At 37.6% G+C, this 115343-nt stretch carries 104 protein-coding genes and 1 tRNA gene (2 of these 105 running past the window's edge); 60 read left to right on the top strand and 45 right to left on the bottom strand.

Translation table 11 applies throughout. The features are described from left to right. Both PWU04_RS06015 and PWU04_RS06010 read right to left on the bottom strand, forming a co-directional pair. Positions 1-412 carry the 5' portion of a head GIN domain-containing protein gene (locus PWU04_RS06015; protein ID WP_274474978.1) on the bottom strand. Its footprint begins 266 nt before the window's first position, so the window shows 412 of its 678 coding nt (coding positions 1-412); its start codon is at positions 410-412; the stop codon falls past the left edge of the window. Between the two features lie 104 nt (positions 413-516). Further along, positions 517-2760: a ribonuclease R family protein gene (locus tag PWU04_RS06010; protein WP_274474977.1), complete on the bottom strand. Its 2244-nt coding sequence runs from the start codon at positions 2758-2760 to the stop codon at positions 517-519. A 574-nt stretch (positions 2761-3334) separates the two neighbouring features. Between PWU04_RS06010 and rpiB the strand changes: the two genes are divergently transcribed. From rpiB to PWU04_RS05995, 3 genes are read left to right on the top strand one after another with little or no spacing between them, the layout of a single operon-like run. Then, positions 3335-3769 carry a ribose 5-phosphate isomerase B gene (rpiB, locus tag PWU04_RS06005; RefSeq protein WP_274474975.1) on the top strand — a complete coding sequence of 145 codons (435 nt, stop codon included), beginning with the start codon at positions 3335-3337 and terminating at the stop codon, positions 3767-3769. A 5-nt stretch (positions 3770-3774) separates the two neighbouring features. Continuing rightward, positions 3775-4692: a cation diffusion facilitator family transporter gene (locus PWU04_RS06000; RefSeq protein WP_274474974.1), complete on the top strand. Its 918-nt coding sequence runs from the start codon at positions 3775-3777 to the stop codon at positions 4690-4692. 7 nt (positions 4693-4699) lie between these two features. Continuing rightward, entirely contained in the window at positions 4700-5146 is a 447-nt protein-coding gene (locus tag PWU04_RS05995; protein WP_274474973.1) for a GNAT family N-acetyltransferase, read from the top strand. Here the strand turns inward: PWU04_RS05995 and PWU04_RS05990 are convergent. From PWU04_RS05990 to PWU04_RS05960, 7 genes are all read right to left on the bottom strand, one after another. Beyond that, positions 5143-5982, bottom strand: a complete 840-nt coding sequence (locus tag PWU04_RS05990; RefSeq protein WP_274474972.1) for an OmpA family protein — start codon at positions 5980-5982, stop codon at positions 5143-5145. The genes PWU04_RS05995 and PWU04_RS05990 overlap by 4 nt on opposite strands. A 119-nt stretch (positions 5983-6101) precedes the next feature. Beyond that, positions 6102-7739, bottom strand: a complete 1638-nt coding sequence (locus tag PWU04_RS05985; protein ID WP_274474971.1) for a S41 family peptidase — start codon at positions 7737-7739, stop codon at positions 6102-6104. Positions 7740-7751: 12 nt separating this feature from the next. After that, positions 7752-8132, bottom strand: coding sequence for a ribonuclease P protein component (gene rnpA, locus PWU04_RS05980; RefSeq protein WP_274474970.1), 381 nt, complete (start codon positions 8130-8132; stop codon positions 7752-7754). Between the two features lie 51 nt (positions 8133-8183). Next, positions 8184-9611 carry a nicotinate phosphoribosyltransferase gene (locus tag PWU04_RS05975; protein WP_274474969.1) on the bottom strand — a complete coding sequence of 476 codons (1428 nt, stop codon included), beginning with the start codon at positions 9609-9611 and terminating at the stop codon, positions 8184-8186. Between the two features lie 54 nt (positions 9612-9665). Further along, positions 9666-11555, bottom strand: a complete 1890-nt coding sequence (locus PWU04_RS05970) for a M1 family metallopeptidase (RefSeq protein WP_274474968.1) — start codon at positions 11553-11555, stop codon at positions 9666-9668. A gap of 128 nt (positions 11556-11683) precedes the next feature. Continuing rightward, positions 11684-13294, bottom strand: coding sequence for a S8 family peptidase (locus PWU04_RS05965; RefSeq protein WP_274474967.1), 1611 nt, complete (start codon positions 13292-13294; stop codon positions 11684-11686). A 30-nt stretch (positions 13295-13324) separates the two neighbouring features. Continuing rightward, a complete protein-coding gene (locus PWU04_RS05960; protein WP_274474966.1) occupies positions 13325-14185 on the bottom strand; it encodes an MBL fold metallo-hydrolase in 861 nt (286 codons plus the stop codon). Between the two features lie 128 nt (positions 14186-14313). Between PWU04_RS05960 and PWU04_RS05955 the strand changes: the two genes are divergently transcribed. Further along, a complete protein-coding gene (locus PWU04_RS05955; RefSeq protein WP_274474965.1) occupies positions 14314-16146 on the top strand; it encodes a cation:proton antiporter in 1833 nt (610 codons plus the stop codon). 60 nt (positions 16147-16206) lie between these two features. Here PWU04_RS05955 and PWU04_RS05950 read toward each other — a convergent pair whose 3' ends face one another. Then, positions 16207-16848: a 2OG-Fe(II) oxygenase gene (locus PWU04_RS05950; protein ID WP_274474964.1), complete on the bottom strand. Its 642-nt coding sequence runs from the start codon at positions 16846-16848 to the stop codon at positions 16207-16209. Between the two features lie 155 nt (positions 16849-17003). On the opposite strand from PWU04_RS05950, the gene PWU04_RS05945 reads away from it, so the two are divergent. After that, the gene (locus PWU04_RS05945) at positions 17004-17456 is read left to right on the top strand and encodes a 6-pyruvoyl trahydropterin synthase family protein (protein WP_274475028.1); all 453 of its coding nucleotides are present in this window, start codon (positions 17004-17006) and stop codon (positions 17454-17456) included. 41 nt (positions 17457-17497) lie between these two features. Beyond that, entirely contained in the window at positions 17498-18253 is a 756-nt protein-coding gene (locus PWU04_RS05940; protein WP_274474963.1) for a UDP-2,3-diacylglucosamine diphosphatase, read from the top strand. A gap of 240 nt (positions 18254-18493) precedes the next feature. Here PWU04_RS05940 and PWU04_RS05935 read toward each other — a convergent pair whose 3' ends face one another. The 4 genes from PWU04_RS05935 to PWU04_RS05920 form a co-directional block, all read right to left on the bottom strand. Next, on the bottom strand, positions 18494-19765 hold the full coding sequence (locus PWU04_RS05935) for an MFS transporter (protein ID WP_274474961.1): 1272 nt from the start codon (positions 19763-19765) through the stop codon (positions 18494-18496). A 504-nt stretch (positions 19766-20269) separates the two neighbouring features. Then, a complete protein-coding gene (locus PWU04_RS05930) occupies positions 20270-21373 on the bottom strand; it encodes an OmpA family protein (protein ID WP_274474960.1) in 1104 nt (367 codons plus the stop codon). A gap of 29 nt (positions 21374-21402) precedes the next feature. Next, positions 21403-23097: a single-stranded-DNA-specific exonuclease RecJ gene (gene recJ / locus PWU04_RS05925; protein WP_274474957.1), complete on the bottom strand. Its 1695-nt coding sequence runs from the start codon at positions 23095-23097 to the stop codon at positions 21403-21405. Positions 23098-23190: 93 nt separating this feature from the next. Beyond that, on the bottom strand, positions 23191-23613 hold the full coding sequence (locus tag PWU04_RS05920) for an OsmC family protein (RefSeq protein WP_274474955.1): 423 nt from the start codon (positions 23611-23613) through the stop codon (positions 23191-23193). 67 nt (positions 23614-23680) lie between these two features. On the opposite strand from PWU04_RS05920, the gene PWU04_RS05915 reads away from it, so the two are divergent. Beyond that, a complete protein-coding gene (locus tag PWU04_RS05915) occupies positions 23681-24271 on the top strand; it encodes a carboxymuconolactone decarboxylase family protein (RefSeq protein ID WP_274474954.1) in 591 nt (196 codons plus the stop codon). Positions 24272-24364: 93 nt separating this feature from the next. Continuing rightward, entirely contained in the window at positions 24365-25309 is a 945-nt protein-coding gene (locus PWU04_RS05910) for a carboxypeptidase-like regulatory domain-containing protein (protein WP_274474953.1), read from the top strand. Positions 25310-25376: 67 nt separating this feature from the next. Here the strand turns inward: PWU04_RS05910 and PWU04_RS05905 are convergent, their stop codons facing one another. From PWU04_RS05905 to rsmI, 3 genes are all read right to left on the bottom strand, one after another. After that, a complete protein-coding gene (locus PWU04_RS05905) occupies positions 25377-25841 on the bottom strand; it encodes a protein-disulfide reductase DsbD domain-containing protein (protein ID WP_274474952.1) in 465 nt (154 codons plus the stop codon). After that, positions 25819-26370, bottom strand: a complete 552-nt coding sequence (locus tag PWU04_RS05900; RefSeq protein WP_274474951.1) for a peroxiredoxin family protein — start codon at positions 26368-26370, stop codon at positions 25819-25821. The genes PWU04_RS05905 and PWU04_RS05900 overlap by 23 nt, the downstream gene beginning before the upstream one ends. Before the next feature lie 107 nt (positions 26371-26477). After that, entirely contained in the window at positions 26478-27146 is a 669-nt protein-coding gene (rsmI, locus tag PWU04_RS05895; RefSeq protein ID WP_274474950.1) for a 16S rRNA (cytidine(1402)-2'-O)-methyltransferase, read from the bottom strand. Positions 27147-27222: 76 nt separating this feature from the next. On the opposite strand from rsmI, the gene PWU04_RS05890 reads away from it, so the two are divergent. Continuing rightward, positions 27223-30630, top strand: coding sequence for a DUF7933 domain-containing protein (locus PWU04_RS05890; protein ID WP_274474949.1), 3408 nt, complete (start codon positions 27223-27225; stop codon positions 30628-30630). Between the two features lie 2 nt (positions 30631-30632). Here the strand turns inward: PWU04_RS05890 and PWU04_RS05885 are convergent, their stop codons facing one another. Then, entirely contained in the window at positions 30633-31370 is a 738-nt protein-coding gene (locus PWU04_RS05885; protein WP_274474947.1) for a hypothetical protein, read from the bottom strand. Between the two features lie 102 nt (positions 31371-31472). On the opposite strand from PWU04_RS05885, the gene PWU04_RS05880 reads away from it, so the two are divergent. The 9 genes from PWU04_RS05880 (at position 31473) to PWU04_RS05840 (ending at position 41943) form a co-directional block, all read left to right on the top strand. Then, a complete protein-coding gene (locus tag PWU04_RS05880) occupies positions 31473-32111 on the top strand; it encodes a thymidine kinase (RefSeq protein WP_274474945.1) in 639 nt (212 codons plus the stop codon). Between the two features lies 1 nt (position 32112). Next, positions 32113-33219 (top strand): alanine racemase, encoded by a 1107-nt coding sequence (gene alr, locus PWU04_RS05875; RefSeq protein WP_274475027.1) that lies wholly within the window; start codon positions 32113-32115, stop codon positions 33217-33219. A 75-nt stretch (positions 33220-33294) separates the two neighbouring features. Next, a complete protein-coding gene (gene mscL / locus PWU04_RS05870; protein WP_274474944.1) occupies positions 33295-33705 on the top strand; it encodes a large-conductance mechanosensitive channel protein MscL in 411 nt (136 codons plus the stop codon). A gap of 114 nt (positions 33706-33819) precedes the next feature. Beyond that, positions 33820-34809 (top strand): aspartate-semialdehyde dehydrogenase, encoded by a 990-nt coding sequence (locus PWU04_RS05865; protein WP_274474943.1) that lies wholly within the window; start codon positions 33820-33822, stop codon positions 34807-34809. 101 nt (positions 34810-34910) lie between these two features. Next, the gene (locus tag PWU04_RS05860) at positions 34911-36275 is read left to right on the top strand and encodes an Ig-like domain-containing protein (RefSeq protein WP_274474942.1); all 1365 of its coding nucleotides are present in this window, start codon (positions 34911-34913) and stop codon (positions 36273-36275) included. 22 nt (positions 36276-36297) lie between these two features. Beyond that, positions 36298-38313, top strand: coding sequence for an FG-GAP-like repeat-containing protein (locus PWU04_RS05855; RefSeq protein WP_274474941.1), 2016 nt, complete (start codon positions 36298-36300; stop codon positions 38311-38313). Between the two features lie 86 nt (positions 38314-38399). Then, positions 38400-40559, top strand: a complete 2160-nt coding sequence (locus tag PWU04_RS05850; protein WP_274474939.1) for a prolyl oligopeptidase family serine peptidase — start codon at positions 38400-38402, stop codon at positions 40557-40559. A 202-nt stretch (positions 40560-40761) separates the two neighbouring features. Continuing rightward, on the top strand, positions 40762-41679 hold the full coding sequence (locus tag PWU04_RS05845) for a retroviral-like aspartic protease family protein (RefSeq protein WP_274474938.1): 918 nt from the start codon (positions 40762-40764) through the stop codon (positions 41677-41679). A gap of 72 nt (positions 41680-41751) precedes the next feature. Further along, positions 41752-41943, top strand: coding sequence for a hypothetical protein (locus tag PWU04_RS05840; protein ID WP_274474937.1), 192 nt, complete (start codon positions 41752-41754; stop codon positions 41941-41943). Between the two features lie 93 nt (positions 41944-42036). Here PWU04_RS05840 and PWU04_RS05835 read toward each other — a convergent pair whose 3' ends face one another. Then, complete coding sequence (locus tag PWU04_RS05835; RefSeq protein ID WP_274474935.1) at positions 42037-43179, bottom strand: acyl-CoA dehydrogenase; 1143 nt, start codon at positions 43177-43179, stop codon at positions 42037-42039. A 99-nt stretch (positions 43180-43278) separates the two neighbouring features. Here PWU04_RS05835 and PWU04_RS05830 point away from each other — a divergent pair, with 99 nt between their 5' ends. The 9 genes from PWU04_RS05830 (at position 43279) to PWU04_RS05790 (ending at position 50979) form a co-directional block, all read left to right on the top strand. Next, positions 43279-44343, top strand: a complete 1065-nt coding sequence (locus PWU04_RS05830) for an anhydro-N-acetylmuramic acid kinase (protein WP_274474934.1) — start codon at positions 43279-43281, stop codon at positions 44341-44343. A 76-nt stretch (positions 44344-44419) separates the two neighbouring features. Further along, positions 44420-45646: a Glu/Leu/Phe/Val dehydrogenase dimerization domain-containing protein gene (locus tag PWU04_RS05825; RefSeq protein ID WP_274474933.1), complete on the top strand. Its 1227-nt coding sequence runs from the start codon at positions 44420-44422 to the stop codon at positions 45644-45646. A 15-nt stretch (positions 45647-45661) separates the two neighbouring features. After that, positions 45662-47053, top strand: coding sequence for a sodium:proton antiporter NhaD (gene nhaD / locus PWU04_RS05820; RefSeq protein WP_274474932.1), 1392 nt, complete (start codon positions 45662-45664; stop codon positions 47051-47053). A gap of 55 nt (positions 47054-47108) precedes the next feature. Then, positions 47109-47810, top strand: a complete 702-nt coding sequence (locus tag PWU04_RS05815) for a MotA/TolQ/ExbB proton channel family protein (RefSeq protein ID WP_274474931.1) — start codon at positions 47109-47111, stop codon at positions 47808-47810. A gap of 1 nt (position 47811) precedes the next feature. Further along, positions 47812-48207 carry an ExbD/TolR family protein gene (locus tag PWU04_RS05810; protein ID WP_274474929.1) on the top strand — a complete coding sequence of 132 codons (396 nt, stop codon included), beginning with the start codon at positions 47812-47814 and terminating at the stop codon, positions 48205-48207. Beyond that, positions 48208-49059 carry an energy transducer TonB gene (locus PWU04_RS05805; protein ID WP_274474928.1) on the top strand — a complete coding sequence of 284 codons (852 nt, stop codon included), beginning with the start codon at positions 48208-48210 and terminating at the stop codon, positions 49057-49059. Between the two features lie 4 nt (positions 49060-49063). Then, positions 49064-50281 carry a bifunctional folylpolyglutamate synthase/dihydrofolate synthase gene (locus tag PWU04_RS05800; protein WP_274474927.1) on the top strand — a complete coding sequence of 406 codons (1218 nt, stop codon included), beginning with the start codon at positions 49064-49066 and terminating at the stop codon, positions 50279-50281. A gap of 63 nt (positions 50282-50344) precedes the next feature. Then, positions 50345-50419 (top strand) — tRNA-Val (locus tag PWU04_RS05795). Positions 50420-50769: 350 nt separating this feature from the next. Then, positions 50770-50979 carry a PID-CTERM protein-sorting domain-containing protein gene (locus PWU04_RS05790; protein ID WP_274474926.1) on the top strand — a complete coding sequence of 70 codons (210 nt, stop codon included), beginning with the start codon at positions 50770-50772 and terminating at the stop codon, positions 50977-50979. A 3-nt stretch (positions 50980-50982) separates the two neighbouring features. Here PWU04_RS05790 and PWU04_RS05785 read toward each other — a convergent pair whose 3' ends face one another. After that, complete coding sequence (locus PWU04_RS05785; RefSeq protein ID WP_274474925.1) at positions 50983-51573, bottom strand: riboflavin synthase; 591 nt, start codon at positions 51571-51573, stop codon at positions 50983-50985. A gap of 52 nt (positions 51574-51625) precedes the next feature. Here PWU04_RS05785 and pdxA point away from each other — a divergent pair, with 52 nt between their 5' ends. From pdxA to PWU04_RS05725, 12 genes are all read left to right on the top strand, one after another. Next, the gene (gene pdxA, locus PWU04_RS05780) at positions 51626-52666 is read left to right on the top strand and encodes a 4-hydroxythreonine-4-phosphate dehydrogenase PdxA (RefSeq protein WP_274474923.1); all 1041 of its coding nucleotides are present in this window, start codon (positions 51626-51628) and stop codon (positions 52664-52666) included. 77 nt (positions 52667-52743) lie between these two features. Continuing rightward, the gene (locus PWU04_RS05775) at positions 52744-53289 is read left to right on the top strand and encodes a YceD family protein (RefSeq protein WP_274474922.1); all 546 of its coding nucleotides are present in this window, start codon (positions 52744-52746) and stop codon (positions 53287-53289) included. A gap of 7 nt (positions 53290-53296) precedes the next feature. Beyond that, on the top strand, positions 53297-53500 hold the full coding sequence (gene rpmF, locus PWU04_RS05770) for a 50S ribosomal protein L32 (protein ID WP_232633779.1): 204 nt from the start codon (positions 53297-53299) through the stop codon (positions 53498-53500). A 170-nt stretch (positions 53501-53670) separates the two neighbouring features. Then, positions 53671-54672, top strand: coding sequence for a beta-ketoacyl-ACP synthase III (locus PWU04_RS05765; protein WP_274474920.1), 1002 nt, complete (start codon positions 53671-53673; stop codon positions 54670-54672). 30 nt (positions 54673-54702) lie between these two features. Further along, on the top strand, positions 54703-55194 hold the full coding sequence (accB, locus tag PWU04_RS05760) for an acetyl-CoA carboxylase biotin carboxyl carrier protein (protein ID WP_274474918.1): 492 nt from the start codon (positions 54703-54705) through the stop codon (positions 55192-55194). A gap of 94 nt (positions 55195-55288) precedes the next feature. Beyond that, positions 55289-56641 carry an acetyl-CoA carboxylase biotin carboxylase subunit gene (accC, locus tag PWU04_RS05755; protein ID WP_274474917.1) on the top strand — a complete coding sequence of 451 codons (1353 nt, stop codon included), beginning with the start codon at positions 55289-55291 and terminating at the stop codon, positions 56639-56641. 215 nt (positions 56642-56856) lie between these two features. Further along, positions 56857-57933 carry an oxygen-dependent tRNA uridine(34) hydroxylase TrhO gene (gene trhO, locus PWU04_RS05750; protein WP_274474916.1) on the top strand — a complete coding sequence of 359 codons (1077 nt, stop codon included), beginning with the start codon at positions 56857-56859 and terminating at the stop codon, positions 57931-57933. Positions 57934-58088: 155 nt separating this feature from the next. Then, positions 58089-59315, top strand: coding sequence for a PSP1 domain-containing protein (locus PWU04_RS05745; protein ID WP_274474915.1), 1227 nt, complete (start codon positions 58089-58091; stop codon positions 59313-59315). Further along, complete coding sequence (locus tag PWU04_RS05740; RefSeq protein WP_274474914.1) at positions 59305-59808, top strand: gliding motility lipoprotein GldH; 504 nt, start codon at positions 59305-59307, stop codon at positions 59806-59808. Before PWU04_RS05745 ends, PWU04_RS05740 begins: the two co-directional genes overlap by 11 nt. Positions 59809-59814: 6 nt before the next feature. Next, the gene (locus tag PWU04_RS05735; protein WP_274474913.1) at positions 59815-62148 is read left to right on the top strand and encodes a penicillin-binding protein 1A; all 2334 of its coding nucleotides are present in this window, start codon (positions 59815-59817) and stop codon (positions 62146-62148) included. 75 nt (positions 62149-62223) lie between these two features. Then, the gene (locus PWU04_RS05730) at positions 62224-62925 is read left to right on the top strand and encodes a CoA transferase subunit A (RefSeq protein ID WP_274474912.1); all 702 of its coding nucleotides are present in this window, start codon (positions 62224-62226) and stop codon (positions 62923-62925) included. Between the two features lie 2 nt (positions 62926-62927). Beyond that, on the top strand, positions 62928-63584 hold the full coding sequence (locus PWU04_RS05725) for a CoA transferase subunit B (protein ID WP_274474911.1): 657 nt from the start codon (positions 62928-62930) through the stop codon (positions 63582-63584). 263 nt (positions 63585-63847) lie between these two features. On the opposite strand, the gene PWU04_RS05720 is transcribed toward PWU04_RS05725, so the two are convergent. From PWU04_RS05720 to PWU04_RS05710, 3 genes are read right to left on the bottom strand one after another with little or no spacing between them, the layout of a single operon-like run. Then, positions 63848-65527, bottom strand: a complete 1680-nt coding sequence (locus PWU04_RS05720) for an ABC transporter ATP-binding protein (protein WP_274474910.1) — start codon at positions 65525-65527, stop codon at positions 63848-63850. Further along, positions 65527-66237: a 3'-5' exonuclease gene (locus PWU04_RS05715; protein ID WP_274474909.1), complete on the bottom strand. Its 711-nt coding sequence runs from the start codon at positions 66235-66237 to the stop codon at positions 65527-65529. Before PWU04_RS05715 ends, PWU04_RS05720 begins: the two co-directional genes overlap by 1 nt. Next, entirely contained in the window at positions 66234-67388 is a 1155-nt protein-coding gene (locus PWU04_RS05710) for a serine hydrolase domain-containing protein (RefSeq protein ID WP_274474907.1), read from the bottom strand. The genes PWU04_RS05715 and PWU04_RS05710 overlap by 4 nt, the downstream gene beginning before the upstream one ends. A 377-nt stretch (positions 67389-67765) precedes the next feature. Here PWU04_RS05710 and PWU04_RS05705 point away from each other — a divergent pair, with 377 nt between their 5' ends. The 6 genes from PWU04_RS05705 to arsB all read left to right on the top strand — a co-directional run bounded on the left by PWU04_RS05705 (position 67766) and on the right by arsB (position 77776). Beyond that, the gene (locus PWU04_RS05705) at positions 67766-68941 is read left to right on the top strand and encodes a hypothetical protein (protein WP_274474906.1); all 1176 of its coding nucleotides are present in this window, start codon (positions 67766-67768) and stop codon (positions 68939-68941) included. Between the two features lie 670 nt (positions 68942-69611). After that, complete coding sequence (locus PWU04_RS05700) at positions 69612-74819, top strand: choice-of-anchor tandem repeat GloVer-containing protein (RefSeq protein ID WP_274474905.1); 5208 nt, start codon at positions 69612-69614, stop codon at positions 74817-74819. Between the two features lie 387 nt (positions 74820-75206). Continuing rightward, positions 75207-75536 carry an ArsR/SmtB family transcription factor gene (locus tag PWU04_RS05695; protein WP_274474904.1) on the top strand — a complete coding sequence of 110 codons (330 nt, stop codon included), beginning with the start codon at positions 75207-75209 and terminating at the stop codon, positions 75534-75536. A gap of 42 nt (positions 75537-75578) precedes the next feature. Continuing rightward, positions 75579-76052, top strand: coding sequence for a DUF6428 family protein (locus PWU04_RS05690; protein WP_274474903.1), 474 nt, complete (start codon positions 75579-75581; stop codon positions 76050-76052). 45 nt (positions 76053-76097) lie between these two features. After that, the gene (locus tag PWU04_RS05685) at positions 76098-76706 is read left to right on the top strand and encodes an arsenate-mycothiol transferase ArsC (protein WP_406600940.1); all 609 of its coding nucleotides are present in this window, start codon (positions 76098-76100) and stop codon (positions 76704-76706) included. Further along, positions 76706-77776: an ACR3 family arsenite efflux transporter gene (gene arsB / locus PWU04_RS05680; RefSeq protein WP_274474901.1), complete on the top strand. Its 1071-nt coding sequence runs from the start codon at positions 76706-76708 to the stop codon at positions 77774-77776. The genes PWU04_RS05685 and arsB overlap by 1 nt, the downstream gene beginning before the upstream one ends. Before the next feature lie 146 nt (positions 77777-77922). Here arsB and PWU04_RS05675 read toward each other — a convergent pair whose 3' ends face one another. Then, positions 77923-79236 carry a DUF5690 family protein gene (locus PWU04_RS05675; protein WP_274474900.1) on the bottom strand — a complete coding sequence of 438 codons (1314 nt, stop codon included), beginning with the start codon at positions 79234-79236 and terminating at the stop codon, positions 77923-77925. A 144-nt stretch (positions 79237-79380) separates the two neighbouring features. Here PWU04_RS05675 and PWU04_RS05670 point away from each other — a divergent pair, with 144 nt between their 5' ends. From PWU04_RS05670 to PWU04_RS05660, 3 genes are read left to right on the top strand one after another with little or no spacing between them, the layout of a single operon-like run. Then, entirely contained in the window at positions 79381-79962 is a 582-nt protein-coding gene (locus tag PWU04_RS05670; RefSeq protein ID WP_274474898.1) for a helix-turn-helix domain-containing protein, read from the top strand. A 9-nt stretch (positions 79963-79971) separates the two neighbouring features. Continuing rightward, positions 79972-81063 carry a zinc-binding dehydrogenase gene (locus PWU04_RS05665; RefSeq protein ID WP_274474897.1) on the top strand — a complete coding sequence of 364 codons (1092 nt, stop codon included), beginning with the start codon at positions 79972-79974 and terminating at the stop codon, positions 81061-81063. Positions 81064-81096: 33 nt separating this feature from the next. Then, the gene (locus PWU04_RS05660) at positions 81097-81672 is read left to right on the top strand and encodes a helix-turn-helix domain-containing protein (RefSeq protein ID WP_274474896.1); all 576 of its coding nucleotides are present in this window, start codon (positions 81097-81099) and stop codon (positions 81670-81672) included. 51 nt (positions 81673-81723) lie between these two features. On the opposite strand, the gene PWU04_RS05655 is transcribed toward PWU04_RS05660, so the two are convergent. The 12 genes from PWU04_RS05655 to hemA all read right to left on the bottom strand — a co-directional run bounded on the left by PWU04_RS05655 (position 81724) and on the right by hemA (position 95169). Then, complete coding sequence (locus PWU04_RS05655; RefSeq protein ID WP_274474894.1) at positions 81724-82401, bottom strand: phosphonatase-like hydrolase; 678 nt, start codon at positions 82399-82401, stop codon at positions 81724-81726. A 14-nt stretch (positions 82402-82415) separates the two neighbouring features. Beyond that, positions 82416-83573 (bottom strand): TIGR03364 family FAD-dependent oxidoreductase, encoded by a 1158-nt coding sequence (locus tag PWU04_RS05650; RefSeq protein ID WP_274474893.1) that lies wholly within the window; start codon positions 83571-83573, stop codon positions 82416-82418. 107 nt (positions 83574-83680) lie between these two features. Further along, a complete protein-coding gene (locus PWU04_RS05645; RefSeq protein ID WP_274474892.1) occupies positions 83681-86509 on the bottom strand; it encodes a TonB-dependent receptor in 2829 nt (942 codons plus the stop codon). Positions 86510-86799: 290 nt separating this feature from the next. Then, positions 86800-87276: a methylated-DNA--[protein]-cysteine S-methyltransferase gene (locus PWU04_RS05640; protein WP_274474891.1), complete on the bottom strand. Its 477-nt coding sequence runs from the start codon at positions 87274-87276 to the stop codon at positions 86800-86802. Beyond that, the gene (locus PWU04_RS05635; protein ID WP_274474890.1) at positions 87276-88394 is read right to left on the bottom strand and encodes a CNNM domain-containing protein; all 1119 of its coding nucleotides are present in this window, start codon (positions 88392-88394) and stop codon (positions 87276-87278) included. Before PWU04_RS05635 ends, PWU04_RS05640 begins: the two co-directional genes overlap by 1 nt. A gap of 30 nt (positions 88395-88424) precedes the next feature. Then, positions 88425-89414: a porphobilinogen synthase gene (gene hemB / locus PWU04_RS05630; protein ID WP_274474889.1), complete on the bottom strand. Its 990-nt coding sequence runs from the start codon at positions 89412-89414 to the stop codon at positions 88425-88427. A 66-nt stretch (positions 89415-89480) separates the two neighbouring features. Then, complete coding sequence (locus PWU04_RS05625) at positions 89481-90437, bottom strand: DUF4421 family protein (protein WP_274474887.1); 957 nt, start codon at positions 90435-90437, stop codon at positions 89481-89483. Continuing rightward, the gene (gene hemF / locus PWU04_RS05620) at positions 90428-91336 is read right to left on the bottom strand and encodes an oxygen-dependent coproporphyrinogen oxidase (RefSeq protein ID WP_274474886.1); all 909 of its coding nucleotides are present in this window, start codon (positions 91334-91336) and stop codon (positions 90428-90430) included. Before hemF ends, PWU04_RS05625 begins: the two co-directional genes overlap by 10 nt. 3 nt (positions 91337-91339) lie before the next feature. After that, positions 91340-92365 (bottom strand): uroporphyrinogen decarboxylase, encoded by a 1026-nt coding sequence (gene hemE, locus PWU04_RS05615; RefSeq protein ID WP_274474885.1) that lies wholly within the window; start codon positions 92363-92365, stop codon positions 91340-91342. Then, a complete protein-coding gene (locus tag PWU04_RS05610; RefSeq protein WP_274474884.1) occupies positions 92362-93009 on the bottom strand; it encodes a uroporphyrinogen-III synthase in 648 nt (215 codons plus the stop codon). Before PWU04_RS05610 ends, hemE begins: the two co-directional genes overlap by 4 nt. Further along, positions 93009-93917, bottom strand: coding sequence for a hydroxymethylbilane synthase (gene hemC, locus PWU04_RS05605; RefSeq protein WP_274474883.1), 909 nt, complete (start codon positions 93915-93917; stop codon positions 93009-93011). Before hemC ends, PWU04_RS05610 begins: the two co-directional genes overlap by 1 nt. After that, entirely contained in the window at positions 93910-95169 is a 1260-nt protein-coding gene (hemA, locus tag PWU04_RS05600) for a glutamyl-tRNA reductase (RefSeq protein WP_274475026.1), read from the bottom strand. Before hemA ends, hemC begins: the two co-directional genes overlap by 8 nt. Before the next feature lie 190 nt (positions 95170-95359). On the opposite strand from hemA, the gene PWU04_RS05595 reads away from it, so the two are divergent. The 7 genes from PWU04_RS05595 to PWU04_RS05565 all read left to right on the top strand — a co-directional run bounded on the left by PWU04_RS05595 (position 95360) and on the right by PWU04_RS05565 (position 102730). Next, the gene (locus PWU04_RS05595; RefSeq protein WP_274474882.1) at positions 95360-96259 is read left to right on the top strand and encodes an AraC family transcriptional regulator; all 900 of its coding nucleotides are present in this window, start codon (positions 95360-95362) and stop codon (positions 96257-96259) included. Positions 96260-96278: 19 nt separating this feature from the next. After that, positions 96279-97319 (top strand): ferrochelatase, encoded by a 1041-nt coding sequence (gene hemH, locus PWU04_RS05590; RefSeq protein WP_274474881.1) that lies wholly within the window; start codon positions 96279-96281, stop codon positions 97317-97319. Then, positions 97312-98658, top strand: a complete 1347-nt coding sequence (locus PWU04_RS05585) for an MATE family efflux transporter (RefSeq protein ID WP_274474880.1) — start codon at positions 97312-97314, stop codon at positions 98656-98658. Before hemH ends, PWU04_RS05585 begins: the two co-directional genes overlap by 8 nt. A 16-nt stretch (positions 98659-98674) precedes the next feature. Then, a complete protein-coding gene (locus PWU04_RS05580) occupies positions 98675-99223 on the top strand; it encodes a CopD family protein (RefSeq protein ID WP_274474878.1) in 549 nt (182 codons plus the stop codon). Between the two features lie 97 nt (positions 99224-99320). After that, positions 99321-100727, top strand: coding sequence for a sensor histidine kinase (locus PWU04_RS05575; protein ID WP_274475025.1), 1407 nt, complete (start codon positions 99321-99323; stop codon positions 100725-100727). 4 nt (positions 100728-100731) lie between these two features. Continuing rightward, complete coding sequence (locus PWU04_RS05570) at positions 100732-101514, top strand: enoyl-CoA hydratase/isomerase family protein (RefSeq protein ID WP_274474876.1); 783 nt, start codon at positions 100732-100734, stop codon at positions 101512-101514. 142 nt (positions 101515-101656) lie between these two features. Then, positions 101657-102730: a PA0069 family radical SAM protein gene (locus PWU04_RS05565; protein WP_274475023.1), complete on the top strand. Its 1074-nt coding sequence runs from the start codon at positions 101657-101659 to the stop codon at positions 102728-102730. Positions 102731-102831: 101 nt separating this feature from the next. Here the strand turns inward: PWU04_RS05565 and PWU04_RS05560 are convergent, their stop codons facing one another. Next, entirely contained in the window at positions 102832-103440 is a 609-nt protein-coding gene (locus tag PWU04_RS05560; protein WP_274474875.1) for a hypothetical protein, read from the bottom strand. 207 nt (positions 103441-103647) lie between these two features. Here PWU04_RS05560 and PWU04_RS05555 point away from each other — a divergent pair, with 207 nt between their 5' ends. After that, positions 103648-104520 (top strand): AraC family transcriptional regulator, encoded by an 873-nt coding sequence (locus PWU04_RS05555; protein WP_274474873.1) that lies wholly within the window; start codon positions 103648-103650, stop codon positions 104518-104520. 3 nt (positions 104521-104523) lie between these two features. Here PWU04_RS05555 and PWU04_RS05550 read toward each other — a convergent pair whose 3' ends face one another. From PWU04_RS05550 to PWU04_RS05530, 5 genes are all read right to left on the bottom strand, one after another. Further along, complete coding sequence (locus PWU04_RS05550; RefSeq protein ID WP_274474872.1) at positions 104524-104994, bottom strand: GNAT family N-acetyltransferase; 471 nt, start codon at positions 104992-104994, stop codon at positions 104524-104526. After that, complete coding sequence (locus tag PWU04_RS05545) at positions 104981-105631, bottom strand: HD domain-containing protein (RefSeq protein WP_274474870.1); 651 nt, start codon at positions 105629-105631, stop codon at positions 104981-104983. Before PWU04_RS05545 ends, PWU04_RS05550 begins: the two co-directional genes overlap by 14 nt. Positions 105632-105734: 103 nt before the next feature. Next, complete coding sequence (locus tag PWU04_RS05540; RefSeq protein ID WP_274474869.1) at positions 105735-106727, bottom strand: acyl-ACP desaturase; 993 nt, start codon at positions 106725-106727, stop codon at positions 105735-105737. Between the two features lie 12 nt (positions 106728-106739). Further along, on the bottom strand, positions 106740-107477 hold the full coding sequence (locus PWU04_RS05535) for a lysophospholipid acyltransferase family protein (protein ID WP_274474868.1): 738 nt from the start codon (positions 107475-107477) through the stop codon (positions 106740-106742). Between the two features lie 115 nt (positions 107478-107592). After that, positions 107593-108003, bottom strand: coding sequence for a BrxA/BrxB family bacilliredoxin (locus tag PWU04_RS05530; protein ID WP_274474866.1), 411 nt, complete (start codon positions 108001-108003; stop codon positions 107593-107595). Between the two features lie 122 nt (positions 108004-108125). Here PWU04_RS05530 and PWU04_RS05525 point away from each other — a divergent pair, with 122 nt between their 5' ends. Next, positions 108126-108863, top strand: coding sequence for a TerB family tellurite resistance protein (locus PWU04_RS05525; protein ID WP_274474865.1), 738 nt, complete (start codon positions 108126-108128; stop codon positions 108861-108863). Positions 108864-108873: 10 nt separating this feature from the next. Here the strand turns inward: PWU04_RS05525 and PWU04_RS05520 are convergent, their stop codons facing one another. Next, positions 108874-109122: a hypothetical protein gene (locus PWU04_RS05520; RefSeq protein ID WP_274474864.1), complete on the bottom strand. Its 249-nt coding sequence runs from the start codon at positions 109120-109122 to the stop codon at positions 108874-108876. 330 nt (positions 109123-109452) lie between these two features. Here PWU04_RS05520 and PWU04_RS05515 point away from each other — a divergent pair, with 330 nt between their 5' ends. Beyond that, entirely contained in the window at positions 109453-110208 is a 756-nt protein-coding gene (locus tag PWU04_RS05515) for a hypothetical protein (protein ID WP_274474862.1), read from the top strand. Positions 110209-110225: 17 nt separating this feature from the next. Here the strand turns inward: PWU04_RS05515 and PWU04_RS05510 are convergent, their stop codons facing one another. Both PWU04_RS05510 and PWU04_RS05505 read right to left on the bottom strand, forming a co-directional pair. Beyond that, entirely contained in the window at positions 110226-110531 is a 306-nt protein-coding gene (locus PWU04_RS05510; protein WP_274474861.1) for an antibiotic biosynthesis monooxygenase family protein, read from the bottom strand. Positions 110532-110545: 14 nt separating this feature from the next. Then, a complete protein-coding gene (locus tag PWU04_RS05505) occupies positions 110546-111598 on the bottom strand; it encodes an isoaspartyl peptidase/L-asparaginase family protein (RefSeq protein WP_274474860.1) in 1053 nt (350 codons plus the stop codon). Positions 111599-111724: 126 nt separating this feature from the next. Between PWU04_RS05505 and amaB the strand changes: the two genes are divergently transcribed. Further along, positions 111725-113278: an L-piperidine-6-carboxylate dehydrogenase gene (gene amaB / locus PWU04_RS05500; RefSeq protein WP_274474859.1), complete on the top strand. Its 1554-nt coding sequence runs from the start codon at positions 111725-111727 to the stop codon at positions 113276-113278. Between the two features lie 215 nt (positions 113279-113493). Beyond that, on the top strand, positions 113494-115343 hold the 5' portion of the coding sequence (locus PWU04_RS05495) for a hybrid sensor histidine kinase/response regulator (RefSeq protein ID WP_274474858.1). 211 nt of this gene lie beyond the right edge of the window; only the first 1850 of its 2061 coding nucleotides appear in the window; it begins with the start codon at positions 113494-113496; its stop codon lies off the right edge, out of view.

Raw genomic sequence — 115343 nt, 5'->3', positions numbered from 1 at the left:
AATTTACCAGAACATAACTAACATCAACATTTACTTTTATTTCCCCACCTTCCTGAGCTCTTAAATCAATTTCAAATTGCTTGATGGTATCCTGAGATCCTACAATGGCACCTTCATTTACATCAATGATATCAATTTTTGTATAATACAAAGTCACCTGGGTATTTTCACCTTTAAACTTGTCATCAATTTTCATACGGATTTTCAGTTTTCCGTTCTTGTTGACAACTACTACATCTTCAGCATTTTCACCCACAATCTTGATTTTGTTCTCAGTTGATTGTATAAGTTCTACTTCAAGAAGATCGAAGACCTTTAGTTCACTAAACTCACCTATTGTTTTTTCTATAGTGTTTTGGGATATTCCTAAACTGCTTACTAACAAGGCTACAATAGCAATAGCTTTTTTCATATTATAAAATATTATTTAAGATAATTAACTACTAAATATAGCTCGATACAATTCTGTTTTAAAAAATCCAGAACTACTCGATGTGACAATTAGACTAAAAAACATTAATCTTCGTTTTTTCCTATCAAGTGGAAATCAAGGTGTTTTTTTACCAAATCGGTTTCCTTAACTTTTACAACCACTTCGTCTCCCAACTGGTAAATATTATGGGTTGTTTTTCCTACCAATGCATATTGGGCTTCATCAAAGAAATACACATCATCATTGATATCGCGGATACGTACCATTCCTTCACATTTATTATCAATGATTTCCACATAAATTCCCCAATCGGTTACTCCAGAAATCACACCTACAAATTCTTCATCCTGATGATCTTGCATAAACTTTATCTGCATGTATTTAATGGAATCCCTTTCGGCTTTCGTGGCCAAAGTTTCCATATTGCTAGAATGGTTGCATTTCTCTTCATAAACAACTTCATTAACCGACTGCCCATTGTCTAGATAATGTTGTAACAAGCGGTGTGCCATAACATCTGGATAACGACGGATAGGAGATGTAAAATGGCTGTAATAATCAAAAGCCAATCCATAATGTCCAATATTATGAGTCGTATACTCAGCTTTGCTCATACTGCGAATGGTCAAGGTATCCACAAGGTTCTGTTCCTTTTTACCAACCACGTCACTTAAAAGATTGTTTAAAGAGGCCGTAGTGCTCTTTTTGTCCTTAAAGTTGAGTTTGTACCCAAACTTAGAAACAACACCCTGTAAAGCCGCTAATTTAGTTTCATCAGGTTCATCGTGCACACGATACACAAATGTCTTTTTTGGCTTTTGTTTACCAATAAACTCGGCAACCTTTTTATTGGCCAATAGCATAAACTCTTCAATGAGCTTATTAGCATCTTTACTGGTTTTAAAGAAAACACCTATTGGATTATTGTCTTTATCGAGATTAAATTTCACCTCTACCTTATCGAATGAAATAGCACCGTGTTTCATACGTTTTACACGCATTAATTTAGCCAATTCATCCAATTTTAGAATGGCAAACGCTATGTTAAGATCTGTGCTATAGCTAGTTCCGGTAAGCGATACCTCTTCTGGAATGGTAGTATCAATATTGTTGATAACCTCATTAATACCTTCAGAATTAGGTAGTTTTAATTCTGAATTGGACTCTATGATAGCTTGCGCTTCTTCATAAGCAAATCGTGCATCGCTATAAGTCACAGTACGTCCAAACCATTGGTCGGTAACTTCCGCTTTATCATTTAAATGAAAAACTGCAGAAAAGGTATATTTCTCTTCATGAGGACGTAACGAACAAGCTTGGTTAGATAGAATTTCAGGTAACATAGGTACCACACGATCTACCAAATACACAGAAGTAGCACGTTGATAAGCTTCTTCATCCAAAATTGTTCCTTCCTTAACGTAGTGCGATACATCTGCAATATGAATACCAATTTCGTAATGACCGTTATCCAAAACCCTAAATGACAAAGCATCATCAAAATCCTTAGCATCTTTAGGGTCGATAGTAAAGGTCAAAATGTCGCGCATATCACGACGTTTACTAATTTCGTCTGCAGTAATTGAGGTATCTATTTTATTGGCATACTCTTCAACTTCATAAGGAAACTCATAAGGCAACCCGTATTCGGCTAAAATCGCGTGGATTTCAGTATTGTGATCACCAGGTTTACCAAGCACCTTAAGTACTCTACCGTAAGGAGAATCGGCATTCTCAGGCCAATCTTCAAGACGTACCAGCACCTTATCACCATCTTCGGCATCGTGTATTTTACTAATAGGGACAAAAATGTCTTTATACATTTTATTACTATCAGCAACTACAAAAGCGTAGTTTTTATGTACTTGAATTACACCTACATATTCGTTTTTGGAACGCTCTAAAACTTGAGTAATTTCACCTTCTATCCTACCACGCTTAGGACGTTTGTAAACATAGAGTTCAACTTTATCACCATTAAGAGCTCTATTAACATTGTTTGAAGCAATATAAACATCCTCTTCAAAAGCATCACATATTACATAACCAGAGCCTTTAGCAGTAAGATCAAGAGTACCAGTGTAATATTCTGTAGTTACAACAGCTTTGAACTTTCCTCTTTCTACTTCTTCTATCTGTCCTTTAGCCTTTAACTGGTGAAGTTTCTTAATTATCTGATTTCTGCTACTGGCATCGTTTACTCCAATTTTAGCAGCTATCTGTTTATAGTTAAAGGTTTTATTACGTTCCTTCTTAAGGATACTGAAAATCGTATTGGTAAGATTAGGAATCTTATTCGATTTGCTTTTTCTCTTCTTTCTTCCCATTCTGTTTAATCTGACATAACAAAGCTACAGTAATAATATCAATACTTATGAATAATACCTTTTAATTGAATTTTAAATTTTCAAATATTAACGTTATTCACAGTATACACTATTAGTAAATTTCTTTTTATTTTTTTTAAAACTTAAATGTATGTTATTATAGTCTGTTAATAACTGGTATAACTTTTTTGAAGTTTATTTTGAATTTACATTTTTTACGAGCCATTACAAGGTAATTAACAATTAAAAATTCGTTAACTTCTTATTTTTTAAGGAGAATGTAAATGTTATTAACAACCGTTGATAGGTAATGTTGACAATGAAATTTTAATAAAATATTTAAAAATCGTTGTTTATTTCGTTCGATTTTGACCTTGATAAGATGACCAAAAAAAGTGGAGTTATTTTTTTGTTAAATGAATTTACTTCTGCTTTGTAAAAAAATATGGATTCTGAAAATTTAAGTTTTAGAAAATGATAAATAGATATTAACAGTTTATTAATATAGTTTTCACAACCCAAATAGTGGGGCATATTTATTAACTTTACAACCTAATTTCAACACAATTAAAATATGACTATTTCAATAGGAAACGACCACGCTGGAACCGAGTATAAATTTGAGGTTATCAAGCACTTGGAGAGTAAAGGTTTTACTGTAAATAACTACGGTACAGATAGTAATGACAGTGTGGATTATCCAGATTTTGTACATCCAGTTGCCGCCGATGTTGAAAATAAGAAAGCCGATTTTGGTATTATAATATGCGGTAGCGGAAACGGTGCCAATATGACAGCCAATAAACATCAAGGTGTACGTTCTGCATTATGTTGGAACAAAGAGATTGTGGCTTTATCAAGACAGCATAACGATGCTAACGTATTGAGTATTCCAGCTCGTTTTACTGCTTTGCCACAAGCTTTGGAAATGGTGGACACTTTTTTAAACACAGCATTTGAAGGAGGACGCCACTCTAATAGAGTTGAGAAGATTCCGGTAAGCTGTTAATAACTGTGTCTCGGCATCACGATCATACACATCATCAACATGGCGACCTTAAGGGTCGCCGTTTGTTAATTTCCATTCTATTAAATATGGCGATTACCCTAGCCCAAGTTGTGGGAGGTCTTATTTCGGGTAGTCTCGCGTTATTAAGTGATGCGCTTCATAACTTTACGGATGTTATATCTTTAATAATAAGCTATATTGCGTCTGTTCTTTCCAAACAAAAAGCATCTATCCAAAAAACATTCGGTTATAAACGAGCAGAAATTCTTGCTGCTTTTGTTAACGCCTCTACACTTGTTATTATTGCTATAATTCTAATTATTGAAGCTGTTAAGCGGTTTCATTCACCAGAACCTATTGAGTCTAATTTGGTTATATGGTTGTCGCTATTAGGAATTATAGCGAATGGAATAAGTGTGTTTTTGCTTTACAAAGAGTCTGAGAACAATATCAACATACGTTCAGCCTATGTCCATTTGTTGACAGATATGATGGCAAGCGTTGCAGTGTTAATAGGTGGTTTGCTTATGAAATTTTACCAAATGTATTGGGTAGATAGTTTATTAACATTGTTAATTGCAATCTATTTGATTTGGGTTGGATTCGATCTTCTAAAGCAATCTACAAGAATGTTGATGTTGTTTACACCCTCTCATATTAATGTTAAGGATGTTGCCCGTGAAGTACATACTATAAACAAGGTCAAAAAACTTCATCATATTCATATTTGGTGTTTAAATGATGAGGAACTTCATTTAGAAGCACATTTGGATTTTACAGAGAATATCACTTTATCAGAATTCAATGAAATCCTTGTAAAAGTTGAAGAATTGCTTCATGAAAAATTTAATATTAATCATATAAACATTCAACCTGAGTTTGAAAAGGATGAAGATTCAAAAGATTTTATAGTTCAGGATTAGTATATAAATGGCATTAGATATTCACATAAAACCTTTTAACGAGTTAAATACTTCGGAGTTATACGATTTACTTCAATTGCGCTCTGAGGTTTTTGTTGTTGAACAGGATTGTGTGTATCAAGATGTAGATGGTAAAGATCAAAAGGCACTGCACATTTTAGGTTATAAAAACAGAAATTTGGTATCGTACACACGTATTTTTAGTTCTGGTGATTATTTTGAACAAGCTAGTATAGGAAGAGTTGTTGTCAAGGAAAGAGAAAGGAAATACGGTTATGGCTATGAGATTATGAAAGCTTCCATAAAGGCGGTAGAAAATTATTTTAATACAACTCAAATTACTATTTCTGCACAGTGTTATTTAAAGACTTTTTATAACAATTTAGGGTTTAAGGAAGTTGGTGAATCTTATTTGGAAGATGGTATTCCACATATAAGAATGGTTAAATTCTAGCTTTTCTCCCCAACATAAGTAATGTGTATTTCAACCCTTCGATCGAACTTAGGATCACCTCCCAAAGGAAATTTTCTACGCATCCCAACATATTTCATACGACGTTCGCTCACACCTTTTTTAGCCAAATAATCGTATATATACTTGGCTCTGGCAACCGATAGATTTCTCTTTTTTGTCTTACGATCTACAGCATCCCTAGAGTTTTGTGTACAGCACACATGGCCTTCAATAGTGAAGTATACATTATCCCGTTCAACAAGGATATCAGCGATTTTAGCTAGTGTTTTTTTAGATTCTGGAGTAAGGTAACTATAACCCGTTTTAAACAATAGATTATCGAAAACAATTTTGTCACCTGCCTTAAGATTGCCTTTTAATTGATCGGTTGGACTCTTTTTGGCTTTTTCTTTTACTGGTTCTGGTTGGGGTTCAGGCTTTGGTTTTACAATAATTTCAACTTTTCTGTTAAGACCTCTTATTTTAGATACATTATTTTCCTTAACTATTTTAAGTAGAATCTCTCCTTTACCATTTACATTGGTAATAACGGATTCGTCAAATTCGCTATTAGCAAAAAGGGTTTTTATAGCATCGGCCCTATTTTGAGAAAGTACCATATTATAGTTTTCGGTACCTCTATCGTCACAAAAACCGTAGATGGATATTTTTTCAATATCCAAAGTGTCTATTGTCGACATGAATAACAAAAGTCTACTTTCCTCTGTTGGAGGGACTTCATACTTATCGGTATCAAAATAAACAACGTGTGTTAACTCGTTCTGTGCGAATGAAATATGACAAAAAAATAATAGAATTATTAAATTTAATCTCATTTTCAAAAAAATATAGTAGTTAAAGATATGTTTTTTTAAATTTTTATAAAAATGAAGCCACTCAAATTTGAGTGGCTTAATGTTTTTATTTACCGTTTATTAAATGGTTCTACACTTTATCAATTTCTGAGGTAACTGTTGTATTTTGATTGTTTGGAGAGGATTTCGGTAGCTTTTTTTATTTCCGGATTATGGGTTAAATAATAATCATATAGTCCTTCACGATATACATATCGTTTCACTATTTCATCTGTTAACTCATTTGTTATCTGTTCTTTATTTTTGTCAATTCCCTTGGTTTTGTATTGATTTAAACTGTTTATAAGCGTATTGTAATCTTTATCTATAATATCATCCAAATCTTCTTTTTTTGCATTTTCAAAGGCTTTAACCAAAGCTTTTTCGGTATCTGTTTCAAAGCTGAAATCACTTTTATCAACAAACGATTTAAAGGCATTAAAATCGGCATCGGTTAGTTTAAAATTAGTAATATCTATCGATGGATGTTGATAATAATAATTGGTAGCGAAATCGAAAATAAGATTGTCGTTTATAATGGCATTGGTAATGGCTGAGTTTTTTGTGACTTCCATAGCTTCATCTGGAAAAATTCCACCGCCATCAAATACCTTTCTACCGTTCTTGGTTTTAAATTCGTTATAGTCTTCTTTGGCTATTTTAACGGCTTCTCCGTTATCATCTCTGTGCCAATAATCCAAAGCTTGAATACAACGTCCAGAAGGAGTATAATAGCGTGAAATGGTCACTTTTAATTGTGTACCATAAGTTAATTTTTTAGGGCGTTGTACCAATCCTTTTCCATAGCTTTGTGATCCCACAATTACGGCACGGTCTAAGTCTTGTAAAGACCCAGAAACAATTTCACTGGCAGAGGCACTCATACCATTAATGAGCACTACTAACGGGATTTCTGTATCAATTGGATCTTTTTGAGTATAATAAGTTCTGTTGAACTTTTTAACTTTCGATTTTGTTGTTACTACCAATTGTCCTTTTGGGATGAATAAGTTAACTACGTTCACTGCTTCGTGCAATAATCCACCAGGATTACTTCTAAGATCTAGTATTATGCGTTCTGCACCCTGAGCTTTTAAATCCCTAAGGGCATAACTGGTTTGGGATGACGCTTTATTGTTAAACTGAGTTAGTACGATATATCCAGTTTTATTATCTACCATTTTAAAATAAGGAACAGCATTAATTTCCACTGAAGCACGTTCTATTGTAGCAGCAAGTGTTTTGCCTTGACGTTTATAGGTTACTTCAACCTTAGTTCCCGGCGATCCTTTAAGTAATTCACCTGCATCGTCCTTATAGCTTTCTACAAGGGTATTGCCCACTTTGATGATTTCATCTCCAGCTTTAATACCGGCTTTATCTGCCGGATAATCCTTATAAGGTTCTACAATAACCAATTTATCCTTCATGGTTCTTACCTTGGCACCTATCCCTATGTAGTCTCCGGTATTGTTTATTCTGGCTGCTTCAACATCCTGCTCATTCATGTAACGTGTATAAGGGTCTAAGTCATCCAACATACCTTTTATGGCAGTATCCATAAGTTCGGCCGGGTTGGTTTCATCAACATAATTCATATTGAGCTCCTTGAATAAGGTTGTGAAAATCTCTATTTGTTTGGCTATTTCAAAGAAGTCACTCTGAAAGGCCGATCCCGTAATAAAAATGGTCAATGCCGTTATGGGAATTAGTATTTTTTTACGCAGTAATTTTTTCATTATTGTAGGGCTTTATTCCTCTGAAATTTTATTTGAAAACTTGCTAAACAAGCGTTTCATTTTGTGATTCAAGCTCTTAAAATCGGGCTCATCTTTGCTAATGTACAAAATCATAAACGCATAAGATGTTGGCATGTTGTTAAAAAACTCTGGCTTATTGAGTCTGTAGGCCTCACGCATCAAACGTTTAATTCTGTTTCTATCCACAGCCTTTTTAAATTGTCGTTTACTAACAGAAACAGCTGTTTTTGCCTTTATATTGTCTTCATCAAAAGAGGTGGGCATATATACCAAACGCAATGGATAGGCCGATACAGATTTTCCCTCTTTAAACATTTTACCAATGAGTTTTTCGCTTTTAAGTTTCTCGTTTTTTCTAAAAGTATGGGACATTATATTATTTCTGAAGACCTATGAAGATTATTTGTTCTAAGTTAAAAGGAGTCATCCTTGTTTGTTTTTAAGTAATTCCCGTAATGCGCTTACTTCTAAGCTAAGTCCCACTTTATATTCATGGGGAAAATCAAACCGCTTATGTTCAGGCGGAAGCTTGCTTAAAAAACTTTTGGCTTTTTCCGCGATTGTCATTGTTGGTTGTTTGCTTATGGTACGTTTACCGTTTTGCATAACAACATGTAACAAAGGCAGTGCATTTACAGGCTTCAAAGATATGGATTTATGAGGTTCAAACGGATGTGTCATTCTGGTAGGAGCTTCTAAATTATCTAAAGTTATAACATCGGCGGAATATTGTCCTTGCGAATTAACATAACGGAATACTTGTTTGCTTCCAGGAAAATTCATTTTCTTGAGGTTTTCAGAAATTTTTATTCTTGGTTCATCATCAAAACTGCAAAGTTTAAAAACACCATCTAAGGCAGCATTGTCACGACCTACAACTAGATTGGTTCCTATTCCGTATATATCGATAACAGCTTGTTGTTCCTTTAAACTTCTAATAACATTTTCATCCAACTGATTGGAAGCTGCAATCTTTACATAGTGTAAATTCGCATTGTCCAGTAATTGTCTGGTTTTATTGGATAGGTAATTTAAATCACCGCTATCGAGACGGATAGCAACCAATTGATGCCCTTTTTCCTCTAACTCTTTAGCAACCAAAATGGCATTTGGTATTCCGCTGTCTAAAGTATTGTATGTATCGACCAATAGAATACAATTTTCAGGATAGGTTTCCGCATAGGCTCTAAAGGCTTTTAGTTCATCACCGTAACTCTGAACAAAGGCATGCGACATGGTTCCTGAAATAGGAATATTAAAAGTTTTTCCAGCTATGACGTTTGATGTAGAGTTAAAACCACCTACAATAGATGCTCTTGAAGCCATTAAACCTGCATAGCTTTGTGCGCGTCGTAAACCAAATTCGGAAAGAATAGCCTCTGACCCTGCAACATACCGCATTCTACTTGCTTTTGTAGCTATAAGCGATTGAAAATTTAGGGTGTTTAAAAGATAAGTTTCCACGATTTGGCATTCTAAAATAGTTCCAGAAACGGAAACAATGGGTGCAAAAGGAAACACAACATTTCCTTCCTCAACACTTTTTAGTTGACCGCTAAACTTAAAATCCTTTAAAAAGTTCAAGTATTCTGTTTTAAAGCCTTGTTCTTTTAGATAGTTCAGATCTTCTTCAGAAAAATGAAGTTGTTCCAGCCAATCCAATACAATCTCCAATCCACAGAAAATAACATATCCACCATTAAAAGGCGATTTTCTGAAGAAGTAATCGAAAGTAGCTGTGGTATTATGTCGATTGTGCATGAAATAGGATTGCCCCATAGAGAGTTGGTACAAATCCGTATATAAAGCCGTATTGAAATTCATGGCACAGTTATCAACGAAAAGACGCATATCCAAACTTGGATATGCGTCTTAAAATTAAGCATAAAAAAGATATAATGCTATTTATAACTCATTGTTATCTCTGTTTACATCGGCCATCAGTCCTTTAGGGTCTATGGTAATTGATTTAATAGCAGTTTTAGGTTTTTCTATATTGAAGGTATATTTAGGATATGCCCAAGCCCAGTCCTTTAATATAGTTCTTGCAGAAGTGCTAGGTTTTTCGCCATACATCATGCGTAAAGGAATATAGAAAATCTCGCTACTACCATCTGTATAAACTACTTCTAAATCTATAGGCATTGGCATTAAACCAATGCGTTCCAGTGTAACATTAGTTATGTTGTTATTTTCTTCAACAGAAGTAATACCATAGTCAATAGTGTTTGTAGTTTTTGTCCAGTCTGTAAGGTACCAATCCAATTCTAAACCGGATACTTTTTCAGCACAACGAATAAAATCGTTAGGCGTTGGGTGTTTAAACGCCCAATCTTCAAAGTATCTTTTAAGGGTTTGTTTAAGGTTGTCCTCTCCTATTACATATCCCAATTGTGATAAGAATACTTCACCTTTACTGTATGCCGAAATACCGTAAACCAAGTTATAGGCATAACGATCGGCATGCGTTGTTAACGGTTGTTGTTTACCTGACTTTGCCAGGTAATTATATCCTTGATAAGCTGCTTGCGTTGGATTTTGCTTGTTTTCTTTCATGATGTCGTTCATGGCCCAATCACTAATATAGCTTGTAAAGCCTTCGTCCATCCATTCGTGTTTACTTTCATTGGTTGCTAATAGGAATTGGAACCAAGTGTGTGCCAGTTCGTGTGCTGTAACACCAATAAGGCTACCTAGTTTACGTTCACCAGTGATTAGGGTACACATAGCGTATTCCATACCACCATCACCTCCTTGGATAACTGAATATTGTTGGTATGGATATTTGCCTATGTTTTTACTATAATACTGCATCATTTCAACTGTTTTAGGCTGAAGTGCTTTCCAGTTATCCTTTAATTCTGGTTTGTTTTTGTATAAAAAGTGAAGTGTTGGACCGCCAGGAACCTGTGCTGTATCGTGAGCAAAATCAGGATCGGCTGCCCAGGTGAAATCATGTACATTTGGAGCAACAAAATGCCAAGTTAACTTATCTCCTTTTGGTTTAGCTATTTTACCTGTTTCGTAACCATGGCCAATTTCATTAGGGTTTTGTAAGTAGCCCGTACCTCCCACTACATAATCTTTATCGATGGTAAGTTTTACATCGAAATTACCCCAAACACCATGGAATTCACGTCCAATATACGGATCGGCATGCCAGCCTTCAAAATCGTATTCAGCAAGTTTAGGATACCATTGTGTCATTGATAAGGCCACACCTTCTGCATTATTTCTTCCCGAACGACGAATTTGCAAAGGTACTTGGGCATTGAAATTCATGTCGAAAGTTACCTTCTCACCAGGTTGAATAGGTTTATCTAGTTTAACTTCTAAAATTGTTCCAATGGTTTTGTATGAAATACTTTTACCATTTTGTTTGAGGTCATTTACTTTTATATAACCAATTTCATTAGGCTTTAATGAAGCAATCCTGCTTTTACCATTGGCCATCATTCTATCGTCTGGATCGGCAATACTCTGTAAACGGGCATCCATTTCGCTGCCTGGCTGAAACGCGTTTAAGAAAAGGTGGTAGTACACCTTATTCAAAACGTCTGGAGAATTGTTGGTATAAACAAGGTGTTGCTTACCGTTGTATTGATAAGTTTCAACATTCATGTCAATTTCCATTTGGTAGTCAACATGCTGTTGCCAATATCCACAAGGTTCTGATGTATTTACGAGCTTAACCTCAGGGGCTTGGGCTACAGCATCTGTCTGTGCAGTTTGTTTAGCAGTACTACAGGACATCACTAAACCGATGCTTAGTAGTGGGAAAATTAGCTTTTTCATCTGTTAATTTTTATTTCTTTTTTTGAGGGAATTGAAAATTAACATGCTTGATGTTAGTCTTTTTCAAACCTCCTTAAACAAAAAACCCCATCTAGGTATAGATGAGGCTTAATATATGGTATTAATGATTATTTCATTTGTGATGCCATGATCAATGCGTTGTAAGCATTAACCATTTTACCAGACTTTACAAGGTCACCAAAAGGCTGAACATTGCTTGCATCTCCTCCAACTATTACATCTTGGTGAACAGCTAAACCAGAATCCATTAGGATTTGTTTTACCTGAGCAGCAGATAATTTAGGGAAGTATGTACGAATTAAAGCCGCAACACCAGCAACTGCTGGAGCAGCCATAGAGGTACCTCCTTTAGTATCGTATTCGTTTTCTGGAGTAGTTGAATAAATACTTGCACCAGGAGCAAATACATCTACGTTGATTTTTCCATAGTTAGAGAATCCTGCAACCATTTCCTTACCGTATTTAGGAGCAAGTGCACCAACAGTAATGAAAGTTTCAGAAACCTCAGCTCCGTTGTTTACCTGGTCGTTAGGGTAACACGCTTTTTTGTCAAGGTCGTCTCCTTCATTACCAGCTGCATTTACGAACAAAACATCGTGTTCACCAGCATAGGTAATGGCATCTCTTACCCAATCACTATGGGTAGAGTAATATTTTCCAAAACTACCGTTAATGATTTTAGCACCGTTGTCTACCGCATAACGAATAGCCAAGGCAATATCTTTATCATACTCATCTCCGTTTGGTACAGCACGAACTGACATAATTTTAACATGGTTGGCAACACCATCGGCACCTAGACCATTTCCTCGCTCTGCAGCAATAATACCTGCAACGTGAGTTCCGTGGCTTTCTCCTTTTTCGGTTGGCATTACATTTCCGTTACCATAACCAACATCTGTAAGATCGTTTACATTGTCACCAGTTTTTCTTCCGTTGAAATCCTTGTTAATATTATAATTAAGTTTGTCGGAGAAATACTCAAGCCCACCTTTAAGGTCTTTTTTGGCATCAGAAATATTATCAAAACCAAAACCGTATATCTGTGAAATAACGGCTATAGATTGCTGTAATTCTGCGTCTTCTGTAGTTATACCAGCTATGTCTTCTTTTGTATAGTTTTCTTTACCTAAGTGTTCTGAAACTTTAGCATCGGCTTGGATAAGAGCTTGGTAAATTTGCTCATATTGCATTTTTCTTGCGGTTGTTTCCTGAATTTCTTTTTCATATTCTGCTTTAGCTTCTTCATAAGCAGGATGACTTGTGTCTCCACTGGCAACAATACGAACATACTCCAATTGCTCATCATATCCGTCACCTAAGAAGTTCCATCCGTGGATATCGTCAACAAACCCATTTTTATCATCGTCAATTCCGTTGTTAGGAATTTCATCTTCGTTTGTCCATAAAACATCATTAAGGTCTTCGTGTTCAATATCAATACCAGAATCGATTACCGCAACAATAACATCAGATTTTGGAGCGTCAAGATTGTTTATTATTTCAGCATAAGCCTTTTCTACACTCATTCCTGGAATAGTATCTATCACCAAGTCTAGGTGTCCCCATTTATGTTGTTCTGTTTCTGTGATTTCAGCTTTTTTAACTTGAACACTATCAACATTGCCTATTGGTGTGGAATCGATTTTTACACTACCACATCCTGTTAAAATAGCCGCTGCTACTGCAGTAAGAGCGATTGGTTTTATTAGTTTCATTGTTATTAGTTTGTATTTAGTATTAATTGTTTAAATAAAAATATCATTACAGGTGTAAACATTTTTCAACCTTACACCTCTGTCTGTATGTTCAACTGTTATAATCTGGTTGTGTGCATCATGTTCTAAAAACAGATAAAACTCTTGGTCGGCAGCCATGTTCAAGAACGCTTCTTTTTCATCTAACGTCAATAAAGGTCTTGTGTCATAACCCATTACATAAGGTAGCGGCAAGTGGCCAGCTGTAGGTAATAAATCGGCCATAAACGCAATGGTTTTACCTTTATAGTTGATTAAAGGAATCATTTGCTTGTCTGTATGGCCATCGGCAAAGAAAATATCGAAGCCAAGTTCAGAATCTTTCAGAATCTTTTCTTTAGGAAGGGAAGTAAACATTAATTGACCGCTTTCCTCCATAGGCAAAATGTTTTCCTTTAAAAAAGATGCTTTTTCGCGACGGTTGGGTTTTGTAGCCCATTCCCAATGGTCTTTATTACTCCAAAAGTGAGCGTTTTTAAATGCCGGTTCGTAGCCAGTACGGTCTTTATTCCATTGTACACTTCCGCCGCAATGATCAAAATGAAGATGGGTCATGAATACATCTGTGATATCATCTCGGTGAAATCCGTGTTTTTTCAATGATTTGTCGATACTATCATCTCCCCATAAATGGTAATACCCAAAAAACTTATCACTCTGCTTGTCTCCCATACCTGTATCAATTAATACAAGACGATTCCCTTTTTCAATCAATAAGCATCGAGCGGCAATATCTATCATGTTATTTTGATCGGCAGGATTAGTTTTTTGCCAAAGGGTTTTAGGTACTACGCCAAACATGGCACCGCCATCAAGCCTAAAATTTCCGGCCTCAACAGGATATAAGTTCATAAAGGAGACAATAAGTTTTTAATACGCTGCAAATTAACAAAAGCAGCTAAAAATATATTATTAAAGCTAATTTTATTAGATGTATTTTAACATTTTTATATTTTTAAACGGATTTAAACAACCACAATATGTTAGAACTTGCGGGAATAGTTATTTTGGGGATCTTGGCGCAATGGGTAGCATGGCGCCTTAAACTGCCTGCCATTTTGCCCCTTATATTAATTGGGTTGGCCGTGGGCCCCATATCAACCCTATTTACTGAAGATGGTCATAAGCTCATAGAGCCCATTTGGAATGGGACTAAAGGGTTGTTTCCCGGTAAGGGTCTTTACTACTTCGTATCCCTGGCTATTAGTATTATTCTGTTTGAAGGTGGGTTAACTCTTAAACGGGAGGAAATACGTAATGTTGGCCCCGATATTACAAAATTAATTACTTTAGGTTCTGTCATCACTTTTTTTGCAGGTGGGATTACGGCGCATTTTGTTTTTAACCTTAGCTGGGAGTTATCCTTTTTATTTGCTTCATTGATTATAGTAACAGGCCCAACTGTAATAACACCTATTCTAAGAAATATTCCATTAAAGAAAGACGTTTCTGCTGTTTTAAAATGGGAGGGAATCCTCATTGATCCAATTGGTGCTTTGGTAGCTGTATTGGTATTTGAATTCATTAGTGTTGGTGGGGGAAGTGGTTATACAAAAACCGCTTTAATCGAATTTGGTAAGATATTACTTTTCGGGGTAACCTTCGGATTCACTTTTGCCCATGCTTTGGCTTTTTTGATTAACAGAAATTATATACCTCACTATTTGTTAAATGTAGTTTCGTTGTCTGTAGTGCTTTTGGTTTTTGTTGAGTCTGATATTTTTGCTCATGAGTCTGGACTTTTATCGGTTGTTGTTATGGGAATGGTGCTTGGGAACAGTAAAGTTCAAAACCTCAAGGAACTACTTTATTTTAAGGAGTCTTTAAGTGTATTGCTTATTTCAATATTGTTTATCCTCTTGGCAGCCAATATGAATGTTGAGGATTTAATGTTGCTCTATAATTGGAATACAGCAATCCTTTTTGGTTTAATAATATTAGTAATTCGCCCATTGGCGGTATTTTTAAGTACTACTGGATCTAAGCTAAAGTTCAGGGAAAAACTGTTTATTAGTTGGGTGGGACCTCGAGGAATTGTGGCGGCAGGGATAGCTTCCCTATTTGGTAACACTTTAGTTTTACAGGGCGTTGAAGATGCTAAATATATTACACCTTTAGTGTTCATGATTGTATTAGGGACGGTGTTACTTAACGCAACAACGGCTAGATTATTTGCTAAATTAGTAGGTGTTTTCCTAACTAAAAGTGAGGGTATTTTAATTGTTGGGGCATCTAAGTTTTCAAGGTTAATTGGTCATTATCTGGATACGAACGGGCGTCGTGTTGTTCTTGTTGACAGCAACCAAACCAATATTCAAACGGCAGAAGAATTAGGGCTGGAAGCTATTTCTGCCGACATCTATTCCGATGCGATTTTTGATAACCTTGAACTTAGTGATGTGGGATATTTAATGGCAATGACAGGGAGTACAGATATTAATAAATATACCATTGAAAAGTTTGGAAAGCAATTTGGTGAAAACGGATCCTTTAGATTATTAACCCCAGATGAAATTACAGTTAATGGGCATCAGCCTAAGGAAGGTTTGTTTTCTCATACCGATGATTACGTATCGATTAGTGAAGTTACAAGAAGATACCCTGCTATACATGAAATCGACATTAAGAACAGAAAACACTTTGAAAGTCTAATCAAGATTACAGATGAGAATGACGACATCATTCCATTGTTTATAAAAGATCTTAACGGTGAACTAGAAATTATTCCATCGGACAATACTAATATAGACCAAATAAAGCAAGGTTTTCAGCTGGTGTATTTAGGAAAAGCTATTGATGTTGAAAGGGTGTAGGCTTAAAGTTGAACCATATTAAAATGATAATAAAACCGAAGCTAAAAACTTCGGTTTTTTTTATCTCGTTTTCAACCATCCCGTAATGCTCATGCGTTCAACAGAAACTGGTTTTACTTCATGCTCTAAAATCTGACTTTCAAAAATTACCACACGACCAGGAAAAGGATAAATAACCTTTTCATGTTCCATTTCGTTTTCGGTTGTATAAATTACTAGTTCACCGCCGTATTCAGGTTTCCAGTCTTCTTCGTTTAGGTAACACACAAAAGATAGTTTTCGCCTGTCATCGTTTTGAAACGTATCCAAATGACGTTTATAAAACGTTCCTTCAGGGTAAAGAGCATAATGAAACTCCTTGTGAAGAATTCCCATAAAACAGGTTTTGTTAAGATAATCTTTCATGCTATTGATCTTCTCAAAAAACAATTGTTCGGCAGGATTTGCCTCAACCTCATTAATCCATAGAATAAAGTCACCACGAATAGAACGCATAATGTTCTCATTGAAATGGTTTCCAATAGCCGCTTTTTTAAAGGCGTCCTCCTCAAATTTATTGAGTAGCGAATTTCGCAACAAAACCACCTCTTCAGCAGTAAAAAAATCCTCAACAATACTATATTGTTTATCGGATAAATCCGAAATAATTCCCTCGTAGAGCGGATTTTCGGTAAACTCCAAATGCTCAAAAATTGCATCCATAGCCTTTCAAATCAAAACCTATAATTAAGTGACAGATCGTAAAACGTTCAGGCCTTTCATTTTCAGCTTTGTATGCTGATTTAAAAAAGCCCGTAAATGTAATTTAAAATCCAATTGCTTTTACAAAATCAATACCTTTGCAGAAACTTTTTTTAATGCAGCACATTAGGATTACAAAACAGTTCTCTTTCGAAACGGGTCATGCACTTTATGGTTATGATGGAAAGTGTAAAAACGTACACGGTCATAGCTATAAGCTATCGGTTACGGTTATTGGTACACCCATTGACGATATGGCCCATGTTAAATTTGGGATGGTGATTGATTTTGGTGATTTAAAAAAGATTGTAAAGGAAGAGATAGTAGATGTGTTCGATCATGCAACCGTTTTCAATAAAAACACACCTCATATTGAATTAGCAAAAGAACTTCAGGATCGGGGACACAGTGTTATGTTGGTAGATTATCAGCCTACCAGCGAAATGATGGTAATCGATTTTGCTAAGAAAATCCAAGCACGCCTGCCTTACAACATAATATTACATTCACTTAAGCTTCAGGAAACAGACACCTCTTATGCTGAGTGGTATGCTAGCGATAATCAATAATGACCTAGTGAACATCTCTTATCATTAGCTATATTTACACCATGCATATCCCTAAAGGTAAAAAAGTATATTTCGCATCAGATAATCACTTAGGTGCTCCCACTCAAGAGGCTTCATTAAAACGTGAAAAACAGTTTGTGGCTTGGTTAGACATGATTAAGCAAGATGCCGAAGCTATATTCCTGTTGGGTGATTTGTTTGATTTTTGGTTTGAATATAAAACAGTAGTGCCAAAAGGGTTTACCAGAACACTAGGAAAGTTGGCTGAAATAAGCGATTCGGGAATTCCTGTTTATTTTTTCGTTGGAAACCACGACCTGTGGATGGACGATTACTTTGAAAAAGAATTGAATATTCCTGTATATCACAAACCCCATGAGTTTATCATTAACGACAAAACTTTTCTGATTGGTCATGGTGATGGTTTAGGGCCTGGCGATAAGGGCTATAAACGAATGAAAAAGGTTTTCATAAACCCGTTTTCAAAATGGTTGTTTAGATGGTTGCACCCCGATATTGGTGTGCGTTTGGCACAATATCTTTCTGTGAAAAACAAACTAATTTCAGGAGATGAAGACGTTACTTTTCTTGGAGAGGATAATGAATGGCTGGTTCAGTACTGTAAGCGTAAACTAGAACAAAAACACACCAACTATTTCGTGTTTGGACACAGGCATTTGCCAATGGAAATCGATTTAAAAAACCAATCAAAATATATTAATCTGGGTGACTGGATTAATTATTATACCTATGCTGTATTTGATGGTGAGACGATGACATTGGAGACTTATTCATAAATGCTATATGCTTTAGACGGTAGGCTTAGATTATTTAGGTATTTTTGGATCTATGATTTTATCACCGATTAGTTAATTCGATATTTTTTGTCGCACTTCAATGCATGCCTGACAAGCTGAAGTAGACTCACTTTTTTTTATAAAGATTGATTCGGTCGATTTGCTTTAGATTTCTGTATTTACTATTCCTTGTTAGCTATTCAAAAAGTCAACAATCAAAAACTTCGATTTTCAATCTAACTATTCTTCTTCATTTTCATGGCGTTCAAGATCCTTACTTAAATCCAATTGACGAAAGGTAGGTGAGGCCCAAGCGGTTGTTAGAACAGTTATTAGTGTCATGCTTCCACCAAAAACCACTGCGGTAACCGTACCCATTAGTTTTGCGGTAAGTCCGCTCTCAAATGCCCCCAATTCGTTAGATGATCCAACAAACATAGAGTTTACCGATGCTACGCGACCGCGCATATGGTCTGGAGTTTTCAGTTGTAAAATAGTTTGACGGATTACCATCGAAACCCCATCAGTCACCCCGCTAAAGAACAGAGCTAAAAGCGATACCCAGAATATTTTAGATAAACCGAAGACGATAATACATATACCGAACCCGAAAACCGCTGCTAACAGTTTTTTACCAGCATCCTTACTTACTGGAATATAAGCCGTAATCAACATCGTAATAAAGGCTCCTACTGCCGGTGCGGCACGAAGAATTCCAAAACCTTGAGAACCAACCTTTAAAATATCTTGCGCAAATACTGGTAATAGCGCTACAGCACCTCCAAATAATACGGCAATCATATCTAAAGTAAGGGCTCCAAAAACCGCTTTGGTATTGAATACGAACTTTAACCCTTCTTTTAAGCTTTTCATTACCGGTTCACCAATTTTAGGGTTTAAAATTGGCTTTTTAGGAATTCGTAACAGATTGACCAAGGCAATTAATGTAAACCCAAAAATAAGGCACATAGACCAGTGAACGCCTATCCAATGAATAGAGAATCCAGCTAGGGCAGGACCTAAAACAGCCGCCATCTGCCAGGTAGAACTGCTCCAGGTTGCCGCGTTGGGGTATATCTTTTTAGGAACTATTAAAGCAACTAACGAGAATACGGTAGGTCCAATAAATGATCGGACAAACCCTCCCAAAAACACCAAGAAGTAAATGCTGTAAAGAATTACGTTTTCAGACCAGCCGGCAATAATTCTTGGCCAGGTTAATAAAAACAAGCCGAGGCTAATAACCGAAAATGCAATAATACATTTAATCAATAGGTTGCGCTTTTCATTTTGATCGACAAAGTGACCTGCAAACAAAGCCATAGACACAGCTGGAATAACTTCCATCAATCCTATAACACCTAGGGAAAGCGGATCTTTAGTAATGCTATATACCTGCCATTCGATTACGATAAATTGCATGCTCCAGGCAAATACAAGTGCAAAGCGCACCAAAAGAAAAATGTTGAATTCTTTAAACCGGAGGGCGGCGTAGGGATCGTTTTGTTTCATACAACTGTAATGAATTCAGAGAACAAAAGTACGATAAGCAGTAAGCCTATAAAAGCAATACTCTTAAAATTAGTTAATGCTAAGGTTATTTAAAACATTATCTAATCCAAGGTTGAACAGTGTTCCTCTTATCAGATCTTCAACTTGATTGAGTTCTTTTTTATTAAGAGCTAAATCTACTTTTTTGCTGAGAGTTTTTAACAGGATAAACCTAGAATTAATATCCTGTTTACAACCTTGGCAAGGTTGGGTTTCCTTAGCTTAGAATATGTTAAGATGGAATTGTTTAATCTCTTTTGGGGTAAGATAAAAGCCCATGTCCCGAAACACAATCTGCACCCTCTCAGTTGAGGTTTTTTCGTATTTCCACTTAAAGGCTATTCCAAAGTTATTGTGATAGATTTTATGGATTTCATTTTGCATAGCTGTCGGTTTTGAAATCCAAATATAAAACTTATTTAAAATGAATCTAAATAAATAGGGTTAATTGTTGCAGTGTTGTTTTTAGTTGCTTGATTTATAATTGTTTATTTTAAATTCTACCCGTCTATTTTTTGTTCTTCCTTCTTCCGTTTTATTATTGGCTATTGGCTTTGAACTACCATAACCAATATACTTTATTTTGCTTGGTTCTATTCCTTTTTCGATCAAGTAATCGGCAATAGCTTTGGCTCGATTTGTTGATAGTTCTTGATTGTAGGCATCGGAACCTTTGTTGTCTGTATGGCCAAATATTTCCAATTGAAGGTTTTTATTTGCGCTAAGGTGGTTATACAAATTGTTAAGTTCTATTTCTGTGCCTTTCATTATTTGGGCTTTGTCAAACTCAAACTGTACATTTTTAAGAGTATATAATTCACCTTCTTGAAAATTTGAAACAGGTTTTTTTATCGACGTTTCTTTTGTTTCATTAATATTTTTCGGGGTTATTGAAACGTCGTCTATATAATAATAGGCTGCTTGTTTATAGCCGTTTTTTTCAAGCTTTTGGATTGATGTGCTATAGTTACTTTCAAAGTTTCCAATTATAAAATGTGTTTCAAATCCCTTCGCAACATAGGTGCAGCTTACTTTTATCCAATTAGATTTGTCATTAAAATAATGCTCGCTGAAAAAAGGTATAAAGGAAACATTATGGACTTTCTCAGAAATCCTTGAAGCGTTTATGGGCCTTTCAGAGGTTATATATTGAGGTTTATTCTCTGTGAAATAAATACCGAAATTTTTTATGGCAGTATTGGAGAGTTCAGCTAAACTAACATAAAAGGTAATTTCATAGTGAGTACCATTTTCTAATGTATCGGATAATGTTCCTTGAATGTATTCTCTGTAGTTATTTGGAGAGTAAGCATAAAATCCGGCATAACCGTTTCCTGATCTTGGAGATTGTTCTCCGTTAAAATTATCACTTCCAATTTCTTTGCTACAGGTGTTAAAATAATCTGAAGAACCTGATTGCGGTGTAGTCCAATTTTTAACGCCATGCTGAAAACTGCCTATCAGTTCAGGGCAGAATTTATGGTCCTCAAAACTGGGGTTAAGAACCAAATTTTGAGAGAAGAACAGTTGACAATAAAATAAAAACGAAACGGTTGTGATTTTGTTCATGCTTTGATAACGCACGACTTGTAAGAATATTATTTAATATCCTTAAGCTTGAGTTGCAAGCTCACACTCCCGTTCCAATGGTTTTCGTCAATCGAATACACAGCTTTAAAAGGGGCTTTGTTTTCTATTAGATTTACTTTTTCACCCAATCCAAAACCAATGCATACCAACGGGTTATTGTATTCTGGGGGTTGGGTAACCGTAATACGAAGGTGTTTATCGTCTTCGCCCACACATTTGCCATAACCGGTATCAATCAAATCGTCCGTCATAAAAACAGGAGACATATTCCCGGGGCCAAATGGTGCAAACTGCTTTAAAATACGATAGAATTTAGGCGTGATATCTTCAATATTTATTTCGGTATCAACAGTTATTTCTGGGGTAAGCAACTGCTCGTCAATGGTATTTTTTACAACCTCCTCAAATGCCTGTTTAAAGGCATCGTAATTTTCTGGAAGTAGGGTAAGGCCAGCCGCATATTTATGACCTCCAAACTGTTCGATGTGTTCGCTACAGGCTTCCAAAGCATTATAAACATCGAACCCCTTTACCGATCGTGCCGAAGCAGCTAATTTATCACCACTCTTGGTAAATACTAGAGTAGGGCGGTAGTAGGTTTCGGTAAGGCGCGAGGCCACAATTCCTATAACGCCTTTATGCCAGTTTTCGTTATAAACCACAGTAGTATAGCGCTCCTGTTCGTTGAGCTCTTCAATTTGTTCTAAAGCTTCAACAGTAATTTGTTGGTCGGCTTCACGGCGGTCTGAATTAAACGAATCTATATCCACCGCATAGCTCGCGGCCAAATTATAATCGGTTTCGGTGAGCAGGGTTACAGCGCGATTGGCATGTTCCATACGACCGGCAGCATTGATACGAGGAGCAATAATAAACACCACATCGGTAATGGTGAGTTTGTCCTTTTTGGTTTGCTCTATAATGGCTCGTATTCCCGGACGGGGATTACTGTTAATTACTTTTAACCCATGATAGGCCAATATTCTGTTTTCCCCCGTAATGGGAACAATATCGGCACCAATGGCTGTAGCAACCAAATCGAGGTAAGGTATAAGGGTTTCCACAGAATTCCCTCTTTGAGAAGCCAATGCCTGAATGAGTTTGAATCCTACACCACAACCACAAAGTTCATCAAAAGGATAGTTACAATCTTCCCGTTTTGGGTCAAGTACGGCTACCGCATCAGGAATGGTATCTCCCGGACGGTGGTGATCGCATATAATAAAATCAATGCCTTTTTCTTTGGCATAGGCTATTTTATCAATAGCCTTGATACCACAGTCCAATGCAACGATTAGTGTAAACTCATTGTCGTAAGCGAAATCAATTCCTTGATAAGAAATACCATAACCTTCAGCATAACGATCTGGAATATAGGATGCCACTTCATCCGAAAGTGTTTTAAGGTAGGTAGACATTAAAGATACCGAAGTAGTTCCGTCAACATCATAATCACCATAAACCAAGATACGTTCTCCTTTTTCTAAAGCCTGTTCAATTCGAGCCACGGCTTTATCCATATCCTTCATTAAAAACGGATCGTGGAGGTGATCCAAACTTGGTCTGAAAAAATCCCGTGCACTTTCAAAGTTATCTATGCCGCGTTGCATTAAAAGGGATGCAACCACAGAGGGTACCTGAAGGGTGTCTTGGAGATGTTTTACTTTTTCAGAATCGGGTTTTGGCTTTATGGTCCAACGCATGGAGGCTTTCTATGTTTTATGGGAATTAATTAACCCTTCGACGGCGCTTAGGTTGACATTTAAATTGTCAAGTCGGGTGTAGTCGAGACGAGTTTATTTGTTGTGAAAATGAACGTATGTGTTCACCATGGCAAACTTACTGAACATAACCATTACACCGCAATATTTTTCTATGGATAAGTTCACGGCTTTGTTGATTTTTTCCTCACTTAAATCCTTTCCGTAAAAATGGTAATCTACCGTAACGGTATGGTAGTATTTCGGGTGTTCTTCGGTAAGCTCTCCTTTTACAACTATTTTGAAGTTTTCCAATTCCACTTTCATTTTATTGAGAACGGAAACTACGTCCAATCCTGTACAACCCGCCAAAGATGAAAGCATCATTGCTTTAGGGCTTAGACCGCTATTGGTTCCGCCAAATTCCTCTCGGGTATCAATCATTACGCTGTGGCCGTTAGGGTTGTCCGATTCGAAAAGCATACCGCCTTTCCACTGTGTTGTTACTAAATGTTCCATATCGATATTTTTTTGTTTCTTGCTGTCTTAATTATCTTATAAAAATACCATTAAAAAAATAAAAACTATGCCATTAGTGAATCCTCTTTCGCCTGACCATGATGTTGAAACCAAAACCTTAGCAGAATTTTTCAACGAAACTTTGGGGTTTTGTCCCAATTCGGTGTTGACCATGCAGCACCGTCCAGCTATTAGTAAGGCGTTTATCAATTTGAATAAGGCCGTTATGGCAAACGAAGGACGAGTGACTTCTGCCCTAAAGCGCATGATTGCTTGGGTAAGCAGTAATGCTACCGGATGTCGCTATTGTCAGGCGCATGCTATTCGTGCAGCAGAACGATATGGTGCAGAACAGGAACAGTTGGACAACATTTGGGAGTACCGTACCCATCCCGCTTTTAGTGAAGCCGAACGTGCAGCACTCGATTTTTCACTTGCAGCCAGCCACGTGCCCAATGCGGTCGATGCCGAGATTAAGGAACGCTTGTACCAATATTGGAACGAAGGTGAAATTGTGGAGATGCTTGGTGTAATCTCATTATTTGGCTATTTAAACCGCTGGAACGATAGTATGGGAACTTCTATTGAAGATGGTGCTGTTGAAAGCGGTGAACAGTATCTTGGAAAACATGGGTGGAACAAAGGGAAGCATGTTTAGATATGAGATTTTAGATGATAGACGTTAGATCACTGCGCTGTTAGAAAATAGACTTTAGAAGTACTTTAAAAACGAGAACGCCCTTAGACGACCATGAAGCAATTTTCCTTTAACTGTTTGATGTTTTTTATCAGTGCTATTTCAATGGCTCAACAATTGAAAGTCTTAAATGAAAAAACAAAAGAGCCCATACCTTTTGCTACTATTGATTTTATGGATGGAACAGGGGTTAATGCAGATGAGAAAGGAGTTTTTGATCTTCCTTCCAGAACAATTGACTCTTTAAAAATATCTTGTATCGGTTATAAAAACAAAACCATTTCCTTTAAAGACTTAAGATTAGATTCTCCTGTATTTATGGAACAAGATATTACTGCTCTTGATGAGGTATTGATTAGAAAGAAATTGGTAAGGGTTTTGGCGCATAAAAATGGGAGCCAATTGAAAAGTATGCTTTCAAATACTTTTGTTCCTAAAGATTTTACATATAATGAGGTGTGTCTTACATATATTCCTTTTCCAGAGGGTGTGTCTTTAGAGAAGGAGATATTAATAAAAAAAATTCTGGTTAATACTACTGGCTTAGGCTCAAAAAAGCGACGTTATTATCCTTTTAGAGTTAATCTGTATGAGGTCAGTAAACAATATAATCCGCCTCGACTTAAGGATTCCCTAATGAAAGGAATTGTCAGCCGTCGGAAGGAGGGTCGTCCTTCGCTTGTAATTATTGATATAGCAAACGAAAACCTTAAACTAAATAAAAAAGGTATATATGTTTCGTTTGAAACTTTGTCTGAGGAATTTTATCCTAATGATACATTGTATAAGTTTAGTAAAAGAATGAAGTCGATTGAAGTTGATAATTATAACCGTTATGGGGCAGCGGTAAAAAATATCCCAATATCTATGGATACCACTAGTGTTTTCTCATTTACTTTAAAACAAAGTATATCAGATAAAGCAAGTGTAAATATTGATGAACATTGGAAAATGGAGAAAGAGTTTATTTATGACTTGACAATAGAAATTGAATATTAGTTTTGTGCAGGGATTAACTAGAGTAGATATAAATAGAAACTAATTACATGAAATATTAGAGTTGAAATTATTCAGGGTTTAAAATCAGAATAAACTCTAAAGTCCTAGGATAAAAACATTGTTTATCATTACAAGCTTGATACATTAATGAGCCCTTCCACTTTATTGGTGTAGTTAAGTTGGAGGCATTTATAAAGTCTAACTTAATAATCAATTCATTTGAGAATACCTTTAAAGGTTCTGGAATGTCCATCATTGAAAAATTGTGGGGCTCGGGAAACTGAATAAAAATCTCTTGAAAGGTATTTGTTCTTCCCATTTCCAAAACGGTAGGAATTACCCATTCCAAAACCTCCTTATTAGCTTGAATGTGGTATCCCTTGTCAATGATAAATTTGAGTTCAATCTGGTTATTTCCTTCTTCTAGTTTGAAATTGGTTTCATCTAAACGGACCCACTGGTTTTGAGCCACCGCAGAAATGCTTATAAAAAAGACTATGAAAAGTAGTTTAATGTTTTGAAAGGAGTTCATCAAGTTTAGATCTTAAGGAAACTAATTTGGCATCAAAGTTTTTGGAATCCAATAGGGATAGAAATTGGATGTTACCTTCGGGATCGATTAAGAGGTTTGATGCCAGCATAACTTCATCTCTAGCTAAATCGGGCAACACTCCCTCAGGAGCAAAACTTGCAGCTACAGTACCATCTTCATCCAATAGAACAGGGAACGAAAAATTAAAACGATCCTGTAATTTCTCTTTAACAAGCGATTGAGGTTCTTTAACGTCAATAATCAGGACTTTTACATTTTTATCCCTATACTCGTTGGCCAATTTTTCGAGATAAGGGGCTTCAGCATTACAAAAAGGGCACCAAGTTGTAGCAATATGGATAACTAAATACTGGCCTTGGTAGGATGCCATGTCAACAACGTTTCCGTTTAGGTCATTAAGGCTGAAATCTGGGGCAGGATTACCCGTATAAGTTGTTTCACTTTCTTGAGCCTGAAGTGACGCTATGAAGAAAAATATAATCCCAAAATAAACCAGTACCTGTTTCATAATTATTTGATTTACAACTATGTGTAACAAAGTTACAGTATTTTGTGTAAATGATTGTAAATCAGAGAAAAAGACAGGTGTGTTAGTGTGTTGCTATTTGGAAAAATTTATTTTTTACCACCGACAATTATCACAATTTCCCCTTTTGGAGGGTTGGACGTATAGTGCTCAAGGACTTCTTTGGCAGTCCCTCTAACGGTTTCCTCATAGAGTTTGGTGAGTTCCCGTGATACCGATACCGGACGGTCTTCTCCAAAATATTCACAGAAATTAGTGAGCGTTTTTACAAGTTTATGTGGGCTTTCGTAGAAAATCATGGTTCGGGGTTCCTCGGCCAAAAGGGTTAACCGTGTTTGGCGTCCTTTCTTAACCGGTAAAAACCCTTCAAATACAAACTTGTCATTGGGTAAACCAGAGTTTACTAAAGCCGGAACAAAAGCGGTGGCGCCAGGAAGACATTCAACATCTATACCTTCCTCAAGGCATGCTCTGGTAAGAAGAAAGCCAGGATCTGAAATCGCTGGAGTTCCAGCATCGCTAATCAAGGCTATGGTCATTCCACTTTTAAGTTTGTTTACCAAACTTGCAACCGTTTTATGCTCATTGTGCATATGGTGGGATTGGCTAGGGGTAGCAATGTCGAAATGTTTCAGTAGTTTTCCCGAAGTACGTGTGTCTTCAGCAAGAATAAGATCGACTGATTTAAGGACTTCAATTGCCCTAAAGGTCATATCGTTGAGGTTTCCTATTGGGGTAGGTACCAAGTACAGTTTCATATGCTTAAGTATTATCTGTCAAAAATACCAACTTTTATTTTATCTTTAGTCTTTTGTATCTACCAACCAGCCATATATGTTAAAAAAAATCACTTTTCTGAGTACGTTCTTTGCTTGCTTTCTAATTTCTAAGATATCTGCTCAAACATGCGATCTTTCCATTTTAGTGGAAGCTCAGGATATTAGTGGAACAGCAGTATCTCAAGTTCATATTAATCAGGAGTTTCAATATATAATTACCATAATAAATTCAGGTAATGCGGTTACTGGAGTAACATTTTCCCAAAGCTTTGACACAGATGTTCAGGTAATTTCATACCAATCACAAAACAATCTGGCGGGAGCAAGTGATGTCACAAATTTTGAGTCTACTACTGGTGTTTTGAGTGGTAGTGTAGATAATATGCCTCAAGGATCTTCCGTACAGGTAAAATTAATAGGAAAAGCACCGTTGGAAGTTGGTGCTATTGGCACCAGTGTTGAGGTTTTTACTCCTGAAGGCCTGACCGATACGAATCCTTCAAATAATATTTCTGTAATATCAATGGGTGTTATTGATGCTTTAATTGATTTTTCAGTTACTTACTCACAGATTTTACCTTCAGAAGGAACAGGTATTGTTAATTGGGGCGATATTATTACCTATGAGTTTACCATAACAAACAACAGTATTATAGATTTTCCTCTGAATTCATTTGAGGGTAAAATGGAATCACTTCAGCTTTCTTATTATGGTAAACCAGTGGTGCAAGCCTTGAATTTAACTTGTGTGTCAGGTAGTAATGGAATGGATTGTAACATTGTAGACCCTATGGATTTTGGTTTTACGATTGTTAACGGTACCGAAACTACCTTTACTTATAATTTTAATGCAACCACGGAGTTTGTTTCTGGTGGTTCTTTAACCTATCAAGTAGACTATCAGTTTTTACAAGCCTCCTGTGCAGAAGAGCTAACTCCCCTAAGTGTTGATAGTTACATTGAGTTGGATTTAGATCATGAAAACGAGTCTTCAAACTCCAGTAATAGTGTTATGACTCAGTTATTGGAGTCTGAATTGTGCGATACTACGGATTTATGTATAGAAACCATTCAGATTAATCCTGAAGTTGACACTCCAATAGATTGGGAGGAAGTAGTATCGTTTCAAACAACCTATTGTAATGCCGGTTCTTCTGATGCTCTATCACGGTTTTATGTTCAAAACTATACAGCTGGAAATACTTGGGAGATTATTTCGTTACAGTGCTCTTCAACTACTGGAACAGTAACGTGTGATGACTTCTTGCTTTCGGATGAAGGGTATTTTTGGAAAAGCACTGATTTTGTTATGCCAGCAAATTCAACTGTAACTGTTGATTGGACAGTAAAATTTTATGAACCCGAATGCTCTTCGGACAATGTTAGTCCCGTAGTTGTTCAGTTAAGGAGTAACACCAACTTATTAGATACTCAATTGGTTGATGATAATCCAGCAAATAATTTTGAAGACGATTTTTTATTATTACCTCCTATAAGCTCGCCTTGCGAATTAGAAACACCAGAAGTAACTATTAGCAAGACTCAAATAAGCCCAATGTTACCGGAGGGGTCCTCAGAGGATAATACAACCGATTGGGGTGAGATTGTTTATGAGATTAACGTTCAAAATACTTCTGACGATGACCTACAATTAAGTTTAAGGGACTTTATGCCTTCAGGAGAGAACGAACTGGCTTCTGCAAGTTTGGTTTCTGTTGAATGTAGTGATGTAACAGGTACGGCAACTTGCCCTACCATAATAGATATGAATATAGGGGTAGTTCAAGATGGGGAGCCCGAAGATGATGAAGAGGATTACTTTTGGCAGATTGGTGAAGAAGATAATTGGATGCTTTCCGCTCAAAGTTCTGTGACTTTTCTGGTTACAATAGAGTGGTTTCCCGAATGTTCGTTTGAACCCATTGATGTGGTTAATGCTGCTAGTTTTGAAATTGTAGACCCTAATTATACAGGAGACTTTACTTCGGGCTATACTGAAGAGAAATCTTATTTTGCACCTTGTGTAGATTTGGTGGTGCAAACTTACCCAGAGGTGAATCCAGTAAATGTTGGTGAAACCCTTAACTGGGTAATCGATATTGCAAATAGTGAAACTAGCTCTAATGCCTTCGATATTACTTTTACGGACACTTTGGCCGATGTTTTTGTAATTAACGGATCGCCCATTTGTACTGTTATTTCAGGCAACGCCAGTTGTTTAAATAATATTGAGGTAAACGGAAATGTTGTAACAGCCAATATTGCAGAAATGGATGCTGGTGCTGCTATTCAGATTAAAATACCTGTGATAGCGCCTGCTTTTGGTGGTGCATTTACAAATATGGTTGAAGCCATTCCAAACCCGCTGATTAATGAAGAAGTGTCCCCAATTACAAACTTATCCATAAGTAATCTTCAGGTTATTTCTGCTAAGGTTGAGAAAGTGTTTACTCCAGATATTATTTCTGCCAATACAGAAAGCGTGCTGACATTTACGATTACTAATGTGGATTCAAATGAAGCACAATCAAATATTAATTTTACTGATAATTTGCCTGAAGGGATTGTGTTGACTGGTCAGCCTTTTTGGACCGAGTCCAATGGTTGTACGTGTGAATTTGTTGGAAATGCGGGTGATGGTTTTGTAGGTGTGTCTAATCTGAGCATTCCAAATGGGATTTCCTCTTGTTCGTTTGCAGTGCCTGTCTCGGCATCTGTTGAAGGATTGTATATTAATGATGTTAACAATTTTTCTAGTTTAAATAACATAGATAGCTCCCAGGCATATGCCACATTGGAAATATTGGCTGACAATAGTAATGTAGATATAGCAGTTTTGAAAACCGTTTCGCCGCAGGAAGTAGCATTGGGTGAAGAAGTTGTTTTTACTATAATAGCTACAAACAATGGAACAACTTCTGGTACTTCAATTGAAATATTGGAGCAAATGCCTGAAGGCTACCAAATTGTAAATCACGAAGCTAGTTCTGGAGTTTATAATGAAGGTATTGGCATTTGGGCTATAGATGAACTCATGGCTGGACAATCGGAAACACTTATCTTAACAGCACAGGTGATTTCATCAACGGATTTATTGAATATCGCAATTCTTGATGGATTAAATGAAGTGGATAGGGACCCTGAGAACAATAGTGATTCTGCAGAAGTGGAGTTGAACAATTGCTTGCAAGTACCACAGGCTATAACCCCTAACAACGATGGTTTTAACGATGTGTTGGTAATTCCTTGTATTACAGAATACCCGGAAACGACTCTAAGAGTATATAACCGCTATGGAAATCTAGTTTACGAAACCTTTGATTATGCCAATAATTGGAATGGAAAACCTAACCAAGGGTTTCCTAAAAAGGACAATTTCCTTCCAGTAGGAACATACTTTTACGAACTAGTAATTAATGGAATATCGTCCCCTGTAGTTGGTTGGGTTTATTTGAATTATTAAGTTTATTCAAACCTACTTTCAATTATTTCCATTAAGCGGGCTTCGTAATCTTCTTTGTCGCTCCAATCGTATTCAGGTTTTACCATTGCCTGAATTAGGTTTTGGGCTTCTTCAAGTGAACTTGTAGTATTAATTTGGGAAATAACGCGTTCGTATTCACCATTGTTACCGTCAAAAAGATGTTTTATAAATGCGATTTTATCGTTTAGCCCAATATGAAGCCCTCCAATTTTTAGCTTATCATTAAGGGACTTTTTCTCATTGGAGAGTTTTTCGCTTTTCGATATTGGTTCGAAGACAGGCATATTGTCGTAATCGGCAGAGATGTCTTCAAAGTCATTCTTTTCATAGGGACTGTTACCTGTAACACGTTCAAACAAATCGTCAATTTGTTGCGTTTCTTGAGGCATTTGAGCTACGATATCCTTTATTTTTTCCATAACAGGTTCCATGATATCGTCCTCGTCATTATCGTCCATGTTCACATAAACTTTGTCTTCTATTTCAATATTGTCACTTATATCGTTGTTAAATGCTTTATCAAGCATGCTAAAGAAAGATGTATCACTGCCAATGGTTGGGAGGTCTTCATCAAAATGGTCTTTTGCAAACTTTAAAACAGTAATTTTTTCATATAAAGCTCTTACTTCCTCATACATTTTATCAACATCTTCCTTACCACTAAGCTTAAGTATTCTATGAGCGATACTGGTAAGTTCGGCTTCCAATTTCTTCTTCATAACTTTTAAATTTATCTAAATATATGCTTTTGTTTTTTAATAACTTTACGCAACTTTTATACCAGCCTTTAAAGGTTGGACTTTTAGTGCTAAATTTACAAAATGTTTCTCGAAAATACAGTAAACCATAAAGAACAATTTGGCTGGATTGAGGTCATTTGTGGGTCGATGTTCTCTGGTAAAACAGAGGAGTTGATCAGAAGATTAAAACGGGCCAAATTTGCTAGACAACGGGTGGAAATCTTCAAACCGGCTATCGATATTCGTTACGACGACGAAATGGTCATATCCCATGATGATAACGAAATTCGCTCCACACCTGTTCCTGCCGCTGCTAATATTCCTATCTTAGCCGATGGCTGTGATGTGGTTGGTATTGACGAGGCACAGTTTTTTGATGATGAAATTGTACGTGTTTGTAATGACTTGGCCAATAAGGGTGTTCGTGTGATTGTTGCGGGTTTGGATATGGATTTTAAAGGAAACCCATTTGGGCCGATGCCCAATCTTATGGCTACTGCGGAATACGTTACTAAAGTACACGCTATTTGTACCCACACGGGTAATTTGGCTAACTATAGCTATAGAAAATCAAAGAATGAAGATTTGGTGCTTTTGGGTGAAACCGAAGAATACGAACCTTTGAGTCGGGCTGCCTATTTCAAGGCTTTGCTGAAGGACAAGGTGAATGCAATGGATGTAAATGCTGAGGAAATTAAACCCAAACAAGAAGAGGAATAGTATGGCTCAAGCACAGGAAACCGTTCTAGAAATCAATCTAAATAATCTGACTCATAATTTTAAGTACTTAAAATCACGATTGAATAAGGAAACAAAAGTTATGGCTGTGGTCAAGGCTTTTGCTTACGGAAGTGATGCCAATGTAATCACGGGTCACCTTCAGGATTTGGATATCGATTATTTTGCTGTGGCCTATACTAATGAAGGTGTTGCTTTGCGTGATGCCGGCATTACTAAACCTATTTTGGTATTGCATCCGCAATCGGTGAATTTTAAAACTATTATCGATCGCTGCTTGGAGCCCAGTTTATATAGCCCATGGGTAATGGATAAATTTATCGAAGTGGCAACAGAAAACAATCAGGTCAATTATCCTGTGCACATTAAGTTCAATACGGGGCTGAACCGATTGGGGTTTAATGAAAGTGAAGTTGAATTTGTTGTTGAAACATTACAGAAAACAAAAGCTGTAAAAGCAGTTTCAATATTTTCCCATTTGGCAGCTAGTGAAGATGAAAAAGAAAAAGCCTTTACTTTAAATCAGATAAATACCTTTAAGGTAATTAGTGAAAAAATTACTTCACAATTGGGATATCAGCCTTTAAGACATCTGTGCAATACTTCTGGGATTTTAAATTACCCAGATGCACATTTCGAGATGATACGTACAGGTATTGGTTTATATGGGTTTGGAAATAGTGCACAAGCAGATGCTCAATTAAAACCAATAGCTACCCTAAAAACCATAATCTCACAGGTACACGAGCTAAGCGAAGGAGATACTGTTGGCTATAACAGAGTCTTTAAAAGTGATGGTAAACGACTCACGGCTACTCTTCCCATTGGGCACGCCGATGGGCTTGGACGCCAATATGGATTGGGAAAAGGGTATGTTACGATTCATGGACATAAGGCGCCAATTATAGGAAATGTTTGTATGGATATGGTAATGGTAGATATTACAGATATTCCATGTAAGGCCGGTGATGAGGTTGTTGTATTTGGAGAGCACCCTACAGCTAGTGATTTAGCCGAATCGGCTGGAACAATTTCCTATGAAATTATCACTTCCATATCCCAAAGAGTGAACCGGGTTTTTATAAAATAATTCTTAACCTATATAGTGTTGTAATGCTTTTTTAGCTACATTTAATAATGTACTAACTTACTAAACACTAAAATAATGGGATTCTTTAAAGACTTCAAGTCCTTTTTGATGAAGGGGGACATTATTAACCTAGCGACAGCCGTAATTATTGGTGGTGCCTTTGGGAAAATTGTAACCTCATTCACTAAGGACATTTTAATGCCTCCAATAGGTGTATTGTTGGGTGATGTCAATTTTACGGATTTAAAGCTGGTACTTAAAGAAGCAACTACCAATGCTGCTGGAGAAGCTGTTCCTGCAGTTACGATAAATTATGGGAGTTTTGTTCAGGTTATCATAGATTTCATAATTATAGGGTTCTGTATCTTTATGGTACTTAAGGCTTATGAGAAATCCAAGAAAAAAGAAGAGGAAGCACCGGCCCCGCCATCTGGGCCAACTCAAGAAGAGCTTTTAACAGAAATACGCGATTTGTTAAAAAAATAACACTCTTGTTAAAATATGTAAATAACCGCCGCTTAAGCAATGCTTTAGCGGCTTTTTTTGTGTTCGTGATTTGATTAATAGTTACTTTTGTGGTCTAAATATTAATTACAGACTATGAAAGTAGCAGTTGTTGGCGCCACTGGTATGGTTGGCGAGGTCATGTTAAAGGTTTTAAAGGAGCGTAATTTTCCTATAACTACTTTAATTCCGGTTGCATCAGAGCGTTCGGTAGGAAAGACCATTTCATTTAACGGTAAAGACTATACAGTTGTAAGATTAAGCGATGCAGTAGCTATGCAGCCAGATATTGCTTTGTTCTCGGCGGGAGGTAGCACATCTTTGGAATGGGCTCCAAAATTTGCTGAAGCAGGAACTACGGTAATCGATAATTCTTCAGCTTGGCGAATGGACCCAACCAAACCATTGATTGTTCCTGAAATCAACGCCGATAAGCTAACAAAAGAAGATAAGATCATTGCCAACCCAAACTGTTCTACTATTCAAATGGTAATGGCTTTGGCACCACTACATAAAGCCTATGGCATTAAACGAATTGTAGTTTCAACTTATCAGTCTATTACAGGAACGGGTGTTAAAGCTGTTAAACAGTTGGAAAATGAAATGGCTGGAGTACAGGGAGAAATGGCGTACCCTTATCCAATTCACCAAAACGCATTGCCTCATTGTGATGTGTTCGAGGAAAACGGATATACTAAAGAAGAGATGAAATTGGTTCGCGAGACCCAAAAAATCCTTGACGATAATACTATAGCTGTAACTGCTACTGCCGTAAGAATACCTACTGCTGGTGGGCATAGCGAATCTGTAAATATCGAGTTTGAAAATGATTTCGACCTTTCCCAAGTTCGCCAAATGCTTCATGAAACACCGGGTGTTGTGGTCCAGGATAATATTGATGTAAATACATATCCGATGCCAATTTATGCTAATGGTAAAGATGAGGTTTTTGTTGGAAGAATTCGTCGCGATGAATCACAACCAAAAACGGTAAATATGTGGATTGTTAGTGATAACCTACGTAAGGGTGCGGCAACAAATACTATTCAGATAGCTGAATATTTGGTGCAGAACAATCTTGTTTAATCTTTGGTTTTTTAATTAAGAAACAATAATATAATACCATAATTTCCTGACAGCTAAGAATTTTTCTATCTTAGGAGTTAATTTGCTATTAATTCCCATATATGAAGAAAAATTACTTAGCTGTTTTTTTTATGGCTGTGGTGTTGTTTTCCTCCTGTTCTGATGATGAAAGCCATTATACTCCTCTTAACATTGAAACCCAGCCAGACCTTGCTGTTACCAGCCAAGGAAATTCAATAGAGATTTCTGTTTTATCTAATGACAGTAATTTGCCAAGTTCGGGGATACTTTCAGTTAGTATGCCAACTCATGGAGAAGCACTAATTTCCGATCCCAATAATACACCAGATAATCCATCCGATGATAAAGTAGTTTATACTCCTAATCAAGGATATTATGGCGAAGATACTTTTCAGTATACTATTTGTTCTTCTAATAATCAATGTGCTACAGAGAATGTGAGCATAAGTGTAAACCCTGTTTCTCCCGTTGTATTTGATTTGGAATCATGGCCATTCCCTAATCTTTCAGATTATAATTTCTATGAAGGTGATTTGGCAGATATGGAACCTGCTTATGGAGTGTTGCCTTATCAGCCAATAAGTATGTTGTTTACGGATTATGCACATAAAAAACGGTTTGTTTGGATGCCTAGCGGAAGTATGGCAACATATACCAACGATCATAGTATTTTGGATTTTCCTGATGGCGCTGTACTCATTAAGAATTTTTATTACGAAAATGTGCAACCATCAAACACTAAACGAATTATAGAAACCCGACTGATGATTAAAAAGGAAGGAGCCTGGGTATTTGCCAATTATATATGGAACGATAGCCAAACAGAAGCTGTTCTCGACCTTAGCGGAGGTTTTACGTCTGTTGAATGGGTGGAAATCGGTGTGACTAAAAACACTAACTATCGTATACCACCAGAAGAGGAGTGTTTTACTTGCCATAAATCAGGCGCGAATAGTATACCTATTGGGATAAAGCCTCAAAACATTAATTGGGATTATCCTTATTCGGATGGTAGTTTGAATCAATTGGAAAAATTGGTTGCTTTCGGGTATCTGGAAAACAATCTGCCTCAAACAATTGAAAGTCTTGTAAACTGGGAAGACCAATCCCAACCATTGGATTTAAGGGCGCGTTCTTATCTTGATATCAATTGTGCTCATTGTCATTCCGATTTAAGGCATTGCGATTACAGACCAATTCGATTTGCTTTTAATGAAAGTGATGATGAAGTTAATCTTGGTGTTTGTGTCGATCCAGATACGACTATAGAGCCATATACACATATTGTTCAACCAGCCAACATTGGCCGTAGTGTGCTTCATTTTAGGATGTCTACAAATGATGAAGAATACCGCATGCCGTTAATGGGGCGCACCATGGTTCATGAAGAGGGTGTTTCCCTTATAGAATCATGGATAAATAGCTTAACAACTTCCTGTGATTAATCAACAAAAAACCAACTAACCAATGAAAAAAATTACTTTACCATTATTACTGAGCTGTTTGGCTTGGGTGTGTAATGCACAAGACACATGTAGTAATGCTTTAATTATAACAGCAGGAACATATACGGTTGCTCAAGTAAATGGAAGCCAAGTTCCGGGTCCTGTATGCATGACAAGTGGATCAAACCAAGTAACTGCAGGAGAATGGTATACCTATACAGCAAACCAAGACCATTCTGTGATTGTGTCAACAAGTTTGTCTCAAAACTCAGGAGGAGATACACGAATACATGTTTACTCTGGAACATGTGGAAGCTTAAGTTGTATAGCTGGTGATGATGACTCTGGAGATGGTTTCCTTTCCGAGGTTACATTTGAGGCTTATGCAGGACAAACTTATTATATTGCCTTTGATGATTATTGGAGCAATGTCGGTTTTGATTTCCAGCTAACGGAATCAGAACCACAAGGAACTGCCCCTATTACATTTGAAAATCAGGCATTAAGTACTAACGGTACCTTTAGGGCAGTAGTGGATATGAATGCCGATTTTCTCGATGATATTGTTTCTGTAACTGCGACCAATATTAATATTCACCATCAAAACGTTGGAGGCGGATTTACTTCAACGAACATAACTACTACACAAGCCGATTATACACCAGGCTGGAGTATGGCTGCTGGTGATTTTGATGGGAATGGTTATAACGACCTGCTTTACGGTAGTGGTAGTGGCGTGACTTTTATGAAGGCAAATGAAGATGGAACTTCCTTTACGGAGATTTCTAGTAGCAATTATGTGTTTTCACAGCGCTCTAATTTTATTGACATTAATAACGATGGACATTTAGATGCGTTTGTTTGTCATGATGTAGCACCTAATGTCTATTATATCAACGATGGGAGTGGCAATTTAGTTTTTCATCAAGGGGAAGATGTAAATGGGGTTCCCAATGGTTTGGGGATTTATCCTTCAGGAGGAAATTATGGATCTATTTGGGTAGATTATGATAATGATCATGATTTGGACATGTTTATTGCTAAATGTGGTGGTGAAGTTGCCCGAAGAACAAATCAGATGCATCGTAACGAAGGGGATGGGAATTTTACAGAAGTAGGTGCTGATATAGGTTTGGCTGACCCTATGCAGACCTGGTCGTCAGCCTGGGGAGATTTCGATAATGACGGGGACATGGATGTGTTTGTGGGAGCAAGTTCTGGGACGCACAAACTCATGGAGAATGATGGAAATGGGAATTTTATTGAGGTTACTGCCGGTTCTGGAATAGAAACTTTAACAGCAACAGGTATAGAAAACGTAACTTACGATTTTGATAATGATGGTAATCTTGATATTTATTCTAATGGAAATATTCTTGTTGGGAATGGGGATTTGACATTTAATGTTTATGAAAATGTTTTGAATTCTAATAATGGAGCTTTTGGAGACCTTAATAACGATGGCTTTATAGATTGTTTTTCTTCTAACACGATTTATATGAATAATGGTAATGATAACAATTGGATTACTATTAATACTATTGGAACATTGAGTAATAAAAATGGAATTGGAGCAAGAATAGAGCTTTATACTGCTGGTGGAACCCAAATTAGAGATGTAAGAAGTGGCGATGGATTTAGGTATATGAGCACCCTTAACACCCATTTTGGCTTGGGTTCTCAAACAGCCATTACCAATATAGTGGTATACTGGCCTTCTGGAACAGTAGATAACATTCTTAATCCATCAATCAATTCTGTACTTACTATCACCGAAGGACAAACATTGTCGGTTGAAGATCGAGAATTGAGTCAGGTTACTGTATATCCAAACCCTGCTAGTGAGACGCTTTTTATTAATTCGACAAAAAATCTTTCGGGTAAGGTCGCTTCGGTTTTTGATATTAGAGGGAAACGTGTTTTAAACTTAAAGTTGAGCGATAATAAATTAGATGTTTCCAATTTACAGTCCGGTATTTATTTGTTGCGATTGGAAGAAAAGGGAAAATCACACATCCAAAAATTTGTAAAACAATAATTACTAAATAAATGATAAAAGAGCCCTGGCATGATACTGTTGGGGCTTTTTTGGTTAATTTTGATAGCCTTACATAAAATAACCTTATGAAACTATTAGCAACCAACGTTTTTTTGGCATTGGCCTTAGTGGCGTGCAAACAGGAAAACACTGAACAAAAAACAATGACATCGCAGTATCCCGACACTAAAACAGTAGATACAACAGACACTTATTTTGGGGAACAGGTAAAAGATCCATATAGATGGTTGGAAGACGACCGTAGTTCAGAAACCGAAGATTGGGTTAAACGACAAAACCAAGCGACTTACGCTTATTTAGATAAGATTCCATACAGAAAAGAGCTTGAAAAAGAATTAAAGGAAATGTGGAATTATGAGCGTATAGGTGCTCCTTTTAATGAAGGTGATTATACCTACTTCTACAAAAATAATGGACTGCAAAATCAATCTGTGCTTTACCGTAAAAAAGGTAAGGATGGTGCAGAGGAAGTGTTCTTAGATCCTAACACGTTTAGTCAAGACGGGACGACTTCTCTAGGGCAGATTCAGTTTTCTGAAAACGGGAAACTTGCCGCCTATACTATTTCAGAAGGAGGTAGTGATTGGAGAAAGTTGCTGGTGATGGATACAGAAAATAAAACCATAGTAGAAGACACCTTGGTAGATATTAAGTTTACCCAAATTGCCTGGAAAGCTAACGAAGGGTTTTTCTATTCCAGTTACGACAAGCCAGAGGGGAGTGAACTTTCGGCAAAAACAGACCAGCATAAAGTGTACTATCATAAATTAGGAACACCTCAAAGTGAAGATACTTTGATTTATGGAGGGACTGAGGACGAAAAACACCGTTATATCTATGCGCATGTAACCGAGGACAATCATTACCTTCTGCTATCACCAAGAGTTTCTACCTCTGGGAATAAACTATTCATAAAAGACTTGACAAAAGAGAATAGTCCTTTGGTTTCTATTTTGGAGCATACGGATAGCAATACTAGTTTGCTTGACAATGTTGGAGATAAGCTTTACTTAGTTACTAATTTAAATGCAGCCAACAATAGAGTTGTTATTGTAGATGCTAAAGACCCAACCCCAGATAATTGGGTTGACTTTATTCCAGAAACAGATCATGTGCTTAATGTAACAAAAGGAGCTGGTTACATTTTCGCATTATATATGGTAGATGCTCTATCGCAGGTTAATCAGTATGATTACGAAGGAAACAAGGTTCGTGAGATTTCACTTCCTGGTCAGGGATCTGCTTCGGGATTTTCAGGAAAGAAAGAAGATAAGGAGCTTTATTTCTCATTTACAAATTATAAGACACCTTCAACGATTTACAGTTTTAACCCGGAAAGTGGTGTTTCTTCTGTTTATAAAAAACCAAAAGTGAATTTCAATCCTGATGACTATGAAAGCAAACAGGTGTTTTACAATTCAAAAGACGGGACAAAGGTTCCTATGATGATAACTTACAAAAAGGGATTGGAGCTTGACGGAAAGAATCCGACCATTTTATATGGATACGGAGGTTTCAATGTTTCCTTGACGCCATCTTTTAGTGTTGCCAATGCCGTTTGGATGGAACACGGAGGTGTATATGCTGTGCCAAACCTTCGTGGAGGGGGAGAGTATGGAAAAGAATGGCACGATGCAGGAACTAAAACCCAAAAGCAAAATGTATTTGATGATTTTATCGCTGCTGCAGAATACTTGATAGAAAGCAAGTATACCTCTTCTGAATATTTGGCGATTAGAGGAGGGTCCAATGGAGGACTTTTGGTCGGAGCTACAATGACACAGCGTCCAGACCTTATGAGTGTGGCTTTACCTGCAGTAGGCGTTATGGATATGTTGCGTTATCATACCTTTACTGCTGGTGCAGGATGGGCATACGACTATGGAACAGCGGAAGACAGCAAAGAGATGTTTGAGTACCTTAAAGGATATTCACCTGTACATAATGTAAAGGCAGGTGTAGAGTACCCCGCTACTTTGGTTACCACTGGTGATCATGACGACCGTGTAGTGCCAGCCCATAGTTTTAAGTTTGCTGCAGAATTACAGAGTAAGCAGATGGGAGATAACCCAACATTGATTAGAATAGAAACTGATGCAGGGCACGGTGCAGGTACACCTATTAGTAAAACCATTGAGCAATATGCTGATATATTTGGTTTTACACTTTACAATATGGGATTTAAAGTATTGCCTGGAAAAACCAAGGAAGATATTAAAGGGTAAATTAACCTCTTTGAAAAGCAAAAAATGCCAACTGAAAGTGTGGCTTTTTACGTTTACCGAAATTGTAAGTATATTCATCGATTTTTATAATAGTTGCCTTTAGAAAGTTATATATTGGGTTTGTAACAATCTAAAAAAGAGGCTTTAACAATATAAAGTTAAACCATCAAAAATAGAGTATAACTCTAGAAAATTTTAAATCATGAAAAAGGTCTCCCTGCTTCTTTTGTGGTTTGGTCTTTCCCAATTAGCTTTTTCCCAGACTTCTATTGTCTTGGAAAAAAATAATGGAACCTATAAAATACCGTGTAATGTAAACGGACTGAATATGTCCTTTGTTTTCGATACGGGAGCATCAGACGTTACACTTTCAACAACTGAAGCGGTATTTATGATCAAAAACGGATATTTATCCCTTGACGATATTTTTGGATCTACCAAATATCAGATCGCAAATGGAAAATTTCAAGAAGGAACGCTCGCAATTCTGAGGCATATTGAGATTGCAGGGTATCACCTTTATAATGTTAAGGCTAGTATAATTCATAGCCCAAATGCACCGTTGCTTTTGGGGCAATCGGCATTGAGCAAACTTGGGTCTTTTCAATTTGACTATGACAAAGGTAAACTCACAATATTAAACAGCCACAATGACAATGTAAAAGAATACGGCTGTGTTTGGGGCGACTGTGTAAATGGTAGTGGTAAGTTTGTTTATTCCGATGGGAGTACATACGAAGGTGAGTTTGAGAACGGTATGCGTTACGGAAATGGCAAACAGTACTTTGGTTCGGATATGCAATACGCTGGTCAGTTTAAAGACGATGAGTTTAATGGTAAAGGTGTTTTAATTTTCTCAAATGGAAACATATATGTAGGTGAGTTTAAAAATGGAGAATACCATGGGTTGGGCCGACTGCAGTATTTTAATGATGAGAAGTATGAAGGTCAGTTTATTGAAGGGAATTTTAATGGTAGAGGAACCTATATTTGGCCAAATGGTAACAGGTATGAAGGCTCTTTTGTGAATGGCAAATGTAGTGGAAGAGGAAAGTTTGTTACATACGATGGGCAAGCCTATGCGGGCATTTTTAAAAATGACCAATACATAGGAAAATAAGTGTTAACTTTATATGAGATTACACGACATTTATTCCCCAGCCGACTTAACCGATTTTTAAAATTAAAGTCGATGAAAACTTTTTTTCCCGTTATTATTGCCATAGTAACCATTTTTCTAGTTGTTTTCATAATTAGTAAAAAGGAGAATCAATCTTGGTCTCAGCTATCGCCAACCCAAAGAAAAGCACGACTCGTACTATTGGTGTTTGGATTGTTGTTTTTCGTCATAGGTATTCTGTTTTATATGTATTTTGAAGGGTAGTTTATGCAATTTCCTTCCTGAAAATTTCCAATAAAAAAACCCGAAGCAACGCATTGCTCCGGGTAATGTAAAGTTGATTTATAACTCAGTAATTTAGTCTCTAAGAACGCCTCTTGAAATTACGATTTTTTGAATTTCAGAAGTTCCTTCATAAATCTGAGTAATTTTAGCGTCACGCATTAAACGCTCTACATGATATTCTTTTACGTATCCGTTTCCACCGTGAATTTGAACGGCCTCAACAGTAGTGTCCATTGCTACTTGTGAAGCATATAGTTTTGCCATAGCACCACTCATATCGTAGTTGTTTTTGTTGTCTTTGTCCCAAGCAGCTTTTAAGCATAGCATTCTGGCAGCTTCAATTTCAGTTGCCATATCAGCCAATTTAAAGGCGATGGCTTGATGGTTGCAAATTTCAGTTCCGAAAGCCTTACGTACTTTAGAGTACTCTTTTGCTAATTCGTAAGCTCCAGATGCAATACCCAATGCTTGAGAGGCGATACCAATACGTCCACCTGAAAGGGTTTTCATAGCAAATTTGAATCCAAAACCATCTTCACCAATACGGTTTTCTTTAGGAACCTTAACATCGGTAAACATTAAAGAGTGTGTATCGCTACCTCTAATACCCAACTTTTGTTCTTTAGCTCCAATTTCAAAACCTTCCCAACCTTTTTCAACAATAAAAGCGTTGATTCCTTTGTGCTTTTTCTCTACATCGGTTTGGGCAATTACCAGGTAAAAATCAGCAGTACTACCATTGGTGATCCAGTTTTTAGTACCGTTTAATAGGTAGTGGTCACCTTTGTCGATAGCAGTTGTTTTCTGAGAAGTTGCATCACTTCCCGCTTCTGGCTCACTTAAACAGAAAGCACCGATTGATTCTCCTGTAGCTAACTTGGTTAAATATTTTTGTTTTTGCTCTTCAGACCCAAAAGTCTCAAGCCCCCAACATACCAAAGAGTTGTTTACAGACATTACAACAGATGCAGAAGCATCTACCTTCGAGATTTCTTCCATAGCCAACACGTACGATACGGTATCAAGGCCACTCCCTCCGTACTTAGGGTCAACCATCATTCCTAAAAATCCTAGTTCACCCATTTTCTTGATTTGTTCATGTGGGAACTCTTGTTTCTCGTCGCGCTCAATTACGCCTGGTAGTAATTCGTTTTGGGCAAAATCACGTGCCGCATCACGAATCATAATATGCTCTTCTGTTAGATTAAAATCCATGTCTACAGTTTAATAGTTTTAAAAAAAATGATAAAAATGCGCCCAAAGATAACCCTTTATTGGCACTTTTTTAAATTAGGATGGCTAATTTTACCCCTTATGTTGAAAACCCATTATAACCTTATTGGCGTAATGTCAGGGACTTCCTTAGACGGTATTGATCTGGCACATGTAGCTTTTAAAAAGCAAACGGCTTGGAGCTTTACTATTTTAGAGGCCGAAACCATTCCTTATCCAAAAGAATGGAAAGAACGGTTATCGAAGCTTACCAAGTACACTAAAGAAAAATTAGTTGAAACAGACCGTGATTACACAGAATACTTAGCTACCATAATTAATACATTTATTAATGAGCATGGTATAAAAAAGTTAGATGGGGTTTGTTCGCATGGTCATACAGCTTTGCATAGACCTGAAAATGGGTTGACCTACCAAATAGGAAACTTACCCATTTTGTCTAAACTTATTAATCAAATAGTAGTTTGTGATTTTAGAGTTCAAGACGTTGCTATGGGTGGTCAGGGTGCGCCTTTGGTACCTATTGGAGACAGGTTGCTGTTTTCTGAATATGATTATTGCCTTAATTTAGGTGGTTTTGCAAATATTTCTTTGGAAAAAGAAGGGGATAGGACAGCCTTCGATATCTGTCCGGTAAATATTGTTTTGAATCATTATGCTAATCTGCTTGGATTACCATACGATGAAAGTGGAGCTATAGCCTCAAAAAATCAAGTTAATGAAGAACTGCTTAAGTCCCTTAATGCTTTGGGTTTTTACAATCTAAGTCCACCAAAATCGCTGGGATTTGAATGGGTACAGGAAATGATATTTCCGCTTATTGATGAATTCAATCTATCTGCAGAAGAAGTTTTGGCAACATTTACTATGCACATTGCTGTTCAGATTAGCAATCAATTGAAAAAAAATAATCAAGCTAAGATGCTAGTTACGGGGGGAGGTGCTTACAATGCTTTTTTAATAGGGTTAATTCAGGAGTTAACAGAGGTTGAGGTAGTTGTCCCCTCATCAAAAATAGTTGAGTTTAAAGAGGCCTTGATCTTTGCGTTTTTGGGGTTATTGAGGTTGAGAAATGAGATTAATTGTTTAAGCAGTGTAACAGGGGCTAATAAAAATCACAGTTCAGGCAAGATCTATATGCTTTAAAAAATACACAAATAGATAAGAAACCCTGTATTGTTTTTTATATTTGTTGGCATTTCAAAAGAACTAATTAATCAAAATGAAAGAATTACTAAAGAAATACGAAGAGAAGTCTCCTGAAATAGTTTTTAATTGGAAAGATCCGGAAACAGAAGCAGAAGGGTGGACCGTTATAAACTCTTTGCGCGGTGGCGCAGCTGGAGGAGGAACACGTATGCGTAAAGGGTTGGACATGAATGAGGTTTTGTCTTTGGCAAAAACTATGGAAGTGAAGTTTACCGTTTCAGGACCTGCAATTGGTGGTGCTAAGTCTGGAATTAACTTTGACCCCAGCGATCCTAGAAAAAAAGGAGTGTTAGAGCGTTGGTACAAAGCTGTTTCTCCATTATTGAAAAGCTATTACGGTACAGGTGGAGATTTGAACGTAGATGAAATTCATGAAGTAATTCCTATCACAGAAGAAAGCGGGGTATGGCATCCACAAGAAGGGGTGTTTACAGGACACTTCAAGCCTACAGAAGCAGATAAAATTAATAGAATAGGGCAGTTACGCCAAGGAGTAATCAAAGTCTTGGAAAACCCTAACTACTCTCCTAGAGTAGACAGAAAATATACAGTAGCAGACATGATTACCGGGTTTGGTGTAGCTGAAGCCGTAAAACATTTTTATGATATCTATGGAGGCTCTGTGGAAGGTAAGCGTGCGGTAGTTCAAGGATTTGGAAATGTAGGTGCTGCTGCGGCTTTCTATTTAGCAAAAATGGGAGCAAAAGTTGTTGGAATCATTGATGTTGTAGGTGGATTGATTAAGGAAGAGGGCTTCTCTTTTGAAGAAATTACAGAGCTTTATTTGGCTAAGAAAGGAAACAACCTAAGTGCAGATAACTTGATTCCTTTCTCAGAAATCAACGATAAAATCTGGAGCTTGCAAACAGAGATTTTTGCGCCATGTGCAGCGTCTAGATTGATTACTCAAGATCAGATTGACCAAATGATAGATAGTGGTTTGGAAGTGATTTCTTGTGGAGCAAATGTACCTTTTGCTGACAAGGAAATTTTCTTTGGACCTATAATGGAATATACAGACAGAAAAGTGAGCCTAATTCCAGATTTCATTTCAAACTGTGGTATGGCTCGAGTGTTTGCTTACTTTATGGAAGGTCGTGTACAGATGACAGATGAAGAAATCTTTAATGACACTTCAAACATCATAAAGCAAGCTATCCAAAACGTGCATAACCAAAACCAATCAAAAACAGAAATCAGCAAAACTGCATTTGAGATTGCCTTAAAGCAGCTTGTGTAATTAAAATTAAACAAAATGGAATCAATAATCATTTGTGTGTTTGCTCTTGGCTATTTGGCCATAACATTGGAGCATAGTATAAAAATTGACAAACTTATCCCGGCTTTAATCATGATGGCTGTTTCGTGGGCGCTTATTGCATTGGGTCTTGAGCATTTTCCTAATTGGTTCGATTCCGCGCAGCATCATTTGCTGGAGAATTTTGGGGCATTGGAGCATGAGAAAAAAGTGCACCTTATGGAAGAAACCTTGCTTCACCACTTAGGGAAAACAGCAGAGATTTTAATTTTCCTTTTAGGGGCGATGACCATAGTTGAAATCATTGATTATTTCGATGGGTTTTCTACCATTAAGTCGTTTATAAAAACCAAAAGTAAGAAGAGAATTCTTTGGATTTTTGGCTTTTTGGCTTTTTTCCTTTCTGCAATAATCGACAACCTTACTGCTACTATTGTGCTTATTTCAATTTTGCAAAAGCTTGTAAGAGAGAAAGAGGTTAGAATGTTTTATGCGGGCTTAATTATTATTGCTGCAAATGCCGGTGGTGCATGGTCTCCTATCGGAGATGTAACAACTACAATGTTATGGATTGGTAAAAAAGTAACTGCAGGGCATTTGTTTGTTTATCTTTTTGTGCCGTCTTTGCTTTGTATGATTGTGCCGTTTTTAATTGCATCTTTTCTACCGGTATTTAGTGGGAGTTTACAACAGGAAGATGACGATGATAAACCTAAAAGTAAACACAGCAGTAAAATGTTTTACTTAGGTCTTGGGGCAATTGTTTCTGTTCCGGTTTTTAAAGGAATAACACATTTACCGCCTTATGTAGGAATGATGTTTGCCTTAGGGGTTGTTGCCGTTTTTGCAGAGCTTTATAGTAGTTCTAAGTTCAGTATGACTGAGTTTAGTGCAGAAGAGAGCGATGCAAACGCGCATCATAGTCCTGTGCATTATTCTTTATCCAAGATTGAGTTGCCAAGTATACTGTTCTTCTTGGGGATTTTAATGGCGGTTGCTGCATTAGAATCTTTAGGGACTTTGTTTGGGTTTGCGACATTGTTACAAGATAACATGCCAATGTTGGGGACAGAATTCCATCATGAAGGTGTGTCCGATTTAGTAGTGTTGCTTCTAGGAGTTGGCTCTGCGGTAATCGACAACGTGCCTCTGGTTGCTGCCAGTTTAGGAATGTTCTCTGAGCCGATAGATAATGAGCTATGGCATTTTATTGCTTATTCTGCTGGGACAGGAGGAAGCATGTTGATTATAGGTTCTGCTGCAGGAGTAGTTGCAATGGGAATGGAAAAAATAGATTTTTTCTGGTATCTAAAGAAAATAGCTTGGTTGGCTTTGATAGGTTTTCTGGTAGGAGCGGCAACATTCATGTTCACCAGAACTTTGTATTAAGAATATAATTTCGCATCAAATCTAACGTTATCACAATAGCAAAATCGATTAATATATGTTAAGTGCATTGATACAAGATGCCCAAGAAGGGGCAGAAGTTGTAACAGATGGAGAGTCTGTTGAAAAAACCCTCTCGATAGTCGAATTGATTATGAGTGGAGGCATAGCAGGACAAGTAATCATACTATTACTTTTTGTTCTGCTTATTCTGGCCTCTTATATTTATTTTGAGCGCCTGTTTGCTATTAAGGCGGCGTCAAAGGTGGATGCGAATTTTATGAATCAAATAAAGGATCATGTCAGTAATGGCAAGATAGATTCTGCTCAAGTATTATGTGCACAGGTTAATACTCCAGTGTCTCGTTTGATAAGTAAAGGTATTAGTAGAATTGGAAAACCGTTGGAGGATATCAATACTGCCATTGAAAACGCTGGTCGTTTAGAAGTTTACGGGCTTGAAAAAAATGTTAGTATTTTGGCAACCATTTCTGGTGCTGCACCTATGATTGGCTTCTTGGGGACCGTTATTGGGATGATCCTTTCTATTTTCGAGATTGCCAATTCTGGCGGTCAGATTGATATTAAACTTTTAGCCGATGGCCTTTATACGGCTATGACAACTACTGTTGCCGGGCTAATAGTTGGTATTGTAGGCTATATTGCCTACAATCACTTGGTTGTACGTACCGATAAGGTTGTGTATCAAATGGAAGCTAATTCGCTAGAGTTTTTAGATCACTTAAACGAACCTACCTAATATGAACATTAGAGGAAGAAATAAAGTAACACCGGAATTCAATATGTCGTCTATGACGGATATTGTATTCCTGTTGCTTATCTTTTTTATGCTTGCATCGACTTTGGTTACTACTAATGCGATAGATATTTTGTTACCCAAAGCTAGTGGGAAAACGGAAAACAAAAAATCTGTAGCCGTAAGTATTAAAAAGGATTTAACCTACTACATTGACCAGAATCAGGTGGGAGAAAGTACTCTTGAAACTAAGCTGATTGAAGCGCTTGCTGGAGACGAAAAACCTACTATTGTTTTGAGGGCAGAAAAGTCTGTGCCTGTAGAAAATGTAGTAAAGGTTATGGATATCGCCAATAGAAATAAGTTCAAAGTGATATTGGCTGTAAAGCCAAATAACTAAATGAAATATCTTGAAACCAAATATGAGCGTGATTCTGCAAAGATTACGGCCTTAATTGCTGTAATCTTATTGCTACTCATGTTTGTGGCAGGTATGCCTTTTATGGACCCTCCATTGGAATATGGTGTATCCGTTAATTTTGGAACAAGTAATGTTGGGAGTGGTGATATTCAACCTAAAGCTCCTGTAAAATCAGAGCCTCAGGAAATAGAAAAGCCTCCACAACCAGATGTCTCAGAACCTGAACCATCTTCTCCTCAGGAAACCAAATCAGAAGATGTTATTACTCAGGATTCAGAAGAGAGTATAGCCATTAAAAAACAAAAAGAGGCTGAAGCTAAGGCAAAAGCTGAAGCTGAGGCTAAGGCAAAAGTAGAGGCCGAGAGAAAAGAAAAAGAACGTAAAGAGCAAGAAGCTAAAAAGAAAAATCTTGATGCTTTAATTGGTGGAGTCGCAAAATCTGAGGGAACTGAAACAGGGGGAGAAGGAGATGATAATCTAGGAGGAGATAAAGGTCAGTTAGATGGAGACCCGTATGCTCCAAGTTATTTTGGTCAAGGAGGATCGGGAAGCGGAGGAGTTGGTTACGGGCTTAACGGAAGAGGAAACGCAACCTATGATAAAATTAAACAGGATTGTAATGAGTCTGGGTTGGTAATTGTAAAGATTGTTGTAAATCGAAATGGAGATGTTATAGAAGCTGTTCCTGGGGTGAAAGGAACAACCAATACAGATCCTTGTTTGCTAGATCCAGCTACTAAAATTGCCAAATCCCATAAATGGCGCCCAGATCCTAAAGCGCCAGCCAAACAAATTGGTTTTGTTAAAGTAAACTTCAACTTAGGTCAATAATATTATGACTTATCAAGAAACCTTGCATTGGATGTTTGAGCAACTTCCTATGTATCAGCGTCAGGGTAAAACAGCCTTTAAGAAAGATCTATCGAATACAATTAAGCTGGCAAGTCATCTTGGGAATCCCGAGACGAAGTTCAAATCCATTCATGTGGCAGGAACCAATGGTAAGGGGTCTACAAGCCATATGTTGGCCTCTATTCTTCAGGAAGCTGGTTATAAGGTAGGGCTTTATACGTCACCTCATTTAAAGGATTTTCGTGAGCGGATTAAAATTAATGGCGAACCAGTAAGTGAATCTTTCGTTGTAGATTTTATTCAAGATAATAAGGCGTTTTTCGAGGCTAATAAACTTTCGTTTTTTGAAATGACAGTAGGTATGGCTTTCGATTATTTTGCCAAAGAGAAGGTTGATATTGCTGTGATTGAAGTAGGTATGGGTGGTCGATTGGATTCCACGAATATTATTATTCCAGAGTTATCAATTATTACAAATATAGGTTTGGACCATACTCAGTTTTTAGGTGATACTCTAGAGGAAATAGCTGCTGAAAAAGGAGGAATAATAAAAGAAGGTGTTCCCGTAGTGATTGGGGAAACCAATTTAAAAACTAAACCCGTTTTCCAACAAATCGCTAAAGAAAGAAAAGCAGACATAAAGTTTGCCGATGAAATAAATGAGGTGGTTTTAAAATCAGATCTAAAAGGAGTTTATCAAAAGCATAATATTAAGGCAGTACTTCAATCAATTCAGGTACTTAAAAGTCTAGGTTTTCAATTAGAAGATAAAGCTGTTTCAAATGGATTGTTAAATGTTGTAAAAAATACTGGGCTTATGGGTAGGTGGCAAGTTTTACAGAAAAAGCCTAAAGTAATTTGTGATACCGCCCATAACAAGGAAGGGCTAACCTATGTGATGAGTCAATTAAATGAAGAGAGTTACGATAGGTTACATATTGTTATTGGGGTTGTCAATGATAAAGATTTAATGAGCATCATTCCTCTTTTTCCAAAAGATGCCACTTATTATTTTGCCAAACCTGATATTCCAAGAGGACTGGATGCTTTTCATTTAAAGGAATTTTTTGTTGATAATGGTTTTTTGGGAGAAGTATACGCCTCAGTAGGTGAAGCTTATCGTGCTGCTTTAGAAGGGGCTGCGGAAAATGATTTGGTTTTTGTTGGAGGAAGTACATTTGTGGTGGCAGAAATAATTTGATTTTTTTTTCAAAAAGTTTTTTCAAATTAAAAAACTCGTTTATATTTGCAGTCCAATTACGCAGGGCGCGTAGCTCAGTTGGTTCAGAGCACTTGGTTTACACCCAAGGGGTCAGGGGTTCGAATCCCTTCGCGCCCACAGAATTTAAAACCCGAAGTGAAAGCTTCGGGTTTTTTTTGTTTTGAAATATTGATCTCAGTAATAATGTAGTATTTACCTTTCTGCTTATAGTGTTCTTCAGTTGTTTGTTGCTTTTGCTATAATTTCATTTAGATATTGTCTTTTAAAACTTGTCTATTTCAATTAGTGCATTATTTTTACTTTAGAATTGGAGTTTTTTGATTTCTCTACTCAGAATAATTAGCTGTTTTTATTTGTGAATAGGAGAATAACACCGACATGCATTTTGTCGATTAAAAGTTTTTTTTGCAGATGTTCTCATTGGGCTCTCTAACTTTTGTAGGTTTTTTTTTATATTTTTACACTGAATGACGAGCAGGTATAAAATTATTATTTACTTTCTTTTTGCACTAGCGATGATTTGCAGTGGCAATAATGGTTTTGCTGCTTCAAGTTTACTTCAAGATCCGCCCGTGCCAATACCTCCGCCTCCAGGGCTGCCTATTGATGGAGGGGTGTTAATAACAGTTTTTGCAGGGGTGATTTATGGTGTGGTTAAACTTGTGAAAAAAAAATAATATTTATTTGTTGGCTTCGAGTAATCGTTTTACATACTTTCCCAAAACATCAAATTCTAAATTCACAACGGTTCCTGTTTCAAAGGTTTTAAAGTTTGTGTGTTCAAAAGTGTAGGGAATAATTGCAACGCTAAAGGAGTCTAATTTCGAATCAACCACCGTTAAGCTTACCCCGTTAATCGTTATGGAACCTTTTTCTATGGTAACATTGTTTAGAACGTTGTCGTATTCAAAAGTGAAAATCCAACTGCCTTCTGCGTTTTTAATATTAGTACAAGTGGCAATTTGATCCACATGGCCTTGAACAATATGTCCATCCAATCGATCGCCAAGCTTCATGGCGCGCTCAAGGTTTACGGAATCGTCAACTTTTAAAGTGTTAAGATTGGTTTTGTTTAGGGTTTCCTGTATTGCTGTAACGGTGTATTCGTTATTGTTGATCTCAACCACGGTTAAACAAACTCCATTATGTGCCACGCTCTGGTCGATTTTTAGTTCGGGTGTGATATTGCTTTCTACGGTTATATGTAGGTTTTCCTTGTCCTTTACAATTTGTTTGACTGTTCCAATACTTTCTATGATCCCCGTAAACATATGGTCTAATTAATTTGGTTAAATTTGCATCAGCAAAAATACAACCTTTTTAATGAAGAAAGACGAGAACATTATTGTAGGCATTTCTATAGGCGATTTAAACGGAATAGGAGGCGAAGTTATTTTAAAAACTTTTGAAGACCCCAGAATGCTGGAGTTTTGCACGCCAGTGATTTTTGCCTCGGTAAAAACTATTACTTTCCTTAAAAAACACTTTAACTTCGATATTAAGTTTAACGGTATTAATGCTATTGATCAAATACTTCATGGAAAGATTAATGTGTTCAATGTTTGGAATGAACATGTAAATGTTTCGTTTGGAGCAGAGGATGTGAAAATGGGAAAGTATGCTATTAGATCGTTGCAAGCTGCGACTAAGGCTTTAAAGGAAGGCGGTGTAGATGTATTGGTTACAGCTCCAATTAATAAGCGTAATATACAGTCGGAATCATTTAAGTTTCCTGGTCATACTGATTATTTGGCAAAGGAGCTGGGAGGGGATAGTCTTATGTTTATGGTAACCGATGATTTAAAAGTTGGTTTGCTTACAGACCATGTTCCTGTAAAAGATGTGCCTGCAACTATTACAGAGGAGTTGATTTTTAAAAAAATAGAAGCTATTCATAATTCGCTTAAGCAGGATTTCTGGGTTAGCAAACCAAAAATTGCTGTTTTGGGAATTAATCCCCATACAGGCGATCAAGGTGTGATAGGGAAAGAAGACGATACTGTTTTAAGGCCAGCAATTGCTAAACTGAAAGATAAAGGTATGCTGGTATTTGGTCCTTACGCAGCTGATAGCTTTTTTGGATCGGATAATTACAGACAGTTTGATGCTATAATTGCATCATATCATGATCAAGGTTTAATCCCGTTTAAAACATTGACTTTTGGTAAAGGTGTAAATTATACTGCAGGATTAGATAGAGTTAGAACATCTCCAGACCATGGTACTGCGTATGAAATTGCTGGAAAGGGAATAGCAGATGCTAGTTCTTTTAAGGAAGCGCTTTTTGAGGCAATACAGATATTTCGCAATAGAAAAGAATATCATCGACTTACAAAAAATCAGTTGAAAAAATCTGCCCGATGATATGAACAAAAAATTGTTAATAAGTACGTTGGGTAAATAAAAATTTATATATTTGCAGGCTCAAAATAGATGTGAAAATGAAGCTGTTGAAAGAATTTAACATTCAGTTTGTAGGGTTAAAAGTAGGAACACATCATTTTGATTATCAAATTGAAAAGGAGTTCTTTGACCATTTTGAGTATGACGATTTTAATGCGGCTAATGTAAAGGCAGATGTGACTTTAATTAAGAAAGAAACTTTATTGGAATTACACTTCGATATTAAAGGAACGGTAAATGTAAATTGTGATATTACTAATGAACCTTATGATCAAAAGATTGCCAATGCATTTGATTTGGTTGTAAAGTTTGGGGAAGAGTATAATGATGAGGATATAGATATGCTTATCATCCCACATGGAGAGTATCAGATTAACATACAACAATATCTCTATGAGTTTATTGTTTTGTCATTGCCAACAAAGCGTATGCATCCAGGTATTAAAGACGGAAGCCTTAAAAGTGATATACTTGATAAATTAGAAGAACTTAGCCCTAAGGCTGTAGAAGAAAATAAAAAAGAAGAAGAAGAGGAAACAGATCCTCGTTGGAATACATTAAAGCAACTATTAACGGATAAATAACTAAAAAATGGCACATCCTAAGAGAAAAATCTCTAAAACTAGAAGAGATAAGAGAAGAACACACTATAAAGCAACTGCGCCACAAATTGCTACGTGTCCTACAACAGGAGAGGCTCACCTTTACCATAGAGCTCACTGGCATGAAGGAAAGCTGTATTACAGAGGTCAAGTATTGATTGACAACTCTGAGGCCGAAGAAAATTTAGCATAATTGCTATGCATGCATACATAAAGCGCTCACTTGTGAGCGTTTTTTTTATGATATATTTTTCTAATCCTCAAAAACCACTTAATTTGCACATTATTTAAGTCAAAACAGCCTGTTTTTTATCTGTTTAAGGCAAAAAAGCGAATTGTTTTGATGGATTTAATTTAAATGTTATGAGTAAAATCTCAGCAGCCATTACAGCTGTTGGCGCATATGTGCCAGAGTATGTGTTGTCCAATCAGATTCTTGAGACGATGGTGGACACCAATGATGAATGGATTACCTCTAGAACAGGAATCAAAGAGCGCCGCATTTTAAAAGAGGAAGGTAAAGGAACCTCTTTTATGGCAATAAAAGCCGCTCAACAACTTCTAGAAAAAAGAAACTTAGACCCTAAAGAAATAGATTTGGTTATTGTTGCTACTGCAACACCAGATATGCCAGTGGCATCTACAGCGGTTTATACTGCTACGCAGATAGGAGCTGTTAATGCTTTTGCTTACGACTTGCAGGCAGCATGTTCTAGCTTTCTCTATGGACTTTCTACGGCGGCCAGTTATATAGAGTCTGGAAGATATAAAAAAGTACTTTTAATAGGTGCTGATAAAATGTCTTCTATTATCGATTATACAGATAGGGCTACATGTATCATTTTTGGTGATGGGGCTGGAGCTGTGCTTCTTGAGCCTAACACAGAAGGTCTAGGGCTTCAAGATGAATATTTAAGAAGTGATGGTCAAGGGCGTGAATTTTTAAAGATCGATGCTGGTGGATCAATTTTACCAGCTGACGAGGAAACTGTTAAAAATAGACAGCATTTTGTTCACCAAGATGGGCGTACGGTTTTTAAATTTGCTGTTTCCAATATGGCCGATGTATGTGAAAAAATAATGGAAAGAAACAACCTAACTCATAATGATGTGTCTTGGTTGGTTCCACACCAAGCTAATTTGCGTATTATTGATGCTACTGCCAATAGAATGAATCTAGACGATTCTAAGGTGTTGAAGAACATTCACCGTTACGGAAATACTACATCTGCTACACTTCCGTTACTTTTAAGCGATTTCGAATCACAATTCAAAAAAGGAGATAATTTAATATTTGCTGCCTTTGGCGGTGGATTTACTTGGGGTTCTGCTTACTTGAAGTGGGCCTACGACTCAAAGAACTAACTGACTAAGAATAATCTAAATAACTTAATTATGGATTTAAAGGATATTCAAAACTTAATCAAATTTGTAGCCAAGTCAGGTGCAAGTGAGGTTAAACTTGAAACAGATGACGTAAAAATTACCATCAAGACAGGTGGTGACGAAAAATCTGAAACTACTACATACGTACAACAAATTCCAATGGGTGCGCCAATGGCACAAGCTCCAGTTGCAGCACCACAGGCAGCAGCTCCTGCTGCAGATGCTCCTGCTGCTCCAGCGACAGCTAATGAAGATTCTAAATACATTACCATTAAGTCTCCAATAATCGGAACTTTTTATCGTAAGCCTTCTCCAGACAAGCCTTTATTTGTAGAAGTAGGGCAAACAATCAAAGAAGGAGATGTGTTGTGTATTATCGAAGCTATGAAATTGTTTAACGAAATTGAATCTGAAGTATCAGGTAAAATCGTTAAAGTATTGGTAGATGATTCATCTCCAGTAGAATTCGATCAACCTTTATTCTTGGTAGATCCATCATAAGTCTTTAAAAATTCCAATATAAACCCCCCAAGACCTACCATAATTTAGGATAATTGGGTATGAGGAATTTTGAAATTTTTAAATCAAGACAGATATGTTTAAAAAAATATTGATAGCTAACCGCGGAGAAATCGCTTTACGAGTTATTAGAACTTGTAAGGAGATGGGTATTAAGACTGTTGCTGTTTACAGTAAAGCCGATGCCGAAAGTCTTCACGTGAAGTTTGCCGACGAAGCCGTTTGTATTGGCCCGGCACCTAGTTCGGAATCATACCTTAAAATGTCAAACATAATCGCTGCTGCCGAAATTACCAATGCAGATGCGATTCACCCAGGATATGGTTTCCTTTCAGAAAATGCTAAGTTCTCTAAGATTTGTGAAGAGCACAATATCAAGTTCATCGGGGCATCTGCTGAGATGATCGAGAAAATGGGAGATAAAGCTACTGCAAAAGCAACTATGAAAGCTGCTGGTGTACCTTGTGTTCCAGGAAGTGATGGTATTATTGCCAATTATGAGCAATGTGAAAAATTAGCAGAAGAAGTTGGGTATCCTGTAATGCTTAAAGCTACTGCCGGTGGTGGTGGTAAAGGTATGCGTGCTGTTTGGAAAAAAGAAGATTTAAAACCGGCTTGGGATTCTGCAAGACAAGAAGCTAAAGCGGCCTTCGGAAATGACGGAATGTATATGGAGAAGCTTATTGAGGAGCCTCGCCATATCGAGATCCAGGTTGTTGGAGATTCTTCAGGTAGAGCGTGTCACTTGTCAGAACGTGATTGTTCTGTGCAGCGTCGTCACCAAAAGCTTACTGAGGAAGTGCCTTCTCCTTTCATGACTGACGAATTGCGTGAGAAAATGGGAGATGCAGCTGTAAGAGCTGCAGAATTTATCAAGTATGAAGGGGCTGGAACCGTTGAGTTCCTGGTAGACAAGCACCGCAACTTCTACTTCATGGAGATGAATACACGTATTCAGGTAGAGCACCCAATTACTGAACAGGTAATTGATTATGATTTGATTCGGGAGCAAATTTTAGTCGCTGCAGGTGTGCCAATCTCTGGTAAAAACTATACGCCAAACCTACATTCTATTGAGTGTAGAATTAACGCGGAAGATCCTTATAACGATTTCCGTCCTTCTCCAGGTAGAATTACAACTTTACATGCTCCAGGAGGGCATGGAGTAAGATTGGATACTCACGTATATGCAGGGTACATCATTCCGCCTAACTATGACTCAATGATTGCTAAGCTTATTACTACGGCTCAAACCCGTGAAGAAGCAATTAATAAAATGAAGCGTGCTTTAGATGAGTTCGTAATTGAAGGTATTAAGACTACTATTCCTTTCCATAGACAGCTTATGGACAACCCAGATTATTTGTCGGGTAATTACACCACTAAGTTCATGGAAGACTTCGAAATGGCCCCACAAGTCGAAGAATAAAGAAAATAAATAAACTTCTGAAACCCCGTTAATTCGGGGTTTTTTTATGCTTAAATTTATTGAAAGAGGATTTTATTTGGTTGTTGCTTTTATTGTTTTAAGTTGCTGTTAAACAATGCGTTCTGCATTGTTTTTATAGTTGAAATTTGCTTAACAAAACAAAAAGTATAACTTTGCACAAAATTATTCTTTAACCTTAAAATCATTCGTATAGCATGCAACTGTACAATAAATTAAGTGCTAAGGAAAGAGCAGATCTTATTGAAAAGGCGGGAAAAGACCGCTTAACGCTTTCCTTTTACAAATACGCAAAAATTAAAGACCCTCAACTTTTTAGAGACCAACTTTTTATAGCTTGGGACGTGCTGGATGTACTTGGTAGAACATATGTCGCCAAAGAGGGAATCAATGCTCAAATTTCTCTGCCAGCAGATAACTTTGAAGCTTTTAAACGTCATTTAGATGGAATATCCTTCTTAAAAAATGTTCGTTTAAACGTAGCAGTCGAGCAGGATAACATGTCCTTTCTTAAGTTAAAAATAAAAGTTAAGGATAAAATTGTAGCTGATGGTCTTAATGATGAGACTTTTGATGTTACAAACAAAGGTGTTCATGTAAATGCAGAGAAGTTTAATGAACTTATCGAGGACCAAAATACTGTTTTGGTGGACATGCGTAATCATTACGAAAGTGAAATAGGTCATTTTAAAAATGCGATTAAACCAGATGTCGATACGTTTAGAGAGTCTTTACCTATTATAGAAAGCGACCTAAGTGAATTCAAAGAAGAGAAAAATCTTGTAATGTATTGTACAGGAGGGATTCGTTGTGAAAAAGCCAGTGCCTATTTTAAACACAAAGGCTTTAAAAACGTTTTCCAGCTTGAAGGAGGGATTATTGAATATACACGTCAGGTAAACCAAAAAGGACTTGACAACAAATTTATCGGGAAAAACTTTGTGTTTGATGACAGAAGGTCTGAACGGATATCTGAGGATGTGATTGCCAATTGTCACCAATGTGGAAAGCCATGCGATACCCATACCAATTGTGCTAACGATGCATGTCACTTGTTATTCATTCAATGTGATGAATGTAAAGAGGAAATGAATAATTGTTGCTCTACAAGTTGTAAGGACATTCATGCATTACCGGTTGAAGATCAAAAAGCACTTCGTAAGGGGCAGGGTAATAGCAATGATATTTTCAAGAAAGGTAGAGCCGATCACTTACCGTTTAAAAAAGATTTGAGAAATATTTTCGAAGTTTTAAAAGAAAGTAACGCGAACTAAACAAGATTGTTTATTTCATCAATAAAAAGCTGAAGCCACAGAAACTTAATTCTGTGGCTTTTTAAGTCTTAGAATAATCTTATCTTTACGTCTTAAACCTATTTATTAATCGTCTTCCGGAACACCTTGTGTTTCAGAATCAATATATATCACATATGGCTTGTAACAGTTGTTCAAGTGGAAAAGATGGCTTACCCAAAGGCTGTAAAAACAATGGGACTTGCGGAACGGATAGTTGCAATAAATTAACAGTATTCGATTGGCTTTCCAATATGTCTTTACCCAGTGGAGAAAAACCATTTGACTGGATAGAGGTGCGCTTTAAAAACGGAAGAAAGCACTATTATAAAAACACAGAAAACCTTTCACTTTCTATAGGTGATGTTGTAGCTACTCAAGCCCAATCGGGACATGACGTAGGTATGGTTACCCTAACAGGCGAGTTGGTACGTGTTCAAATGAAACGCAAAAAAGTTCCTGCTGACAAAGATGTATTTAAGGTATACCGTAAGGCCTCCCAAAAAGATATAGATATTTGGCAGGAAGCCAGGGATAAGGAAGAAGCCATGAAGGTTAAAGCAAGACAGTTTGCGATAGACCTTAATCTTCAAATGAAAATTTCAGACATTGAATATCAGGGGGATGCAAGCAAGGCAACATTTTATTATACTGCCGAAGACCGTGTAGACTTCCGTGAACTGATTAAACTGTTTGCTAGGGAATTCCGTACACGAATAGAAATGAAGCAAGTCGGGTTCCGTCAGGAAGCTGCCAGATTGGGAGGTATTGGTTCATGTGGGAGAGAACTTTGTTGTTCAACATGGTTAACAGATTTCCGATCTGTGAGTACCTCTGCAGCAAGATATCAACAGTTATCATTAAACCCACAAAAGTTGGCGGGGCAATGTGGTAAACTTAAATGCTGTTTAAACTATGAGTTAGATACCTATCTAGATGCTTTAAAGGATTTTCCTAAAACAGAAGTTAAACTGGAAACTGAAAAGGGGACTGCTGTTTGCCAGAAAACGGATATTTTTAAAGGGCATTTATGGTATGCTTACGAAGGAGAATGGACCAATTGGCATAAGATTACCAAGGAGCAAGCTATGGAAATTATCGAGCTGAATAAGAAAAATGAGAAAGTTGCCAGTTTAGAGGAATTCGCTTTAGACTTAGTAGAAGAGGATAAAGCTGATTTCGAAAATGTTGTCGGCCAAGATAGTTTAACACGTTTTGATAAACCAAAGCGAAAGAAAAAACGTAACTATAAACAGAGGAGCGATAGGGGTACCGCCAATAACAATAACAAAGGCAACACCAATAACAAAAACAACAATTCACCAAAGAACAAAAAAAGAAGACGCCCTAGAAATGCAAAATAGGATACTAGCTATACTTTTTATTTTTGCTTTTGTGTTGGTATCATGTGATTCCAACCAAGTATACGATAACTACAAATCTCTGCCCAATGTGTGGAATAAAGATTCAGTAGTTAGTTTTAAGGTTAATCCGCCAGATTCGATAAATGGATATAATCTTTTTGTTAATCTTAGAAATAATAATGGTTACAAATACAGTAATCTGTTTTTAATAGTTGAAATGGTGTATCCCCATGGCAAAACAATTAAAGATACATTGGAATATAAAATGGCAAAACCCAATGGTGAGCTTTTAGGAACTGGATTTGCAGATATTAAGGAAAACAAACTCTGGTACAAGGGCTACGAATATCCATTTGTGTTCAGTGAAAAAGGAGAATATACTGTAAACATTCAACAAGCGATGAGGGAGGCAGGTGAAGTAAATGGCGTTGCCAATTTGGAAGGCATAACGGATGTAGGCTTTAGAATTGAAAAAACAAAAACCCCAAACTAAATTACTATGGCAAAGAAAAAACAACAAGAAGTAGCAAATAAGTCATTCGATAAGTACGTAAGATGGTTTTGGATACTTTTTCTGGGCGGTGTAGGAGCCGTTGTTTTGGTATTTGCTTTGGCTTCATGGGGTGCATTTGGTGAAATGCCAGATCACACTGTACTTGAAAATCCAAAAACCAATTTGGCCACCGAGATTATTTCCTCAGACGGAAAAACTCTTGGTAAATTTTATTTAAACGATAACAGAACTCCTGTAGGTTATGATGAATTGCCCAAGCATTTGGTCGATGCCCTTATAGCTACTGAAGATGCTCGCTTTCGTGAACATTCAGGAGTCGATGGTCGTGGTACACTACGTGCTTTAGTAAAAATGGGAAGCGGAGGTGGAGCCAGTACGATCTCACAACAGTTGGCAAAACAGTTGTTTCATGGTGAGGGGTCTAAAAACATTTTCGAGCGTATTACCCAAAAAATAAAAGAGTGGATTATCGCTATTCGTTTGGAGCGCCAATATACCAAAGAAGAGATAATAGCTCAATATTTCAACATTTACGATTTTGGTAATAATGCGGATGGTATTCGTTCTGCGGCCAGTATCTATTTTGATAAAGAACCCCGCGATTTGGATATTAAGGAATCGGCAATGCTAGTAGGAATGTTTAAGAATTCTTCATTGTATAATCCAAGAGAAAAAAGAAACCCTGTAGGCACAAAAAACCGTAGAGATGTGGTTTTGGCCCAAATGGAGAAATATGAATACATTTCGGAAGAAGTTAAGGATTCTCTGCAGGAGCTTGATTTAGGCTTAAAATATACGCCACAGTCTCACAATGAAGGCTTGGCTACGTATTTTAGGGAATATGTTCGTGGTTTTTTAAAAGATTGGGTTAAGGAAAACCCAAAGGCAAATGGTGAGAACTGGAATATTTACAAAGATGGACTAAAAGTTTATACTACGATAGATTCCCGCATGCAGCGTTATGCCGAAAATGCAGTTGCAGAACACATGCCTAGACTGCAAGCAGAGTTTGATCATCAAAACACACCGGACAGGAATCCAACGGCACCGTTTTTAGGATTAACATCATCCGAAGTAGACGGTTTGCTTAAACACGCAATGAAGCGTTCAGAACGCTGGCGTAAGATGAAATACGATCTAAAGAAATCCAATGAAGAGATAGAAGCATCGTTTTATGAGCCAACGTCAATGGAGATTTTCTCTTGGAATGGGGAAATAGATACCGTAATGAAGCCTATCGACTCTATGAGATACTATAAGTCTTTCCTTCAGCCAGGAATGATGTCTATGGATCCTAATACAGGGCATATAAAAGCTTGGGTAGGAGGGATGGATTACCGCCATTTTCAATACGATCATGTAAAGCGTGGTAAGCGTCAGGTGGGGTCCACTTTCAAGCCGTTTGTGTATGCTACGGCTATTGATCAGTTGCATTTGTCACCTTGTGATGAACTTCCAGATACGCCGTTTTGTATAGAAAAAGATAAATGGGGTAACATCGAAGAATGGTGTCCTAAAAACTCAGGAGGCCAGTATGGAGGGAGCCGTACCCTTAAAGATGCCTTGGCTAACTCTGTAAATACCGTTACTGCCAGATTGATGGATAAGGTGGGGCCAAAGAATGTTGGAGATATGGCTAAGAAACTAGGGGTTGAAACTGAAATACCTGAAGTGCCTTCAATTGCATTGGGATCGGTTGACTTAAGCGTTTATGAAATGGTAGCGGCCTATGCCACATTTGCAAATAAAGGAGTCTATACCAAGCCGGTTATGATTACAGCTATTGAAGATAAAAACGGTACTATATTATATCAGTTTACTCCAGAAACTCACGACGTATTAAGTGAGGAAGCCGCTTATGTAACTGTTAAGTTAATGGAAGGGGTTACTGAATCTGGTTCAGGACAGCGTTTAAGACATAAAGGAGCAAGTACGGCTGTGTATAAGGAAATTATAACGGGTTACCCATATGGATTTACTAATCCAATTGCGGGGAAAACAGGAACAACTCAAAATCAAAGTGACGGATGGTTTATGGGCATGGTGCCAAACCTTGTAACTGGAGTTTGGGTAGGAGCAGAAGATCGAGCGGCTCATTTTAGAACTATTACTTATGGGCAGGGAGCCTCTATGGCGCTTCCGCTATGGGGATTATATATGAAGAGTTGTTATGCCGATAAGGAGCTTAATATTTCCGAAACAGATTTTGAACAACCTACAGAACTTAGTATTCGTGTAGATTGTAATCTTCAAGCCAATGATGAAGTTCAAGACGAAAAGATAATCGAAGAGGAAGTCCCAGATGATTTAGACTTTTAATATCACAAGCCATTCTGTTTTTAGAATGGCTTTTTTATTTTGTATTTTTAGCCGTTTAAAATTAGAACCTAGACTATGATTATAAAGAAAGTAAACACGGTTCAGGAAGCATTAGAAGGGGTTCAGGATGATATGACCCTGATGTTAGGTGGTTTCGGATTGTGTGGAATCCCTGAGAATGCTATTACAGAACTTGTTAAAAAGGGAGTAAAAGGATTGACCTGTATCTCTAACAATGCAGGAGTAGATGATTTTGGTTTGGGGCTTTTGCTTCAACAGAAACAGATTAAGAAAATGATTTCCTCTTATGTAGGTGAAAACGATGAGTTTGAGCGCCAAATGCTAAGCGGAGAGTTAGATGTGGAGCTTATCCCTCAAGGTACTTTGGCAGAGCGTTGTAAAGCTGCTCAATCTGGATTTCCTGCAATTTATACACCAGCAGGTTATGGTACCGAAGTTGCAGAAGGAAAGGAAACTAGAGAGTTTGATGGCAAAATGTATGTTTTGGAACATGCGTTTAAAGCAGATTTCGCTTTTGTAAAAGCTTGGAAAGGTGATGCAGCTGGTAACTTGATCTTTAAAGGTACAGCAAGAAACTTTAACCCTTGTATGTGTGGTGCTGCTGCCATTACTGTGGCAGAGGTTGAAGAATTGGTTCCAGTTGGAGAGCTTGATCCTAACCAAATCCATATTCCAGGTATTTTTGTACAGCGCATTTTCCAAGGAAAGGATTACGAAAAGAGAATTGAACAACGAACAGTAAGACAAAGACAATAATTATGGCTCTAGATAAAAACGGAATAGCAAAACGTATTGCCAAGGAAGTTCAGGATGGTTATTATGTGAATCTAGGAATTGGAATTCCAACTTTAGTAGCCAATTATGTTAGAGAAGACATACAGGTAGAGTTCCAAAGCGAGAATGGTGTATTGGGTATGGGGCCTTTCCCTTTTGAAGGTGAAGAGGATGCCGATATCATTAATGCAGGGAAGCAAACCATTACCACTTTGCCAGGTGCTAGCTTTTTTGACTCTGCAATGAGTTTTGGGATGATTCGCGGGCAACATGTTCACTTAACTATTTTAGGAGCTATGGAAGTCGCTGAAAATGGTGATATCGCAAACTGGAAAATACCAGGAAAAATGGTAAAAGGCATGGGAGGCGCCATGGACCTAGTGGCAAGTGCTGAAAATATTATTGTTGCCATGATGCATACCAATAAGGCTGGAGAATCAAAATTGCTTAAAAGGTGTTCATTGCCTCTAACTGGTGTAGGTTGTGTTAAAAAAGTGGTGACTAACCTAGCTGTTTTAGAAATAACAGATAAAGGATTCAAGCTATTGGAACGCGCTCCTGGAGTGTCTGTCGAAGAGATTCAAAAGGCAACAGAAGGAACTTTAATTGTTGAAGGAGATATCCCAGAAATGGATATTTAATCAAATTTCTCTAAATACGAATCAAATCGATGAGATGTTAAAAAAAATAACACTTCATCGATTTTTTTTGTTTTTTATCTAATGTTTTCAAAAAATGTGAGATATTTATAATCCCCAATGAAAACAACATAACCCAAAAACTTAGGCTTATGGATCCAAATCTACCTGAACAACCTACATTCTCAAGTAAATTTCTTAAAGCTTTTCGTAATCAATTAACCTTTTTTAGAAGCTTATTTTATCTGACAAAAAAAGTGTTTATGTTATAGACCTTTTGGGATGGCTTCAATAAGGGTCTTAGTATAGTCTGTCTTAGGGCTATCATATACCTCATCTGCATCTCCCTTTTCCGCAATTTTGCCATCATGCATAACTATGAGTTGGTCTGCCATGTATTTAACCACTGCGAGATCATGGGAGATGAAGATGTATGTAAAACCAAAGTCTTCTTTTAGTGTGTTTAAAAGGTTTAGTACTTGTGCCTGTACTGATATATCCAATGCAGATACCGATTCATCACAAACTATTAATTTTGGTTGTAGGGCAATAGTTCTTGCAATTCCTATACGCTGTCTTTGTCCACCGGAAAACTCGTGGGGATAGCGGTTAAAATGTTCCTCAGATAATCCCACTTGTTTTAATAGTTCTATAGTTTTTTTCTCTCGCTCTTTTTTAGAGTTATACAGATTATGTACAAGCATAGGCTCCATGATTGCTTGACCAACTGTTAATCTTGGGTTTAAGGATGCAAAAGGATCCTGAAAAATGATCTGAATATCCTTTCGGAGTGCTTTTAGAGCTTTTGGGCTAATATGGGTAATATCTTTTCCTTTATAGTATATTTTTCCAGCTGTAGCTTTGTCTAATTGTAAAATAGTGTTGCTAAGTGTAGATTTTCCGCAGCCGGACTCACCAACCAATCCTAAAGTTTCCCCTTCGTACAGTTTAAAGCTTACTTGGTTTACGGCTTTAAATGATTCTGGTTTTGAGAACCAACCGGATCGTGAGAAATACTCCTTCTCAAGGTTTTTGATTTCTAAAAGAGGTTCTTTACTATAAAGTTTTTTGTGAAACTCTTGTCTTTGCTCTGATGTAACTTCCTCCTCTAAAATGTTATTTTCAAGATAATCCTGAATAGTAGGGAGTTTTTTTAAGCGTTTACCCAATGTTGGGCGTGAGTGGATTAAGGCCTTTGTATAAGTGTGTTTTGGGTTCCTGAATATTTCGGTTACACTGCCTTGTTCAACAATATTGCCTTGATACATAACTGCAACATTATCTGCAATATCACTTATCAGTGATAAATCGTGGGAAATGAAAATAATGCTCATTTTGGTTTCTTGCTGCAGGCTTTTTAATAAGCTAATAATTTCTTTCTGTACTGTAACATCCAATGCTGTTGTGGGCTCGTCCGCAATAAGAATCTCTGGTTTACAGGCAATCGCCATAGCAATCATTACACGTTGCTTTTGCCCGCCAGATATTTCATGAGGATACGATTTGTAAACGCGTTTTGGATCAGGCAGCTTTACTTTTTCAAAAAGGGAAAGTGTTTCTTCTTTTCTTTCTTGTTTATTGAGTTTTGTATGTTGTTTTAGAATTTCCTCAACCTGTTTTCCGCAGCGCATGGAAGGGTTGAGTGAGCTCATGGGCTCCTGAAAGATCATGCTGATTTTATTTCCTCTGATGTTTTGGAAATCCTTGTTAGTAAGCGAAGTCAAATCGCTATCGTGAAACTGGATACTGCCTGATTCTATTGATGATACCTTGTTGGGAAGCAATCCCAATACGGCAAGGGATGAAACAGATTTTCCAGAACCAGACTCACCTACTATTCCAAGTATTTCATTGGAATTAAGGGTATAGCTTATATTGTGTAAAACCGTATGCTTGTTAAAGGCTACGGCCAGATTTTCAATTTTAAGAATGGGGGAGGTGTTCATTACACGTGTTTAATTTCATGAGGCTCCAAAATGGCTTCACCACGCAAACGTAATACAATTTGAGCAACTGCAATGGTATCCTTTTCGCAATAAGTTACAATTCTATCTATACCTTCATTGTAATAGACCTCTGCCACTTGACTCCCATCGATATCGTCTTTAGGTGAAGGAATTCCCAGTACATTAGTTAATAGTTTTAGGGAAGTGTAGTTTTTGTAATCACCAAATTTCCATAATTCCAAAGTGTCGAGATGTGGGACTTCCCATGGTTTTTTACCAAATAAGTTTAGTTTTTCTGGAAGTTCCATGCCGTTTATAATCATACGACGGGCAATATATGGAAAGTCGAATTCCTTGCCGTTATGTGCACAAAGCAATTGTTGTGGATGATTGTAATGTGATGTAAGCAAGTTTTTGAATTCCTGAAGGAGCTCCTTTTCCTCTCCGTGGAAAGATGTTGCCCTGAATGTTCGCTCATTTCCATTATGGGTGAAAAAGCCAACCGATATACAAACAATTTTACCAAATTCTGCCCAGATACCAGCTCTTTCGTAAAACTCTTCAGCAGTATAATCTTCTTTGCGTTGGTATAGGGATTTGGTTTCCCATAGTTCCTGTTTTACGGAATCGAGATCGGTAAAATGATTGGTTTCGGGTACGGTTTCAATATCGAGAAACAGAATGTTTTCCAGGTTGAGGCGCTTTATCATGGAGTTAACATATTGTATGCTTCGTCAATATATGTAAAAATATCCTTAGTAAAAATATCACCTGGCTCTCTTTTGGAGGTTTGATGGCCCAATCGAACGATGATAAGGTTGTCTTCGGGCTGTACAATTACATATTGCCCTAGATGCCCCCGCATCATAAAGAAATCCTTACCATGGTAATCTTGCATAAGCCACCAACCGTATCCATACTGCGGACTAGCTTCAAACCGGGGGGTAATCGCTGTTTTTATGAAAGCAGAGTCTAATAGCTGTTGGTTGTTCCACTTGCCATGATCCTTATAGAGTTTGCCAAATCGAGCAAAATCACGGGCATTGCTGGCGATACAGCAATAGGCCTTTTCGAGTCCGCCATCTTCACTGTCAAGTTGCCAAAAGGCTGGGTTTTCTGCACCCATAGGTTTCCAGAAATTTGTGCTCATATAATCACTAAGGGACTTACCGGTAGCTTTTTCAAGTACCATAGCTAACAATTGGGTATCGCCACTTGCGTATTTAAAAGCTTGGCCTGGTTGTTCTACAACCTTTAATCCGAGTATAATATCTTTTAAATGGTTGTCAAAATAAGCCCGGGTAGTAATTGAAAAGGGAGAATAATAGGCTTCATCCCAATTGGTTCCTGAGGCCATTGAAGACAAGTCGCCAACAGTCATTTGGGCTGCCAGCCCTTGTGAAAATTCAGGGTAAAAATCCCCCACTGGCTGGTCTAGTCCTTTAATGTAGCCATCCATAATAGCTTTTCCCAGCAGCGTGGTAACAACACTTTTGGCCATGGAGAAGGAGTTGCTCCTAGAGTTTTTATCAAAATCTTCATAGTATTTCTCAAACCAGATACTGTCGTTTTTAATTATTAGGTACGCTACCGTACCATACTTAGTATTCCAATCTTCCAGTTCTTGGCTAGTTGTGGCTGTGTTGTAGTTTTTGTGAATGGCCCATGGTTGCGGTTCACCAACCTCTATCAAACGATTATCGAAAGCTTTATAATCTTCCAAATAAGCAGTAGTATGTCCTTGGGCATAAACGGTCATCACGGCTTTGAGAAGGTAATCGTAACCAAAAACATAAAGGGATATAATAAGAAGTGCTATAAGGATTATAGTCCCAGATAAAATGCGTTTGAGAAGTTTCATTTGAGTAGGTATTAAAGGTATTTTAAATATAGCCAATTAGTATGTTTTTTTGAAATGAAAGTGATAGAGATTGAGCTTTTTTGTAAAAGCCAGATTGTTTTAACTCAGCTAGTACCCCAACTTACGAGGTAACAGTTATTTAACCTAAGGTTTACCGTAAGGAATTAAAGGCCAGAAGTTTAATAAATATCTTTAATCAGCCCTAAGAAAAAGAGCTATTGCGTTTTTTGAGTTTTGTTTTTAAAAATTCCCAGATCCGGACTTTTAATGCTGTCAACGGAATTTAAAGTTTAGGCGTAATGGATTGCTCCTTTTAATACAGTTTTAAGAATCATTGAAATCAATTTTTAATTATTAATCCTTAAACATTTATTATTATGGCTGAATTCTCTATTAACGTAGGACAGAGTCTTGTAGACAAGACCTTGGATCAAATCAAAAAGTACCCTTATCCTGTAATTCAATTTCCAAGTGAAAAGCTTGCCGAAGGCACATTTGAACAACAAGTTGAAATCGATGCACTTTTACCAAATTACCATTCCGATTTTGAAGCATTGGGTAAACAAGCCCTTGAGCTTTTAAAAGAAGAAGCAGAGCTGTTAACCGATATGGATGCCCCTCAATATGGAATCCACTATCAGTATATTCAAAATTACGATCTTAATCGCCATAATGAGCTATTGTCTTCGGAATACGACAGCTTAACAAGTGAAGACAAAGATGAATTGAGTGACTTAAATAACATGGTACAAGTAAAAGAGACCATGGAATTGGGCGTTCAGATTTCTGCAAGCTATGTGTTGAGCCACAAAGAATCGTTTACAACTGAAGTTGTAGCATCTGCCGAGAAGATTTTAAACCCAGACACTTTATTGTCTGAGGAGTTTTTAGGGTTCGGAAGATTCTTCAGAAGTATCGGAAATGCCATTGGAAGTATAGGTAGAGCCGTTAGAAACATAGGGAGATGGTTTGGTAGAAATATCAGAAAAATCATCGATTTTAAAAATCCAACAATTAATAAGCTTGAACTGCAAATCACAGAAAGACCAAGAATTACTGTAGGCAACCCTTTTATTGTTGAAAACCTAAAGGTAAAGGTAGCTACTATACAAGTTGTTATCCCTTACAGCGTATTTGGAGGTAAGTGGAGAACAATAGTATTTATGTTCAACAACCAAGTAGATCTATTAAGCTCAGGAAAATACCAGCTAGATACTGATGCCCTGAAAGTTTATGTTAAGCCATCATTTGATAAGCTCCAAATTAGGGTAAAACTATTGGGTGTGTATTTCTCTTTTAACTTAACGTCTGTTGCAAACCTTATTTTAAATGCTGTTGGTAAGGTTGAGGTTTACGATGCCTCTAACTTGGTAACTCCATTACAGGTTAAAAATTTTGAATATAAAATTACCGGTATTGAAACTTTAAGTTCAAACCAGAGCTTAACACTGAATATTCAGATTGATGTGCAATCGTTAGAAAAGTCGAATGTGGCAATCCTTAGTGGTATAGCAAGTTCTGAAACTCAGCTAAACTCACCTGTAAAGGAGTAATCAATTATCTGGCAGTAAAACAAGTATTGAAAAAAACGGGAGTGTAAAAGCTTCCGTTTTTTTTTTTTTTTTTAACCGTTTAGACTTTTGAATACAGATAAATTGGATTCACTCAAATACTGGTGCTAGCAATAGCAAATAAATGCATATAGTAAACGGTTATACTTCTCCGGATCAGGATACAGATTCTACCTAACAGATAATTTCAACAATATGAATTTTAAAAAGTTGGATGTTTTAAAAATACCGCTTTTTGGGTATTGTAGGTTTCTTTAGCAATGATTCTCTTTGTATAGAAGAGGTTGTGCTTTGTGGGAATGCCTTTGGTAATATTGTTAATGCTTTATTGTTAGCCTTTTTATTTTTGGAATGATTCTTAAAAAAGATAAAAAGTAATTGCTTACGGAACTATGGTCAAATTTAGATATAAAGCGTAGATAAATTACGTTTTAACGAAAATAATGAGTGTTTTGTAGAGTATTTAACAAGGTTTTTTCATGGGTGCTTCAATTTCTTAATTTTGACCCTTTATAGTCAAGACGTGTGTGCTACTGTCAAAAATTAATTACCAATTTAATACTTTCTGTTTTCGGTGCTAGCGCTATGTTGGCACTTGGCAACTGCGTGATTCTTAATCTAATTCCTTTCTCAATTTATTAAACCAATGCTTATGCTGCATCCATTATCCTTATTTAACCGTATTAGTTTTTTTATTGCCCTCATTATTACGTTTAGTTGTTTAAATCTTAATGCCCAAAATGAAGAATTATGGGGAATGACTCATAGAGGAGGGGTAGATGATGCAGGTGTTATTTTTAGAGCAGATTTAGAAGGAGGCAACCAAATGTTAAGACATGAATTTGGAAGGAATCAAGGTGGGGGGCCTATGTATACCAAATTATTGGAGGCTAGTAATGGGAAGTTATATGGTTTGACGGTCAATGGTGGCGAACATGATGATGGCGTTTTATTTGAATACGACGCAGTTTTAGGAAGCTATATAAAAAGATGGGATTTTGATGACGAAAGCGATGTCTCAGGGGGTAATCCATATGGTAGTTTAATAGAGGCTTCTAATGGAAAATTATATGGGATGACCCATAATGGAGGGGTGCACAATGCAGGGGTGATTTTTGAATATGACCCGGTTTCTAACACGCTATCTAAAAAATGGGATTTCGATTACATAAATGGGGGTGGTCCATTTGGAAGTTTGATTGAAGCTTCTAATGGTAAGTTTTATGGAATGACTTATGGAGGAGGTGAAAACTATCAAGGAGTTATTTTTGAATATGATCTAATTAATAACATTTATATAAAAAAATATGACTTTAATGATGTTGATGGAATTTACCCAAGAGGAAACTTGTTAGAAGCTGTTGATGGAATACTTTATGGGATGACGTCTTCTGGAGGGAGTAATGGCTTTGGAGTTTTATTTGAATTTGAAATTAATACAGGGAATTACAATGTAGAATTAGATTTTGATGGTGCTAATCTGGGTAGAATGCCTATGGGTAGTTTAATACAATCTTCCAACGGAAAGTTATATGGTATGACTTATCAAGGCGGGACAAGTAATTATGGTGTTTTGTTTGAATACAACCATGTTGACGACATCTTTGCTAAAAAAGTAGATTTTGTTGGAACCAATGGGAGGTCACCTTATGGAGATTTATTAGAGGCTAACAATGGAAATCTCTATGGTGTTACTGCTCAAGGTGGAACAGGGGGTAGCGGTTATGGAACTCTTTTTGAATTTGATATTACAAATAGTGAATTGAACGTTAAGGAGTATTTTGAATTAATTGAAACAGGTGCAAATCCTTATGGAAGCTTAATGCAGGCTACAAATGGAAAATTATATGGAATGGCACAACAAGGAGGGGTTGCTGTAACATATTTAGGATGGGGAGAAGGTAGTTCAGGAGTGCTTTTTGAATATGATTTATTTGCAGAGGAATTGATTAAAAGGATAGATTTTAATGCACCAGATAATTTTGGAGGGATGCCTTCAGGTGATTTGTTACAGGCTTCCAACGGAAAATTATATGGTCTGACAAAGTATGGCGGAAATTATGGGAATGGTGTTCTCTTTGAGATAGATCCCGTAACCCATGATTATGTTAAAAAAGTAGATTTTGATGGTAATTATATGGGAAAGTTCCCAGATGGCAACAGTTTAATTGAAGCCTCAAATGGTAAACTTTATGGAATGACCAAATCTGGTGGTATATATGGTTTTGGTGTTTTCTTTGAATATGATTTTGATTCAAATAGCTTTATAAAGCATTTGGATTTTGACGGGGTGAATACTGGCCAATATCCAAACGGTAGTTTAATAGAGGCTTCTAATGGCAAATTGTATGGCTTAACACAGTCTGGAGGTGTCAATAGTTTTGGCGTATTGTTCGAATTTAATACTGCAACAAACACTTATATAAAAAAGTTGGATTTTGATGGAGTGAATTTAGGTCAGTATCCAAATGGCAACCTAGTTGAGGCTCTAAACAATAAATTATTTGGTGTTACTAGTTCTGGAGGTGTAAATAATTATGGAGTCCTTTTTGAATACGATTTTAATACAAATACCCTAGCTAAAAAATATGAATTTGATTTTGTTAATCGTGGTCCTCAGGGTGTTGCGTTATCTAGTGAAGGTAAGCTATATGGGGCTACAGCTGCATTCTCTTTTTCGTTTTTTGGAAGTTATTATAAGTATGGAGCTGATTTTTTTGAGTATGATGTTAATGCTAATTCAATTAGTTTTCTTCCAAGTTTCAGTTATAATAATAGGCAGATTTCTCCAGTTTTTGTTGAACACGAAAATAAGTTGCTGGGGATAACCCAAAAATATTCCAATAGTACATCAACTGGTGGTACTATTTTTTCATACGACATTGGAACAGGAACAAGAACATTTCCTTCAGTTTTTAATAGTGAAAATGGCGCATTACCAACTAGAAATTCTTTGATAAAGGTGGTTAATGAAGGAATTCCTATTCCAGATGTGGAAATTTTACCAGACCTATCTGCAGATTGTGAATTGAATCCTGCTGTTCCTACAGCCAATGAAGGCGAAATTTTGGCGGTTTCAGATATTGACTTTCCGATAATTACTATGGGTAATACTGTTATTACTTGGACTTATAGTGATGAGAATGGAAATACTGCAACTCAAACACAAAATGTGTTTTTAGAGGATATAACGGCTCCTTCCTTAACATCTGTTGATGACCAAATTGAAGATTTAAATAGTAATTGTGAGTTTGTTATTCCAGATTATTCCAGTTTTACAATGGTAACTGATAATTGCGGAGTTACAATGAGTCAAACGCCTTTAGTTGGAACAACCATTACTGATTTTACGCAACCAACCTTAATAACGTTAACAGCGGAAGACCCTAGTGGAAATATTGCATCAATTAGTTTTAATGTTACATTAATAGGGTATCAGACATACTATTCAGATTTAGACGGTGATGGTTACGGTGATCCAGATACAAGTCTAGTGGTTTGTAGTCAGCCCATAGGCTATGTTGATAATGCTTTGGACTGCGATGATAATGACAATTCTATCAACCCAGTTGCTCAGGAGATATGCGATGGGGTTGACAATAACTGCGACGGTTTGGTTGACGATGCAGACGATTCTGTAATAGGTCAAACGACTTGGTATGCAGATACTGACGGTGATGGTTATGGAGATTCAAACAACAGTGCTTTGTCGTGTGGACAACCAACAGGTTATGTAGACAATGCCTTGGATTGTAATGATGGCGATAATGCCATTAATCCTGATGCACAAGAGATCTGCGATGGCATAGACAATGATTGTGATGGTCTGATTGACGATGTCGATGATTCTATAATTGGTCTATCTACTTGGTATGCCGATATTGATGGTGATGGTTATGGGGATTCAAACAACAGTATCTTGTCGTGTGGGCAAACAACAGGTTATGTGGATAATGCTCTGGATTGTAATGATGGCGATAATGCCATTAACCCAGATGCTCAGGAAATCTGTGACGGTATTGATAACGACTGTGATGGTTTGGTGGACGATGCCGATGATTCAATTATTGGTCAATTGGTTTGGTATCTAGATGCAGATGGTGATGGTTATGGTGATTCAAGTGATAGCGTTCTGTCGTGTGGACAACCAACAGGTTATGTAGACAATGCCTTGGATTGCGACGATAGCAATAATGCCATTAACCCATCTGCCCAGGAAATCTGCGACGGTATAGACAACGACTGTGATGGTTTGGTAGACGATGCCGACGTTTCAATTGTTGGACAATCGGTCTGGTATGCCGATACAGATGGCGATGGTTATGGAGACATTGCTTCAACAGTGATTTCATGTAACCAACCAATGGGCTATGTCGATAATGCTTTTGATTGTGATGATAACAATGGATTAATTAATCCAGGTTCTCAGGAAATCTGTGACGGTATAGATAACGATTGTGATGGTCTAGTGGATGATTCCGATGACTCACTTTTAGGAGGTGTTAGCTGGTACGCCGATGTTGATGGCGATGGTTACGGTGATGCAAATTCAAGTGTAGTTGTTTGTGGTCAGCCAATAGGCTACGTAGACAATGCCTTAGACTGTGACGATAACAATTGGAATGTCCACCCCGATGCCCAGGAAGTTTGTGATGGCATAGACAACGATTGTGACGGCTTGGTCGATGATGCCGATGATTCGCTATTAGGTCAGTTGCTTTGGTATTTGGATAATGACGGCGATGGTTACGGAGATATTGCAATTAGCCAATGGTCATGTAATCAGCCAGATGGTTATGTGTACGATAATCTGGATTGCAACGATGGAAATGCTTCTATTTATCCTGGTGCTCCAGAAATTTGTGATGGTGTAGACAATGATTGCGATGGCTTGATTGACGATCAGGATTTAGATGTTGTAGGCGGTGGATTGTGGTATGCCGATGTTGACGGTGATGGTTATGGTGATATAACTAGCAGTATTGAAGCTTGTAACCAACCATTGGGATACGTGGACAATGCTTTGGATTGTAATGATAATGATGCGGAGATCAACCCTGATGCAGTAGAGGTTTGTGATGGAGTAGATAATAACTGTGATGGGTTGTTGGATGATGAGGATGCAGTCGTTATTGGAGAGATGGAGTGGTATGCCGACGTTGATGGCGATGGTTATGGGGATGCTAGTACAGTGGTAATTAGTTGTGGTCAGCCAGAAGGTTATGTGGGCAATAACACAGATTGTAATGATAGCAATGCTATGGTTAACCCAGGCATGGAGGAATCACCATGTAATGGTATTGACGATAACTGTAATGGTTTTGGTGATGATATGGATATTAATCAGCCGGTGTGTATGATAGACGATATCACAGTAGTTCTAGATGCTAATGGATATGCAATGGTAAATCCAGAGGATTTGGATGTTGGATCGACAGATAACTGTGGTATTGTAGAAATGAGTGTTGAGCCCTCAGAGTTTGGTTCTGAGGATGTAGGGAGCAACGTGATTAGTTTAACAGTAGTTGATAGCAGCGGTAACAGTTCAACCTGTTATGCCATTGCTAAAGTTGAGCTTGGAGGAGGTGTTGTTGGTGGTTTGGATGAGGTTATGATCTATCCCAATCCGTTTAACAATGCCATAAACTTTAGATTTCCGGAAACCTATTTAGGCACGATAATTACCATTGAGATTTTTGATCTTCATGGGAGATTATTGAAATCAAAGCAAACGTTTTACGATCAAGGATTCTTTGAGCTCAAAGGCATGGAAAGCGTGGAGGAAGCCCCTTATTTTATAAAGGTGACAAATGGAAGAACTCAAGAGAATGTAATTAAAACGCTTATAAAAAGAGGGTAAGGCACAGAAAGGGCTGCTTAATATGTCGTTCTTCGTCAACCTGAACTTGTTTCAGGTTTCCATGACCCTGAAAAAACACCGCATCCTGAATATCTTTCAGGATGCGGTGTTTTTAGTTTATTTCTAAAATCTTAGGAAGTAAGCAGCTGTAATGATGTTTAGTCGCTCCATAAAATTATTTTTGTTCGGTATTGAAGTTTCAAAGCCTTGGAAATCTGATTAAAAGTGCTAGTGCAGGAAGAAATTTTACTTCGTTTTATCGTCTGAATGAATGCTATCATTCTATTGCCTATTATTAGGCTATTTTATTTTTATTCAATCTTAACACTAAGATAACTTGCTGAAACTCTTTTTAATCGTAATATTGCAATGTAACAATTTAATGTCATGGGCTTATCTAAAACAGAAATATTTAGCAAAGAACAAAATGAGATTGCTTTAATAGCAAAAGTACTTGGGCACCCGGCACGAGTGGCTATTTTACAACATCTTTTTAAAATCGATACTTGTGTGTGTGGTGACTTGGTTAATGAAATAGGATTGGCTCAGCCTACCATCTCACAGCATCTTAAGGAACTTAAAAATCTAGGTTTAATTAAAGGTAATGTAGAAGGTACCAGTGTTTGCTACTGTATAGATACAGAAAATTGGTTGTCCATGAAAAACACCATGAAGCTGTTTTTAGATCAAGATATCCCTAAAACAGAATGTTGTTAAATTATTATTACTAAATGCTAATTAGCAATAAAAAACATAGTTATGACTTTATCAGAAATCAAATTATACTTAAAGGGAATGAATACCATTGCCTTTAGATTGCCAAATGGAAACTACGTGCCAGCTCATTTTCATGTTACCGAGGTGGGAAAGATCACTAAGGACTTCATTGACTGCGGAGGTGTAGTAAGACATGAAGAAACCGTGAATTTTCAGCTTTGGGAAGCCAATGATTATGACCATAGACTACATCCAGAAAAATTGCTTCATATTATTGAGCTTTCTGAAAAAACTTTGGGTATAGGGGATTTGGAAATTGAAGTAGAATACCAAGGGCAGACCATCGAGAAGTTCAACTTAGATCTTGATGGTAAGGACTTTGTTCTCACTTCAAAGCAAACCGACTGTTTGGCCAAGGATAACTGTGGTATTCCACAAGAAAAGCCTAAAGTAAGACTATCCGATTTACAAGCTAGTTCGGCTTCTTGTTGTTCTCCGGATTCAGGTTGTTGTTAATTTTTATTAAACGTATAAACTAATATGGTTACCACTAAAACCACAATGCTGCCAAGAGTCATTGAGGCTATTGAAGGCATAGAGTTGGAAAACATTTCAGAAGACCGAAAAGCAATATTGCAGCCTTTAATGGATTATATCCAGCAGAAAAAGGATAATAACAAGGCCATACGGCTTAACTTCATCTGTACTCACAACTCTAGAAGAAGTCACTTATCGCAGATTTGGGCACAAGCAATGGCACATTATTACAATATGAATAACGTTAGTAGTTATTCAGGAGGTACCGAAGCTACGGCATTGTACCCTATGGTTGCCCAAACTTTGGCTAAGCAGGGATTTTTAATTGAAACACTATCTGAGGGTAACAATCCTGTATACAGTATTAAATATTCTGTTAATGAGCTGCCTGTTATTGGGTTTTCCAAAACCTATGATGATGGTTTTAACCCACAAAGTGGATTTGCAGCAATCATGACCTGTTCGCAAGCCGATGGCGGTTGTCCGTTTATTGCAGGAGCAGAAAAACGTGTGCCTATAACCTTTGAGGATCCAAAGGCATTTGATAATACGCCTCAGCAGGAAGAAAAATATTTGGAACGCAGTGTCCAGATAGCAAGTGAAATGAAATACATTTTCTCAAACATCAAGTAATGGAAAACAAAGGAAAAAAGAAACTCAGTTTTTTAGACAGTAATTTAACCTTATGGATATTTTTAGCCATGGCAATCGGCGTTGGTATCGGATATTTTTTTCCATCGTTCCCTAGTGTTATCGATTCTATGAGCAGTGGGACGACCAATATTCCAATAGCCATTGGGCTTATTGTTATGATGTATCCTCCTTTGGCTAAGGTAAATTATGCTTTGTTGCCCAAAGTGTTTAAAAACGTAAAGATATTATCTGTGTCGTTGCTGCTTAATTGGGTAATCGGCCCTGTGTTGATGTTTGTGCTTGCGTTGCTGTTTTTACAGGATTATCCGGAGTATATGGTTGGTTTGATATTGATTGGATTGGCGCGTTGTATTGCTATGGTATTGGTTTGGAATGACCTAGCCGAAGGAAGCTCGGAGTATGGCGCCGGATTGGTAGCGCTGAACAGTATTTTCCAAGTGTTTGCCTATAGTTTTTACGCGTGGTTATTCATTACTAAGCTACCGCCTTTATTAGGTTTTGAAGGAGCTATAATTGACATTTCTATTGCTACTATTGCAGAAAGCGTAGTCATTTATTTGGGGATTCCTTTCCTTATGGGTATTATAAGCCGCGTGGTATTAGTGAAACTGAAAGGAGAAGCCTGGTATACCAAAACCTTTATTCCTAAAGTGTCTCCATTAACCTTAATAGCGTTATTATTTACCATTGTTGTTATGTTCTCATTAAAAGGGGAATTGATCGTTGAGATACCAATGGATGTATTGATTATTGCCGTACCATTGTTGATTTACTTTGCAGTGATGTTTGTTGTTGGATTCTTTGTTACCAAGTCCACGGGAGCAGATTATAACAAAACCACAGCTGTAGCCTTTACGGCTGCTGGAAATAATTTTGAGTTGGCCATTGCTGTTGCCATTGCTGTTTTTGGATTGAATTCAGGTCAGGCTTTCGCTGGGGTAATAGGGCCACTGGTTGAGGTGCCAGCACTTATTTTATTGGTGCGTGTTTCGTTTTGGCTTAGAGAAAAATATTTTGTGAGCAAGCCTCAGAAAGTTGTTCAGGAGTAATCTTTTTAATTGTTGCCCATAGCAGAATACAATTAGAACTATAAAACAAAAAAACCGACTGAGAAGTCGGTTTTTTTGTTTTTTTAAAACTCTCTAATATTGTCTAATAGAGTTTTCATGATTCAAGAGTTAATGTTTTAGGTGGATTAAGCCGTTACGTCGCAATTAGAACTCAACAGTATTTGAGGGTTTTTTTTGGTTCGCTTTATGAAATAGATCACGGAAAAAATAACGAAGATAATAATGGCTATAGAAGCATTTAGATTAAGTTTAATGAAAAATGTAGTCCATGCTCCTTTATAATCAATACTTTCTTTTAAAACCAAAATAAGAACACTGCCTAGATAGCCCAAAGCATCTGCCGTATAAAAAAGAAAACCAACATTGCCTTTAAACTTAAGCATAGCGATTAGTCGTTCAAACATTAGGCAGTGGAACAAAATATAAGGAAGGTAAATTCCAATGCCGGTGCTCACCATCCAAAACACTGGAGAAACCATATTTTCTTTGAAAAGTAAAGTTGCTATTAAAATTGTAGCAGCCCCAAGTGCAGTGAGCCACATTCCTAGGTTAAATGCTTTCTGGTTATTTCTTATTAGTACCCCTATAGCCGCAATAATTAATACTATTATCGCGACTGGGATTTCGGTGAAGGTAATAAGTCCTGGCTGTTGAGTGTAACCAAGTTCGCTCCAAAATTCAACTACAAAATTATCCCTAAAATCCCTAACAATAGTTAAAACAATATAGATTACAACTAAACCTGAAAAACCTACGCCATGTTTTTTAAGAAACTTCTTTCTTGTTGTTTTTGTCATAGGTACTCTTTCAAATCTAGCTTTTATGTCTTCTTGAGTTGGAGTTCCTGCCTTGTTCAACATCCAGACAGCAAGTAGAAAAAGAGGGAAGAACAATAGTCCAGTAGTAAAGGGCATAAGAGGTTCTGATATATTAAAATTCTGCATCAAAAAAAGCCCCGAGGTTTTTACAAGACCTGTGGAAAATATAAAGGTTGCACTAAGGGCGGCGGCTAAAAGTTCGGTGTTTTTTCTTCCTTCAATATATGAAAGGACTACTCCAAAGACCATTCCTAATGGCAGTCCGTTAAAAAAAAGAGTGATTATTTTAAGTTCTGGGGGGACAAATGAAAAAAGTAAAAGCATGGCCAAGGCAAAACTTACTAAACTAATAAGCCATTTACTCCTTCTATTATGAGACATTTCCGAAATGACCTTTATCCCCATAAATTTTGATACCATATAACCTAGTACTTGACTTATCACTAAAACTGTTTTAGTATCAAGATTAAAACCTAGATCGAGGTCGAGGTATTGTCCTGCCAAAAATGCTTTTCTAACAGCATACATGCCTGTATAGCACAAAAAGGCTGCGGTCATAATCCAAATTGCAGATAAGTTTTTGTTTTTTTCTATGACACCAGAGAGGGTTACTTTGTTCAAAATGAAATGAATTATGGTTTTGGCAAATGTATATCCCGGGACAAGGAGTAAGATTACTATAATGTGAAATAACGATTAAATATTTCTTAACAGGCAATAAAATTTCTTTTAAAGAAATATTTTTGTGGCTGATATTTAAAAATTATGACGGAAAACAATTATTTGATTATTTGGATAGGGGCAAAAATTCGAGAACTAAGACAATATAAAAATTGGAAACTGGCGGATTTAGCAGAATTGTCGGATGTGAGTAGTGCTATGCTCTCTAAAATAGAGAACGGTAGAGTGTTTCCAACGTTTCCAACGCTTTTGAAAATACTTAAAACCCTTGAGGTGGATTTAAACGATTTTTTTGAGGGTGTTAAAAGCACACAGGCATTCCCGGGATATATGGTGGTGAGGAAAGAGGATTATTGCGAAACCGAGAAAGAGGAATCCAAAGGCTTTCAATATAAAAATGTACTGTCACATAACCTTAGAGATGTTTCGTTGGAGGTTTCTATACTTACATTGAGTACAGATTCTCATAGAGAGATGGTAACTACAGAGGGATATGAATTTATTTACATGTTACAAGGTGATATTTCATTTGGTTTGGATGATAAGCTTTTAGAATTACGACAAGGGGACTCTTTGTTTTTTGATGGTAGAATACCCCATGTTCCCTACAGCAAGTCTGATAAAGAAGCGGTTATTTTAGTCATTTATTTAATTGCACATTCTTAATATATAACCATGGAAAATAAAAACATTAAAGCAGAGGCGATGGTTTTTGAACAAGTTCAGCAGCCATTTAAGCGTGTTATGCTGAATTTGCCAGAAATAGAAATTGGGGAAGTATTGGTTAAAATAAAATATACGACCATTTGTACCAGTGACTTACATACTTATTACGGTAGACGAGTATCTCCTCAACCTTCGGTTTTGGGACATGAAATTATAGGGGAAGTAGTAGTTACCGGTAAGGGGGGGGTAAACGATTACTATGGTGATACTTTGAAACAAGGGGATTTGGTGACTTGGTCAGTATACGCTTTTGATGAGGAGGATGATATGGCAATTAAAGGGATACCTCAAAAATCACAAGGATTGTACAAATACGGTCATCGTAAAATGGAGGATGACGATGTTCTAAACGGCGGATTTGCATCACATTGTTTACTGAAAAAAGGAACTGCTATTTTCAAGCTGCCAGAACATTTGAGTTATAGTGAATTGGCTCCTTTAAACTGCACGCATGCCACTATTGCAGGTGCTTTAAGATTGGCGGGTAATTTAGAAGGTAAAAATGTATTGGTAATTGGGGCCGGTATGTTGGGAATATCTGCTTGTGCTATGAGTAGAGAGGCTGGGACAAAAGAGGTATTTGCCATGGATATTGTAAGCGATCGTTTACAGAGAGCCTATCTATTTGGGATAAACAAATCTATCTCCGGAGAATCTAGTTCTCAAGAAATTAAAAATGATCTTAATTTCTATGGTGGTATTGATGTGGTGATTGACACTACAGGAGTGGCATCTGCTATGGAAAAAGGATTAGAAGTATTGAACATTGGGGGGATTGCTGTTTGGGTTGGAGCCGTTTATAGCGAACGCCATACACAAGTCAATGCCGAGATGATTGTAAGGAACTTAATTACAATAAAAGGGCTTCATAATTATATCCCTCAAGATTTGGGGTATGCTATAGATTTTTTAGCCAAATCTAGAGACAAATACCCTTTTAGCGAATTGGTTGGTGAGGACTTTGCGTTGGGTATGTTAGGCCAAGCCTTTAATTGTGCTCATAGTGGTAAGCATTACAGGGTAGGTGTAATTCAAGATTGACATTTTTTTCGTTCTTTTGCTCAAAAGAACAATATGGACGACTTCTTAATTGGAATTGGGAAGCGCATAAAAGCGATCCGTAATAAACAACAGATAACCATTAGTGCACTAGCAGCTAATGCCGGCGTGAGTAATGGTTTGATTTCTAGGATTGAAAATGGACGAACTATTCCGTCTTTACCGGTTTTGTTAGAGTTAATAAGAGCCTTGGAGGTCGATGCCAGTACCTTTTTTGAAGGCGTTGAGAATAAAGCGGGGGCAAAGTATATTCTTCTAAAAAAAGAAGATCAGCAATATTTGGAGAAAGAGATAGAGGCAGAAGGGTTTACCTATCATCATATCTTTAGCAAGAGTTTAAATGCTGTAGGTTTTGAAGCTGTCATGCTAACGGTATCTCCCAACTCTAAGAGAGATATGGTTACAACAGACGCATGGGAATTTAAATATGTGTTAAGCGGAACTTGCGTTTATCAAATTGAAGAGGAAGAGGTTGAGGTAAATGCCGGAGATTCTCTGTATTTTAATGGGAGACTGCCACATGTACCAGTAAATAGAAGTACAGAAGACTGCACAATGCTTGTTTTATATTTTTATTCAGAAAATGATTAAGCCCGAACCAATAAATTGGCCAGGCTTAATCTAAACACAATGTAATCGAGATTAACCAACTATAATCTTATCTATAGTAGCTAAGGAATCTATGATATAATCGGGGCTTGCATTTTCAAGTTGTTCTTTGGTTTGTGCACCGGATAAAACACCAACGGTTATGCCACAGTTTGCGTTTTTTCCCTCTTCGATATCTATGGCAGAGTCTCCAGCTTTTAAAACCTCTGCGGAATCTGTTATGTCAAAAGTTTTCATGGCCATTTCAATCATATCCGGATGCGGGCGACCGTTAACTACATCGTCGGCAGTTATTAAAAGGTCGTAATGCTCTTCTTTGTTCCATCTTAATTTTTCTAATAGATTATTGGCTACCACACTGTTGTAGCCCGTGTTTAGGACAACCTTTACACCATTGGCTCGTAGCTGGAGCATTTGGTTTTCTACACCATCAATCGGTGTCACGTTAAGGTGTTTATAGGCGTCTTCCAACATCATTTTAAAGGTCTGGAAAATGGGATGAGCATCTGTCTTAGCGTCTCCGTTTAATGATGTAAGCACGTCCTTGATGGCTTGAAGTTTTTCCTTGCCGGCACCATTCTCCAGTACCGTTTCAAGTGAAACCTTCGTGCCATGTTCGTTGATGGCTTTATGAAGGGTTTTGTAAACCACGTTGTTCTCGTTTACTGTGGTTCCCGCCATATCAAAAACCACCATTTTTATCTTTGTCATTTGCTTATAATATATTAATCATTAAAAATTTTGTGTATACTTTCCTTGGAATACCCTGCGCTTCCCGTCATTCCTTTTCCTCCAATACCAGTTACAATATGGACATTATCGCTTATGCGATGCTCGAAAATGTCTTTTGATTTACATTGGGAATAAAATCCAGCCCAACGGTTTTGGATGTTGTAGTTCGGTAAATCAATAATTTTTTTAGCCTCTTCAATCATAAAATTATCTATGTCCATATTTAGGTCGAATCCTAAGCTGTCTGCTTCTGAGGCATTGGCATATTCATGAGAGTCGCCAATGATTACCGAGCCATCAGCAGCTTGTTTGAACAGGATGTGAATGCCATATTTTTTCCCAAAGCTTTTAGCGTCTTCGTAGCTTTTAATTTCGGCATAGGAAGGGCATTCTTCGAAGGCTTCATATCTCCTAATTGTCAAACCGGTTAAAATAGATCCCTTTAAAGAATAGTTGGTTTGGGGTTTTGTTTGGAGCATTTGAAGCTTGGAAACAACTAAATCACTATTGTAGTAAGTGTCTGGGTAGAGTGTCTTAAAATCACTTCCGTTACAGATAATAACTTTAGATGCTTTAAATTCAGAGCCATCAGCTGAAGTGACTACCACAGATTCACCATTCTCTTGGGTGTTTATTGCTGTAGTATTTGGGAAATATTTCAGTCCAAGTTCTTTGATCATAAATGTTCTAAGTTTATGAATCATTGTTCTAGGTTCTATGGTAACTTCTTCGGGGAAAAAAAGGCCGGCTTTAATGTATTCCTGTTTTAATCCAGGGTATTTGTTTAAGCATTGTTGCTTTGTTAATATAACGGATTGATAGTCGTTTGAGCGATTGATTTGGTTTAGCTCCTCAATCAATTGAACTTCCTCCTCATTTGAAGCTATATATATAGTGCCGTTTTGTTTTAAGCTGATATCAAATTGTTCTTGAATTTGTTTATAGATATCAAGGCTTTTCCTTCCGTAGTTTTGCCATTTTACATTCATTCCAGAGGGAACTACCTGGCCAAAATTACGGACAGTTGCTCCATGTGGCTGGTTGTCCTTTTCAAGAAGTGCTACCGAATAGCCTTGTTTTAAAGCGTGGTAAGCATGAAAAGTTCCTAAAACGCCTCCTCCTACGATTATTAAGTCAAAAGTATGGTCCATTGTATTTTTTGATTTTACATTATATTAAGATGCTCCCCATGGAATTATGAGGAGCATTTAGTGTCAATAACAGTTACACTTAAATCTATTATGAGGTTGTTATTGGCTTATAAGGTGAATTTAACTCCAAAGCTTCCTTTAAGCCCGTAAAGTTCTACTTGAGCAGGTCTGTCTTCACTACTTCCATAATGATAAACTAGCGGCTGGTTTAAGATGTTGTTAAGATCTGTATAGAACATTAGATGCTTTCCAATACGGTAAGACGCTGAGAAATCCATAGTGTTGTACTTTCCGTAGTAAAAATCGTTAATGTCTTTATCACCAAACTCCATAGCATATTTTCCTTTATGGTTGAAGGCAATTCTAGCACTGAACTTGTCGTTGTCGTAGAATAACTGAGCGTTCATTATTTGATTAGCTTGGTAAGGTGTGGTCACTTTTCTACCTCCTGGCATAGTCATTTCCGAATCCATGAAAGTAGCATTAAGTTGCGTTCCGAAATGCTTAAGGAACCCTGGTAAGAAATCAAAGCGTTTGTTCAATCCTAGCTCTACACCGGCAATCCATGCATCCTGACCATTTTGAGATGTGGACATTTGTACATTTTCATGTCCATTATAAGTTCCAGTAAAACTGTTCTCGAAAATTGGGTCTGTGATTGATTTGTAGAATACTCCGGCATTAACCACGCCTACGTTCTTAAAGTAGTATTCACCTAAAAGGTCCAAGTTCCAAGAAAAAGTAGGGTTCAAATCTGGGTTGCCTCCTTTATATTCGTTATCGGCGGCTAAGTAAGTACCGCCTGGCGTAATATCTCCAAAGTTTGGTCTTGAGAAACTTCTGGTTGCTGCAAAACGAATGTTCATGTCTTCCTTAGGGGTATACTTAAGGTGTAACATAGGAAGAATTGCCCAGTAGTTTTTAGTGCTTTTTACTTTTTCCAATTCATCGTCAACATTAGCATAGCCAGATACGGTGGTGCTAGTGTGTGTAGCTCTAAGCCCGCCTAAAAGGGTTAGTTTGTCGGAAGCGTTGTAAGTACCCATACCGAAAGCAGAGGCGTGTGTTTCATCGGTATCAAAATTTCTTCCTAAACCAGATCCAAATTGTAGACCTTCTGAGTAGTCTTGAAGCACTAGGTTATTTTGGTTTTGGTCCATGAAAGCAGTCATTCCATCGGTTGATAATACACCGCCAAATATATTTGAAATAGGGGCGTTGATTTCTTGCATATATTCTGATCCCCCAGGTTGATTCACAACGTAATTCGACATATCCGATAAATAAGGTACTGACGAGTTGGAGCCCCACTCATAGAAGTCGTCTGAGAATAATGCTCTTCTGTCCTTATCCCTAAACTTACCGCCAAACTTAAGGGTAAGGTCATCGTTTATGTTGTGTTCATAGTTTACAGAAGCGATGATATTGTCGCGCTCCATTACACCTACTTGATAGTATTCCATGTCTGCAAACTGCATTTGTGTAGGATCCATTTGGAAGTTTGGATCACTAAAGTAATTGAATAGAGCGTCAGAATCATTAAAGTCTAAAACACCTCCGTCTGCTTTCCAGTAAGCTCTGTATCCATTTCCTTTGTCATCAACATATGCAGGATTAAAACCAATGCCGTCCTGTTTGTATTTAACAACGAAATAGGAGTTGTTGTCTTCATTAGGGACATCACCATACTTAAATTCGTTTCTGTTGGTTGAAAGTGCCCAGTCTAAAGTACTGTTCTTAAAGTCATGTTTACCTCCCAGTTCTGCCTGATAAAAATCAGTGATCAATATGTTGTAGATATTCTGTAATTCAACACGCCCATTTTGAGTGTTTGGGTTGTATTTATCAAAACGTACTCGGTGCTTATAATGTATTTCCTCATCATTCAAAGTTCCATACACACCTCTAGCAAATAGTTTATCTGTGCTAGAAGGGTTAAATTCTACTGCTGCATTCACGCCTGTAGTTTTTCTCTTTCCAGTATAGTCTCTTATTTCCATGCGATAAACCCCTTCATCACCAGCTCTTCTTGCTTCAAAGTTGTCTGATGCCCAATTTCTGTTCCAGTGGGAAGCATTTACAATGAACCCAAATTTTCCGTCTTTGGTACGGTCTCCATAAGTAATAGAGGCATCATAGATTTCCTTGCCGGATTTATCGTTGTAACCTCCACCTACGTTTACGTTCAAAGTTTTCTTGGCGGGAGATGTTTGGGTGATAAAGTTCACACCACCGGCAATTCCGTCTGCTTCCATATCAGGAGTAAAGGCTTTAGCTGCTTGAACATAGCTAATTAATTCAGAAGGGAAGAAGTCGAATTGGGTAGCTCTGGAAGTCGTTTCGTCTCCAGAGGTAGGCAATCTGTTTCCGTTGATGGTAGTAGATGCCCAGAAAGGAGGTAATCCACGCATGGATACATAACGACCCTCTCCTTGATCACGTTCTATCGACAACCCTTGGATGCGTTGTACTGTTTCTGCAGCGTTTCTGTCCGGTAATTTACCAATTCCATCTGCAGCAATTACGTTCATAATGCTCATGGATTTCTTCTGAATGTTCAAGGCGCGAGCCTCACTATTTCTTCGTGTGCCTCCCTGAACAAGAATTTCATTAAGTTCTTCTGATGATGCTTCCAAGCTAATCATACCTAGGTTTTTCTTTTCATCGGGCGCAAGAGTGACTTGTACGCTTTTAGTCTTAAAACCTATATATGAAATGTTAAGTATAACAGTTCCGGAAGGGAGTTGGTTGAGTGCAAAGTTACCGTCAAAATCGGTGGTTGTTCCTTTTGTAGATCCTTCTACAATAACTGAAGCTCCAGGTAAAGGGAAGCTTGAGTCGCTTACAGTCCCTGTGATGACTCCATTTTGGGCAGATAGGGTATTTACGTATGCTATACCCAAACACAATAATGCGAATAATGTTTTAGTGTTCATAATTTTGGTTTTACAAATATTAAAAATTGCATCGCAAATAAATGCCAATTTTTACTATTTGTAAATATTAAGGTGTTAAGATAGTTTTAACAAAAGGCACCAGAATTGTAATCTAAACATTATGATTGTTAATTGAATGTGTTGGATATATTTAGTTAATAGGAAGGGTTGAGGTTATTTACTCCGTTAAGTGAAATGATGGAGGCTTTTGAGTGTGTTTACAAATATTAAACTAATGCAACTTTTATGTGATGTAGAAATGAGCTGTAAAGGAAGGTTGTAAAGTAATATTAAAATAATCTAAGTTGTTTAGCTATGCTTTCATGGTTCAATAACCACTCTTTAAGTTGAAGGCCACCGGCATACCCTGTCAAACTGCCATCGCTGCCAATTACACGATGACAGGGAATAACTATCCAAATAGGGTTTTTGCCATTTGCTGCGGCGACTGCTCTTATTGCCTTAATATCTCCAAGCTTAGTTGCTAATTCGGCATAAGAAGTGGTTTTGCCAAAAGGAATATTTTGAAGAGCATCCCAAACCTTTTTTTGGAAGGTGGTGCCCTGTGGGTTAAGTTTTAGGTTGAAGGATTGTAAGTCGCCGTTAAAGTATTTTTCAAGTTGTCCGACCGCTTCTTGTAGCGAAGTCGGTATATTATTGCATGGTGAGGCTTCGTTGTCGTTAAACACTTTTATTGATTCAATGCCATGACTATCTCCTGTTATTTTGGCGACACCTAAAGGTGTTTTTACAAAGCAATGATTCATTACTTTTTATTGTTGTTGTCTTCAATAAGCCCCAATCTTTTAGCTCGGGCTTCCCAGCTTCTTCGAGCCAGCAATTGTAAGTCAGCAACGTTGTCACTTTCGTCCATAATTTCCATACCTAAAAGAGTTTCAATTACGTCTTCCATGGTAACCAATCCACTTGGTGTTCCGAATTCGTCAACGACCAACGCCATATGGTTTTTGCTTTCAACGAGTTTTTCAAAAAGTTCAGGAATGGCTAGTTTACGATTTACTATAATGATATTTCGTTTAACATCACTCAGGGGTTTCTTGCCATTGCCAAAGGCCATTTCCTTAAACACATCGTCCTTCAATACTAGTCCGGTGATGTTGTCAGGACTATCAGTGTAAATTGGTATTCTGGAAAAGCGAAGGTTGACGTTTTCTTTGAAAAAACTTTCAATAGTGGTCGTTTCATTTTCGGTTTTCATAACCGTTCTAGGGGTCATGATATCCTTAGCTTGCACTTCTTTAAAGGTTAACAGGTTTTTGATTACCTTACTTTCCGACTCTTGGAAAACACCTTCTTCATGAGCAATATCGGTCATGGCAATAAACCCTTCACGACTAATGTTGCTTACATGGCCTTTACCTCCGATGAGTTTTGTAGTAAGTTGTAAGAGCCATAATAGTCCTGTCCATTTTAAAGGAAAGATAAGCACGTTTAATGCTTTAGAGGTGAAGTTGGCCAATTGCCTCCAGTTGCTTGCGCCAATGGTTTTAGGTATAATCTCTGAGGCCACAAGTATTAAAACGGTCATGATAGTAGATACAATTCCCACCATGAGGTCTTCGGTAAGGGTAACGCCAAAAATTTTATGAGGGGTTGCGCCATAGAGTTCGGCATAGGCAACCTTAGCCTGCACCCCGACAAGAATAGCACCAACGGTATGGGCAACAGTGTTTAAAGTAAGAATGGCAATAAGTGGTTTGTCGACATCCTTTTTAAGGTTTTCCAAGGTGGTTGCGTATGCCTTGCCTTCTTTCTTCTTTAAGTTGATAAACGTAGGAGTAACACTTAAAAACACAGCTTCCAAAATGGAGCAAAGGAAAGAGAAAGAGATGGAAATTAGCGCATAAAATATGAGTAGGCCCATTAAAACTTTTAAGTGATTAGTTTTACTAAGTTACGAAATCAATTTCACAATGTCTTTGGCAAAATAAGAAGCTGTGATATCTGCACCGGCACGCTTTATAGCGGTAATTTGCTCTAGCATTACTGCATCGTGGTCCAACCAGCCTTTTTCGGCAGCGGCTTTTACCATGGCGTACTCTCCACTTACTTGGTAAACAGCTACAGGAACGTCAACTTCATTCTTTATTTCGCGAACAATATCCAAATAACATAGTCCTGGTTTTACCATAACAATATCGGCACCTTCATCGATGTCCATTTCCGTTTCACGGATGGCCTCAAAACGGTTGGCGGGATCCATTTGGTAGGTCTTTTTGTCTTTTGGAACATTTTGCATATCCACTGGAGCGGAATCTAACGCATCGCGAAACGGACCATAAAAAGCAGAGGCATATTTGGCGCTGTAGCTCATAATACCTGTATTGGTAAAACCTTCATCTTCCAAAGCCTCCCGAATGGAAAGAATGCGACCGTCCATCATATCGCTCGGGGCTACAAAATCGGCGCCAGCTTCGGCATGCGATACACTCATCTCTGCCAATACATCAACCGTCTCGTCATTAAGGATTTGACCGTCTTCAACAATACCGTCGTGACCATAAGATGAATAAGGGTCTAACGCCACATCGGTCATAACCAACATGTCTGGACATGCATTTTTAACGGTTTTGACGGCACGCTGCATTAACCCATTAGGATTTAAGGCTTCAGTGCCTTTATTGTCCTTTAGGTTGTCTGGTACTTTCACAAAAAGTAAAACAGACTTTAATCCCAAGTTCCAAAGCGATTTTACTTCTGTTTCCAAAATGTCAAGGCTATAGCGGAAGTAGTTTGGCATGGAGGCAATTTCTTCCTTAACGTTTTTGCCCTCTACAACAAAAAGAGGTACAAGAAAATCGTTAGGAGAAATTATGGTTTCACGTACCAAAGAGCGAATGGCCTCGTTGGTGCGTAGTCTGCGATTACGTTTTAGTGGGTACATATTTCGGTGCTAATGTATTTTTAGAAATTTTGATGTAAAATTAAAGCTTTATGTCTAATCTGATGTTTAATTCCCTTGAAGTTTCTCATTCACATCATCGGCGGTTTTAATTAGTTTTTTTGGGGCATTGAAACGATAGCCAAAATAGGCTTGGAAATAAAAAATATTGTCATTAAACCTTGTGTTGCCAGCTGCTTTGTGGTCTAAATAGATGTAATTGGAACTTATGCCGCCAAAATAGTTGTTGGAGTTGTAGGCAAGGGCGCCTCTTAAATTGAGCTCGTATAAAGCAGAGGTAATGGTGGTATCCTCGTCGATGGTGTGGTCAAACCCGAAGCCGGGTGCTACACCCCCTGATAATAAGAATTTCCTGTTAATGACCCAGTTGTAATAATAAGAGGGGGAAAGTGCAAAATCGTAGGAGTAGCTATCGCTATTAAAGCCGTCTTGTTTTAACTTGAATTTTGAGTAATAGAAGTAGGCTCTAGGGATAAAGCTCCCTGCGCTTTTTGTTTGCCACTCCTTATGGCCGGTAATGGATCTAAAAGAGAAATTGGGATTAAATATATAGGCTGTTGAGCCTCCTAACTTAAAGGAACTAATGCCAGGGAATGGTACTTCTGTTCCCTGAAAGTCTGCAACAAAACCTTTTTGGTCAAAAATATCAATGGACTGCATCCACTGTTTGTAATAAAACCTTAGATTGAGGTTGAAGAGTCTAGTGTCCTCGTTGTCCTTGTTTTCAGAAAGAAATCTTGGGGTAAAACTGAATGAGGCGTCTATGGCTCGAAACAATGCGGAAACCTTAATGTGGTCTCTTCTGTTGGGGGTAAGCCTATAATTGATGCCAAAATTATGGTCGCGCACCAAAAAGCTATTTGATGTATTGACGTATGCTAGGCTGGTGGAAATTTTGTTAGGGTAGGTTTCAATATAATCGTTGGGCAAAATGCTATCCTGTTGTGCGTTTATAGTGCAGTACAACAACAAGCATAGCCCTATTACGATTCGTTTTACACCCATGGAACTGGTTCCTGTAATACCTTGATTAGTTTTTCCTCTTCGCTACCACTTTCCGGTTGATGGTCGTAAACCCATTGTACGTGCGGTGGTAAGCTCATTAATATACTTTCTATACGACCGTTGGTTTTCAAACCAAATAGTGTGCCTTTGTCGTGAACCAGATTGAACTCTACATAACGACCGCGACGGATTTCCTGCCAGTTGCGTTGTTCATCCGTAAAAGGTAAGCCCTTTCGCTTTTCAACAATTGGGGTATATGCATCAAGGAAGCTATTGCCAACTTCAGTAACGAAATTGTACCAATCGTCCATGCTCATATCATCAGTAGCTTTGCAGTAATCGAAAAACAGACCCCCTACACCGCGAGCTTCGTTTCTGTGGGCATTCCAAAAATATTCGTCACAGCGTCCTTTATAGTTTTGGTAAAAGTCCGGATTGTGCTTATCGCAAGCTGTTTTGCATACTGTATGGAAGTGCTTGGCGTCTTCTTCAAAAAGATAATAAGGGGTTAAATCCTGTCCGCCACCAAACCATTGGTCTACAATATTTCCGTCCTTATCGTACATTTCAAAATAACGCCAGTTGGCATGTACAGTAGGAACCATTGGGTTTTTTGGGTGAATCACCAAGCTCAATCCACAGGCAAAGAAATCTACATCACCTACATTGAAGTAGGCTTGCATAGATTTGGGCAACTTTCCGTGAACACCAGAAATGTTCACACCACCTTTTTCAAATACATTGCCGTTTTCAATTACGCGAGTACGGCCACCACCGCCTTCTGGGCGATCCCAAAGGTCTTCATGGAATTTGGCTTTACCGTCAATTGCTTCTAGTTTAGAGGTAATGCGGTCTTGTAATTCGTGAATGTATTTGAAAAAGGTATCCTTGGTGTTCATTGTTTATGCGTTGTATTCTTTAACAGCGTCTATAAAGGCTTTGGCATGGTCTAGAGGTATGTTAGGTAAAATGCCATGACCTAAATTTACGATATATTTATCTTTACCAAAAGCATCGATCATCTCGTGAACCATTTTTTTAATGGTCGCAGGGGGACTCAACAATCTAGACGGATCGAAGTTTCCTTGAAGCGTTATATTTCCACCGGTAAGGTATCTTGCGTTTTGAGGAGAACATGTCCAATCTACACCCAATGCGGAAGCGCCCGATTTAGCCATTTCCTGAAGTGCAAACCAACAACCTTTACCAAAGGCAATTACAGGAGCATCATCTTTTAATGCCTCAATAATCTGATTAATGTATTTCCAAGAGAATTCTTGATAGTCGTTAGGAGAAAGCATGCCTCCCCAAGAATCGAATATCTGTACAGCGTCTACACCAGCCTCAACTTTAGCCTTAAGGTAAGCGATGGTCGTATCGGTAATCTTTTGTAATAACTGGTGGGCTGCTACCGGATTGGTAAAGCAGAATTCCTTGGCTTTATCAAAAGTCTTGCTTCCTTGACCTTGTACAACGTAGCAAAGGATAGTCCACGGTGAACCAGCAAAACCGATTAAAGGCACTTCGTTGTCAAGAAGTGCTTTGGTAGCTTTGATGGCTTCCATCACATAGTCCAATTCAACATTTACATCTGGAACGATAACCTCGTCTACTCCTTTTTGATCGCGTACCGGATTTGGTAGGTAAGGACCGAAGTTAGGTTTCATCTGTACTTCTATGTTCATGGCTTGAGGAATTACCAAAATGTCGGAAAACAAAATGGCAGCATCCATGCCATAACGGCGAATAGGTTGTACCGTGATTTCGCTCGCCAATTCTGGAGTGCGACAACGTGTAAAGAAGTCGTACTTTTCACGAATAGCGATGAATTCTGGTAAATAGCGACCTGCTTGACGCATCATCCAAACTGGAGGTCTGTCAACAGTTTCACCTTTTAATGCTCTTAAAAATAAATCGTTCTTAATCATATTTGTACAGTGTGTTTAACTACGGTTTCCAAAAGGTGTTCAACCGTTGGAGACGAAGCAATGATTATGTTCTTAGTATATGGTTCAACTGCTTTTGCTGTAGTGTTGCCAATACAATAAGCAGTTTCAGTTTTTATAATATTATTAGTGGTATAGGCTTCAATGCCACTTGGGCTGAAAAATAAAATACCATCGAACTTTTCTTCTATGGCTTGTGTGTTCAGTTCAGTGTTATAAACTGTAATTTCTTTAAGGTCAATGTTATTGCCGAAAAGAATGTCCGGCAATTCATCTCTTCTGATATTGCTGCAGAAAAAATGAAATGCTTTTCCTTTGTGCTTCTCGATAATAGTGTTCGCTAGTTGCTCGCCATAATTGTAGTGTTCAACTACATTGATGCCATTTTCTTTAAGAAAAGCTGCCGTTTTTCCGCCCACACAAAAACAATTGTTGATGGCAATGTTTTTGTCTAAAATTATTTTCGCTGCCCTTTGGCTGGCGATAATAGCATTTTCTATTAATTCGGTTGTTTCAAAAGAAACGGGATTAGTAGTAATGGCATTATATGCTTCCACTTGAATATTTGCCTGCGTCAATATTTGTTGTTGCTCAGGGGTTAATATTTTCGTGGAAAGTACTCGCATTATAAGGCCGCTTTAATCTCTTGCATTAATTCTTTTCCACCGTCATTAAGCAATACTTCTGCACAAGCGCGACCAAAGCCTTGATATTTAGCTAAATCTATTTTGCGATCAATTTCAAGTTTCTTGCGGCCATCAATTGAAAGTAAGTTTCCGGTGAATGAAATAGTATCGTTTTCCAAAGTTGCCAAAGCGCCAATAGGAGCTGTACAACCACCTTCAAGCACACGTAAAAACTCACGCTCTATATGGGTGCAGATATCGGTTGGCTTATGGTTTAATTTGGCGACTGCCTCGGTAGAAAAGTCATCTTTTTCCAAGGTGACCACAACCATGGCGCCTTGGGCAGGAGCTGGGGTCATCCAGTCTAAAACCGCATGGTTTTCAGGAAGAACTTCAATGCGTTCCAATCCGGCTTTGGCAAAAATTGCTGCATTCCAATTGGAGTCCTCTAATTTTTGAAGTCTTGTGATTACGTTTCCTCTAAGATCCTCTACTTTATGGCTTGGGTATTTGTTGAGCCATTGTGCTTTTCGTCTTAAACTACCAGTAGCAATTGTGCCATGTCCGTTTAAGAAGTCAAGCCCTTTATAAACTAAGATATCACGATTGTCGGCACGTTGAAGTACTGCTGTTTGACGTATACCCTGAGGTAATGCCGTAGGTACGTCTTTCATGCTGTGAACCGCAATGTCCACTGTGCCATTTAGCATGGCTACATCAAGGGTTTTAGTAAAAATACCAGTTATGCCCAGTTCGTATAGGGGCTTATCGAGAACTAAGTCGCCTGTAGATTTTACAGGGACCAATTCTGTTTTATATCCTAAATCTTCTAATTGCTGCTGAACCGTTTTGGCTTGCCACATAGCCAGCTGGCTATCGCGAGTACCAATTCTTATGCTTTTAGACATCGCTTTCTGGTTCTAATTGAAATACCTTTTGAATAAGATCTAAACTGTCATCTGTAGACATGTTGTTTTCTCTTAAATGGTATGCAAAGTGATTAGTGATTTTTTGGATGATATTGTTGCTTATCAATTCGGCGTGCTCTTCGTTGAAGTTGTCCAGTTTTTTTCGTTGGTTGCTCATTTCCGAATCCTTTAAGTCCATTAGCTTATGCTTTAAAGCCTTGATTGTAGGGGCAAACTTTCTTGTTGCTAACCACTCGTTGAATTCTTGTTTAATTTCCTCTATGATCTCCTCAGCCATTGGTATGTGTGCCTTACGCTTTTCTAGGGTCTCATCGGTAATCTGAGATAAATGGTCTAAATGGATCAAAGTAACATTGTCCAATTCGGTTACGTTAGGATTCACGTTTTTAGGAATAGAAAGATCCAAGATTAGCAAAGGTTTTTTGCTTTGAATCAATTGTTTGTCAACCGTAGGGTTTTGCGCTCCCGTTGCTACAATTACAATGTCTGATGCATTAATTTCTTCTTGTAAGTTAGCATAATCCTTAACCAGTACATTGAACTTTCCAGCTACTTTTTCGGCTTTGTCCTTAGTCCGGTTAATAAGAGTGATATGTTCGTTTTGGGTATGTTTAACAAGGTTTTCGCAGGTGTTACGACCTATCTTACCGGTACCGAACAACAAAATGTTCTTATTGGAAACATCCTCAATATTATTGAAGATGTAATGTACCGATGCAAACGATACCGAAGTAGCTCCAGAAGAGATGTCGGTTTCATTCTTAATACGTTTGCTAGCTTGGATAACAGCATTGACCAGGCGTTCTAAATAATTATTCAGTAAGCCTTTGCTTTTTGAAGTGACAGCACCAGCCTTAAGTTGGCTAATGATTTCGAAGTCTCCCAAAATCTGGCTATCCAAACCAGATCCGACTTTAAACATGTGGGAAACAGCTTCTTTGTTTTTATAGATGTAAGCTACTCTTTGAAATTCTTCTACTGTTCCTTTGGTGTTTTCGCAAAGCAGTTGAATAAGTTGAAAAGGGTGTTGGGCAAAACCGTAAATTTCGGTTCTGTTACATGTAGAAATGACAATAAGGCTGCCAATACCATTACTTTTGGCTTGGTCTAAAAGGTTTTCCTTAGCATTGTCGTTTAAACTAAAGTGTCCCCGAACGTCTGCATCCGCTTTCTTATAGCTCAATCCAATGGCGTAGAACGTGGCACTTTTATGCATTTGAGATTGCTCCATGATGTGTCTTGGAAATTCGGAAACAAAAATAGATAGCATTAATTTAAAAAAATAACGCTGAAAGAACAAATAGTGTCGAAAGTGGTTTTTTGTCTTCTATTTTTATGATTGTGTGACAAATATCATATTTTTGCAGTAAAATCAAAGCTTTAGAAGGTTTTAGTTTAGAATCAATCTAAATAAATGGAGTATGTCAAACGAATTGCAAGCAGAAAAAAATATCGCTCAAAGGCCGTTTCAGGAAACCGCTATCGATGATCATTTTTTTGTATTGACTCATCAGAACGAAACAGCTACAGTTGAACGTTTGGTTAAGGATATTGATAGTAACTTTATTCAGTTTCATTTCTGTTTGAAAGGAAGTGCTAAGTTTCATTTCAACAATGGAAGATATACGCTAAATATTAGGGAAGAACACTCTTTATTGCTTTATAATCCGCAACGGGATTTACCCATAAATTTAGAGGTCGATCCTAATTCTTGGTTAGTTACTATCCTTGTATCAATAAAAAAATTCCACGGGTTATTTTCCCAAGAAGCAGATTACATTACTTTTTTGAGCGAAGACAATCGGGATAAAAAATACTACAAGGAAGGCGATATTTCACCATCAATGGCTATCGTGTTGAATCAGTTGATGAACTATAACCTCAATGCCTCTATAAAAAATCTCTATTTTAAAGGTAAGGCTTATGAGCTGTTGAGTTTGTACTTTCACCGCAGTGAAGATGCAGATGTGGAGCAATGTCCGTTTTTGGTTGATGAGACCAATGTAATTAAGATAAGAAAGGCCAAAGATATTGTGATTTCCAGAATGGCAGAGCCACCAACGCTTCAGGAATTGGCTGATGAAATAGGGCTTAATCTGAAGAAGTTAAAAGAAGGGTTTAAGCAGATTTATGGTGACTCGGTGTACAGTTTTCTATTCGACTATAAAATGGAAGTAGCCCGAAAACTATTAGAATCTGGAGAGCATAATGTTAATGAAGTAGGCTTGAAAGTAGGCTATAGTACAGCAAGCCACTTTATTGCTGCATTTAAAAAGAAATATGGGACTACCCCAAAGAAATACATAATGTCGTTATCTTAGTGACGACCAACATACATAGATGAAAAAAGGAGTTTTGCTCGTTAATTTAGGATCGCCGGACAGTCCGGAGCCTAAAGATGTGAAGCGTTATTTGAATGAGTTTTTAATGGATGAACGCGTTATCGATATTCCTTACGTGGCGCGCGCATTACTGGTAAGAGGAATTATTTTAAAAACACGCCCTAAGGCTTCTGCCGCGGCTTACAAAAAAATATGGTGGGACGAAGGGTCTCCGCTTATTGTTATTTCAGAACGTTTGCAAAAGAAAGTTCAACAAGAAGTCGATTTCCCTGTGGAATTGGCCATGCGTTATGGTAGTATGACCATAGAAAAAGGATTACAGCGTTTGGTAGAACAAGGTGTGGAGCAAGTGTATTTAATTCCATTGTATCCACAGTTTGCCATGGCAACAACGGAAACCATTTTGGTTTTGGCAGAAAAGTTAAGGCAAATGCACTTTCCAGATCTAAAGATTGAATCGCTTCCAGCATTTTATAATAAACCAGATTATATTCAGGTGCTTTCAGGTAGTATTGCGAAGCATTTGGAAGGAATGGATTACGACCATTTGTTGTTCTCATACCATGGTGTTCCAGAGCGCCATATTAAGAAAAGTGATGTGACTAAGTCGCATTGTAAAATTGATGGAAGTTGTTGTGCAACGCCGTCAAAGGCTCATGAATTTTGCTATAGGCACCAATGCTTAGAGGTTACCAGATTGGTTGCTGAAAAGTTAGGACTTGAGTCAGGAACTTATTCAACGTCTTTCCAATCACGGCTAGGATTCGATCCGTGGTTGCAACCATACACGGATAGAACAATTGAGCGTTTAGGAAAACAAGGCGTTAAAAATATGGCTATTGTAACGCCTGCTTTTGTTAGTGACTGTTTGGAAACCCTTGAAGAGATTGCCATGGAAGGCCAGGAGATATTCCATGAAGTGGGCGGCAATGAGTTTACTACCGTTCCTTGCTTGAACGATGATGACGCTTGGGCTAAATTGTTGGCTAAGTGGATTGACGTCTGGGCAAACGTAAAAACAGTAAAGGTTAATGGCTAATGTAAGTTCTCAGGATTTAGGGAACTTCCCTATTGGAAAGCTTCTTATAAAACAAGCTGTTCCCGCATCGATAGGGATTTTGGTGATGTCGCTCAATATTTTGGTCGACACCATTTTTGTTGGGCATTGGATTGGATCGGTGGCTATTGCCGCTATTAATGTAGTGTTGCCAGTGTCATTTTTTATTGCGGCTTTGGGAATGGCCATTGGTGTAGGAGGGTCTTCAATAATCTCTAGAGCTCTAGGGTCAGGGAACAAGGATAAAGCCTTGGCTACTTTTGGTAACCAATTGATATTGACTTTGTTGTTTACCATAACAATGGTGGCTTTGGGGTTGTACTATATAGATGGTATCATCCCTGCTTTTGGAGGTAAAGGTGCAATTTTCGATCCCGCTAAAATATACTATAGAGTTGTTCTTTATGGGGTGCCTTTCTTGGCGCTTTGTATGATGGGAAACAATGTTATTCGTGCCGAAGGCAAGCCTAAATTTGCCATGTACGCCATGATGATTCCTTCTATTGGAAATTTAATTTTGGACTATATTCTGATCAATCTATTAGATATGGGCATGTTGGGAGCAGCTTGGGCTACAACGGGGTCTTATCTGCTGTGTTTTGTGTTTATAGTGTGGTTTTTCTTCTCAAGATATTCAGAGCTTAAAATAAATTTTAATCATCTAATACCCAACCTATCTTTAGTGAGGGAGATTGGTGCTTTGGGAGGAGTGACTCTTGCTCGTCAAGCAGTAGTAAGTGTTACGTATTTATTGTTGAACAATATTCTTTTCAACTTAGGAGGCGAAACTTTGGTCACGGCTTACGCTATTGTTGGCCGCATGCTTATGTTTGCCTTATTTCCTGTATTTGGTATTACGCAGGGGTTTTTGCCTATCGCAGGTTTTAACTATGGAGCGGAAAAATATGAAAGAGTTAGGCAGTCTATCAATACAGCGATTAAGTATGCAGTGATTTTAGCTACAGTAATTTTTATTCTATTAATGGCATTTCCGAGTGCGATTACCAAAATGTTTACCACCGATAGTGAGGTTTTGAAGGAAACACCAATGGCTATCCGTTGGGTATTTGCGGCAACGCCGATTATTGCCATTCAGTTAATTGGTGCTGCATATTTTCAAGCGATAGGAAAAGCAAAGCCGGCGTTATTGCTTACACTCTCAAGGCAAGGATTTTTCTTTATTCCATTACTTTTTATTCTGCCACCTTTTATGGGAGAATTGGGCGTATGGATTTCCTTCCCAATAGCCGATGTGCTTTCAACAATAGTAACAGCATATTTTTTAAATCGAGAGATAAAAAAGGACCTTATTCGTCCATAACCTGCAAACGAAACCCATGGAGTACTATAACTACATAAAAGCATTGCACCTCATTTTTGTGATTACGTGGTTTGCGGGGCTGTTTTACATTCCGCGATTGTTCGTTTATCAAATTGAAGCTTCAGAGAAACCTTCGCCAGAAAGAGAGATTTTAGGGAAACAGTTAGCGCTCATGGCCAAACGTTTATGGACTATTATTACTTGGCCGTCGGCAATATTGGCTATTCTTTTTGCTTTTATTTTGTTGGTGCTTCAGCCGGTTTGGTTGCAGCAGGGTTGGATGCATGTTAAGCTAGCTTTTGTTTTATTGCTTGTAGTATATCACCTGAAAACCCATCAATATTTTAAGCAATTACAAAAAGGAGAGGTTAAGCATACGTCAAATTATATGCGTATGTGGAATGAAGGAGCAACATTCATACTCTTTGCAGTAGTGTTTTTGGTGATTCTAAAAAATGCAATCAATTGGGTGTTTGGGGTTATTGGAATTTTCGTTTTGGGGATTTTGCTGATGTTTGGATTCAAACTCTACAAACGTATACGAACTAAAAATCCAGAGGCTTAATGGGGTTGGTGTGATTATTGCTATATTTAATCCGTAACAATATCCCTTTTTGGTGAGACTGAAAAAAACTTCCTTACGTTTACGCATTTTTGTTGCAATGATTCTTTTAGTGTTGTTGGCTTCTATTTTGATTGCCGCAGTTACGGTATATCAATATAATGATGAAGCCAAGGACTACCATAAGGATAGGTTGGAACGAAAGGAAGAAAACATTAGGGCTCAAATCAATTATGTGCTTAGGGAAACCACTTATGAGCTTACCACCGAAAAAATTCCGCTAATTTTCAAGGATAAAATCTATGAGATTGCAGCCATTCATAAGCTTCAAATAAACCTTTATGATCTTGAAGGAGGATTGCTTAAAACCTCAAAGGCGAGTTTTAGAAACGATTCCATTCCTTCTTGTTTGAAGGCCGATGTACTTAACGTTATTGCCAATTCGGCAACACATCATTTTGTGACGTCTAATTTGGAAAATGGTAAAATGTACCAATCGTCATATTCCTACTTAACAGACAATCGGCACAAACCGTTAGCGATTCTTAATTTACCATATTTGGAGGATGATACATTCATCAACAAAGAACTTAAAGAGTTTTTGGTGCGTTTGGCCTTTGCTTATGTATTTATGTTACTTATAGCTATAAGTCTAGCCTACTGGTTATCAAAATACATTACTCAATCCCTTCAGGCCATTAGTGAGAAAATGATGGCTACGCGCTTTGAGCGACGTAATGAGAAAATCCAATTGGATAATGTGAGTGAGGAGATTGCATCAGTTATCGATTCGTATAACGCCATGATTGATGAATTGGAAGATAGTGCGGTAAAACTGGCAAGAAGTGAACGAGAACAGGCATGGCGAGAGATGGCAAAACAGGTAGCGCATGAGATTAAAAATCCATTGACTCCAATGCGATTGAGCGTACAGAGCTTTCAACGTAAGTTTGATGCGAACGATCCGGATATTCAAGATAAGGTAGATGATTTTAGTCAGACCTTGATTCAACAGATTGATACAATGGGGTCCATAGCTTCGGCCTTTTCCAATTTTGCACAAATGCCAGCGCAGAAAAAGGAAACTCTCAATGTAACGCAAGTAGTTAAGCTGGCATTGGATATATTTAGTGAGGATTACATTGTTTTTATTCCGGAGCAAGAAGAAATCATTGCCAAATTTGACCGTACACAACTTATTCGTGTGGTGACCAATTTGGTGAAAAATGCCATTCAATCTATTCCCGAAGATATAAATCCGAAAATTGTAGTTACAGTAAACCATGATAATTCAAAAGTGAAAATCGTCATTTCTGATAATGGAATGGGGATAGATATGGAAAACCGAGATAAGATTTTCGAGCCTAAGTTCACCACAAAAACCAGTGGTATGGGGCTTGGGTTGGCGATGGTGAAAAATATTGTGGAGACTTACCACGGAAGTATTACCTTTACGTCTGAAAAAGGAAAAGGAACGGTGTTTACCGTAAAAATACCAAAAGCATAATATCATGAGTTATAACAATATTGTCTCTACTACAACCGAAGGGATAACTACCATTACGATTAACAGACCATCAAAACTTAACGCCTTAAACAAGGAAACCATTCAGGAGTTACACGACGCTTTCGATGCTGCCGATAAAGATTTAGCTACTAAAGTGATTATTGTAACCGGAAGTGGAGAAAAAGCGTTTGTTGCTGGTGCTGACATTAGTGAGTTCGCCGATTTTAGTGTTGAAAAAGGAACTGAATTGGCTGCTAAAGGACAAGAGTTATTGTTCGATTTTGTTGAAAACCTTTCTACTCCGGTTATTGCTGCCGTTAACGGATTTGCATTAGGAGGAGGATTGGAATTGGCAATGGCTTGTCATTTCAGAATCGCAAGCGATAATGCTCGTATGGGGTTGCCAGAAGTGTCGTTGGGAGTAATTCCAGGTTATGGAGGAACACAACGTTTGCCTCAATTAGTAGGTAAGGGTAGAGCCATGGAAATGGTGATGACTGCTGGAATGATAGATGCTCAGCAGGCTTTAAGCTACGGATTGGTAAACCATGTAACAAGCCAAGAAGAATTATTGCCACACGCAGAGAAGATTGCTGGAAAGATTATCAAGAACTCTTCTGTTGCAATTGCTGCGGCTATTTCTGCTATCAATGCTAATTTTGTTGATGGCGTAAATGGTTTTGAAGCTGAAATAAAAGCCTTTGGTGAAAGTTTTGGAACAGCAGATTTTAAAGAAGGAACAACAGCCTTTTTGGAAAAACGCAAAGCCGATTTCCCAGGAAAATAAATTTCGTTAAATACATATTAAAATGCTGCTATGAAGAAGTTTCGTAGCAGCATTTTTTATTGTCTATTATAAAGGAGTCAGTTCAAAACTCTGATTGTTTTTAACAGCTTTTGGCATGCATTATAATTACCTTTATAACAATATGAAAGACTCTAAAATCATAAAAGGACGAGGAGCTCAACTTAATACGCCTAACAAGTTTTTTGAACTTAAGCATGAGGTTGAGGATTCGTTTTTGGAATATTGTCATAAAGAAGGAGAAACGCCGGATGATAACAAAACCAGCTACCTAGAAATTTATCCCAAGACTATTGTTAACAATGTGGCAAGTCCAGATGTGGGGATGACCTATTCCATGAATCCTTACCAAGGTTGTGAGCATGGCTGTATTTACTGTTATGCCCGAAATAGTCATGAGTTTTGGGGGTATAGTGCCGGTTTGGATTTTGAACGGAAAATTCTAGTAAAAAAGGAAGCGCCCAAATTGTTGGAGCAAAAACTAAAAAGTAAAAGCTGGAAGGCTCAGACCATTGTGCTGTCGGGAAACACAGATTGTTACCAACCTGCAGAAAAACACTATGAAATCACCCGTAAATGTTTAGAGGTATTTTTAAAGTATAAGCACCCAGTAGGTATTATTACCAAAAATGCCCTAATACTTCGGGATCTGGATATTCTTAAGGAACTGGCAAAAGATAATCTGATAGGAGTTAATATTTCGGTGACCTCACTTTCGGAAGATACCAGACGATTACTAGAGCCACGTACGGCAACCATTAAAAAACGATTGGAGACTATTAAAGCTCTTTCCGAAAACGGAATTCCGGTCAATGCGATGTTGGCGCCAATAATCCCGGCGATTAACAGTCACGAGATTTTACCGTTGGCAAAGGCTGTTGCAGAACATGGAGCAGTGTACATTGGCCATACCATCGTCCGGTTAAATGGAGCTATAGCAGAGATTTTTTCTGATTGGATCAGAAAAACCATGCCGGATCGCGCCGACAAGGTTTTACATCAAATTGAAGATTGCCACGGAGGACATTTAAACGATAGCCGTTATGGAACGCGGATGCGAGGTGAGGGTAAAATTGCAGAGCAAATCAATATGATGATTCGATTGGCCAAACAAAAGTACTTTAAGGATAAGGGCATGCCAAAGCTAAATATGGAGTTGCACGAGCAATATAAGGATGGGCAGTTGCGGCTGTTTTAAGGAGATTCCGATTCCAAAGACTAACTTTGAAAGTTAATGTAAGCGTATTGAGGAGAGCCTTATAGTTCTCCTCAATGGCTAAAAAAGTAAATGGGTCAAGTTCATAGGCTAATGTCTTTGGTGAATACACGGCCTTCGCTGCTCAGTACAACTTTAAAGTGACCACTGTTATTGTCTTCCTGTTTAAGTTGGTAAATACGGTCTAAAACTTGTTGGTTTTTCAGTGTTTCCTGAAAAATTAGCTCTTTGCCGTAGCTCCCTTCATAATATACCTCAATCTTTAATGGTTTTTGGTTTAACGACAATTGTGAGATGAGTACTTTGTTTCCATCTTTAACTGTTACTATGGGTTTGTAGAACTTGGTTTCATCAGCATCGTGAATTTCAACTTCGTCTGTAGAAACTTTTAAAGGAATGATAGTTATTTCCAAATCCTTATCTAATTCAAAATAATAGTCGCCTTCAGGAACCAGGGTGAAGTCAAATGATTTTGTGTACTGCCCGCTAGAATCGATAACTTCAGAATAAAGCATGGTGTCTTTAGGGCCTTTGAGGGTGAGGGTGGTTCCCTTTTCAACATTGGAAAAAGTGATGTCGGTTTCCTTTTTTTTGTTAGTGGCTGCATTAGTTTCCAAACCAGAGTGCGCAAAACCAATAAGGCTGCTCAGAAAGGCAAAGAAGGTCAGTTTTTTTGTGATGAATTTTTTCATGGCTTATATATTTAAGATTAATAACAAATCAAAAGTAGCTTGTAAAAAACCAAGTAAAAACGATAGGATTGTTCAATATGTGTGGAATATTAACCCATATATTGTTTTTGAAAGGCTTGTGAGTTAAAAATGTATATAAAGTTGTTAACTTAGTGTAGTTCAGAAAAATGTGTATGCAGTAATTTTAAGCAACAAATAGGTATGGCTATGCAAAAGCGACCCGCATATGAGAAGGTTAGCCCGGGATTTGGAAACTCTATTTTGGTTAAGCAACATGTGGATAAAAAAGAGGCCAGGGCGGCATCATGGCATTTTCATCCGGAGATAGAGTTGGTGTATGTTAATAAGGGTCAAGGTAAGCGTCATATAGGAAACCACCTTTCTTATTTTTATAACAGTCAGTTGGTGTTGTTGGGGGCTAATCTTCCTCATAATGGTTTTGTAGATAGACTTACAACGAGTGGAATGGAAACTATTGTTCAGTTTCGGCCAGAGGTTTTGGGTTATGAATTTTTAACGTTACCCGAAATGGCTCCAATTCAACAGTTGTTAGAGCGTGCCAAAAAAGGGATTTTGTATAAACCCGAAACCAAAAAGGTAGTAGGCCCAAAAATTGAAGCATTACTGAATTATAGTGGTTTCAGTCGTGTAATTAAAGTATTGGAAATATTACATGATTTGGCGCAAGCCAAAGATTATACTTTACTAAACGTGGACGGCTTTGCCTTCGAAGCTGAATTGCAGGACAACAATAAAATTGATGTGATATTTAAGCATATCAACGCTAATTTCCAAAGTCCTATTCAGTTAGAGGAAATTGCAGATTTGGTGAATATGACAGTGCCCTCTTTTTGTAGGTATTTTAAAAAAGCCACGGGAAAGACTTTTACTAGATTGGTGAATGAATATCGTGTAGTGCACGCCACTAAACTTCTTTCAGAGAGTAAGAGCAGCATAACCAGTATTTGTTATGAAAGCGGATTTAACAACTTTTCCCATTTTAATAAACTGTTTAAAGAGTTCACGGGAAAAAGTGCTTCGCAATATAGGAAAGAAGTGAAAGTGTTTGTTGGGCAATAGTGTTCAGTCCAAACGCTTTTCGAAAATTACTTTAAATCCATCATCATCGGTAACTGAATCCACAATATCGAAACCGTTTTTTAGATTGAATATCATCATGGGCTTAAATCGGTTCATCGATTTTGTTCTCAGTACAGAATAGCCTCTACTTTTAACCCATTCTTCCTGATGCAATGCCAATTGTTTTGCGATGCCTTTTCTGCGATAAGCTTCTAATATGCCGCCCATCCAACTGTAAAAAGTCTTTTGGTTTATGCGGTAGCCTATTTTAAAGCCTATAGGAGTGTTTCCTTCATAAGCCAATACGGAAAACACATCCTGCTTATCCGATAAACGTTTTATAAAAGGGCTGGTGTGATTGGTTTCAAAAATTATGTTGCTCAAAGCAATCATAGCTTTTAGTGTCTCTTCATCAGGGTGACCTTCTGTTGAAGAGTATGTAATCGAGCTAATATGTGAACTATTGTATGCCATCCCATTCAGCGTAAAATTGTTTAAGATAAAGTTCCATAAACTGGTGGCGCTGTTCAGCGAGTTCACGGCCGGTTTGGGTGAGCATTTGGTCTTTTAAAAGTAATAATTTTTCGTAAAAGTGATTGATGCTTGGCGCGGAAGAATTTTTGTATTCCTCTTTAGTCATATTAAGGTTTGGTGGAATATCTGGGTTGTAAATGGCTCGGTTTTTAAATCCTCCATAATTAAAACAACGGGCAATACCAATGGCTCCTAAGGCATCTAGTCTGTCGGCATCTTGAACTACGGCTAATTCCGTAGAATGGAAATCAGAAGTTTTATGTCCTCCTTTAAAAGATATATTCTCAATGATTTTTACAACATGGTCAATAGTTCTTGAATCTACTTCAATGCTTTCCAAAAAATCCCGAGCTACATTAGGGCCGATGGTTTCATCGCCGTTGTGGAATTTGCTATCGGCAATATCGTGTAAAAGAGCGGCAAGCTCCACGACAAAAACATCTACATTCTCTTTTTTTGCAATCGTTAAAGCATTGTTCGCCACACGCTGTGTATGGAACCAGTCGTGACCACCTTCGGCATGGGATAACGTTTTTTTTGTAAAGTCGTATGCTTGATTAAGTTGGATGCTACTCATGTATTAAGACTTGTTGATGTTGGTTCTCAAAAATAGATAAGATTCTTTTCAGAATAAAAAAACCGCCTCGTATAACAAAGCGGTTTTTATGTATAGTGTTTTTTTAGTAAACTCTTGCAGGTTCTACCCATTTAAACTCAAAAGAGTTTTCCGGTATTTTCATACGATCTGCCAAGCGGTACATCCGCTCAGGGAGTTTCATTAGGTAGTCTCGGGCTTTTTCAGCTTCGTCATTAAGGTTGGTAATCGAATCGATTTTCCAACGGTCAATTAGCTTTTGTAGGATATCTACATAATCGGTTGAGGTGTAAACACCAATACGTTGTGCCGTATTTGAGAATTCTTCAAATGCCGTACTGATTTTTTCTCCAGACTCACGCAAAAAATGTGCTGGCATGGTGATTTTCTTCTTCATCATATAGTGGAAGGCCATCATCATTTGGTTCGGATCGACCTCAAAAATACGCTCTACAAAATCGCTGTAGGCATTGTGGTGGCGCATTTCGTCTCCTGAGATAATGCGACACATTTTTGCTAGTTGCTTATTCCCTTTTTCCTTAGCCAATTTAGCAACTCTATTATGAGAAATATAAGTGGCTAGCTCCTGGAAGCTAGTATATACGAAATTCTTGTAAGGATCTTGATCGGTGCCTATATCAAAACCATCTGCAATAAGATATTGCGTGGTACGCTCAATTTCTTTCATGTTCACCCGACCAGAAAGGTAAAGGTACTTGTTAAGGACATCTCCGTGACGGTTCTCTTCTGCTGTCCAGTGGCGTACCCATTTGGCCCATCCATTACCGCGTTCCATTTGCTTTACACCTTCAACTTCCATCAGCCAGCTTTCGTAGGTTGGTAAAGCTTCTTCGGTAATCATATCGCCTACCAATACTACCCAAAAATCGTATGGTAATTCTTTGGCAAGCTCACGTATTTCACGCACTTCCTCAAAGAAATTATCCGATTCTGAATTAGGAAGGAAATCTGTTGGTTGCCAAATGGTTTCAATTGGAATTAAGTATTTATCTATAAGGGCGTCTACGTCTTTTTCTAAAAACTTCATCACCTCCAGTCTTACATTCTTTAATGACATAACGTTATGTTTTTAAGGGTGTATATCTTTTTTTATTGTTTCTTCTATATGGTCTATTAGTGCCTCTTGATCGGGAAACCTTTCAAGTGAAACGGGGCGATGTACTTGAATTTTAACGTGGGCGCCTAACCCCATAGGGAATTGCCCATAGCGTTGTGTTTTCCAAGAGTTGTTAATGGTTACCGGAACCACCATGGCACTTGGTATACCTTTGAATAAAGTTATCAATCCTTTACGTTGGAAAACTTTTGGCACACCGTTACGGCTTCTTGTTCCTTCTGGAAAAATAACTGCAGAGCGTTTATTGGTCTCAATGTAGTCTGCAAACTTTTTAATTGCAGGAACAGCTTGTCTAGGATTTCTTCTGTCGATCAATACCGAACCGCCATGACGCAAGTTGTATGATACGCTAGGAATACCTTTTCCCAATTCAATCTTACTGATGAATTTAGGGTGGTGCTTTCGCAAAAACCAGATAAGTGGCGGAATATCGTACATACTTTGGTGGTTAGATACGATAATCAGCGGTCTATCTGTAGGGATCTCGTATGGGTTGGTGTAGGTAAAACGAGTTCCTAAAATATTGGTGCATCTTAATAGTAAAAATTGTAGGGTATCAACACTCGTTTTATGGGCTTTATACCCAAAGAGGTTGAGGCATATCCATTGAATGGGATGAAATATCACCAAAGTCAACCCAAAACATAGGTAAAAGAGTATGGATAATGGATATGATAACAATTTCTTCATGAATGCTTAAGGTGTAAATATTGAATTACAATGCAAAAGTACATATAAAAAAACCACGCAAAAAGCGTGGTTTGATATATTTCGCTCTAAGGTTTTGTTAAAGCGATTATGAGTTTTAACAATGCTCGTTGTAAGCATCCATAAGGTTTTCCGCAATCATATCCGCTGGACGACCTTCAATATGGTGGCGCTCTAACATGTGTACTAATTCACCGTCTTTAAACAAGGCCATGCTTGGTGAGCTAGGAGGGAAAGGCACCATGTGTGCACGAGCTTCGTCTGTAGCGTCTTTATCAACCCCTGCAAATACCGTTACCAAGTGGTCTGGACGTTTTGTGTTGGCTAAGCTCATTTTAGCGCCTGGACGGGCATTGGCAGCAGCACATCCACAAACCGAATTTACAACAACCAAAGTAGTTCCCGATTTTGCTAGTGCATTTTTTACGGCCTCAGTGGTGTGTAATTCTTCAAACCCAACTGCTGTTAGGTCTTCGCGCATTGGTTTTACTAATTCTGCTGGATACATATAATTTGTATTTTTTGTTTTTATTCTAAATCGGCCACAAAGATACACATTTGTAGAACATTATCCGGCGAGGTTCCACCAACAAATATTATATTTGGCGATAAACAAAATCTATACTGGAAATGAGTATCTCAAAATGGTTGGGAGCAACATTGGGCTGGTCTTTTGGAGGGCCTATTGGAGCAATTTTAGGATTTGCATTGGGGAGTGTGGTCGATGGGATGACTAAAGAAAATGCTAAAGAATTTAAGCGAACTTATCGAGAGCATGTACAGACTGGTTCTGGAGACTTTGAAGTGAGTTTACTTATTTTATCTGCTATTGTTATAAAAGCAGATGGAAAGCAGGATCAGAGGGAATTGGATTTTGTTCGTCAGCAGTTTGTTGGGATGTATGGTAAAGAGCGAGCCAACCATGCCTTTAAGCTTTTTAAGTCCATTAGTCAGCAGAACAATATTTCTACGCGTCAGGTATGTGTGCAAATCAGGCAAAGGATGGATCATCCATCCAGATTGCAACTGCTTCATTTTTTGTTTGGAATTGCTAAAGCAGATGGTTCAGTTTCTGAAGCAGAGGTAAGTGTAATCCAGACCATCTCACACTATTTGGGTATTAATCCAAGGGATTTTGATAGTATAAAGGCCATGTTTTATGGTAATGGTGAGGCTTCTTATACTATTTTGGAAATAGACAAGAATGCAACAAACGAGGAGGTTAAAGCTGCTTACCGAAAAATGGTTAAGAAATACCATCCAGATAAGGTGACGCACTTAGGTCCTGAACATCAAAAGGGGGCCGAAGAAAAATTCCGCCGTGTTCAAGAAGCTTATGAGCATATTCAGAAAGAACGAGGCTTTTAAAAAAACTATTCTAGTTTAGATATAACTCTTTAAGGTAATCAAAACGATATCCTGGAATAGCTAATTTCCATTTGTCTTCGCTCTTTAAAACCCCCTTTTCAATAAGTCGGGTGCTATCGGTCCATGTGCGATAAACAAAAACGTAAACCAGAAGGGAAATTGAAAATATCAGGGAATTGATAATGCCTATTTCAGCTAGGATGATTAGTAATGCTAAAGGGATGGCAATTGCAGCGTAGAACTTAGTTAAACTTTTCATGGTAGATAGTTGGTTTGGGATAAGCAAAATACAAAATAAGTGTCTGCCAACAAAGTATATTTTTCAAAGTAATCCAAAGCTTACCATTAGAGATATGTACTCCAATATTTATTGGAGAAACAAATAAAAAGCAATCTTCTCTGTTTTTTAACGTTTTAGGATTAGGCTCTTTCTTTTTGTACCTTTATGTAACTTCAAGCAAGGTCTTTTTCGATTTCCATTCTCTTAATAAGGGCAATTAACAAGTTAAGGGATCAGCCAAAAACAGAAATGTAAAGATTGCATTTCGTTTTCAGGTAACGGTCTAATGTTTAATTTAAATTTTAAGAGATGAGAAGGTATTTTGTTTCAGTAGGTCTTGCAATAACCTTATGTGTAAATTGCAGTAGTGACGACAATGGCAATGGCAATGGAAGTGATAATGGTGGTTCTCTCCCCGATAATCTTCCTGATATAGAAGCAGCGGTTTTCACCAATCCAACAACAATTACTAATACTTATTACGGTCCCCCGGCAGGACAAACTTATATTTATGAAGGTGGTGAAGTTGGCCTAGAACCTGAGGAGGAAATAGTTTTAGAGCGTGGTACATCTACTAAGCTTGTTAGAGGGGTAACCTGTATTGTCCAAATTGATAAAGTTTATTTGGATGGTATTTTAATAGAGGATACAGATGATTGGTTGGCCCAAGATGATGATGGTAACATTTGGTATTTTGGAGAGGAATCCCTTAATTATGATGACGAAGGTAATTATCTTGATAATGATGGTTCCTGGGAAGCGGGAGTTGATGATGCTTGGCCAGGATATTGGTTGCCAGCAAACCCAATGGTGGGAATGGAATATTATCAAGAGTATTACGAAGATGAGGCAGAGGATGAAGGTGAAGTTGTAGCTGTGGGGCAAACAGTTGAAATAGGATTGGGTACCTATACAGATTGCTTAAAAACCATGGATTTTACCGATTTGGAACCTGATGAGTATGAGTATAAATACTATGCTCCGGGAATAGGACTTATAAAAGAGGAAAAATATGAAGATGGTGAGCTTACGGAAATAGTTGAGCTGGTTGAAATTATAGAGTGATTAGCTCTCTGAAAAGTTTATTGTTTTTGATGTTGATATTCACGTTCAACTTTACAAATCCTAATGTGATATTGGTCATACCATTTAACTTTACCAAGGTGTTGGGCAATGAGATGTTCACTATTATATTTCCAGTTTTCAATGGATTCAAGTGTTTCCCAGTAGCTAATGCTTATACCGAATTTTTGTTCTCTGGCGGTTTCAAACCCTAAGAATCCTTCCTGCTTACTTGCCAGGAGTTCCATCTTTTGGGCTGTTTCATTGTAATCCTGAAGGGTATCAGACTGTTTAGATGTGAAAATTACAGCATAATAGGAATTCATAATAATAGCTTTACTTAGTCTTTATACATGGCGATATGTAGTTCGCCTTTGTCGTTCATAGATGCCCTGAACATACCTTGGGTGTTAAATTCCATGGCAATATTTCCAAGTTTGTCGATGGCAACAATACCGCCATCACCACCAAGTTTTGGAATTTTATTTTGAATGACTTCTTTGGCTGCTTCTTCTAAGGTTAGTCCTTTGTATTCCATTAGTGCCGAAATGTCGTGAGCTGCTACAGAACGGATGAAAAACTCTCCCCATCCCGTGCAAGATACGCCGCAGGTAGTGTTGTTAGCGTAAGTGCCTGCACCTATAATTGGAGAGTCCCCAATGCGTCCCCAGCGTTTGTTGGTCATGCCGCCTGTTGAAGTTCCGGCGGAAATATTACCATTTTTGTCCAATGCTACACAGCCAACGGTTCCGAATTTTGAATCATTGATAGAATTATCAAAAAAGGCGGTTTTGTCGTCGTGGTCCAATTGTGTTTTTTGGGAATCCTTAATTCGCTCTAAAGATTTTAAACGATTTTCTGTGAAGAAGTAGCTTTTGTCAACAATTTCCAATCCTTGTTCTTGTGCAAATGTTTCTGCTCCAGAGCCTAAAAGCATAACGTGAGCGGATTTCTCCATTACAGCTCGAGCCAAAGCAATTGGGTTTTTTACCGTAGTGGTTCCTGCTGAAGCGCCTGCATTAAGAGTGCTTCCGTCCATAATTGAGGCATCGAGTTCATTAATGCCCGAATGGGTAAAAACGGCTCCTTTTCCGGCATTGAACAGCGGGGAGTCTTCAAGTATTTTAATGGTTTGTTCAACAGCATCAAGACTACTGCCACCCTGTTCTAAAATAGAATAGCCTTTACGTATGGCCTCTTCAAGTTTACCTTTGTAAGCAGTTTCCATTTCGGAGGACATATTTTCTTTTAAAATGGTCCCGGCACCACCATGAATGACTATGGCGAAGTTGTTTTTAACTTCAAAAGAGGTGTTTTTTGCCTTAGAGTCGGAATGGTTTTTGCAAGCCATAATGGTAAAACTGCTAAGCAGTAGCAGCGCTAATTTTTTCATGGATTGGATTAGTGATTTTTTGAGAGAATAAAGATATGTGTTTTAAGCTAACGCACTAAAAGGGTGAGGTATTTTATTAGTATATTCGCAATATTAATCAATAAATTCATAAAAAAAATCATTAAAATGGAAGCAGTAGCAACCGATTTTGGAATTAAGGAAGCCCTTAAGAAATTAGGGGTAAACGATATAAACGAGGGGAGCTCTACGGGGTCGAATTGGTTTTCTAGTGGAGACCTTATTGAGAGTAAATCTCCCGTTGATGGGCAATTAATTGCCAAAGTAAAAACAACTACAAAAGCCGATTACGATAAGGTAATGGAAGCAGCAACTTCTGCTTTTAAAACTTGGAGAACAATGCCGGCTCCACAACGCGGGGAAATTGTACGTCAGTTTGGGGACAAGCTTAGAGAGCTAAAAGAGCCATTAGGGAAGCTGGTATCCTACGAAATGGGTAAAAGTTACCAAGAGGGACTTGGTGAAGTTCAGGAAATGATTGATATCTGTGATTTCGCAGTGGGATTATCTCGTCAGTTACACGGATTGACAATGCATAGTGAACGTCCAGGACATCGTATGTACGAGCAATACCACCCCTTAGGAGTTGTGGGGATTGTTTCTGCGTTTAACTTTCCGGTTGCAGTATGGTCATGGAATACAGCCTTGGCTTGGATTTGTGGAGATGTTTGTGTGTGGAAACCGAGTGAAAAAACACCATTGTGTGGTGTGGCTTGTCAAAATATTATAGCCGAAGTACTGAAAGCCAATAACCTTCCTGAGGGAATTTCATGTTTAATTAACGGTGATTATAAAGTAGGAGAGCTTATGACCAATGATAAGCGTATTCCTTTAGTGTCTGCAACTGGATCGACCAGAATGGGTAAAATCGTTGCACAAACAGTAGCGGGGCGCTTAGGCAAATCGTTGCTGGAACTTGGAGGGAACAACGCCATTATTGTTACTCCAGACGCTGATATTAAAATGACGGTTATTGGAGCTGTATTTGGTGCTGTTGGTACTTGCGGACAACGTTGTACTTCAACGAGACGATTAATCATACACGAGAGTATTTACGATAAAGTTAAAGATGCTGTTGTTGATGCTTATAAGCAATTACGTATTGGTAATCCTTTGGATGAGAACAATCATGTTGGGCCGCTTATCGATACTGATGCTGTAGAAATGTACAAGGAAGCTTTGAAGAAAGTCGTTGAAGAAGGAGGTAATATTGTTGTTGAAGGCGGTGTTCTTGATGGAGAAGGTTATGAAAGCGGTTGTTATGTGAAACCGGCTATTGCCGAAGCTAAAAACAACTTTGAGATTGTTCAGCATGAAACCTTTGCTCCTGTACTGTACTTGTTGAAATATTCTGGAGAGGTTGAAAATGCCATCGATATACAGAATGGTGTAGCACAAGGGCTGTCATCTGCAATTATGACCAATAATTTACGAGAAGCAGAGCGTTTTCTGTCGCATGCTGGTAGTGATTGCGGTATTGCCAATGTAAATATTGGAACTTCTGGTGCCGAAATTGGAGGTGCTTTTGGAGGAGAGAAAGAAACTGGGGGAGGACGCGAGTCGGGATCCGACGCCTGGAAGGTTTATATGAGGCGTCAAACCAACACTATTAATTATACAGCCGATTTGCCATTGGCTCAAGGGATAAAGTTCGATTTATAAAATTAAATTATTATACAAAAAAAAGCCTTCCAAATTTGGAAGGCTTTTTTTTGGGGTGTTATGAATGGGTAAATTTGACAGAATAGTTTTGATTGGAGAGTGTTAATGTTTAAGTAATCTGAAAATCAGTTTTTTAACGTTTATTTTTCCTTATCTTTAATACCCTTTTTTGTGTAAGAGGAATCGTTGTCTATTATCTTAGAGCTTATCCGTCAATGCGCTACAAAATAAAAAATGCCGAGCTGTATTTACCATTAATAGTCTTTTTTGTTCTAATGGTTATGGTGGCTGGACTGTGGTATTACAATAGCTACTTTGATCGCATTGACATAAAAAAAAGGTTACAGATAGCTACTATAAATACGGCCTCTACTTTTAGTTCGATGGCTCAAAATGATATCGGAGATTTGAGACGATTAGGTGAAAGGATGGAGTTTACCGATGGTTTGTTTTATGAATATTGGGAAGATGATGCGAAGTTGATTATTGATGAAAATGTGTCCTTCAGGTTTATTGAGTGGATTGACAACAATATGGTTATTCGAAAAATTGTACCACCAAATGAATCATTTGAAATAGTAGGTACTAACCTTCTGAGTTTAGGGAGAAGGAGTGAAGGATGGAAGCGGCATGTTTTAGATAGTACCCCAAATTTATCGGGATGGACAGATTTAGCAGAAGGAGGGCAGGCTTTTTTGGTAGATATTCCAGTGTTTTTTAAGGGGAGCTTTCAAGGAACAATTACTGGAGCATTAGATTTTTCTGAGGGCTTTAGGCAATACGCAATAGCTCTAAACGACTACAATATCCGGTTGACAGATAGGGGAAGAGAATTCTTTGTTTACAATCCCAATAATGAAGTTGTGCCAGATGAGGATCTTGTTTTGAGTTATGAAATATTGCGTAATCAACCAAATGAACCTCCTTTTTTGTTAACCATGTATCCTAATAAATCTTATCTAGATAAAAGTAAGGATGAAACCGAAAAGTACACCTTGTTATTGGGAAGTTTATTGTCTTTTCTGGTAAGCTTATTGGTGTATTATTATATTAAGGCTAAAAAGGAATCTCATAAGGTTAGGTTGGCGAATATAAACTTAAAACGTACTAATCTTAGGTTGAGCCATGAGCGTACAAGAGCAGAAAAAGCTTCGAATGCAAAAACCGAGTTTATCTCTAATATGAGTCACGAAATACGAACTCCGTTGAATGCTATTATAGGTTTTATAGAGATACTAAAAAACAGTAGGCATCCCGAAGAGGTTAGCAGGGAATATATCGAGCTTATGGACAGCGCCTCGAGCAACCTTTTAGCTCTAGTGGACGATATTTTGGATTTTAATAGAATCGAGTCCAGAAAATTAAAAATTCACAATACCAGTTTTAATCCGGCTAGAGAGATTCAAAGATTAGTAACAATATATGGGCCAGACTACTCTAATAAAGGGCTTTACCTAAAAGCTCATATTGAAGGAAGTGATGTTTTGATGGTTTATGGTGATAAAATAAAATATATTCAAATTATCACTAATTTCATTAAAAATGCCCTCAAGTTTACTAATAAAGGAGGGGTGGATATTTTTTACAATGCTAGAGAGGAGGGCGGTATTCTTCAAATAGATGTGATTGTGAGAGATACTGGAATAGGAATGCCTAAAGATAAAGTGAAAAAAATCTTTTCTCGTTTCACGCAGTTGGATACTGGCTATGCTAAAAAGCATGAGGGAAGTGGATTGGGGTTGGCAATAAGCAAACACTTAACGCAATTATTAGGGGGTAAAATATCGGCAAAAAGCGAGGAAGGAGTAGGGTCAGAATTTACGGTATCCTTGCCGTTTAAAGTCCATAAAACACAATTGGTAAAAGTGAAGCAAGAAACGCTTGATCATGCTCATTTTGATAACCTAAATGTGCTGGTTGTAGATGATAATAAAATTAACAAACTAGTGCTTAAAAAACTATTGGAACAGTTTGATATTTATGCTGATACCGCAAGTGATGGTAAAGAGGCTTTAGAGAAAATTAAAAGAAAACAATACCAACTCATTATTATGGATGTCCATAT

Origin of the sequence: Mangrovimonas aestuarii (genome assembly GCF_028767185.1) — a bacterium.
GTDB classification, from domain to species: domain Bacteria; phylum Bacteroidota; class Bacteroidia; order Flavobacteriales; family Flavobacteriaceae; genus Mangrovimonas_B; species Mangrovimonas_B aestuarii.
This window is presented reverse-complemented; position numbering and strand designations above follow the sequence as displayed.

Excerpts from the sequence above, each read along its gene's own strand:
- PWU04_RS06010 (WP_274474977.1), bottom strand. The coding sequence starts at position 2,760 with ATGGGAAGAAAGAAGAGAAAAAGCAAATCGAATAAGATTCCTAATCTT.
- rpiB (WP_274474975.1), top strand. The coding sequence starts at position 3,335 with ATGACTATTTCAATAGGAAACGACCACGCTGGAACCGAGTATAAATTT.
- PWU04_RS05995 (WP_274474973.1), top strand. The coding sequence starts at position 4,700 with ATGGCATTAGATATTCACATAAAACCTTTTAACGAGTTAAATACTTCG.
- PWU04_RS05990 (WP_274474972.1), bottom strand. The coding sequence starts at position 5,982 with ATGAGATTAAATTTAATAATTCTATTATTTTTTTGTCATATTTCATTC.
- PWU04_RS05985 (WP_274474971.1), bottom strand. The coding sequence starts at position 7,739 with ATGAAAAAATTACTGCGTAAAAAAATACTAATTCCCATAACGGCATTG.
- rnpA (WP_274474970.1), bottom strand. The coding sequence starts at position 8,132 with ATGTCCCATACTTTTAGAAAAAACGAGAAACTTAAAAGCGAAAAACTC.
- PWU04_RS05975 (WP_274474969.1), bottom strand. The coding sequence starts at position 9,611 with ATGCGTCTTTTCGTTGATAACTGTGCCATGAATTTCAATACGGCTTTA.
- PWU04_RS05970 (WP_274474968.1), bottom strand. The coding sequence starts at position 11,555 with ATGAAAAAGCTAATTTTCCCACTACTAAGCATCGGTTTAGTGATGTCC.
- PWU04_RS05965 (WP_274474967.1), bottom strand. The coding sequence starts at position 13,294 with ATGAAACTAATAAAACCAATCGCTCTTACTGCAGTAGCAGCGGCTATT.
- PWU04_RS05960 (WP_274474966.1), bottom strand. The coding sequence starts at position 14,185 with ATGAACTTATATCCTGTTGAGGCCGGAAATTTTAGGCTTGATGGCGGT.
- PWU04_RS05955 (WP_274474965.1), top strand. The coding sequence starts at position 14,314 with ATGTTAGAACTTGCGGGAATAGTTATTTTGGGGATCTTGGCGCAATGG.
- PWU04_RS05950 (WP_274474964.1), bottom strand. The coding sequence starts at position 16,848 with ATGGATGCAATTTTTGAGCATTTGGAGTTTACCGAAAATCCGCTCTAC.
- PWU04_RS05945 (WP_274475028.1), top strand. The coding sequence starts at position 17,004 with ATGCAGCACATTAGGATTACAAAACAGTTCTCTTTCGAAACGGGTCAT.
- PWU04_RS05940 (WP_274474963.1), top strand. The coding sequence starts at position 17,498 with ATGCATATCCCTAAAGGTAAAAAAGTATATTTCGCATCAGATAATCAC.
- PWU04_RS05935 (WP_274474961.1), bottom strand. The coding sequence starts at position 19,765 with ATGAAACAAAACGATCCCTACGCCGCCCTCCGGTTTAAAGAATTCAAC.
- PWU04_RS05930 (WP_274474960.1), bottom strand. The coding sequence starts at position 21,373 with ATGAACAAAATCACAACCGTTTCGTTTTTATTTTATTGTCAACTGTTC.
- recJ (WP_274474957.1), bottom strand. The coding sequence starts at position 23,097 with ATGCGTTGGACCATAAAGCCAAAACCCGATTCTGAAAAAGTAAAACAT.
- PWU04_RS05920 (WP_274474955.1), bottom strand. The coding sequence starts at position 23,613 with ATGGAACATTTAGTAACAACACAGTGGAAAGGCGGTATGCTTTTCGAA.
- PWU04_RS05915 (WP_274474954.1), top strand. The coding sequence starts at position 23,681 with ATGCCATTAGTGAATCCTCTTTCGCCTGACCATGATGTTGAAACCAAA.
- PWU04_RS05910 (WP_274474953.1), top strand. The coding sequence starts at position 24,365 with ATGAAGCAATTTTCCTTTAACTGTTTGATGTTTTTTATCAGTGCTATT.
- PWU04_RS05905 (WP_274474952.1), bottom strand. The coding sequence starts at position 25,841 with ATGAACTCCTTTCAAAACATTAAACTACTTTTCATAGTCTTTTTTATA.
- PWU04_RS05900 (WP_274474951.1), bottom strand. The coding sequence starts at position 26,370 with ATGAAACAGGTACTGGTTTATTTTGGGATTATATTTTTCTTCATAGCG.
- rsmI (WP_274474950.1), bottom strand. The coding sequence starts at position 27,146 with ATGAAACTGTACTTGGTACCTACCCCAATAGGAAACCTCAACGATATG.
- PWU04_RS05890 (WP_274474949.1), top strand. The coding sequence starts at position 27,223 with ATGTTAAAAAAAATCACTTTTCTGAGTACGTTCTTTGCTTGCTTTCTA.
- PWU04_RS05885 (WP_274474947.1), bottom strand. The coding sequence starts at position 31,370 with ATGAAGAAGAAATTGGAAGCCGAACTTACCAGTATCGCTCATAGAATA.
- PWU04_RS05880 (WP_274474945.1), top strand. The coding sequence starts at position 31,473 with ATGTTTCTCGAAAATACAGTAAACCATAAAGAACAATTTGGCTGGATT.
- alr (WP_274475027.1), top strand. The coding sequence starts at position 32,113 with ATGGCTCAAGCACAGGAAACCGTTCTAGAAATCAATCTAAATAATCTG.
- mscL (WP_274474944.1), top strand. The coding sequence starts at position 33,295 with ATGGGATTCTTTAAAGACTTCAAGTCCTTTTTGATGAAGGGGGACATT.
- PWU04_RS05865 (WP_274474943.1), top strand. The coding sequence starts at position 33,820 with ATGAAAGTAGCAGTTGTTGGCGCCACTGGTATGGTTGGCGAGGTCATG.
- PWU04_RS05860 (WP_274474942.1), top strand. The coding sequence starts at position 34,911 with ATGAAGAAAAATTACTTAGCTGTTTTTTTTATGGCTGTGGTGTTGTTT.
- PWU04_RS05855 (WP_274474941.1), top strand. The coding sequence starts at position 36,298 with ATGAAAAAAATTACTTTACCATTATTACTGAGCTGTTTGGCTTGGGTG.
- PWU04_RS05850 (WP_274474939.1), top strand. The coding sequence starts at position 38,400 with ATGAAACTATTAGCAACCAACGTTTTTTTGGCATTGGCCTTAGTGGCG.
- PWU04_RS05845 (WP_274474938.1), top strand. The coding sequence starts at position 40,762 with ATGAAAAAGGTCTCCCTGCTTCTTTTGTGGTTTGGTCTTTCCCAATTA.
- PWU04_RS05840 (WP_274474937.1), top strand. The coding sequence starts at position 41,752 with ATGAAAACTTTTTTTCCCGTTATTATTGCCATAGTAACCATTTTTCTA.
- PWU04_RS05835 (WP_274474935.1), bottom strand. The coding sequence starts at position 43,179 with ATGGATTTTAATCTAACAGAAGAGCATATTATGATTCGTGATGCGGCA.
- PWU04_RS05830 (WP_274474934.1), top strand. The coding sequence starts at position 43,279 with ATGTTGAAAACCCATTATAACCTTATTGGCGTAATGTCAGGGACTTCC.
- PWU04_RS05825 (WP_274474933.1), top strand. The coding sequence starts at position 44,420 with ATGAAAGAATTACTAAAGAAATACGAAGAGAAGTCTCCTGAAATAGTT.
- nhaD (WP_274474932.1), top strand. The coding sequence starts at position 45,662 with ATGGAATCAATAATCATTTGTGTGTTTGCTCTTGGCTATTTGGCCATA.
- PWU04_RS05815 (WP_274474931.1), top strand. The coding sequence starts at position 47,109 with ATGTTAAGTGCATTGATACAAGATGCCCAAGAAGGGGCAGAAGTTGTA.
- PWU04_RS05810 (WP_274474929.1), top strand. The coding sequence starts at position 47,812 with ATGAACATTAGAGGAAGAAATAAAGTAACACCGGAATTCAATATGTCG.
- PWU04_RS05805 (WP_274474928.1), top strand. The coding sequence starts at position 48,208 with ATGAAATATCTTGAAACCAAATATGAGCGTGATTCTGCAAAGATTACG.
- PWU04_RS05800 (WP_274474927.1), top strand. The coding sequence starts at position 49,064 with ATGACTTATCAAGAAACCTTGCATTGGATGTTTGAGCAACTTCCTATG.
- PWU04_RS05790 (WP_274474926.1), top strand. The coding sequence starts at position 50,770 with ATGACGAGCAGGTATAAAATTATTATTTACTTTCTTTTTGCACTAGCG.
- PWU04_RS05785 (WP_274474925.1), bottom strand. The coding sequence starts at position 51,573 with ATGTTTACGGGGATCATAGAAAGTATTGGAACAGTCAAACAAATTGTA.
- pdxA (WP_274474923.1), top strand. The coding sequence starts at position 51,626 with ATGAAGAAAGACGAGAACATTATTGTAGGCATTTCTATAGGCGATTTA.
- PWU04_RS05775 (WP_274474922.1), top strand. The coding sequence starts at position 52,744 with ATGAAGCTGTTGAAAGAATTTAACATTCAGTTTGTAGGGTTAAAAGTA.
- rpmF (WP_232633779.1), top strand. The coding sequence starts at position 53,297 with ATGGCACATCCTAAGAGAAAAATCTCTAAAACTAGAAGAGATAAGAGA.
- PWU04_RS05765 (WP_274474920.1), top strand. The coding sequence starts at position 53,671 with ATGAGTAAAATCTCAGCAGCCATTACAGCTGTTGGCGCATATGTGCCA.
- accB (WP_274474918.1), top strand. The coding sequence starts at position 54,703 with ATGGATTTAAAGGATATTCAAAACTTAATCAAATTTGTAGCCAAGTCA.
- accC (WP_274474917.1), top strand. The coding sequence starts at position 55,289 with ATGTTTAAAAAAATATTGATAGCTAACCGCGGAGAAATCGCTTTACGA.
- trhO (WP_274474916.1), top strand. The coding sequence starts at position 56,857 with ATGCAACTGTACAATAAATTAAGTGCTAAGGAAAGAGCAGATCTTATT.
- PWU04_RS05745 (WP_274474915.1), top strand. The coding sequence starts at position 58,089 with ATGGCTTGTAACAGTTGTTCAAGTGGAAAAGATGGCTTACCCAAAGGC.
- PWU04_RS05740 (WP_274474914.1), top strand. The coding sequence starts at position 59,305 with ATGCAAAATAGGATACTAGCTATACTTTTTATTTTTGCTTTTGTGTTG.
- PWU04_RS05735 (WP_274474913.1), top strand. The coding sequence starts at position 59,815 with ATGGCAAAGAAAAAACAACAAGAAGTAGCAAATAAGTCATTCGATAAG.
- PWU04_RS05730 (WP_274474912.1), top strand. The coding sequence starts at position 62,224 with ATGATTATAAAGAAAGTAAACACGGTTCAGGAAGCATTAGAAGGGGTT.
- PWU04_RS05725 (WP_274474911.1), top strand. The coding sequence starts at position 62,928 with ATGGCTCTAGATAAAAACGGAATAGCAAAACGTATTGCCAAGGAAGTT.
- PWU04_RS05720 (WP_274474910.1), bottom strand. The coding sequence starts at position 65,527 with ATGAACACCTCCCCCATTCTTAAAATTGAAAATCTGGCCGTAGCCTTT.
- PWU04_RS05715 (WP_274474909.1), bottom strand. The coding sequence starts at position 66,237 with ATGATAAAGCGCCTCAACCTGGAAAACATTCTGTTTCTCGATATTGAA.
- PWU04_RS05710 (WP_274474907.1), bottom strand. The coding sequence starts at position 67,388 with ATGAAACTTCTCAAACGCATTTTATCTGGGACTATAATCCTTATAGCA.
- PWU04_RS05705 (WP_274474906.1), top strand. The coding sequence starts at position 67,766 with ATGGCTGAATTCTCTATTAACGTAGGACAGAGTCTTGTAGACAAGACC.
- PWU04_RS05700 (WP_274474905.1), top strand. The coding sequence starts at position 69,612 with ATGCTGCATCCATTATCCTTATTTAACCGTATTAGTTTTTTTATTGCC.
- PWU04_RS05695 (WP_274474904.1), top strand. The coding sequence starts at position 75,207 with ATGGGCTTATCTAAAACAGAAATATTTAGCAAAGAACAAAATGAGATT.
- PWU04_RS05690 (WP_274474903.1), top strand. The coding sequence starts at position 75,579 with ATGACTTTATCAGAAATCAAATTATACTTAAAGGGAATGAATACCATT.
- PWU04_RS05685 (WP_406600940.1), top strand. The coding sequence starts at position 76,098 with ATGCTGCCAAGAGTCATTGAGGCTATTGAAGGCATAGAGTTGGAAAAC.
- arsB (WP_274474901.1), top strand. The coding sequence starts at position 76,706 with ATGGAAAACAAAGGAAAAAAGAAACTCAGTTTTTTAGACAGTAATTTA.
- PWU04_RS05670 (WP_274474898.1), top strand. The coding sequence starts at position 79,381 with ATGACGGAAAACAATTATTTGATTATTTGGATAGGGGCAAAAATTCGA.
- PWU04_RS05665 (WP_274474897.1), top strand. The coding sequence starts at position 79,972 with ATGGAAAATAAAAACATTAAAGCAGAGGCGATGGTTTTTGAACAAGTT.
- PWU04_RS05660 (WP_274474896.1), top strand. The coding sequence starts at position 81,097 with ATGGACGACTTCTTAATTGGAATTGGGAAGCGCATAAAAGCGATCCGT.
- PWU04_RS05655 (WP_274474894.1), bottom strand. The coding sequence starts at position 82,401 with ATGACAAAGATAAAAATGGTGGTTTTTGATATGGCGGGAACCACAGTA.
- PWU04_RS05650 (WP_274474893.1), bottom strand. The coding sequence starts at position 83,573 with ATGGACCATACTTTTGACTTAATAATCGTAGGAGGAGGCGTTTTAGGA.
- PWU04_RS05645 (WP_274474892.1), bottom strand. The coding sequence starts at position 86,509 with ATGAACACTAAAACATTATTCGCATTATTGTGTTTGGGTATAGCATAC.
- PWU04_RS05640 (WP_274474891.1), bottom strand. The coding sequence starts at position 87,276 with ATGAATCATTGCTTTGTAAAAACACCTTTAGGTGTCGCCAAAATAACA.
- PWU04_RS05635 (WP_274474890.1), bottom strand. The coding sequence starts at position 88,394 with ATGGGCCTACTCATATTTTATGCGCTAATTTCCATCTCTTTCTCTTTC.
- hemB (WP_274474889.1), bottom strand. The coding sequence starts at position 89,414 with ATGTACCCACTAAAACGTAATCGCAGACTACGCACCAACGAGGCCATT.
- PWU04_RS05625 (WP_274474887.1), bottom strand. The coding sequence starts at position 90,437 with ATGGGTGTAAAACGAATCGTAATAGGGCTATGCTTGTTGTTGTACTGC.
- hemF (WP_274474886.1), bottom strand. The coding sequence starts at position 91,336 with ATGAACACCAAGGATACCTTTTTCAAATACATTCACGAATTACAAGAC.
- hemE (WP_274474885.1), bottom strand. The coding sequence starts at position 92,365 with ATGATTAAGAACGATTTATTTTTAAGAGCATTAAAAGGTGAAACTGTT.
- PWU04_RS05610 (WP_274474884.1), bottom strand. The coding sequence starts at position 93,009 with ATGCGAGTACTTTCCACGAAAATATTAACCCCTGAGCAACAACAAATA.
- hemC (WP_274474883.1), bottom strand. The coding sequence starts at position 93,917 with ATGTCTAAAAGCATAAGAATTGGTACTCGCGATAGCCAGCTGGCTATG.
- hemA (WP_274475026.1), bottom strand. The coding sequence starts at position 95,169 with ATGGAGCAATCTCAAATGCATAAAAGTGCCACGTTCTACGCCATTGGA.
- PWU04_RS05595 (WP_274474882.1), top strand. The coding sequence starts at position 95,360 with ATGTCAAACGAATTGCAAGCAGAAAAAAATATCGCTCAAAGGCCGTTT.
- hemH (WP_274474881.1), top strand. The coding sequence starts at position 96,279 with ATGAAAAAAGGAGTTTTGCTCGTTAATTTAGGATCGCCGGACAGTCCG.
- PWU04_RS05585 (WP_274474880.1), top strand. The coding sequence starts at position 97,312 with ATGGCTAATGTAAGTTCTCAGGATTTAGGGAACTTCCCTATTGGAAAG.
- PWU04_RS05580 (WP_274474878.1), top strand. The coding sequence starts at position 98,675 with ATGGAGTACTATAACTACATAAAAGCATTGCACCTCATTTTTGTGATT.
- PWU04_RS05575 (WP_274475025.1), top strand. The coding sequence starts at position 99,321 with ATGATTCTTTTAGTGTTGTTGGCTTCTATTTTGATTGCCGCAGTTACG.
- PWU04_RS05570 (WP_274474876.1), top strand. The coding sequence starts at position 100,732 with ATGAGTTATAACAATATTGTCTCTACTACAACCGAAGGGATAACTACC.
- PWU04_RS05565 (WP_274475023.1), top strand. The coding sequence starts at position 101,657 with ATGAAAGACTCTAAAATCATAAAAGGACGAGGAGCTCAACTTAATACG.
- PWU04_RS05560 (WP_274474875.1), bottom strand. The coding sequence starts at position 103,440 with ATGAAAAAATTCATCACAAAAAAACTGACCTTCTTTGCCTTTCTGAGC.
- PWU04_RS05555 (WP_274474873.1), top strand. The coding sequence starts at position 103,648 with ATGCAAAAGCGACCCGCATATGAGAAGGTTAGCCCGGGATTTGGAAAC.
- PWU04_RS05550 (WP_274474872.1), bottom strand. The coding sequence starts at position 104,994 with ATGGCATACAATAGTTCACATATTAGCTCGATTACATACTCTTCAACA.
- PWU04_RS05545 (WP_274474870.1), bottom strand. The coding sequence starts at position 105,631 with ATGAGTAGCATCCAACTTAATCAAGCATACGACTTTACAAAAAAAACG.
- PWU04_RS05540 (WP_274474869.1), bottom strand. The coding sequence starts at position 106,727 with ATGTCATTAAAGAATGTAAGACTGGAGGTGATGAAGTTTTTAGAAAAA.
- PWU04_RS05535 (WP_274474868.1), bottom strand. The coding sequence starts at position 107,477 with ATGAAGAAATTGTTATCATATCCATTATCCATACTCTTTTACCTATGT.
- PWU04_RS05530 (WP_274474866.1), bottom strand. The coding sequence starts at position 108,003 with ATGTATCCAGCAGAATTAGTAAAACCAATGCGCGAAGACCTAACAGCA.
- PWU04_RS05525 (WP_274474865.1), top strand. The coding sequence starts at position 108,126 with ATGAGTATCTCAAAATGGTTGGGAGCAACATTGGGCTGGTCTTTTGGA.
- PWU04_RS05520 (WP_274474864.1), bottom strand. The coding sequence starts at position 109,122 with ATGAAAAGTTTAACTAAGTTCTACGCTGCAATTGCCATCCCTTTAGCA.
- PWU04_RS05515 (WP_274474862.1), top strand. The coding sequence starts at position 109,453 with ATGAGAAGGTATTTTGTTTCAGTAGGTCTTGCAATAACCTTATGTGTA.
- PWU04_RS05510 (WP_274474861.1), bottom strand. The coding sequence starts at position 110,531 with ATGAATTCCTATTATGCTGTAATTTTCACATCTAAACAGTCTGATACC.
- PWU04_RS05505 (WP_274474860.1), bottom strand. The coding sequence starts at position 111,598 with ATGAAAAAATTAGCGCTGCTACTGCTTAGCAGTTTTACCATTATGGCT.
- amaB (WP_274474859.1), top strand. The coding sequence starts at position 111,725 with ATGGAAGCAGTAGCAACCGATTTTGGAATTAAGGAAGCCCTTAAGAAA.